Raw genomic sequence first — 115,343 nt, forward strand, 5'->3', positions numbered from 1 at the left:
CGGTCGCCGCGGCTGTCCCGGGACACCGGCATCGGGCTGCTGTTCGTCGGCATGCTCGCCGCCGGCGTGATCCTGGTGTCGCACTCGCAGAGCTACGCGGTGGACCTGACCGCCTTCCTGTTCGGCGACGTCCTCGCGGTGCGGCCGCGCGACCTGGCCGTCCTGGCGGCGGCGCTGGGCGCCGCGGCCGGCATCGCCGCCGCGGGCCACCGCGCGTTCGTCGCGCTGGCCTTCGATCCGCGCAAGGCGCGGACCCTGGGCCTGCGGCCCCGGCTCGCCAACGCCCTGCTGCTGGCGCTGCTGACGCTCGCGATCACCGCGTCCTTCCACGTGGTGGGCACCCTGCTGGTGTTCGGGCTGCTGATCGCGCCGCCCGCGGCGGTGGTGCTGTGGGCGCGCAGCGTCCCGCTGGTGATGGCCGGGGCGGCGCTGCTCGGCGCGCTCTCGACCTTCACCGGCCTGCTCGTCTCCTGGCACCTGGGCACCGCGGCGGGCGCGACGATCGCCGCGACCGCGGTGGCCCTGTTCTTCCTCTCCGCGCTGGGCGCCGGGCTGCGCGACCGCCGCCCGCGCGGCGCCCCGGCACGGCCCGGAGGCCCCCGATGAAAGGAACCCGAGTACCCGTCATGAACTGTGGCAGCACGAGACGCGCCCGGTGGCGCGCGCCGGCGACCGTCCTCGCGGCGGGGGTCCTCCTCGCGGCGTGCGGCGGCTCCGGCGGCGAGCGGGAGCGCGCGGACGCCGCGCCGGTCCCGCACGGCCACGTGGAGGGCGCCGAGGAGACGGCCGAGGCGCAGTGGCGGCTCGTCCTGACCGAGGCGGGCGGCGGCCGCGTCCGCACGCTGGACCCCGCCACCGGCGAGACCGCGCCCGCCGGAGAAGGCGCCGGAGAACCCGTCGGGGTCACGGCGGTGGGCACCGACGGCCGCTTCGCCTACCTGTCGACCCCGGACGGCCTGCGCGTCTTCGACGGCGGAACCTGGACCGTCGACCACGGCGACCACGTGCACCACTACCGCGCGGACGCGCGGACGGTGGGCCGCGTGGACGTCCCGGAGGCGCCCGGCGTCAGCGGCGACCCCGCCGTGACCGCCCTCGCGGCCGGCGGCGAGGTGCGCGTCCTCGACCGGAAGGCCCTCGACGCCGGGAAGGTCGCCGAGCTCGCCCGCATCCCCGGCCGGGTGGCCGTCGCCCATGCCGGGCACCTGGTCGTCGCCTCCGCGGACGGCGAGGTGGCGGTCCACGGACGGGACGGCCGCCGCGTGTCGCGGCTCCCCGCGGCGTGCCCCGAGCCGCGCGGGCAGGCGGCGACCCGGCGCGGCGCCGTCCTCGGCTGCGCGGACGGCGCCCTGCTGGTGACCGGCGAGGGCGGAGCGTTCCGCGCGGCGAAGATCGCCTACCCGGGCGCGGTGCCGCGCGCCGAGCGCGCGGCGGAGTTCCGCCACCGCCCCGGATCGGACGTGCTGGCGGCCCGGGCCGGGGACGCGGGCGCCTGGGTCCTCGACGTCCGCGCCCGCGCGTGGCGGCGCATCGGCGACGGTCCCGCGGTCGCGGTGAACGCGGTCGGCGCGGACGCGCCCGTCCTCCTGCTCGGCCGGGACGGCGCGCTGCGCTCCTACGACCCGGCGACGGGCGAGGAGCTGGCGCGCACCGACCTGCTGGACGACCCGGACGGCGCGGACGGCGCGGCGCCGGTGATCGAGGTCGACACGGCGCGCGCGTACGTCAGCGACCCGGCCGCCCGGGCCGTCCACGAGATCGACTACAACGACGACCTGCGGACGGCGCGCACGTTCGACCTGCCCTTCTCCCCCGCGCACATGGTGGAGACGGGATGGTGACCGCACCGGCGGCCCGCCCCGCGGACGGCCGCCGCCGGGACCTCGCCGCGCTCCGCGCCACGCTCCTCGCCGTGCTCTGCCTGGCGGTCGCGGGCTGCTCCGTGCCGGGCTCCGGACGGACCGGGATCGTCGTCACGACGAACATCCTCGGCGACGTCGCGCGCGCCGTCGCCGGCGACCGGGCCGAGGTGACGGTGCTGATGAAGCCCGGCGCCGACCCGCACTCGTTCGGCGTCTCCGCGCGGGACGCGGCCCGCATCGAGGAGGCCGCGCTGCTGATCCACAACGGGCTCGGCCTCGAGGAGGGCGTGGCCCGCAACGTCCGGGCGGCCGAGGAGCAGGGTGTCCCGGCCCTCGCCGTCGGCGCGGAGGTCGACCCGATCCCCTACGCCGGGGGCGACACCGCCCGCGCACCGGACCCGCACTTCTGGACCGACCCCGTCCGGATGCTCGAGGCCGTCGACGTCATCGCCGACCGGATCGTCGAGCACGTCGACGGGATCGACGAGGCGGGGGTCCGCGCGGCCGCGGCCGCGTACCGCGCGGAGGTCGCGGAACTCCACGCGCACATGCGCGGCGCGTTCGCGCGGATCCCGCCGGACCGCCGCAAGCTCGTCACCAACCACCACGTGTTCGGGTACCTCGCCCGGCGCTACGGCTTCGAGGTCGTCGGGGCCGTCATCCCGAGCGGCACCACGCTCGCCTCGCCCAGCGGCTCGGACCTGAAGTCGCTGGCCGACGCGGTCCGCGGCGCGGGCGTCCGCACCGTGTTCGCCGACTCCTCCCAGCCGGACCGGCTCGCCCGCGTCATGGCGCGGGAGACCGGGCTCGACATCGCCGTCGTCCCGCTCCACTCCGAGTCGCTCACCGGCGCCGGCGGCGGCGCCCCCACCTACCTGCGGATGATGCGCGCCAACACCGCGGCCATCACCGAGGGCCTCGCGGCGCGCTGACCCCCGCCGCACCCCGTCCGATCCCCATCCGATCCCCACCCGATCCCCAGCGGAAGTGAGACGAGAGATGAGACACCCCGAACGGTTCCGGCCCGGCGCGCGGGCCGCGCTGCCCGCGGCGCTGGTCGCGCTCGGCCTCGCGCTGAGCGCGTGCGGCCAGGGCGACGGCGGCTCCGCCGCGCGGAGCGAGGCGTCCGCGCCCGCCGCCGCGGTGCGGGACCCGCTCGTCGCGACCTACGACGGCGGCCTGTACGTCCTCGACCCCGCGACGCTCGAGGTCGTCGAGGACATCCCCCTGGACGGCTTCAACCGCGTCAACCCCGCCGGCGACGGGCGCCACGTGCTGGTCTCGACCGCCACCGGGTTCCGCGTCCTCGACGCGGCCGGCGCCCGGCTCACCGACCGGGAGTTCGCCGCCCCCAAGCCCGGGCACGTGGTGCACCACGCGGGCAAGACCGTCCTGTTCTCCGACGGCACCGGGAGGGTGACCCTCTTCGACCCGGCCGGGCTCGGCGGCGGCGGGCTGCCCGAGACGCAGACCCACGACAGCGAGCACCCGCACCACGGCGTCGCCGTCGCGCTCTCCGACGGCGCGCTGCTGACCACGCTCGGCACCGAGGAGGAGCGCACCGGCGTGCACGTCCTCGACGCGGACCGCGAGGAGATCGCCCGCAGCGAGGAGTGCCCCGGCGTGCACGGCGAGGCGACCGCTCAGGGCGGGGCCGTCGTCATCGGCTGCGAGGACGGCGCCCTGATCTACCGGGACGGCGAGATCACCAAGGTGAAGGCGCCCGACGGGTACGGGCGCATCGGCAACCAGGCCGGCCACGAGGAGTCCCCGATCGTCCTCGGCGACTACAAGACCGACCCCGACGCCGAACTCGAACGCCCCGAGCGGGTCTCCCTCATCGACACCCGGACCGGCGACCTCGAACTGGTCGACCTCGGGACGAGCTACACGTTCCGGTCCCTGGCGCGCGGGCCCCACGGGGAGGCGCTCGTCCTCGGCACCGACGGGGCCCTGCACGTCATCGACCCCGAGCGCGCCGAGGTGACGCGGAAGATCGAGATCATGGGCGCGTGGCGGGAGCCGCTGGAGTGGCAGCGGCCCCGTCCCGCGGTCTTCGTCCGCGACCACACGGCGTACGTCACCGACCCGGGCGGCGGCATGGTGTACGCCGTCGACGTCGAGTCGGGCGAGGTGAAGGCGAAGGCGCGGACGCCGCGCCCCGCCAACGAGCTGACGGGCGCCTGAGGACGGCCGCGGACCGGCCGCGGGCGCCCGCTCCACGGGCGTCCCGCGGCCTCCGCCCCGGGTCGGGCGGGCGGAGCGCGGCGGACCGGGCCCCGGGCGGGGCCGGCGGCGTCAGAGCTTGAAGAGCTTCGTGAACGGCGCGAGGATCCGGACCTTCTCCGTCCCGAAGTCGACGAGGACGGCGCGTCCGGGCTCGACCTCCAGGACGCGGCCGAGCCCGTACTTGTCGTGGCTGACGCGGTCCTCGGGCTCGAACTCCTTGACCGGCGGCGCCGCGGGCGGCGGCGCGAACGGACTGGTCGGCAGGTGTCGCCGCTGGGCGGGCTTCGACGTTTTCATCACCCCTAAGTATGCGCTCACCGGGCCACCGCCGGGAGTCGCCCCGATGTCTGACATGAAATTTACCCGTGCGTCACAGCAGCTCGCGCAGGATTTCCCTGCATCCGCGGATTCGTGTGGTAGCGTACTAATCGGTTGCGGTTCCCATAGACATGTTTCTGGTGCGCTTGCGGCGTTCGGCCTCAAGCGCATTTTTGTTGTTCTGGATCTTCCGGATGGGTCATCGCGGCAGCTCGGCGCGCAGGTGGCGCGCCGGGGACCGACCTGAAGGAGATCGACATGTCCACCGGTACCGTCAAGTGGTTCAACTCGGAAAAGGGCTTCGGATTCATCGAGCAGGACGGCGGCGGCCCCGACGTCTTCGCCCACTACTCCAACATCGCGTCCCAGGGGTTCCGTGAACTCCTCGAGGGCCAGAAGGTGTCGTTCGACATCACCCAGGGCCAGAAGGGCCTGCAGGCGGAGAACATCGTCCCCGCTTGATCGTCCGTCGGCGGAGGGCGGCCCGCGCGGCCGCCCTCCGCCGACGCGCGCCACGGCATCGCCCGCACGAGCGTGCGACGCGACGCACCGCTCCTGTGGAAGGCTCCCAGCATGGCCCGTCCCGCACGCACCCGCTCGTCCAGACCGCGCCCGGCCAAGGGCGGCCGCCGCCCCGACGAGGGCGGGCGCCCCGCCGCCGAGTTCGCGACCCCACAGGGGACCACGCCGCCGCTGCCCCCGGTCGAGTCGTTCGCCGACCTCCCGCTGCCGCCGGCGGTCCTCGCGACGCTCGCCGACCAGGGCGTGACCGAGCCGTTCCCGATCCAGGCCGCGACCCTGCCGAACGCGCTCGCCGGACGGGACGTCCTCGGCCGCGGCCGCACCGGCTCCGGCAAGACCCTCGCCTTCGGCCTGCCGCTGCTCGCCCGCACCGCCGGCCGCCGCGCCGAGCCCCGCGCTCCGCTGGCGCTCGTCCTGGTGCCCACGCGGGAACTCGCGCAGCAGGTCACCGAGGCGCTCGAGCCGTACGCGCGGGCGCTGGACCTGCGGCTGACCGCCGTGGTCGGCGGCCTGTCGATCAACCGCCAGGCGAACGCCCTGGAACGCGGCGCGGAACTCGTGGTCGCCACCCCCGGACGGCTCGCCGACCTCATCGAGCGCGGCGACTGCCGGCTCGGCCGGGTCCGGACGACCGTCCTCGACGAGGCCGACCAGATGACCGACATGGGCTTCCTGCCCCAGGTGACCTCGCTCCTCGAGCAGACCCCGCCCGACGGGCAGCGGATGCTCTTCTCCGCGACGCTCGACCGCAACGTCGACCGGCTCGTCCGCGCGTTCCTCAGCGACCCCGTCACCCACTCGGTCGACCCGCCGAAGGGCGCGGTCACCACCATGGAGCACCACCTGCTGCACGTGGCCGACACCGACAAGCACGAGACGCTCGTGCACGTCGCGGCCCGCCGCGACCGGGTGATCATGTTCGTGGCGAAGAAGCACGCCGCCGACCGCCTCGTCCGCAAGCTGACGACCCGCGGCGTGCGCGCCGCCGCGCTGCACGGCGGCAAGAGCCAGTCCCAGCGCAACCGCGCCCTGGACGGCTTCCGCACCGACGCCGTCACCGTGCTGGTCGCCACCGACGTCGCGGCCCGCGGCATCCACATCGACGACCTCGACCTCGTCGTCAACATCGACCCGCCCGCCGACCCGAAGGACTACCTGCACCGCAGCGGCCGCACCGCGCGCGCCGGACGGCGCGGCACCGTGGTCACCCTCGTGGTTCCCGACCAGCGGCGCGAGGTGGACGCGATGATGGCCGCGGCGGGCATCACCCCGCGCACCACCAGCGTGAGCCCCGGCGACCCCGAACTCGCCCGCATCACCGGCGCCCGGCCCCCGGCCCACCCTCCGGCGTCCGCGGCCCCGCGGCAGGCGGCCCGCGACGGCCGCCGCGGGGGCGGCGCGCAGACCGCCGCATCGGGGCCCGGGAACACGCGGACCGCCGAACCGCGCCGCGGGACCGCCCAGGCGGGCGAGCCGCGCCGGGGGAACGCGCGGGCCGCCGAGCCGCGCCGCGGCAAGCCGCAGCAGGGCGGCGAGCCCCGCCGCGGGAACGCGCAGGGCGCCGAACCGCGGCGCCGGCCGCGGCGCAGGCCGTCCGCGCAGAACACGTGAGGGCACGGTGAGCGGACCGCCGGCGGCCGGGGAATGACCGGTCGCCCACGGGGCACATCCTGGACACCATGGCCCTGACCGTGCACAGCCGGTTCCATCCGCTCCACACCGACCTGGCCGTCGTGACGCTCGGGGGCGACGTGGACATCTCCACCGCCGCCCGGCTGCGCGACGACCTCGCCGCGCTGCTCGGCGACGGCGCCCGCCACCTGGTCCTGGACTTCGGCGACGTCGAGTTCATGGACTCCAGCGGGCTCAGCGTCCTGGCCGGGATCTTCCCGCTGCTGCCGGACGCCGGCGCGCTCGCCCTGGTCGCGGTGAGCCCCCGCATCCGGGACGTCCTGCGCACCACCGGGCTCACCCGGCTCTTCCCGATCTACTCGTCGGTGGACACGGCCGTCCTCGTGCTGCGGTCCGAACCGGAGCCGTAGCCCGGCCCGACCGGCGCCGTCCCGCTCGTGTGCCGCGCTCCCGCCGGACGCGCGGGAGCCCTCGTTCGAGGCGCGGCCACACCCCCCGAGCGGCAGGCGATGGCGGCCGACTCCGCCGCGCTCGCGCCGCTCGCGGTGCCGGGTCGCCGAACCCGGCCGAACGGCTCGCGTTCGTCCTGCGCGGCACTTCCGGCATGCCTGTCGAGGAAATCCGCCCCCATCGTCGAGCGCATCCCGGCGGGAGCCGGGTCCCGCGGTCGGGGCAGGTGGGGGCGGGGTCCGCGGGCGGCGGCCGTCCGGCACGGGGGATCACGGTTGTGATGCGGAGCACAGAGGGGTCTTGACATGCTTGTGTGACCGGTAACAGTGTGGCTCGCGAACCATCCGCCACCACCCCCGAGGTGAGATGTGAAGCCACGGAAGCTCGTCACCATGGCCCTGGGCATCGGGCTCGCGCTCGGCATGACCGCGTGCGGGTCCAGCGAGAAGACGATCGACAAGGAGCGGGCGGACCGGCCCGTGAAGGGCGCGCTCGTCGGCGTGACGATGCCGACGCGGTCGTCCGAGCGGTGGATCCACGACGGCGACAACGTCAAGAAGCATCTCGAGGGACTCGGCTACAAGGTCGACCTCCAGTACGCCGAGGACGACATCCCGACGCAGGCCAACCAGATCGACAACCAGATCACCAAGGGCGCCCGGCTGCTGATCGTCGCGCCGATCGACGGCACCGCCCTCACCACGCAGCTGCAGAAGGCCGCCGACCAGGAGATCCCCGTCATCTCCTACGACCGGCTGATCCTCAACTCGCCGAACGTCGACTACTACGCGACGTTCGACAACTACCAGGTGGGCGTGCAGCAGGCGACGTCGCTGCTGGTCGGGCTGGGCGTGAAGAAGGCGGACGGCTCGGAGGGCGGCGAGAAGGGGCCGTTCAACATCGAGTTGTTCGCCGGCTCCCCCGACGACAACAACGCCAAGTACTTCTACGACGGCGCGATGGACACCCTGAAGCCCTACATCGACAAGGGCACGCTGGTCGTGAAGAGCAAGCAGACCGACTTCGACACCATGGCGACGCTGCGCTGGGAGGGGGCCCGCGCGCAGGCCCGCATGGAGGACCTCATCACGCGGCACTACCGCGACGGCGCGAAGGTGGACGGCGTCCTGTCCCCGTTCGACGGCATGTCGATCGGGATCCTGTCGGCGCTGAAGTCGAACGGCTACGGCGGCGACGCGCAGCCGTACCCGGTGGTCACCGGGCAGGACGCCGAGGTGGCGTCGGTCAAGTCGATCATCGCGGGCGAGCAGTACTCGACGATCTTCAAGGACACCCGGAAGCTCGCCGAGGTCACGGTGCAGATGGCGGACGCCGTCCTGAAGGGGCAGGACCCGCCGGTCAACAACACGAAGGACTACGACAACGGCGAGAAGACCGTGCCGTCCAACCTGCTGCAGCCGGTGATCGTCACCGAGGAGAACTACCGGAAGGTGCTCGTCGACAGCGGCTACTACACCGCGGGCGACCTGCAGTAGCGGCGTCCCCCGGAAGGAGGAGCATGACGGACGCGATACTGCGGATGCGCGGGATCACCAAGAGCTTCCCCGCGGTCAAGGCCCTGCAGGACGTGAACCTGGACGTCGCGCGCGGCGAGATCCACGCGATCTGCGGCGAGAACGGGGCCGGGAAGTCGACCCTGATGAAGGTGCTGTCGGGCGTCTACCCGCACGGCGACTACAGCGGGGAGATCGAGTTCGACGGGGAGCCGTGCCGGTTCTCGGGCATCCGCGACAGCGAGCGGCGCGGCATCGTGATCATCCACCAGGAGCTGGCGCTGAGCCCGTACCTGTCGATCGCCGAGAACATCTACCTCGGCAACGAGCGGCGCGGCCGGTTCGGGCTGATCGACTGGGACCGGACGAACGCGGACGCGGCGGCGCTGCTGGAGCGGGTGGGCCTGCGGGAGAACCCGGTGACGCCCGCGATGGAGCTCGGCGTCGGCAAGCAGCAGCTCGTCGAGATCGCGAAAGCGCTTTCGAAGGAGGTGCGGCTGCTGATCCTGGACGAGCCGACCGCGGCGCTGAACGACGCCGACTCGCGGCACCTGCTCGACCTGCTGCGCGGGCTGCGGGCGGACGGCATCACCTGCGTGATCATCTCGCACAAGCTGAACGAGATCCGGTCGATCGCCGACTCGACGACGATCCTGCGGGACGGGCGGACCATCGAGACGCTCGACATGCACGGCGACGCCGTCTCGGAGGACCGCATCATCTCCGGGATGGTGGGCCGCGACCTGGGCCACCGCTACCCCGAGCGCGTCCCCGACGTGGGCGCGGAGGTGTTCCGGATCGAGGACTGGACGGTGCACAGCCCCACCCAGCGGGACCGGGTGGTGGTCGACGGCGCCGCGCTGACGCTGCGCCGCGGCGAGGTCGTCGGGCTCGCGGGGCTGATGGGCGCGGGCCGGACGGAGCTGGCGATGAGCGTGTTCGGGCGCAGCTGGGGCGCCCGGATCAGCGGCCGGCTGTTCAAGGACGGCGCGGAGGTGCGGATCCGGACGGTCGGGGACGCGATCGCGCACGGTCTCGCGTACGCGACCGAGGACCGCAAGACCTACGGCCTGAACCTCATCGAGAGCATCACGCGGAACGTGTCCGCGGCGGGGCTCGGCAAGCTCGCGAAGGCGGGCTGGGTGGACGACGGGCGCGAGTACGAGGTCGCCGAGCGGTTCCGCCGGGAGATGAACATCAAGGCGCCGAGCGTCCTGGCGCCCGCCGGGGAGCTGAGCGGCGGCAACCAGCAGAAGGTCGTGCTGTCGAAGTGGATGTTCACCGACGCCGACGTCCTGATCCTGGACGAGCCGACCCGCGGCATCGACGTCGGCGCGAAGTACGAGATCTACTCGATCATCAACACGATGGCCGAGCAGGGCCGCGCGGTGCTGGTGATCTCGTCCGAACTGCCGGAGCTGATCGGGATCTGCGACCGCGTGTACGCGATGGCGGAGGGCCGGATCACCGGTGAGGTGTCGCGGGCGGAGGCGACGCCCGAGCGCCTGATGCAGTACATGACCCAGACCGAGGAGGCCAGTCCATGAGCAGCGTCGCCAAGGCGGGGGAGGCCGTCTCCCCGCCGGCGGCCGGGCCGCCGAAGGGCCGCCGCGGCCTGCCGGTCAACCTGCGGCAGAGCGGGATCTACATCGCGTTCGCGATCATCGTCGCGCTGTTCGCCGTGCTGACCGACGGGCAGCTGCTGTCGCCCGGGAACATCTCGAACATCATCGTCCAGAACTCCTACATCCTGATCCTGGCGATCGGGATGATCCTGGTGATCATCGGCGGGCACATCGACCTGTCGGTGGGGTCGGTGGTCGCGCTGACCGGCGCGATCGCGGCGGTGCTGATGGTGAACCACGACGTGCCGTGGCCGCTGGCGCTGCTGCTGACGCTGCTCGCCGGGGCGGCGATCGGCGCGTGGCAGGGGTACTGGATCGCCTACTTCGGGATCCCCGCGTTCATCGTCACGCTCGGCGGGATGCTGATGTTCCGCGCGCTGACGCTGACCGTGCTCGACAACCAGCGCATCGGCCCGTTCCCGGACGACGTCCGGACGATCGCGAACGGGTTCCTGTCGGGCTACCTCGGCAACATCGGCCTCGGCTTCCTCGGCGGCGCGGACCTGTTCACGCTGCTGGTGGCGCTCGCCCTGGTCGGCGGGTTCGTGGCGCTCGGGTGGCGGCGGCGGCAGGCCCGGATCGGGTACGGGCAGCAGGTCGACCCGATCGCGGTGTTCGCGGCGAAGAACGCGCTGGCCGTCGTCGTGGTGATGTTCATCGCCGTGCAGCTCGCCCGGTTCAAGAACCTCCCGTGGGTGCTCGTCCTGCTCGGCGCGCTGGCGCTGGCCTACACGACGCTGACGAACCGGTCGGTGTTCGGGCGCCGCATCTACGCGATGGGCGGCAACCCCCTCGCGGCGCGGCTGTCCGGCGTGAACGTCAAGTCGGTGTCGTTCTGGCTGTTCGTGAACATGGGGGTGCTGTCGGCGGTCGCCGGGATCGTGTTCGCCGGGCGGCTCAACCAGGCGGGCCCGACCGCGGGCAACATGTTCGAGCTGGACGCCATCGCGGCGGCGTTCATCGGCGGCGCGGCCGTGCAGGGCGGTGTCGGGCGGGTCATCGGCGCCATCACCGGCGGCCTGATCATGGGTGTGATCAACAACGGGATGTCGCTGCTCGGCGCGCCCAGCGAGCGGGTGATGCTGATCAAGGGGCTGGTGCTGCTGGCCGCGGTCGCGTTCGACGTCTGGACCAAGCGGCGCAGCGGCGCGGCCCGGTGAACGGCGGCGTCGCCCCCGCCCGCCCGGTATGTTCGGGGTGACATGACCGCCACGCCACCCACCCGGCCGGGCCTGCGCGACGTCGCACGGCTGGCCGGAGTCTCGCACCAGACGGTGTCCCGGGTCTTCAAGAACCATCCGATGGTGAGCCCGAAGACCCGGGACCGGGTCCTGGCCGCCGCCGCGCAGCTCGACTTCCGCCCGAACGCGGCGGCCCGGGCCCTCGCGACCGGACGGTCCAGCACCCTCGGCGTCGTGAGCTTCGACACCGCCCTGCACGGGCCGGCGTCGATCATCGCGGCGATCGAGCGGCACGCCCGCGACGCCGGGTTCTTCACCAGCGTGGCGGGGCTGGGGTCGGCGGGCCGCGACACGGTCGCCGGGGCCGTCGAGCGGTTCCGCGACCAGGGCGTCGACGGGCTCATCATGATCCCGGGGCACGTGCCGCCGGACGAGGCGGTGCGGCACCTGCCGGGCGACCTGCCGACGGTGCTGCTGGGGCCGCCCGCGGCGGTCCCGACGGTGGAGGCCGACCACTACCGCGCCCCCGGCGAGGCCACCCGGTACCTGCTGGGCCTCGGGCACCGGACCGTCCACCACCTGCCGGGGCCGGCCGACTGGTCGGAGGCCACCGAGCGCACCCGCGGCTGGCGGGACGCGCTCGTCGCGGCGGGCGCCGAGGTGCCCGACTGCGCGCCGGGCGACTGGAGCGCCCGCTCCGGCTACGAGCGCGGCCGGCGGCTGGCGGCCGACCCGGACGTGACGGCGGTGTTCGCGGCCAACGACCAGATCGCGCTCGGGCTGCTGTGGGCGATCCACGAGAGCGGGCGCCGGGTGCCCGAGGACGTCAGCGTGATCGGCTTCGACGACATCCCGGAGGCCGCGTTCCTCACCCCGCCGCTCACCACCGTCCGGCAGGACTTCGCCGCCCTCGGCCGGCACTGCGTCGAGCTGCTGGTCTCCTGGCTCGCAGACCCGGGCGGCGCGCCGCCCGGCCGGGCCGGCACGGTGCCGAGCGAGCTGGTGGTCCGCCGCAGCACCGGCCCCGCGTGACCCTTCCGACGTGACGGACCCGCGTCGCCTCGGCGGCGGCGCGGGTCCGGTCCGGTCCTCGCGGGCGGCCGTCAGTCCTTCTTGCGGCGGATCTTCGCCCAGGCCGTCCGGAGGTAGCCGTAGCAGCGCTCGCTGACCCGCTTGGCAGCGGGGAACTCGGTGCCGAGCAGCCCGATGCCGGCGAGGATGACGACCACGCCCGGGCCGGGGATCACCAGCATCACGATGCCCGCGGCGATCACCACCGTCCCGGCCACGGCCACGGCGATCTTGCGCACCGGCCGGAGCCGGCCCCGCGGGGCCGCGGTCGCGGCGTCGGGCGCGGCGGTCTCGGCCGGCGTGTCCGCCGCGGTCTCGGGGGCGGGACGGTGCGGCGCGGTCGTGGTCACAGGGCCTCCTGCGGAGCATCGGGAACGGTCCTTGCTCCGTATGACGCACGGAATCGGCCGGTTGCGCCCGAACGCGACCCGACTGTGACGAGGACCACTCAGTGCCGGTGGTACCGGCCGCGCGCCTTCAGCCGCGCGTTCGGCAGCGCGGGGGCAGGCAGGGCGGGGCCGTCGTAACCGGTCACGGGGGCGAAGCGGGGGGCGTCCCGGCCGCCCGGGCGGTCGCGCTCCCAGTCCGCCCGGGCCTCGACGATGTCGTCGTGGGTGCGGCCGACGAAGTTCCACCACATCACGAGGTCCTCGGCGAAGGGTTCGCCGCCGAGGAGCAGGGCGTGGGCGGGCCGCCCGGCCGACAGCGCGAGTCCGGTGCGTCCCCGGCCGAGGTACAGCATGTCGCCCGCCGGCACCTCCCGGCCCTCGACGGTCAGCTCGGCGGACAGGACGAGCACCGCGTGCTCGAACCCGGGATCCAGCGGCAGCCGGACGTCCGCGGACACACGGAGCGCGGCGCCGACGAGGGGCGAGTGGACGCCCGCCGGGGACTCGACGCCGCCGAGCCCGCCGACGAACACCGTGACGTCCGCGCCCGGGACGTCGAGCCGGGGCAGGCCGGTGTGGAACTCGTAGGCGGGCGCGGTCGCGCGTGCGGCCTCGGGGAGCGCCACCCACAGCTGGGCGCCGTGGAGCACCGGGGAGTGGTCGGGCGGGGACTGCTCGGAGTGCGCGATGCCGGGGCCCGCCGTCATCAGCGACAGGTCGCCGGGACGGACGAGGGCGCGGCTGCCGAGGCCGTCCCGGTGCAGCACCTCGCCCTCCAGCAGCCACGTCACCGTCTGCAACCCGATGTGGGGGTGCGGCGGGACCTGCATGCCGGCGCGGCCGGTGATGTCGTCGGGTCCGTAGGAGTCGGCGAAGCACCAGGCGCCGACCATGCGGCGGTCGCGGTTGGGCAGGACGCGCCGCACCCGCATCGCGCGGGGCCCGCCGAGCGGGACGTCGCGCGGGTGCAGCGCTTCGAGCTCCGGTTCGTCGGCGACGGCCGCGTCGGCAGAACAGACGTCCTGCTCGACGGGGCGATCCTCAACATTGCTCACGAGCCGCTCCCCTCGCCTCGAAGGCTACCGCGCGGGCGCCGTCAGAGGCCGCGGACGGCGGCGACGGTGAACGGGGTCTCGGGGACGCCCTCGCCGAGCGGGCCGCCGTCGTCGAACTGGGACCGGACGACGTAGAGCCCGCCGCGCACGCGGACGAGCGTGGTCGGGGCGTCCAGGGCGGCATCGACGACGCGGCGCTCCAGCCGCGCGCGGCGCCCGTCGCGGGAGACGCGCCAGCGGGTGAGCGCGTCGCTGATGTTGTGGGCGGCCCACAGCCGGCCGTGCCGCAGGTCGAGCCCGTCCGCGAGCGCCATGTCGCCGCCGTCCAGCGCGACCCGCTCGACCGCGCCGGACGCCGGGTCGAGCCGGTGGAGGTCGCCGCCGGCGGAGTCGGCGACGAGGAGGTACCGGCCGTCCGGGGCGGCGACGACGCCGTTCAGCGTGTAGGCGCCCGGCGCGAACGGGTCGGGGGCGGGCGCCAGGTCGGCGAACGGCTCCAGGACGCCGGTGCCGCCGCGGGCCGCGGCGAGGTCGCGCGGGGCGACGCGGTAGACGACGGCGCGGAGGCTGTCGGTGAGGTAGGCGGTGCCGTCGGGCGTGATCGCGAGGTCGTTGACGAAGCGCGGGCCGTCCCCGGGCACGTCGAGCCGGGCGAGCGGGCGCCGGGTGCGGACGTCGTAGACGGTGACGCCCGCGGACGAGTCGGTGACCCAGAGGCGGCCGTGCCGGTCGACCGCGAGCCCGTTCGCGGTGTCGCGGCCGTCGGCCCCGGCGGGCAGGAAGACCTCGGCGACGCGGCCGCGGCCGGACATGCGGTAGACCGTGCCGTCGGCGAAGGAGCCCGCGTACAGGGTGCCGGTGCGGGGATCGGCGGCGATGCCCTCCGGGTAGACGCGGTCGCCCGGCAGCTCGTAGGCGGTGGTGACGCGGACGCGGTGCGCGGCCGGTTCGGCGGCGGTCGCCGGTGCGGCGGCCGGCAGCAGCGCCGCCGCGAGGACGGCGGCGGAAACGGAGCGCGGGAAGCGGGACATCATTCTCCATACGTAGACATACATTCGAACGCGTCGACTCGATAGTTAGAGCTCTAATGCTTGTCAACGGGCTTCGATTCGAGGGCGGATACCATGCGCGGATGACCTCGATGCCCGCCCAGGAGCGGATCGGCCACCACGTCAAGCGCGCCGAGCAGGCGCTCAGCGCGGCCAAGCACGCGGCGCTGAAGCCGAGCGGCCTGACGGTGCCGCAGTACGCGGCGCTCCTCCAGCTGTCCGCCAGTCCCGGCATCTCGGCCGCCGCGCTGGCGCGGGCCTGCGCGGTCACCCCGCCGACGATGAACACCGTGCTCAAGAACCTGCGGGAGCGCGGCCTCATCGAGCGCACCCCGCACGAGTGGCACCGCAACATCCTCGAGACCCGGCTGACGGCGGAGGGCGAGGCGGTGCTGAAGAGCGCGGACGAACGGGCCGTCCGGGTCGAGCGCGGGCTGGCCGCCGAGTTCACCGGCGCCGAACGGGAGACGCTCATCGCGCTGCTGGACCGCTGCACCGCGTTCCTCGACGCCGACCGCGCGGACCGTCCCGCCGCGGACCGTCCCGCCGCGGACTGACACGTCGCAGACTGACAAGGCCGATCGGCACTTTCCGTTGCGCAGGCCGTGCGCACCGTGATCACGATGAACTAGACTCGGGGTTCGCGTTCCTCGACCCACCCCGCTCACTCGTCGAGGTGATCCCCCCATGCTCGATCGGCCCGGCGCCGCCAGCTCCCGCGTCTACGACTTCTCGCTCGGCGGCAAGGACAACTACGGCCCCGACCGCGACGCCGCCATGGCCGCGCTCGCCCTGCACCGGGTGGCGCACCTGCTCCCCCGCGAGAACCGCAAGTTCATGCGCCGCGCCGTCCGGTACCTGCTGGACGCGGGCGTCCGGCAGTTCATCGACGTCGGCTGCGGCCTGCCCGGCAAGGGCAACGTGCACGAACTCGCCCGGCGCGCCGATCCCGCGGCCCGCACCGTCTACGTCGACCACGACCCGGTCGCCGTCGTCCACTACCAGGCGCTGCTGCACGCCGTCCCGACCGCGACGGCCGTGCGCGGCGACGCCCGCCGCCCCGCCGACGTCCTCGGCGACCCCGACCTGACCGCGCTCGTCGACCTCGACCGCCCGGTCGCGGTGCTGATGATCGCGATGCTGGACCAGATCCCGGAGGCCGACGACCCGGACGGCGTCGTGCGGGCGTTCCGCGACGCGATGGCGCCCGGCAGCCACCTGGTGGTCTGCGACCTGGCGTCCGACCGGCTCACCCCCGCCGACCTCGACAGGCACGAGAAGATCGTCGAACTGCTCGGCTTCCCCGTCGAGTTCCGCCCGGCGTCCCGGCTGGCCGGGTTCTTCGCGGGCCTCGACCTCGTCGACCCCGGCCTCGTCCCCGCGCCGGAGTGGCGGCCCGACCGCCCCTACGACCCGCCGTCCGGCTGGCTCATGGCGGGCGTCGGCCGCAAGCCCTGACCGGACCCGGCCGCAGCGGCGGTCACGGGCGCCGCGCCGCCGCGATCCGGCGGGGGCCGATGAGCCGCACGACGTCGGCGAGCGCCTCGGACGCGAGCGCCGCGTCCGGCGCGTCGATCGTCAGCTCGCGGACCCGCCACCGGTCGCAGTTTTCCTCCTCCGCGGCGAACTCCCACTCCAGCTCCAGCCCGACCGCGAGCCCGCCCGGATGCCGGCGGGAGAACCGCTCGTCCATGCCCGCCCGGCCCTTCGCCCGCTCCCAGCCCCGGTGCTCCATCGCCCGGAACCGGCGGTGGTGCACCGCCAGGCCGTCGAACCGCCGGATCCTCCCCGCCGCGCGCTCGTCCTCGGTCACGAGGTGAACGGGGCGGTGGAGCTGGTGGAACGGCTGGTCGAGCTCGTAGTCGTCGAACGTCGCCCGCCAGCGCGCGAGGTCGTCGCCCAGGTCGAGCGGGTGCGCCACCCGGACGGCCGCGCCCGCGGGCGGGACGAACGCGTCGTCGTGGACGTCGGCGAGCGTGCCGTCCTCGGCGAGCCGGAAGGCCGCGCCGCCGGCCGTCCACACCAGGCGCCGCGCGATGTGCCGGACGATCGGGTGCTCGGCGAACAGGGCGCGGAACTCGTCCGGAGTCCACGCGTACCGCCGGGCCATCGCCTTCTCCAGCCGCTCGGCGAGGTACGCCGACGCCGTCCGCACCTCCGCCTTCATCGCGGTGAAGCGGCGCCGCGCCGCCGCCGCGAGCTCGGGGTCGTCGCGCGTCCCGGGCTCGGGCGGGGCCGCGAGCCGCCGCCCCGACCCGTCGGCGACGTACGGTTCGAGCCGCTCGTCGAAGCCCGCGCGGAACCGGCGCGGCCCGTAGTCGAGCGTCGTCCAGCCCTCCGCGTCGAGGCCGTAGCCGGGCACGAGGCGTTCGGCGAGCCGTTCCGGCGGCACGCCCGCCCGCGCCGCCCACTGGTGGAACAGCTCCCGCGCCCGCGCCTTGGCCCCCGGGTACCCGCGGCCCCGGGTCAGCCCGTGCAGGTGCAGGAGCGCGACGGGCGTGCCGAGGGCGGCGAGGACGTCCAGTCCCGCGGCGGCCCTGTGGTGCAGGCCCTCGCCCGGCCAGTCGCGGATCAGCGGGACCAGCCGCCGCACGGTCTCGTCGTCGCCGAGCAGGCCGAGCGACGCCATCGCCCACGCGTGCCGGGGCGGCGCGCCGTGGTCGAGCCACCGCTCGAACAGCGCCCACGCGAACTCCGCCAGGGAGACGGGGTCGCAGGCCGCGGCGGCGGGCCGCACGCCGTCGAAGACCGGGTCCGCGTCCGCGATCATGAGCATGGTGACCAGCGAGGTCACCGCACCGGCGGGCAGCGCGGCGGCGCGGCCGCGCAGCGGCACCTGCGGCAGTGCGGCCGGATCGGCCCACGCCGGCGGCCTGGGGGCGCGGCCCGGCACGCCGACGAACGGCGTGTCGGCCAGGAACGCGCGGACCGCGCCCACCGCGGCGTCCCCGTACCCGCGCGCGGCCTCGACGACGGACGCGTCACCGGTCCGGGCCGCGACGAACCGCAGCGCCCGCTCGGCCCGCCCGCGCTCGGCGCCCGGCGCGGCCAGGGCGGCCGGGACGAGCAGCCGCGCGGCCTCGGCGCCGTGCCGGTCGAACCACGCCCGGACGTGCGTGCGCGCGGCCGGGCGGCGGTCGAGCCACTCCGCCATGAGCGCGGCGACCTCGGCGTCCCGGAACGGCACGAGCAGGCCCCCGGCGCCGGCCGGATTCGCGCGCGCCGCCCGCACGGCGTGGTCGCGGACGCCCGCTCCGTGCCGGGCGACGAGCGGGCGGGTCCACTCGGGGACCCGGCCGAGGCCCGCCGGGGGCGTCCACGCGGGCAGCAGCGGCCCGACCATGTCGTCGGGGGCGTGCAGGAACATGACCACTTCCTGCTTGGGGTAGGCGTTTCTCCTCCGGTACTGCTTGACGGCCCGCGCCAGTTCCTCGTCGTACCGCCCGTACCCGAGCCTCTCGGGCCGGTACCCGGGGGCGTCGGCCCAGCGCTCGCGCTCGCCCGGAGCCCACACGACCGTCCGCTCGGCGGGGGCGGCGAGGCCGGGGACGACGATCGGGTCGGGCGCCGGGGTCCGCCACGTCCACGGCGGATGGACGAGCGTCGGCGGCAGGTCGCGGTCCGGCGCGTCGGGAAACCGCCGGGGCGCGGGGGCGGGTCGGGGCGGCAGGAGGCGGCGGGCCCGCTCCGGGAAGCGCCGCGCGGCGGCGTCGAGGGCGCGCCGGACGTGCATGCTCCCGTCCCGTCCGGCGCGTTCGGCCAGGACGGCGAACGTCGCGTCGGCGGGCACGGCCGTCAGCAGGTCGAGGACCGCGTCGCGCTCGGCGCCCCGGAGCGCCCCGTCCAGGACCTCGCCGAGGACGGGCGCGAGCGCCGCCGGGCCGACCCGTTCGAGCACCGTGGCGAGGACGTCCGGCACCAGCTCGTACGGGCCGAGGCCCAGCACGTCGCGGGCGCGCTCGAACTGCGCGGCCGACGAGATCGAGCACCACGGCATCCAGCGTGCGGTCCGTTCGCGGCGGGTGGGGGGCGCGTCGGCCTCGGCGAGGCACGCGTCCAGCCAGTCCGTCCGGGCGGGGGCCAGGTAGGAAGCGACGATCCGGCGCACGGGCGTGGTGCGCAGCCGCGCGAGCCGGTCGAGCACCGCGCCGTCGGCGGCGGCCGCCAGCTCGCGCATCCGGCGGGCGCCGCCGTGCCGGGCCGCCCACCACAGGTCCATCGTGTAGCCGTCGAGCGCGTAGCGGGCGCCCTTCGTGCACTCGCTCCGGGCGATCTTGCACTCGGGTTCGATCGCGCTCAGCTCGACGAACGCCGCGACGGCGAACGCGAGGCCGTGCTCGGCGGTCCAGGCGTCGGCGAAGCCGTCGTAACGGGTCGCGGCGCGCGGTCCCCCGGGGCCGTGGAACCCCGTCGCGATCTTCCCCGTGTGGGAGAGCGCGACGAGCGTCGCGGCGGCTCCCACCGGGTCGGCCTCACCGTTCAGGTACGCGTGCGCCCGTTCGGTCAGGCCGTCCTCGAAGTGCCACTCCTTGCCCAGCCACTTCCCCATGGGCACGCGCATCGCGTCGATCCTGCGGAGCGTGTCCTCCGCGAGGGACGCGTTCACCTCGGCGTCCGGGGGGACCGGGCCGTCGGCGCGGGGGTGCAGGCGGTCGTGCCACGCGGCGGGGAACACGGGAGCGTCGTCGGACATGGCACACCACGGTAGAGATGATCAACGACATTCCGCCCGTCAGCCGACCAGCCAGAGGAGGTCGGCGACGGCCTCGGACACGAACGCGGGATCCGGCGTGCCGACCGTGGCCGTGCCGATGCGGTGCTCGAGCCCGGTGGGGACGTGCCATCGCAGCACCGTGACCTCGACCGCGCGAGCGTCCGGCTCCTCGCGGGCGAGGAGCACGGCCGCGAGGTCGCCGCCCGGGTGGCCGTCCCGTCCGATGAGGGAGACCGACCAGCGGCGGCGCTCCATGGCGTGGACCCGGTCCCCGTCGACGACCCGTCCCTCGAACCGCGTCATCCGGCCCGCCGCGCGCTCGTCCTCGGTCAGCAGGTGGAACGGGCGGCCGAGCTGCCGGAACGGCTGGTCGAGCCCGTAGTCGGCGAAGGTCTCCGCCCACGCGTCCAGGTCGCCGCCCAGTTCGGCGGGGTGCGCGAGGCGCACGACGGCCGTACCGGGCAGGACGAACGCGTCGTCGTGGACGTCGGCGAACGTGCGGTCCTCGGCGATGCGGAAGGCGGCGCCGTCGGCCGTCCACACGAGGCGGCGGGCGATGTGGCGGACGAGGGGGTGCTCGGCGAACAGGGCGCGGAACTCCTCCGCCCTCCACGAGCGGCGCCGGATCATGGCCTTCTCCAGCCGCTCCACGAGGTAGGTCGACGCGGTCCGCACCTCGGCCTTCATCGCGGTGAAGCGGCGGCGGGCGGCCTCGGCGCGTTCGAGGTCGTCGCCCGCGCCCGGCTCGGGCAGGGCCTTCAGCGGACGCCCGGCGTGATCGGCGACGTAGGGTTCGAGGGAGCCGCCGAAGCCGACGCGGAAGCGGCGCGGACCGTAGTCGAGGGTCGTGCCGCCGTCGGCGTCCAGACCGTAGTCGGGGACGATCCGTTCGGACAGCCCCTCGACGGTCAGGTGCGCGCGTGCCGCGACCTGCCCGAACAGCGTCCGGGCCGCCTCCCTGACCCCGGAGGCCCCGCCCTTGCGCCGCATCTCGTGCAGGTGCAGCAGCGCGACCGGCGTGCCGATCGCGACGAGGACCCCCAGTCCCTTCACCGTCCGGTCGTGCAGCTTCTTCGTCCCGGCCCACTCGCGGACGAGCGGCGCCAGGCGCCGCGCGCTGTCGTCGTCGCCGACCAGGCCGAGCGACCGCAGCGCCCAGCCGTCCCCGGGCGGGGCGCCCTCGGCCAGCCACCGCTCGAACAGCGCCCACGCGAACCCGGCCAGCGACGCCGGGTCGCACGCCTCCCGCACCTCGTCCAGCCCCGGCGCCGCGAGCGCGAGGGCCGTCACGAGGTGGCCGGCCGCCTCGTCCGGCAGCACGGCGTCCCGGTCGCGCAGCCGCACCCGCGGCAGGACGCCCGGCGCCGCCCACGCGGGGATCTTCGGCGGCTCCGGCGGGGGCGCGGGCTCCGCCAGGAGCCGCCGCACGGCCTCCCCGTGCTCCCCCGCCGCCGCGGCGACGCGTCCGGGGTCCGTCAGCTCGGCGACGAACCGCAGTGCGTGCTCCGCCCGCCGCCGCCGCGCGCCCGGACGTCCGAGGGCGGCGGGCACGAGCAGCGGGACGGCCGCGGCGCCGTGCCGTCCGAACCAGTCGCGGACGGGGCCGAGCGGCTCGACCTCCCGGGCGAGCCACCCGGCCATCCGCTCGGCGACCTCGGCGTCCCGGAACGGCAGGAGCGCTTCGCGCGCCGCCTGGGCGCGGTCCCTGCGCGGGCGGAGCGCGAACCGCAGCGCGACCTCGCGGGCGCCCAGCCCGAAGCGCGCGATGAACGGGCGGATCCAGCCGTCGGTGAAGTCGTGGCTGTACGGCTCCCAGCCCGGGACGAGCGTGTCCACGATGTCGTCGGGGGCGTGCAGGAACACGGTCATCGTTTCCCTGATGCCGCCGCCCGCCCCGGCGCGGACCGCGTCGATCGCCTTCGCCAGCGCCGCTTCGGGGTCCTTCCCGCCCAGCACCTCGGGGCGCCACTTCGCGGCCTCGGCGGCCCACCGCTCCCGCTCGCCGGGCTCCCACACGACGGCCCGCTCGGGCGGCGTTCTCAGGCCGGGGACGCCGCGGGGCGCGGGACGGGCCCACGGCGGGCGGACGAGCAGCTCCGGCAGCGCGATCGACGCGTCCGGGGCCTCGCCGGACGCGTCCGGCACGGGACGCCCGGCCGCTCCGGGCTCGGACGGCATGAGCCGCCGGGCGCGGTCGGGGAAGCGCCGCGCGGCGGCGCCGAGGGCCCGGCGCACGGCCGCGTCGCCCGTGCGCTCGACGAGGACGGCGAACGCCTCGTCGTACGGCATCCTCGCCAGCAGGGTGAGGACCGCGTCGCGGTTCTGCGCGAGCGGGCGCCCGTCCAGCGCGGCGCCGAGCACGGGCACGAGCGCCGGGCCCGCCCCCGCGTAGACGGTGGCGAGGACGTCCGGCACCAGTTCGTACCGGCCGCCGTGCAGGACGCCGCGGGCCCGCTCGAACCGCGCCGCCGAGCCGAGGCAGCACCACAGCATCCAGGCGGCCTTCCCCTCCCACCCGATGGTGGGCGGGTCGACGAGGCACTCGTCCAGCCACGCGTCCCGCTGCGGGACGAGATACGACACGACGATGCCGCGCGGCACCGTGGTGCGCAGGGCACCGAGCCGGTCGAGCACCGCCTCGTCGGCGGCCGTCAGCAGCTCCCGCATCCGGCGGACGCCGCCGTGCCTGGCGTCCCACAGCAGTGCCAGCGAGTGCTCGATGGACGCGTGGACGCCGAGCGCGTAGTGGTCGTCGGTGCCGGGCCAGGCCATCCGGGGGCCGATCCCGCTCAGCTCGACGAACGCGCTCGCGGCGAACGCGAGCCCGTGCTCGGCCGTCCAGGCGTCGGCCAGCCCGTCGAAACGGGTCCGGGTCCGCGGCCCGGCCGCGCCGTAGAAACCCGACGCGACGGTCTTGTCGGAGAGCAGTACGAGCGTCGCGGCGGCGCCCACCGGGTCGGCCTCGCCGCTCAGGTAGGCGCGGGCCGGGTCGATCAGCTCCTCGTCGAAGAGGAAGCGCTCGCAGGTCTCGATGTACTCGACGAGGCGCTCGCGCATCCCGGAGACGCGCCGCAGCACGTCCCCGGCGAGGGCCTCGTCGACCGCGGGGTCCGGCGCCGTCGGGCCGTCCTTCCAGGGATGGACACGCGACCGCCATGAAGCCGGAATGACCGACAAGTCCTGCCACATGGGACGCGACTCTAGAGCGCGCCCCCGACGTTCCGCCGTCAGACGACGATCTTGGCGGTGGAGCCGCCGCGCTCCTTCGCGATGCGCAGCTGGGCGGGGATGCGGGCGCGCAGCTCGGGGACGTGGCTGACGATGCCGACGGCGCGGCCGCCGTCGCGCAGGCCGTCCAGGACGTCCATGACCTCGTCGAGGGTCTCGGCGTCGAGCGTGCCGAAGCCCTCGTCGACGAAGAGGGTGCCGATCTCGGCGCCGCCGGTCTCGGCGGTGACGACGTCGGCGAGGCCGAGCGCGAGGGACAGCGAGGTGATGAACGACTCGCCGCCCGACAGCGTCACCGGGTCGCGCTCCTGGCCCGTCCAGGCGTCGGCGACGCGCAGGCCGAGGCCGCCGGCGCTGCGGCTGCGGTCGCCCGCCGCCTTCTCGATGGTGTGGACGAGCTCGTAGCGGCCCCCCGACATCCGGGCCAGGCGTTCGTTCGCCGCCGCGACGACCTGCTCGAGGCGGGCGGCCAGGACGTACGCGGGCAGCGACATGGCGCGCCGGTTGGCCGGGTCCTTGCCGGACGCCAGGCCGGCGAGCCGCCGGGCGACCTCGTGCCGGTCGGCGGCGGGCCGCCAGGCGCGGACGGCCGTGTCGAGCCGGGCGCGCAGATCGGCGAGCCGGTCGCAGCGGAGGGCGGCGGCGTGCGCGTCGGACGCGGCCGCGGTGTGCGCGGACTCGGCGGCGGCGAAGCGGGCGTGCAGACCGGGCAGGTCGGGGGCGGGCGCGGCCGCGGCGGCGACCAGGTCGGGGTCGGCGAGCAGGGCGCGGACGGCGCCCTCCTCGGCCTCGAAGCGGCGGAGGATGTCGCGCAGTTCGCCCTGGTCCTCGTCGGGCAGCGCGGCGGCGAGCACCTCGTCGAACGTACGGAACCCCTGGGCCTCCGCGTCCGTCTCCGCGCGGGCGCGCGCCGCGGTCAGCTCCTCGGCGGCGCGGGCCGCGTCGCGCTGCGCCGCCATGGCGGCGGCGAGCGCGTCGGCCTCCTCGCCGAGCCGGGCGATGCGGTCCTCCAGCGTCGCGTCGCCGCCGCGCGCCTCGTCCAGCGAGGCGCGCAGCCGGGCCTGCTCGGTGGCGAGGTCCCGGTCGCGGGTGCGGTTCGCGGTGAGCGCCAGCTCGTTGTCGCGGGCGGCCGTCTGGACGCGCCGCAGTTCCTGCTCGTCCCGGTGCAGGGCCGCTTCGAGGCGGTCGGCCGCGGTGGCGCGCGCCTCGGCGTCCTCGAGCGCGCGGCGGGCGTCGTCCAGGTCGGCGGCGAGGTCGGCGGCGGGCGCGTCCCCCACGGTGTCGAGGAGCCCGTCGCGTTCGGTCCGCAGCGCCCCGGCCTCGCCGGACGCGCGTTCGCGGTCGCCCTGCGCGCGCTCGTAGGCGGCTTGCGCCTCCTCGATCTCCTCCTCGGTCGGGACCGCTCCGGAGGACGTGACGGGCGCGGGATGCCCGGTCGATCCGCAGACGCGGCACGGTTCGCCGTCCCGCAGGTCCGCGGCGAGCACGGCCGCCATCCCGTCGAGGCGCGCCTGCCGCAGCTCCTGCGCCCGGTCGCGGGCGTCCTGGGCGGCGTCGACGGCATCGCGGTGCGCGGCCTCGGCCTCGGCGAGCAGGTGCGCGACCTGGTCGCGGCGCTGCGCGGCGCCGAGCCGGCGCCGCGCGTCCTCCAGGGCGGCCGCGGCCCCCGCGCGGCCGGCCGCCGCGAGCTTCGCCCGCTCCAGCTCGGCGCGGCGGGCCGCGCCCGCCGCGGGGACGGCGGGGAGGGAGGAGGCAAGCAGCTCCCGCTCGGGTTCGAGCCGCCCGGACTCGGCCGCGAGCGACGCCCGTTCGGCGTCGACGGCGCGGAGCCGGTCCGCGTCGGCGCGCGCGCTCTCCAGCGTCGCGATCTCGTGGCGGCGCGTCCGCTCGGCCTTGACGAGCACGTCCTCGGACGGGTTCGGCGGCAGCAGTCCGGCGACGCGCGCCCGCGCGTCCTCCAGCCGGCGGCGGGCCTGCACCGCGTGCCCGTGCCGTTCCTCCACCGCGCGGACGAGCGCGACGACCCGGTCGGCCCGGGCCGCCGCGTCCAGCCGCGACCCGACGCGGGACCGCTCCTCCGCCTCGTCGCGCAGCCGGGCCTGCCGGGCGACCGCCTCGGCATGGCGACGGCGCCGTTCGGTGAGGACCCGGCCGTCTTCCAGCGCGGCGCGGGCGGCCTCCAGGTCGGCGGCGGCCGCGGCGCGCCGCTCGTCCGCGGCCGCGCGCATGCCGGCGTGCTCGTCCGCCAGCCGCTCCGCCCACCCGGGCAGCTCCGCGACGTCGTCCAGCGGTCCGGCGGACGGCTCCCCGGTGCGCGGGCGCGGGACGGCCCCGGGGTCCGGCGCGTGCGGCGGCGGAGCGCCCGTCACCTCGGCGATGCGGTCGGCGACCGAGACCACGTCGGCGCGGAGCCGTTCGGCTTCGCGGTGCGCGGCGGCGCGGCGCTCGCCCAGCCACTTCTCGACGTCCGTGAACACCTCGGTGGCGAACAGCTGCTCCAGGACCTTGCGGCGCTCGTCCGCCTTGGCGCGCAGGAAACCCGCGAACTCGCCCTGCGGCAGCATCGCGACCTGGCAGAACTGGCCGGCGTTCATGCCGAGCAGGTCGCCGATCAGGTCGGCCGTCTCGTCGATGCGGTTGGACACGCCCGTCCACGCGCCGCGGACGAACTCCTCCAGCAGGACCTTGTGCTGCTCTTTCCTGGTGCCGGTGCCGCGGAGTTTGGGACGTTCCCACTCCGGGGACCGGGTGAGGCGCAGCCGGCGGCCCCGGATCGTCGTCTCCAGCACCACCTGCGGCACGGCACCGGCGGCGGCGTGGTCGCTGCGCAGTCCCTTCGCCCGGTTGCGGGCGCCGGGCACCTGCCCGTACAGGGCGAAGCACACGGCGTCGAGCACGCTGGTCTTGCCCGCGCCGGTCCGCCCCTGGACGAGGAACAGCCCGGCGTCCGACAGCGCGTCGAAGTCGATCTCCTCGGTGCCGGAGAACGGGCCGAACGCCGTGACCTCCAGCCGGTGCAGCCTCACGCCATCGCCTCTTTCCGGCGGCAGTGCTCGAACGCCTCGTGCAGCAGCGTGCGCTCGTCCTCGCTCGCAGGCGCCCCGGTCACCTCGGCGACGAAGTCGCCCGCGATCTGCAGCTCCGACCTGTCCCGCACCCGCTCCGTCCAGGTGCGCGCCGGGGCACCGGCCGCGCCCTCGGGCGCGTAGCCGAGGACGAGCGCGTGCGGGAAGCGGCGGCGCAGCCTCTCCATCGCGCCGGACGGCCGCTCCGGGTCGGTCAGCGTGATCTGCAGCCAGTGGTCCTCGTACTCCGCGTACCGGGCGCTCTCCAGCAGGTCGTCGATGCGGCCCTCGACGCGGGCCAGGCGGCGCGGGACGGGCGCCTCCGCGAACTCGGCGTGGACGCCGTCCGCGCGCAGGTCGACCAGCCAGGAACCCTTGACGTGGCTCGCCTCGGAGAACGAGTAGGCCAGCGGCGAACCGGAGTACCGGACGCGGTCGTTGACCTTCCACCTGCCGTGCAGGTGGCCGAGGGCGGCGTAGTCGACGCCGTCGAACACCGACACCGGGACGTGCGAGGAGCCGCCGACGGAGATGTCGCGCTCGCTGTCGCTGGCCTCGCCGCCGGTGACGAACGCGTGCGCGAGGACGACCGAGCGGACGTCCGGGCCGCGGGACGCGGCGTCGGCGCGGACGCGGCGCATCGCCTCGGCGAGCACGGCGGCGTGGCTGCGCTCGTCCAGCTCCCACTCGTGCCGGGCGAACTCGGGTTCGAGGTAGGGGACGCCGTAGATCGCGGCGTCGCCGACGAGGACGGGCTCCCCCACGCGGGCGAACTCGGTGCGGACGTGCACGCCCGCGTCGTCCAGGAGCCGCGACCCCCAGCCGAGCCGGCTCGCCGAGTCGTGGTTGCCGGCGATCAGCACCACCCGGGTCAGCTCCTTGAGCCGCGCCAGCGCGTCGCTGCACAGCCGGACGGCGTCCACGCTCGGCAGCGCCCGGTCGTAGACGTCGCCGGAGACGAGCAGGCAGTCCACCCGCTCCGCGCGGACCGTGTCGACGAGGTGGTCGACGAACGCTTCCTGCGCGTCCTTCAGGGATTCGCGGTGGAAGGATCTGCCGAGATGCCAGTCGGAGGTGTGGAGGATTCGCATGTCGGGGGCAACCCTAGGACTCCCCTCCGACACATCCGGCGCAGAAACGCCGAGTCACCACAAAGGATCTTCGAATCCCCGCTTCCGGACCGGGGCGCGTCCGGGACGTTCTAGTGTCGACGGGTGAGCGAACGTCCCTACGTCCTGTTGAGCTGCGCGATGTCCGTCGACGGGTACATCGACGACGCGGGTCCGGAGCGGCTGCGGCTGTCGAGTCCCGCGGACTTCGACCGGGTCGACGCCGTGCGGGCCGGCTGCGACGCGATCCTCGTCGGCGCCGGGACGATCCGCGCCGACGACCCGAGGCTGCTGGTCCGCTCGCCCGCGCGGCGGGAGCGCAGGGTCGCGCGGGGGCTGCCGCCCGACCTGACGAAGGTCACGCTGACCTGGAGCGGCGACGTCGATCCGGACGCCCGGTTCTTCACCACCGGGGAGTCGCCGAAGCTCGTCTACACCGCGTCGGCGGCGGTCGCGCCGCTGGCGGAGCGGCTCGCCGGCCGCGCCGAGGTGGTCGGCGCCGGCGACCCGCCGGAGCTGCCGCGCGTGCTCGCCGACCTCGCGGGCCGGGGCGTCCGGCGGCTGATGGTGGAGGGCGGCGGCGGGATCCACACCGCGTTCCTCACCGCCGGGCTCGCCGACGAGCTGCAGCTCGTCGTGGCGCCGTTCTTCGTCGGCGACCCGTCCGCGCCGCGGTTCGCGCACTCGGGCGTGTTCCCGCAGCGCCCGGACCGTCCGATGCGGCTGGAGGAGGTGACCCGCATCGGCGACCTGGTGCTGCTGCGGTACCTGACGGCGGGCCGGCGCGGCTGACGGGCAGGATGGGTCCCATGGACGACACGGAGTGGCTGCGGCTGGCGTGCGGGCTGGCGGCGCTGTGCCCGCCGTCGCGGACCGCGTTCTCCGTCGGCGCGGTGATCGTCGGCGCGGACGGGCGGGAGGTCGCGCGCGGGCACTCGCGGGAGGGCGACCCGCGCGACCACGCGGAGGAGGCCGCGCTCGCGAAGGCGTCCGGCGACCTGGCGGGCGCGACCGTCTACAGCTCGCTCGAACCGTGCGGGCGGCGCGCGTCGCGGCCGCGGACGTGCGCGGAGCTGATCGTCGCGTCGGGCGCGCGGCGCGTGGTGTTCGCGTGGCGGGAGCCGTCGCTGTTCGTGGAGGGCACGGGCGCGGAGGTGCTGGAGGCCGCGGGCGTCGAGCTGGTGGAACTGCCCGCGCTGGCGGACCTGGCCCGCGCGCCCAACGCGCACCTGCTCCGCCCGGACGGTCCCTGACCGGCGGGCCCGGCCGGACGGGACGGGACGGACGGGACGGGACGGACGGGCGCGCGGCCCGTCAGGCGAAGTCGGGCGCGGCGTGCGGGCGTCCCTTGAGCTCGTGGAAGCCCGCGGTGCCCGCGACGAGGAGCGTCCCGTCCCAGAGCCGCCCGGCGTCCTCGCCGCGCGGAATGCGGGACAGCACCGGGCCGAAGAACGCGGTGCCGCCGACCGCGACGATCGGGGTCCCGACGTGGGCGCCGCCGATGTCGCCGCCGATCCTGCGCAGCCCCGCCGCGGTGGACGCGCGGACCGCGTCGTCGCGCTCGTCCGACCCGGCCGCCGCGGCGAGCGCCGCCGGCAGCCCGGCGTCGGCGAGCGCGGCGGGGATGGTCCGCTCGTCCATCTCGCCGCGCTCGTGGACGCGGGCGCCGAGCGCGAGGTGGAAGCGTCCGAGCCCGTCGTGGCCGGCGTGCTCCTCGGCGGCGGCGCAGACCCGGGCGGGCAGCCACAGGTACCCTTCCGGGTCGCCCTCGGGGTCGTCGTCGCGGCCCTCGTTGAGCGCGGCGAGGCTCAGCTGCCGCCAGCGGAGCTCCAGCGGACGGACGCGCGCGGCCTCCAGCAGCCAGCGGGTCGCGGCCCAGGTGTACGGGCAGACGGGATCGACCCAGACGTCCACGATGTCGGTCATGCCGCCCTTCCTACCGGATGAGACTGGAGTCTCATCCGCTCTTCCAAGATCCCGGGGGCGCGTGCGATGCTGTGGCCAAGCAAGCACTCGGTTTGACCACGTGGTCACGTCCGCCCCCGAGGGCAGGAGGCACCCCAGCATGCGCGAGCACGATCGGTTCTTCATCGGCGGCGGATGGACCGCCCCGGCCGGAACCGGCACGATCGAGGTCATCTCCCCCCACACCGAAGAGGTCATCGGCCGCGTCCCCGAGGGCACCGAGGCAGACATGGACGCCGCCGTCGCGGCGGCGCGGCGGGCGTTCGACGAGGGCCCGTGGCCGCGGATGACCCCGGCCGAGCGCGCCGAGATCCTGGGGCGGCTGTCGGCGATCTACGCCGAGCGGCAGCAGGGGATGGCGGAGCTCGTCACCGCCGAGATGGGCTCGCCGATCGGGTTCTCGATCTTCGGGCAGGCCGCGATCCCGCAGATGGTGCTCCAGTACTACACCGACCTCGCCGCCACCTACACCTGGGAGGACGAGCGCCCCGGGATGCTCGGGCCGGTCACCGTGACCCGCGAGCCCGTCGGCGTCGTCGCGGCGATCGTCCCCTGGAACGTCCCGCAGTTCACGCTCATGCTCAAGCTCGCGCCCGCCCTCATCGCCGGGTGCACCGTGGTCGCCAAGCCGTCCCCGGAGACGCCCCTGGACACCTACCTGCTCGCCGAGTGGATCCAGGAGGCGGGCCTCCCGGAGGGCGTGGTGAACATCGTCCCCGCCGGGCGCGAGGTCGGCGCGTACCTGGTGGCGCACCCGGACGTCGACAAGGTGTCCTTCACCGGCTCCACCGAAGCCGGCCGCAAGATCGGCGCCGTCTGCGGCGAGCAGCTGAAGCGGGTGACGCTCGAACTCGGCGGCAAGTCCGCCGCGATCGTCCTGGAGGACGCCGACCTCGCCGCGACCGTCGAGGGGTTCAAGCTGGCGTCGCTGATGAACAACGGCGAGGCGTGCGCCGCGCAGACCCGCATCCTCGCCCCGCGCAGCCGCTACGACGAGGTCGCCGACGCGCTCGCCGCGATGGTCGGCGGGCTCACCGTCGGCGACCCGGCCGACTACACCAGCGAGATCGGCCCCCTGGTCGCGCGGCGCCAGCAGGAGCGCGTCGAGGGCTACATCCGCCTCGGCCAGGACGAGGGCGCCAAGCTCATCACCGGCGGGCTGGACCGCCCGCACGACCGCGGCTGGTACGTCGCGCCGACCGTCTTCGGGGACGTCCGCAACGACATGCGCATCGCCCGCGAGGAGATCTTCGGGCCGGTCCTGGTCCTCATCCCCTACGAGGACGAGGACGACGCCGTCCGCATCGCCAACGACAGCGAGTACGGCCTCGGCGGCTCGGTGTGGACCGCCGACCCCGACCACGGCGTCGAGGTCGCGCGCCGCATCCGCACCGGGAGCTGCGGCGTCAACATGTACGTCATCGACCCCAACACCCCCTTCGGCGGCTACAAGAACAGCGGCATGGGCCGCGAGCTCGGCCCCGAGGGGCTGGCCGCCTACCTGGAGCACAAGGCCATCCCGCGCCAGGGCTGAGCCGGGCCGTCCACCGTTCGGTCGATGCGGGACCGCGCGGGATCAGCCCCGCGCCGACCGGACGGTCGATGCCCGCGCGGGCGTCCCGCCGCGAGCCTGGAGCCGCAAGGCTCGGGTCGGCGGCGGAAGGACGCGCGTTGGGCATCATCGAAGTAGAGGGCCTCGTCAAGCGGTACGGCGGCCGCGCCGCGCTGGACGGGGTGTCGTTCGAGGTCGGGGACGGCGAGATCTTCGGGATCCTCGGCCCGAACGGCGCGGGGAAGACGACGGCGGTGGAGTGCCTGGAGGGCCTCCGCCGCCCCGACGCGGGCCGCGTCCGCGTCCTCGGGCTCGACCCGCGCGCCGACGGCGACCGGCTGCGCGAGCGGATCGGCGTGCAGCTCCAGCAGACCGGCCTGCCCGCGTCGATCCGGGTGCGCGAGGCGCTGGAGCTGTACGCGTCCTTCTACCGCTCCCCCCGCGACCCGGGCGAGCTGCTCGCCGAATGGGACCTTGAGGACAAGCGGCGGGCGCGCGTCCGCAGGCTGTCCGGCGGGCAGGCGCAGCGGCTGCACATCGCGCTCGCCCTCGTCGGCCGCCCCGACCTGGTCTTCCTGGACGAGCCGACCACCGGCCTCGACCCGCAGGCGCGCCGCGCCGCCTGGAACCTGATCCGCCGGGTCCGGGACGGCGGCGTCACGGTCGTGCTCATCAGCCACTTCATGGACGAGGCCGAGGAGCTGTGCGACCGGCTCGCGGTGTTCGACCGCGGCCGCGTCGCGGCGTCCGGCACGCCGGAGGCGCTGATCGAGCAGGCGACCGGCGGCGGCGGCCGGATGCGGTTCCGCCCGTCCGCCGAGCCCGACCTCGCCGAGCTGGCCGGGCTGCCCGGCGTCACCGGCGTGGCACGGTCCGGACGGCACGTCGTCGTCGACGGCACGGGCGACTTCGCCGCCGCCGTCGCGTCGGCGCTGGCGCGCCGGCACGTCCTGGTCGCCGACCTGCGCGTCGAGCAGACGAGCCTCGACGACGCGTACGTCGCGCTGACCGGCGGCCCGCCCGCGGCGGAGCCGGACGGCCCGGCCGATCCGCCCGCCCGCCCGTCCGACCGCGCCTGAGGAGCCGCCGTGTACGCCAAGATCATCGCCACCGAGTTCCGGCTGCGGCTGCGGGAGGGGCACACGCTCGTCTTCGCGTTCGTCCTGCCGCTCGCCCTGCTGACCGGGTTCGCCGTCGTACCGGGTTCCGGCGACCCCGCCGAGGACCTCGGCGGGCAGACCCTCGCCGAGTACATCGCGTCGCTCGGCATCGGCATCGCCTTCGCGATCCTCGCCCTGATGATGATGCCCGCGATCCTCGCCGAGTACCGGGAGCGGGGCGTGCTGCGCCGGATGCGCGCCACGCCCGCGCGGCCGTCCGCGCTGCTCGTCGCGCAACTGCTGTTCAACGCCGTGATGGCGGCGGTCAGCGCGCTCGTCCTGATCGGGTTCGGCGCGGCGGTGTTCGGCATCGCGGCGCCGCGCAGCCCCGGCTGGTTCGTGCTGTCCGCCGCGGCGTGCATGCTGGCGCTGCTGGCGGTCGGCGCGGTGGTGACGGCCGTCGCGCCCACCGCCCGCGCGGGCAACGCCGCCGGGTCGCTGCTGTTCTTCCCGAGCCTGTTCCTCGCCGGCGTGTACGTCCCCTACGACCAGATGCCCGCGGCGCTGCAGCGGGTCTGCGACGCCACGCCGCTGGGCGCCGGGCTGAAGGCGGTCCGCGGCGCGTGGCTGGGCGAGGCGCCCGAATGGTCCGGTCTTGCGATAATGGCCGCGTACGGGGTGGTCGCCACCGCTGTGGCGGCACGGATCTTCCGCTGGGAGTGACGGCCGCCGGGACGAGCCGGGAGGGCGATGTGACGAGCGTCGGCGGGACGGTCCGCGCACCCGACTACGACCCCTGGGAGCTGCGGGAACAGGTCGCCCTGGGCGCCGTCCCGTACGTCCTGCTCGGGATCTCCACCCTGCTGGGCCTGCTCGTCTACCCCAACACCCCCGCCGGGATCGCGGCGATGCTGGGCCTCACCGCGCTGGCCGCCGGGTGGATCGCGTGGATGGTGACGCTGCACCCCCGCTGGCGGGAGCGGACCGTCCTCGCGGCCGTCTACTACACCGGCCTGCTGGCGGTCCTCGGCGCCCTGATCGCGGTCAACCCGCTGTACGGGTTCGCGGTCATGGTCGGGTACGTCCACGCGTTCATGCTGCCGTCCCCCTGGCGCTTCGCCGGGATCGGCGTCACCGCGGCCTTCTCCGCCGCGTCCCAGCTCGGCGGGTTCGCCGTCATCGTCGAGGCGACGCCCGTCTACCTGCTGGCGCTGCTCATCAACGCGGCGGTCGCGACCACGTTCTGCATGTTCGGATGGCGGGTGGAGGAGCAGTCCGCGCAGCGCAAGCGGGTGATCGACGAGCTGGCCGAGGCGAACGCGCGGCTCGAGGCCGCGCTGGAGGAGAACGCCGGGCTCCAGACGCAGCTGCTCACGCAGGCCCGCGAGGCGGGCGTGCAGGACGAGCGGCAGCGGATGGCCGGCGAGATCCACGACACGGTCGCGCAGGGCCTCGCCGGGGTCGTCGCGCAGCTCCAGGCCGCCCGGCAGGCCCACGAGCGCGGCGCCGACTGGCTCCGGCACGTGGACGTCGCGCACGAGATGGCGCGCGAGAGCCTCACCGAGGCCCGCCGGTCGGTGCACGCGCTGCGCCCCAGCGAACTGGAGGACGCCGCGCTGCCCGACGCGCTCGGCGAGATCGCGGAGCGCTGGACGGCGGCCCACGGGGTCCCCGCGCGGTTCACCACGACCGGTACCGTGCAGGCCGTGCACCCGGAGGTCGAGGGGACGCTGCTGCGCACCGCGCAGGAAGCGCTCGTCAACGTCGCCAAGCACGCGGCCGCGTCCCGCGTCGCGCTCACCCTCTCCTACATGGGGGACGTCGTGATGCTGGACGTCCGCGACGACGGCGCCGGGTTCGCCCCCGACCTGGTGCGCCCCACCGCCGGCGGCGGGCACGGGCTCGCCGCGATGCGGCGGCGCGTCGCGCGGGTCGCGGGCCGGCTGGAGATCGAGTCGGCGCCCGGCGCGGGCACCGCGCTGTCGGCGTGCGTCCCGGCGGTCCCCGCCGAGGCGCTGCCGTGACCGCGCCGCACGGGCCGGTCGTCCGGCTGCTGATCGTCGACGACCACCCGGTGGTGCGGGACGGGCTGCGCGGCATGTTCACCGGCGAACCCGGCCTGGAGGTGGTCGGCGAGGCCGCGGACGGCGCCGAGGCGCTGCGCCTCGCCGCGGAACTGCGGCCCGACGTCGTCCTGATGGACCTGCGGATGCCCGGCATGGACGGCGTCACCGCGATCACCCGGCTGGCCGAGTCCGGGTCGCCGTGCCGGGTGCTGGTGCTGACCACGTACGACACCGACCGGGACGTCCTGCCCGCGATCGAGGCGGGCGCGACCGGCTACCTGCTGAAGGACGCCCGCAAGGACGAGCTGTTCCGCGCGGTGCGGGCGGCGGCGCGCGGCGAGGCCGTCCTGTCGCCGCCGGTCGCGACGCTGCTGATGAGCCGGATGCGGGCGGGCGCCGCGCCCGCGCCGCCGGCGGCCCCGGACGTCCCGCCGGACGGCGGGGAGCCGCTCAGCCCGCGCGAGCTGGAGGTCCTCGGGCTGGTGGCGCGCGGCAGCACCAACCGGGAGGCCGCCGCGAAGCTGTTCGTCAGCGAGGCCACGATCAAGACGCACCTCCTGCACATCTACGCCAAGCTGGGCGTGAACGACCGCGCGGCGGCGGTCGGGGCGGCGTTCGAGCGCGGCCTGCTGCGGCCCGGCTCGGCGCGCTGACGGCGTCCGATTCCGCGATCGTCGGTCCGGAGCCGTACGGTAGTGCGCCGTGTCCCCTACCACCGACGATGAAGCCGCCAGCCTGGACGACGTCCTGGTCGGCGAGGCCGTCCTCGGCGTCTACCGGCAGATGTTCGCGGCCCTCGCGCGCGACAGCGGCGCGGTCGTCGACGACCCCGAGCTGGTCGACGTCGCCGAGACGCTCCTCGCCGCGTTCGCCGACGCGGGCGAGGAGGGGCTGAGCCGCGAGCAGATGCGGTACGTGTGCCGCGGCTACCCGTCCGAGGTGTTCGAGAACCGGCTGCGGGTGCTGAAGGGGCTCGGCGCCGTCCGCGAGGTGTTCCCGAAACCGAACCAGCTCCGGTACCGGGCGTCGTTCACGAGCGTGGTCGGGCTGATGTTCGTCCGGCGGATGATGCTGGACGGCGGGCAGAGCGAGATGCACCGGCTGCTCGCCCTCGAGCAGCTCAACGTCGCCGACCCGCGGATGACGGCCGAGCAGGCGCGCGACGGCGCGGACGGGCTCGCGCGCGCGTTCCGGCTGTGGAGCGTGGAGCTGCTGACGCTGACGAACGGCACGATCGAGGAGCTGCGCGAGCAGGCGCCGAAGCTGTGGGGCACCGAGGAGATCCTGGTGCGCGCCGAGCGGCTGCACGGCGCGATCCTGCGCCGCTGGCCGCAGCTCGACCGCGTCTGCACCGACCTGCGCGCCGCGATCTACGCCTACGGGGACGCGTCGCGGCGGGCCGCGGCCCGCCTGTCGGACTCGGCGGGCACCACCCGGAACCTGACGCTGCTGCCGCCGGAGACGTGGCGGACGTTCTCCCGCACCGCGTCCCGCGAGGAGCTGGCGGCCGTCCTCGACGGGTTCGTGTTCGACGCGCCCGCGCCGTGGCACGAGCCGGCGGCGGTGGTGACCGCCGTCGAGGACGGCCCCCGCGCGACGCCGCCGCGGCCCGCGCCGCCGCGCCCGTCCGTCCCGGACGCGGGCCTGTCCCGCGACACCGGCGCGGAGGACGCCGCCGCCGCGCGGCTGCGGGCGGTCGCCGAGGAGGCGCTGCGCGGCCGCGACCGCGTCGCCGTCGCCGACGTCCTCGGCGCCGACTGGGCGTCCGCGCGGCGGATGCTCGCCGACCTGTCGGCCGCGCATTTGCACCCCGAGCTGCCGTACCGGCTCGTGTGGGAGGACGGCTTGGACGCGCGGCCCGGCGGGGTCCCCGCGTGGCTGTCCCCGGGCTGGTTCGAGCGGGCATGAGCGAGCGGCACGACGTGGATCCGCAGGTGCTGGCCCGCGCACGCGCCCGCGTGCTGGGCGTCCCGTCGCTCGACGCGGCGGAGCCCGTCCCGTCCGGGGTCCGCACGGCGTCGGACGGGACGCGCGTGTGGCTGCTGCCGGAGTGGCCGGACGGCGCGACGCCCGCGCTGCTGGAGGAGTACGACACGGCGCCGATGCCGCTGGACCGCGCGGGGCAGGCGCGCCGCGTGCTGGCCGCCGCGCTGCGCTGCTGCTGGCTGCGGCTGGACGACGCCCCGTGGCCCGGGACGCCCGCGCCGGTCGGGCACGTGCTGGAGGTGTACGGGGGGATGACGCGGGGCGACGCCGACCTCGCGCGCCGCTGGGCGACCGGGGAGCTGCGGCGGCTCGCCGACACGGGGTGGCTGCTGCTGGACGAGGGCGCGGGCACGGTCCGCCCGGGCCCGCGCACCGCGCTGTGGCCGGAGGGCTCCCTCGCCTCCCTCCGCGACCTCCTCCGCCGCCTCCCCCACCCCCCACAGGCGGCGGAGCCGCCGCAGCCGCCGGAGGGCGCGTCGGCGCCGGCGGCCACGGAGGACCCGCAGGCGCCGGAGGCGGCAGAGCCGCCGCCGGAGGGCGAACCGCCGACGGCGGGGGCGCCGCCCTCGCAGACGGCGGCGGCGCCGGGGGCGCCGGAGACGGCGGGGGCGCCGGGGGCGCCGGAGACGGCGGGGGCGCCGGAGACGGCGGGGGCGCCGGAGACGGCGGAATCTCCGACGGTGGAGCCGCCGGAGCCGCCGGAGGGCGAACAGCGGGCGGCGGGGCTGGCGCAACCGGACGAGCCGTCGGAGGCGTCGGTGGCGGCGGAGCCCTCGGACGCGGCGGCGGAGCCCTCGGAGGCGGAGGGGGCGGGCGGTGAGTGAGGTGTTCGAGGCGCTGCTGCGGCCCTACGACGAGCGGCGGCGGGCGGAGCTGGTCGCGGCGTACACGGCGGTGGAGCACGCGGCGGAGCCGGTGCCGGAGGTGCGGTTCCCGGCGCTGCGCGAGCCGGCGCTGCGCCGCACGGTCGAGGGGATGCTCGCGCTGAGCGGCCGGACGCTCGTGCGGTCCGACCGGACGAAGTGGATCTCGGGCTACCGCGACGACGTCGCCGCCGAGCTGGCGCGCGACCCCGCGTGCGTCCCGTCCGTCCGGGACCGGGCGGTGCTGGCCCTCGTGCTGATCCACTCGGTGGCGATCCCGCGCGCCGCCGGGCGGCTCGGCGACGACTCGTGGCTGTCGCCGTTCCCGACGCCCGTCGACGAGCTGCGCCGCCGCACCCAGCTGCCGGTGGGCGAGCTGGACGCGGCGCTGCGGCGGCTGCGCCTCGCCGGGCTGGTGTCGCAGGTCAAGGCGGCCGCGGACGGCAAGGGCGAGCAGGGGTCGGGCGGGTTCGTGCCGGGCCCGCAGTTCCACCGGCTGACGCCCGCCGCGCGGCGGCGGCTGCAGGAGGAGCTGATCCTGGCGGCCGGGCCGGACTCGCCGCTCGCGGCGGCGATCCGGGCCCGCCGCCGCAACCGGGAACACGATCAGGGGGAGAGCGAGAGATGACGGCCGTCCTGGAACCGCTCGTCCCGGGCCCGGCCCGGGACGCCGAGAACATCGTCGGCGAACGCACGCTCGTCGCCGTCCAGGCGGTGAACATCTCGCGGCTGTCGACGCACCCGGTGCCGACCGTGCCCGGCACGCTGATCGTGGTGGCCGGGCAGGGGCCGAAGGACTCCAACGGCGCGGGCAAGTCGTCGTTCATCGCGGCGATCACCGCGCTGCTCGGGGACGAGCAGTGGCGGTTCGCGTCCGGGGCCCGCGCGGTCGCGGAGCTGCTGTTCAACGCGGAGCTGGCGGCGCAGGGCGACAGCCGGTGGGCCAGCGCCGACCACGGCTACATCGTCGGCGTCTTCGACCACGCCGACCCACCGGCCGACCCGCCGGCCGACCCGCCGGAGGACACCGGGGACGGCGAGGCGGAGGAGACGGCGCTGACCGTCTGGCTGCGCGTGAACGTGGACGCCCCGCACCTGGAGATCCGGTGGCGGCGGGGCGTCCACCTGGCGGCGGCGCCGTCGGAGGCCGACCGGGTCGCGCTGGCCGACCGGCTGTGGGCGGGGCTGCCGCGCAGCGCGGGCCGCCGCGACCTCGTCGCGAAGGACCTGGGCCGCGTCCTGTACGGCGGGCAGGTCCGGTGCGTGTCGTTCCTGTCGACGTCGGTGCGCAGCAAGGTCGCGACGAACCTGCTGTCGCAGCCGCTCAACGAGATCAGCCCGGAGCGCATCTTCAGCGCGATCGCGGCGCTGACCGGACTGGACCGGGAGCTGGAGGCCGAGCGGCGGTCCCGCGCGGAGGAGCACCGGGAGCGGGCGAAGGCCGCGGAGGCGACCGAGCGGCTCGCCGAGTGGGAGCGGGAGGCGGCGGCGCTGCTGAAGACGTTCGACCGCCGCGACCGGGCCCGCGCGGACGTCGACGCGGCGCTGCGGCACTGGCGGACCCGGCAGGCGCGGCTGCTCGCCGACGCCGCCGCGGCCGACGCGGCGCTCGCCGCCGAGCAGGAGGCGCTGCGCGCCGAGGCCGAGAGCCTGGCCGCCGCGGCGAGGGCGGCCGAGCAGGAGATGGAGCAGCTCACCGGCGGGGCGCTGGACGAGCAGGTCGCGTCCGCGGAGTCGGCGCTCGCCGAGTTGAAGGGGCGGGTGGACCGGCTCGGCGCGGACAAGGCCGTCGCGCAGGACCGCCTGGAGGAGCTGCGCCGCCGCGTCGCCGAGCTGGAGGAGCGGCGCCGCGACGCCGACGGCCGCGACGAGGCCGCCGCCCGGGAGGGCCTCGCCGCCGCGGAGACCCGCCGGGACGAGGCGCAGCAGGAGTTCGGGATGGCGCGCGGCGCCGTCGCCCGCGCCGAGCGGGCCGTCGCCGAGGCGGAGGCGGGGGCGAGCAGCGCGCCCGCGCAGATCCGCGCGCTCGCCGCCGCCGGGATCGCGGCGGTCGGTCTGCTGGACGCGGTCGAGCTGGCCGCCGGCGTCCGGGACCGGTGGGAGGCCGCGCTGTGGCCGTTCCGGGAGGCCGTGGCCGTCGGGACGGACGACCTGGACGCCGCGGCCGGCGCGCTCAAGGACCTGCCCGGCTCGATGATCGTCCCGGCGGACGGCGACGTCGCGGCCGGCGGGGAGCCCCTGGACGGGCACCCGGACGGCGTCCGGTGCGCGCTGCCGCTCGCGGGCTTCTTCGCGGCGCTGGAGGGCGGCGCCCCCGGCGGCGTCGTCATCGTCGGCGGGTTCCCCGAGCCGGTGACCGGCCGGGTCGCGCGGATGCAGGCGGCCCGCGCGGAACTGGAGGCGGCGCAGGAGGCGCTCGAGACCGCGCGGCGGGCGACGTCCGACGCGGCCGCCGAGGTCGCGCTGGCCGGACGTCGACTCGCGGGCGCGCGCGCAGCGGCCGAACTTGACGACGTCCGGTCCCGCATGGCGGAGCTGCGGGCGGAACTGGAGGAGCTCGCGGCGGGCGAGGCGCGCCTCGGGCCCCGCCTGGGCGCGGCCGAGCAGACGCTCCGGCGCCTGCAGGCCAAGGCCGACACGCGCGCCCTCGAGGCGGACCGACTCCGGAGCCGCCGCGACGGGCACGACCGGGACCGCGACCGGGTGCGGGCGCGCTCGGCCGAGCTGGCCGACCGGCGCGCCGCCCTCGGCGTCGAGGCGCTCGAGAAGGAGTGGGGCGGGTCCCGCGACGGCGCCGCCGAATGGCTGTCGGGCCTCACCGACGACGAGGCGACGTGGACGCCCGCCGAGTGGTGGCACACGGCCGAGAAGCACCTGTCGGAGGCGCTGCGCCGCGTGTTCCCGGACGGGACGTCCGACGAGGACATGCCGGAGGAGGTGCGGTTCCTGCTCCGCGAGCGCACCGACGGCGAGGGCCGCCGCACCGAGCGGGAGCAGGCCACGTTCCCCCGCCTCGTGAAGGCCGTCCAGGCGTACCTGCGGCAGCAGGAGGACTACGAGCGGCACCAGCGGCGGCAGATCGAGGTGCAGCTCGGGGCGCGGCGCGCCGACCTGGAGAAGGCGCAGAAGGGCGCGGCGGACGCGGCCGGCGCCGCCGAGGCGCACCGCACCGCGCTGACCGCCGCGATCCGCGCCCGCCTGCAGCGCGTGTCGGAGGAGTTCGGGAAGCTCGACGTGGACTACGGCGGCTACGGCGCCACCCTCGAGTTCCCCACCCCGGAGCCGCCCGGCGACCCCGAGCAGGAGTGGCGCTGGCGGGTCGTGCCGAAGTGGCGGCGCTCCGACGGGCAGCGGTACGTCCCGTACAACCGGCGCGCCAACACCGCCCTCATGGACGAGAAGGCCGTCAAGCTCGTGTGCGCGGCGGCGCTCGCCAGCTCCGGCGGCGGGCGGCTGTGCCTCGTCCTCGACGAGCTCGGCCGCAACCTCGGCAAGGAGCACCGCAAGGAGGCCGTCGCGCTGTTCCGCGAGATCGGCGAGACGCACGGCATCACGGTCATCGGCGCGCTGCAGGACGACATGGAGCCGTACGCGATCGACGCGTGCGGCCAGTACGTGAAGCTGCGCCGCTCGTCCGACACGATGCCGTACAACGAGCCGCCGGTCGTCGTCGCGTACGACGAGCACGAGGAGCGGGTCCGCCGCCTCGCCGCGCAGATCTCCGCCGGGCGCGGAACCGGGGTGAACCCGGCGGGCTGACCCCGGCATGATGCGGGGCATGCGCACGGACATGCGTCCCGCCGACGCCCTGCTCGCCGAGGTCGAGCCGCTCGCCCACGCCGAGCGCCGCCGCCGCGTCGCGGACCTGCGCCGGCTCGCGGGCGGGCGGGACCTCGTCCCGCTGCTCGTCGACCTCGGGCAGCGCGGCCCGTACGAGCGGGGGCTGGCGCTCGCGCTCGCGGCGGCCGCGCGGGACGAGGCGTCCCGCGAGCACATCGCCGTCACCGCGAGGGTCGGGCCGCTCGGGCTCGCGGGCCCGGCCGTCCGGCTCGCGGTGCGGTTCGGGGCGGGCGCCGGCGAGCTGCTCGACCTCCTCGCGGACGCCTCCGCGCCCGTCCGGAAGGCCGCCTGGAGCGCCGTCCGCAAGCACCGCCGCGACGGCCTCGCCGACGCGCTCGTCGACCGGGTCGCCGAGCGGTGGGGCGCCGCGGAGGCCGCGTCGCTCCTCCCCACGTGCCGCCCGGCGGCGGTCGCGTCCCGCCTGGAGGCGCTCGCGCCCGCCGTCCCGTCCTGGAAGCTCCTCGGCCGCGCGCACCCGGACCTCGTCCTGGACCACGCGGAGCGCGCCCCCTCGCGGCTGCGGACGCTCGCCCCCGGCCTCGCCGAGGCCGCGCACCGCTCCCCCGCCCGGGTCGTCGCCCTGCTGGAGCACCTGGACGACCTGCCGGCGCCGCTCGCCGGGAAGGCGGGCGTGCTCATGGACGCCGAGCCCGAGCGGATGCTGCGCGTCCTGCTCGGGCCGCTGCGTCCCCGACTGTGGCTCCTGATCGTGAACCGGCGCTGCGTCCGGACCCGCCTGCGCCGGTACGGCGACGACGACCTGGCGGCGGTCGCCCGCGCCGTCCACGAGCACGCGGGCGGCGCCCGGGGGCCCGCCGTGCGGAGCCTGCTGCGGGCCGTCCCGCCCGGCCGCCGCGAGCGCCTCTTCGCCGCCGTCCGCGCCGCGGCCGAGGCCGACGGCGGACGCGCGCACCTGGACGCGCTGCTCGACCTCCTCCCCCGCCCGCTGCGGGCCCGCGAGGCCCGCCGCAACGCGCCCCGGGGCATCGAGCGCGACCTGCCGCTGTTCGCGCACCTCCCCTACGCCGAGGCCCGCCCGCTGCTGGAGGGCATGACGCACCGGGAGGACGCCGACGCCCGCGCCCGGGGCGCCGCGCTGCTCATCCGGTGCGCCGAACGCGACGGCCGTCCGGAAACCCTCTCCGACGCCCTGCGGTTCCTGCACCGCGTGGACCCGGCGGGCCCGTCCCTCGACACCGTCGCGCTCGCCCTCTACGCGCTCCCGGACGCCGCCCTGCGCGCCGAGCACGCGGCCGCCGTCGAGCGCTTCGCCCGCCGCCTCCTCGACGCGCGCGAGGACCCCCGGAACGCCATGCCCGCCGTCGACCGGCTCGCCGCCGGACTCGTCCGCACGGGCCTCGCCCGGGAGGACCCCGCCGTCCTGGAGCGCGGCCTCGGCCTGCTCCACCGCCGGCCGGGTTTCGTGGCGCAGCGGCTCGACCACCTCCTGCCGCGCGGCCGCGAGACCTTCCTGAGCGACGCGCTCGCCCCGTACCTCGGCGACCACCGGTTCACGCTCCTGTTCGCGAACCTCCTGGGGCGCCGCACCGAGGAGGTCCCGTCCCTGCGGCGCGCGCTGGCCCGGACCGTCGACGAGGCCGAAGGGCGAACCCGCGACACGGCCATCACCCTCTGGCTCGCCCCGCCGCGCACGCGCGCCGACCGCGTCGCCCGCGTCGTCTCGCGGCACCCGTCCGCCGTCGCCGTCCCGTCCGTCCTGCACGCCATCGCGACCGAACGCACCGACCTGCTGGACCTCGTCCTCACCCCCGACCTCGACCCCCGCCGCATCCACCCCGCGTGGACCCGCCGCTGGACGTCCCGCCAGCGCGACTCCCTCGCCCTCCTGGCCCGCAAGACGGCCCGGGGCGGGGTGCAAAGCGGGTGAAAGTGGGCGGGGGATCCGGAAGGATGCCCGCATGCGTGCCGACGAACTGCTCGATGAGATCGAACCGCTGTCGTATCCCGACCGGGTCCGCCGCCTCGTGCGGCTGCGGGAGTCGGCGGGAGACCCGGCGCTCGCCGGGCTGCTGGACGAGCTGGGAGGGCGGGGCTGGTACGAGCGGGCGACGGCGCTGTTCGTCGCGTCGGCGGTGCGGGACGAGGCGTCGATCGCGCACGTGCTGGCCGCGACGCGCGACCCCGACGCGTGGATCTCGCAGCAGGCGGTGCGGCTGTCGGTGCGGTACGCGCCGGGGCCGGAGGCGCTGCTGGAGAGCCTGCTGGACGCGCCCGCGGCGATCCGCGCGGCGACGTACCGGGCCGTCCGCAAGCACCGGCGGCGCGACCTCGCGGACGCGCTCCTCGGGCCGGTCGCGGACCGGTGGGGCGAGGACGAGGCGGCGTCGCTGCTGCCCGCGTGCGGCCCGGAGGTCGCGGCGGGACGCCTCAGGGCGCTCGCGCACGCCGTCCCGAACCGGCACTCGCTGGGACGGGCGCACCCCGCGGCCGTCCTCGACCACGCCGAGGAGAGCCTGCGGGCGCTGGCGGAGGGCGCGCGGGCGTCCTGGTGGCAGTGGCACGGGACGGGCGTCGCGGCGGCGGTGGAGCACGACCCGGCACGCGTGGTGGGGCTGCTCGAGGAGTACTGGCACACCGGCGACCTGCCATGGGCGCTGCTGCCCGGGGTCGGGCGGCTGCTGGACGCGGAGCCGGAGCGGACGCTGCGGCTGCTGCTGGCGGACGGGCGGCGGGCGGGGGCGCTGGTGCGCCGCCGCGCGGTGCGGGAGCGGATCGTCCGGATCGGCGGGGACGCGCTCGCGGAGGTCGCCCGGGCGGTCCGGGGCGACGAGCACACGCTGCGGCTGCTGCTGAAGGCGGTGCCGCCGAGCGAGCGGGGCGCGCTGTTCGACACGGCGATGCGCGGCGTCGACCTGACCGCCGCCGTCCTCGGGGACGCGCTGCTGGACGTCCTGCCGCGGGACGTGCGGGTCCGGGAGGCGCGCCGGATGCTGGGGCTGCGCGCGGTCGCCGACGATCCGGCGCAGGTGCGGCGGGTGACCGCGTTCCTGCCGTTCGAGGAGGCGCGCCCGGTGCTGGCCGAGCTGATCCGGCGGCCGGACGCCGAGGAGCGCGCGGCGGGGTACGCGCTGCTCGTCCGCTGCGCGGGCCGCGAGCGGGACCCGGAGGCGCTGGGCGCGCTCCTGGAGTCGTTCGACCGGCTCCGCAACGAGCAGGACCCGGTCCGGCTCAGGGCGCTGGACGCGCTGGCGTCGGTCCCGGAGGGGCTGCTGCGCGCCGGGCACGCCGAGTCCGTCCGCCGGTTCGCCGAGGACGCGCTGGACGCCCGGGACTGCTCGTACACGACCCGGCAGAAGCTCGCCCAGATCGCGGTGGCGTTCGCCCGGCAGGGCGCGCTGCGGGACGAGGGCGACCTGGCGGTGTTCGGCGTCGGGCTGCTGGAGCGGGTGGTGGGGCACGCGGGGTTCGCGCACCTGCCCAGGCTCGACCGGGGGCTGCCGCGCGGGCAGGAGCACCGGCTCGTCGAGCATCTGGCGCCGCTGCTGGAGCGGGACGCCCGCCGCGACGACCACGCGCTCGCGCTGGCGCTCGTCCGGGCGCTCGGCCGCCGCGCCCACGTGGTGCCGGTGCTGCAGGACGCGCTGGAGAAGGCGCTCGACGCCACCGACGACCGGACCATCACCGCCGCGATCGCGCTGTGGCTGGAGCCGCCGGGGACGCGCGGCGAGCGGGTCGAGCGGGTGGTGGGCAAGGACCCGTCGGCCGTCGCGGTCCCGGCGGTGCTCGCCGCGATCGCGTCCGAGCGCACCGACCTGCTGCACCTGGTGCTGTCCGGGAGCGCGGCCGGGCGGTTCCAGCGCGACGACGTCGCGTACGTCCCGCGGGCGGAGGGCGCGTGGACGCGGCGCTGGACGGCGCGGCAGCACGCCGCGTACCTGCGGCTGCTGGAGCGGGCGGCGGGCGACGAGGGCGCCGCGGAGTCCGCGCGGGCCGGGGCGGTCGCGGCGATCGCGGCGGTGCCGGGGACGGGCGCGGAGCGGCTGCGCCCGTACCTGGAGTCGGACGACGCGCACCTGCGGCGGGCGGCGCTGAGCGCGGCGCCGTGGACGTCGTCGCCGCAGGACGTCCTGCCCGATCTGCTGGCGCGGGCGTCGTCCGACGACGCGCACGTCGCCGTGTACGCGGCGGGACGGGCGGCGCGGTTCGTCCGGCCGAGCGCGCTGGGGCCGCTGCTGCGGCCGGTGCTGGCGGACGGCAAGATCACCGCGCGGAAGGAGGCGCTGCGGATCCTGCTGCGGACCCGGGTGCCGGACGCGCTGTCCGTCGCCGCGGAGGCGTGGGACGACCCGCGCCAGCACCGGGACGTGCGCGCGGCGATCGCGTCGGCGCTCCGCCCGTACATCGCCGACCCGGTCGCGCGGCGCGTCCTGGCGGAGGCGGCGCAGGGGCCGCGGGACCTCGCGCGGCAGGTGCTCGGCGGGTGGCCGCACGAGATCGAGGAGCGGTACCGGGCGGAGTACGCGGCGCTGATCGTCCGGGTGGCCGGGTCGGACGACCCGGAGGCCGCCGACGGGGCGCTGGAGGTGCTGGGCCGGTGGGCGCCGTGGGCGCCGGAGGTCCCGGGGCTGCTCGCGGGCGTCCTCACCGATCTCGGGGAGACGCGCCGCTGGCGGGCCGCGATGCTCGCGCTGCTGGGCTGCGTGCGCGAGGGCCTGGGCGCGGACGAGCTGGGCGCCGCCGTCGCGACGCTCGCCGGGACGGGCGACGGCGCGAACGCCGAGGCCGAGCGCGACCTCCCGGCCGCGCAGCGGCTGGCCGCGCTGGTGTCGGCGATCCGCGGCGGCGCCGCGCGGGACCGCGCGGCGAGCGAGCCGGCGCTCGCCGCGGTCGCGGGGCGGCTCCCGGTGCCGCTCGCGCTCGAGCTGTCGGCCGCGACGCTCGACTGGGACGCCGGCGAGGACGAGGTGGACGACGCCCTGGACGCGCTCGCCGACGGCTGCGCGGGACTCGGCGCCCTCGCCGCCGCGGCGGTCGCCGAGGCGCTCGCGGGCGGTGAGGACGACGACCTGCACTACGGCTACGTCGTGCCGGACGTGCCGGACGCCGAGGACGTCCACCCGCACGCCGCCCGGCTCGCGGCGCGGGGCGACCTCGCCGGCGGCCTGTTCGCGTGCGCGCTCGCCGAGCTGCACGGCGACGAGGCGGGCTGGCCGCGGGAGTGGCGGTCGCTGCTGCGGGAGCTGCGCGCCCACCCGGAACCGGACGTGGTGTTCACGGCACGGCGGATCCACACGGCCGAGGAGTGAGGCCGCTCGTACGGCTCGTCCGCCGGCATCCGCGCACGTCCGGCCGGGCGCCCGCGGAGGCCGGCGAACGCGCCCCACGGAACGATCTTGAGGGGGCGCCTAGCAAGCATTAGGTTGTCGACATGCGGGTTCTCGTCACAGGCGCCTCCGGGTTCGTCGGGTCGCACACCGTCCGGGCGCTCCTCGCGCGCGGCCACGCGCCGCGCGCGCTGGTGCGCGATCCGGGGAAGGCGGCACGGGTCCTCGGGGCGCTCGGCGTCGCCGACGGCGACGTCGAGTTCGTCCGGGGCGACATGCTGGACGCCGGGGCCGTCGCCGAGGCCCTCGAGGGCTGCGACGCCGCGATCCACGCGGCCGCCGCGATCGGCGTCACCGGCCACGGCCGCGACGTCGTCGACGCCAACGTCGCCGGGACGCGCAACGTCGTCGGCGGGGCCGTCGCCGCCGGGCTCGCCCCGGTGATCCACGTGTCCACGATCGGCGTGTTCGTCCCCCCGGCGGGCCCGCTGATCACCGCGGACGCGCCCCTCGCCGGCCCCCGCACCGGCTACGGGCGCTCGAAGGTCGCCGCCGAACGCTACGCGCGCGGCCTCCAGGACGACGGCGCGCCCGTCACGATCGTCTACCCGGGCGGCGTGTTCGGCCCCGACCAGCCCGTCCTCGACGCCCTGCCGGAGGGGCTCGTGGGGGCCCTGTCGAAGGTCTGGCCGCTGCCGGGCGGCGGCGTCTCCGTGCTGGACGTCCGCGACCTCGCCGAGGCCCTCGCCCGCGCCGTCGAGTCCCGGCAGGGCGCGAGCCGCTGGGTGCTGGGCGGCCGCTACCTCACGTGGCCGCGGCTCGCGGCGCTGTGCGGCGCGCTCACCGGCGTCCGGCCGCGCACCTTCCGCGTGCCGTCCCCGGTGATGCTCGGCCTCGGGTCCGCGCTCGACGCGGCCAAGCGCGTCCGGTCCTTCGACTACCCGCTGACGCGGGACGCGGCCGAGTTCATGGTGACGCTCGTCCCGACCGACGACCGCCCCGTCCTCGACGCGCTCGGCATCACGCTGCGCCCCGTGGAGGAGACGGTCGCCGACGGGCTGCGCTGGCTCGCCGCGTCCGGGCACCTGGACGCGCGCCGCGCGGGACGGCTCGCGCCCCCGGCGGCGCACGTCCCCGCCGCCGAGCGCACCGCCGTCCAGCGGGTGCTGGGCCCCGTCTTCCACCGGGTCTCCGGGTCCGCCTGGTTCGCGAAGGCCGGGCCCCGGATCGTCCCGCCCGTCGACCGCACCCTCAACCGGCTGACCGGCGGCCGCCTCATGCTCGGGCAGCTCCTCGTGCCCAGCCTGATCCTCACCACCACGGGCGCGGTGAGCGGCCTGCCCCGCACGACCCCGCTGGCGTGCCTGCCCGAGCGGGACGGGTCGTGGCTCGTCGTCGGCTCCAACTTCGGCCGCGAGAAGCACCCCGCCTGGACCGGCAACCTCCTCAGGACGCCGGAGGCCGAGGTCCTGTTCCGCGGCCGCGCCGTCCCCGTCAAGGCGCACCTCCTCGACGACGACGAGCGCGCCGAAGCCTGGCCCCGGCTCGTCCGGGTCTGGCCGGTCTACGACCGCTACGTGGAGCGCACCACCCGGCGGCTCCGCGTCTTCCGCCTCACCCCCCGCTGACCCGTCACGAACCGCGCAGGGACCGGGACAGCCGGCGGCCGAGGAGCAGGTACGCGAGGACGACCCCGGCGACGTTCAGGATCACGTCGTCGATGTCGAAGGCGCGGCCGACCACGAACGCGCCCTGCACCAGCTCGACCGCGAACGAGAGCAGCGCCGTCAGCACGGCGAGCCGGACCGGGCCGCGCAGCCGCTTGGCGACCAGCGGCACCAGCACCCCGATGGGGGCGAGCAGGGCGAGGTTGCCGCCGAGCTGGAGCACCGCCTCCTTGGTCGGGCGGTCCAGGTAGAAGCGCAGGGAGTCGCCGGGCCGGAAGTTCGCCCCGGCCTGCCCCTCGTCGCGCACGGGCGTCAGCGTGAGCCGGAACGCGACGTAGCAGAAGCCGCCGAGCAACACGAGCGCCGTGACGGCGACGGCGGCGCGCAGCGCGAGGAGGTGCCGGGGGACGCGTTCACCGGGCGGAGCGGGCTGCCACATTTCGACCAACACGGCGCCCCTCCTCCCCCGCCCGCGCCCCCGCATGCCCGCCGGCGCGATTCGGACGTCCGATATGCCCCTCCCGGACCGGACCGCGGGCAGGCGGACGCCCGCGGCCCGGCCGGGCCGCGGGCGTCCCGTCCCGTCAGGCGGCGACGGCCGTCGTGGCGGGCTCCAGCGCCAGGTCGAGGACCTCCCGGACGTCGCTGACGGTGAACACCGTCAAGCCGTCCAGCACCTCCTGCGGCACCTCCTCCAGGTCGGGCTCGTTGCGCTTCGGGACGATCGCGGTGGTGATGCCGAGGCGGCTCGCCGCCAGCAGCTTCTGCTTCAGCCCGCCGATCGGCAGCACCCGCCCGGTCAGCGACACCTCGCCGGTCATCGCGACGTCCGGCCGCACCGCACGCCCCGACAGCAGCGACGCCAGCGCCGTCGTCATCGTGATGCCCGCGCTCGGCCCGTCCTTCGGGATCGCGCCCGCCGGCACGTGGACGTGCACGCCGCGGTCCTTCAGGTCGCCGACCGGCAGCTCCAGCTCCGCGCCCCGCGACCGCAGGTAGCTCAGCGCGATCCGCGCCGACTCCTTCATCACGTCGCCGAGCTGCCCGGTCAGCGTCACCCCGGTGTCGCCGGTCTCCCGGTCGGCCAGCGACGCCTCGATGTACAGGACGTCCCCGCCCGCGCCGGTCACCGCGAGGCCGGTCGCGACGCCCGGCACCCCGGTGCGCCGCTCGCCCCGGCTCAGCTCCACCTCCGGCGTGAACCGCGGCCGGCCCAGGTAGTCCTTGAGGTCGTCGGGGCCGACCGAGACCGGCAGCGACGCCTTCTCCAGCGCGACGTTCGCGGCGATCTTCCGCAGCACCCGCGCGATCGACCGGTCCAGCGACCGGACGCCCGCCTCGCGGGTGTACTCGGACGCGAGCAGCCGCAGCGCCGCGTCGTCCAGCGCCACCTCCGACGGCTCCAGCCCCGCCTTGCCGAGCTGGCGCGGCAGCAGGTGGTCGCGGGCGATCGTCACCTTCTCGTGCTCGGTGTAGCCGTCGAGCTGCACCAGCTCCATCCGGTCCAGCAGCGGCCCCGGGATCGCCTCCACCACGTTCGCCGTCGCCAGGAACAGGACGTCGCTCAGGTCGAGCTCGACCTCCAGGTAGTGGTCGCGGAACGTGTGGTTCTGCTCCGGGTCCAGCACCTCCAGCAGCGCCGCCGTCGGGTCGCCCCGGTAGTCGGCGCCGACCTTGTCGACCTCGTCCAGCAGGACGACCGGGTTCATCGACCCCGCCTCCCGGATCGCCCGCACGATCCGGCCGGGCAGCGCCCCCACGTACGTCCGCCGGTGGCCGCGGATCTCGGCCTCGTCCCGGACGCCGCCCAGCGCGACCCGGACGAACGTGCGGCCCATCGCCCGCGCGACCGACTCGCCCAGCGACGTCTTGCCGACCCCGGGAGGCCCGGCCAGCGCGAGCACCGCGCCGCTGCGCCGCCCGCCGACCACGCCGAGCCCCCGCTCCTCGCGGCGCTTGCGCACCGCCAGGTACTCGATGATGCGCTCCTTCACGTCGTCGAGGCCCGCGTGGTCGGCGTCCAGGATCTCCCGGGCGCCCGCGATGTCGTAGGCGTCCTCGGTCCGCTCGTTCCACGGGATGTCGAGGACGGTGTCGAGCCAGGTGCGGATCCAGCCGCCCTCCGGCGACGCGTCCGACGACCGCTCGAGCTTGTCGACCTCCTTCAGCGCGGCCTCCCGCACCTTCTCCGGCAGGTCCGCCGCCTCGATCCGGGCGCGGTAGTCGTCCTCCTCGTCGGCGGGGTCGCCGTTCAGCTCGGCCAGCTCCTTGCGGATGGCCTCCTGCTGCTGCCGCAGCAGGAACTCCCGCTGCGTCTTCTCCATGCCCTCCTGCACGTCCTTGCGGATCGTCTCCGCGACGTCCAGCTCGGCGAGGTGGTCGCGCGCCCAGCCGATCACGAGGGTGAGCCGCTCGACGACGTCCGTCGTCTCCAGCACCTCCACCTTCTGCTCGTCCGACAGGTAGGGCGCGTACCCCGCGTTGTCCGCGAGCGTCGACGGGTCGTCGATCTGCTGCACCACGTCGACGACCTGCCACGCGCCGCGCTTCTGCAGGATCGCGCTGACGAGGCCCTTGTACTCCTTCGCCAGCTCCTGCGCCCGTCCGGACGGCGCCTGCTTCTCGATCAGGGTCCCCTCGACCCACAGCGCCGCGCCCGGCCCGGTCGTCCCCGTGCCGATCCGCACCCGGGCGACGCCGCGCACGACGGCCCCCGGCTCCCCGCCGGGCAGCCGCCCCTCCTGCTCGACCACGCCCAGGGTCCCGACCGCCGCGTACTGCCCGTCCAGCCGCGGCACCAGCAGCACCCGCGGCTTGCCGGGCGTCCGTATCCCCGGCCCCTTCGTCTGCGCCACCGCCCGCGCCGCCTCGATGGCCGCCCGCACCTCCGCGTCGCCGGACAGGTCGAGGGGCACCACCATGCCCGGCAGAACGGCCCCGTCGTCCAGGGGCAGCACCGGCAGCGTCAGGGTCTCGCTCATGCTCACTCCAAGTCCGTGTCCCACCGGCCCCTCGGGAGGACCGGCGACCCAACTCCAGAAGGTTGAGTCATCCACACTCAAGAAAACGGAGCAGCATTTTGTTTCCTCCCCCCGTTCGCTCTCAGCGATCAACGCCGGAGCCCCCCGTTCACGACACTGGGCGCATGGCCTTCGAGCACGCCCCGTGCCGTCTCGTGCAGCCAACGGCGGCGCTGCGGGAGTCATTCCTCGCGGGCGAACTGGCCGACTGCCGCGCCGAGGGGACGTCCGCCGCATGGCTCGCGCCCGCCTTCGCCGACTTCCGCGCGTTCGTCGCGGGACGGCGCGGCGTCCACGTCCGCTGGGGCGTCCCGACCACGACGTTCTGGTACGTCGCGGGCGGGCACTACCTCGGCACGCTGATCCTCCGCCACCGGTTGACGGCGGTCCTCGCCGACGCGGGCGGGCACGTCGGCTACCACGTCGTGGCGCCGTGGCGCCGGCGCGGCCACGCGACCCGGATGCTCGCCGCCGGTCTGGACGAGTGCGCCCGGCGCGGCCTCGCGCGCGTGCTGGTGACCTGCGCGCCGGGCAACGAGGCGTCCCGCCGGGTCGTCCTCGCCAACGGCGGCGTCCCCGCCGGGCGGAAGCGCGGCGAGGACCGGTTCTGGATCGCCCTCGACGACGGCCCCGCGAGCCGGAAATCGCGTTGCGGGTGAGGTGGGAGCGTGGCAGGTTGCCGATGACGGCGGCCGGTGCACGTAGCGGGCCGGGCGCGCCGGTCGAGCGTGCCGTCGCAAGCTGAGGGAGAACCGTGACGAACTGTCCCGAATGCGGCGGCCCCGGGCCCTGCGACGACCTGTTCCAGGAGCTGCTGGCGCTCGACCACTCGCGGCGCGAGCCGTGGGGGCCGCTGCACGGCGTGTCCGTCGCGTGCTTCGTGTACCAGCATCCGAGCCGGCTGGTGTCCGCGCCGCCGTTCGGCTGGACGATCCTGGACGCCTTCCTGCGGGACGGACGGGCGGGCGCCGAACGGGTGGTGTCCGGATTCCGGCGCGCGAACTCGCACCGCCGCCGCGAGGGCCCGGCCACGGGCGCGCGGGCGCCCTCCGGGACGCCGCCCGCGCGGTTCGCCGTCACCATCGCCGAGGTCGCGGGCGACGGCACGTTCCCCGCGGACGGTTTCCCCGACCGGGTCCGGGAATGGGCGGCCGCGACCGTCGAGGCGTGGACGGCGCGTCCGGAATGACGCGGGGAAAACCGTTTCTCAAGGGGAGATCCCGCGCGAATAATGGGCTCGGTGACCCTCACTAACTGGCCTTTGTACGGGCTCGTCCTGCGGACGCCCCGGCTGGAGTTTCGCCTGCCCGACCTGCGGGAACTCGACTCCGCGGGCGACCTGGCCGCCGAGGGGGTCCACGATCCGGCGGCGATGCCCTTCGCGACGCCCTGGACGGACGCGCCCCCGGCGGAGCGCGCGCGGGCGCACATCCAGTTCCACTGGCGGCAGCTCGCGGAATGGACGCCCGAGAACTGGACGCTGCAGCTCGCCGTGTTCCTCGACGGCCGGACGGTCGGCGTCCAGAGCGTCGGCGCCCGCGACTTCGCCGTGGTGCGGGAGGTCGGGACCGGCTCGTGGCTCGGGCGCCGCTTCCAGGGGCGGGGCGTCGGCACGGAGATGCGCGCGGCGGTGCTCGCGCTCGCGTTCGAGGGGCTGGGCGCCGAGACGGCGGTGAGCGCGGCGTTCGCCGACAACGCGGCGTCCGTCGCGGTGTCGCGGAAGCTCGGGTACGAGCCGAACGGGACCGAGCGGTTGCGGGTGCGGGACGAGCGGCGCATCGACCGGCGGTTCGTCCTCGATCGGGCCGGGTGGGAGCGGCACCGCGCGGTGGACGTCGAGATCCGCGGGCTCGCGTCCTGCCTGCCGTTCTTCGGCGTCTGAGTTTATTGTCGGCGGCATGGCGGACGTCGAGGTGTTCCAGGGGCAGCGGCCCCGGCTGATGGGGCTCGCGTACCGGATGCTGGGGTCGGCGGCCGAGGCCGAGGACGTCGTGCAGGACGCCTACCTGCGGTGGAACCGGGCCGACCGGGTCGAGGTGCCGGCGGCGTGGCTGACGACGGTGGTGACGAACCTGTGCCTCAACCGGCTGTCGCTGGCGCGGGTGCGGCGGGAGAGCTACACGGGCCCGTGGCTGCCGGAGCCGGTGCTGACCGCGGACGGGGCGCTGGGGCCGCTGGAGACGGTGGAGCAGCGGGAGTCGGTGTCGCTGGGCGTGCTGGTGCTGCTGGAGCGGCTGTCCCCGGCGGAGCGCGCGGTGTTCATCCTGCGGGAGGCGTTCGGGCATCCGCACCGGGAGATCGCGGAGATCCTCGGCATCGGGGAGGACCATTCCCGCCAGCTCCACCGGCGGGCGCGCGCGCACGTCGGGGAGGACGGCCGAAGGCGGGACGTCGACACCGGGCGGCACCGGCGGATCGTCGAGACGTTCTTCGGGGCGACGCTGGACGGGGACGTCGCGGCGCTCGAGCGGCTGCTGGCCGAGGACGTCGTCGCGGTGGCGGACGGCGGCGGCGAGGCGTCGGCCGCGCGGCGCCCGATCGCGGGGCGCGCGACCGTCCTGCGGTACCTGCGCGGGCTGGGGCGGCGCCCGGAGGCGGCGCGGGTGACGAGCCGGGTCGCGGAGGTCAACGGGGAGCCGACCGTCCTGTTCTGGGTCGGGGACGCGCTGTCCGGCGTGCTGTCGGTGCAGGTCGAGGACGGGCGGGTCGCCCGCGTGCGGATCGTCCTGGCGCCGCGCAAGCTGGCGTTCGTCGCCGCGCAGCTCGTGTGAGCGGCGTCACGCGCGCGGGCCGTCACGGATCGGGGCCCTGACCGGTTCAGCTTCCGGAACTCGAGCGAGGAGGAAGCATGACTCACCGCATCGTGGTGCTCGGCGCCGGATACGCGGGGCTGGCCGCGGCCAAGCGCGCGGCCCGGACCGCCGGACCGGACGCCCGGGTGACCCTCGTCAACGCGTCCGACCGCTTCGTCGAGCGGGTCCGGCTCCACCAGTTCGCGGCCGGGCAGGACCCCGCGGACCTGCCGCTCGCGGGCCTGCTCGACGGGACGGGCGTCGAGCTCGTCGTCGCCCGCGCGACGGGCCTCGACGCGGGCGCCCGGACCGTCCGCCTGGACGGCGCCGCGGACCTCGGCTACGACACGCTCGTCTACGCGCTCGGCAGCACCGCCGACCTGGACGCCGTGCCGGGGGCGCGCGAGCACGCGCTGGGGATCGCGCGGAAGGCGGACGCGGGGCTCCTGCGGGAGCGCCTGCCGGAGCTGGGGTCGGTGGCGGTGGTCGGCGGCGGCCTGACCGGGATCGAGACGGCGGCCGAGCTCGCCGAGGCGCGGCCGGAGCTGCGCGTCGAGCTCGTCACCGCCGGGCCGCTCGGCGAGGGCCTCGGCCCCCGCGCGCGCCGCCACGTGCACCGGGCGCTGGCGCGGATGGGCGTCGCGGTGCACGAGGACGAGCGGGTCGCGACCGTCGCCGCGGACGGCCTGCTGCTGGCGGACGGCCGCGACCTGCCGGCGGACGCGGTCGTGTGGACGGCGGGCTTCCGCGTCGCGCCGCTGGCCGCCGACGCGGGACTGGAGGTGGACGAGCGCGGGCGCGTCCGCGTGGACGGAGCGCTCCGGGCGCGGAGCCACCCGGAGGTGGTCGCCGTCGGGGACGTCGCCGTGCTGCCGGTGCGGGGCCGCGCGGCGCGGATGTCCTGCCAGATCGGCGTGCCGATGGGCCTGTACGGCGGGGCGGCCGCGGGGGCGCTCGCCCGGGGCCGCGAGCCGCGGCCGGCGAAGCTGCGCTACATGTCGCAGTGCGTCAGCCTGGGGCGCCGCGACGGCGTCGTCCAGTTCACCCGGGCGGACGACACGCCCATCGAGCGGGCCGTCCTGACGGGGCGCTCGGCGGCGCGGGTGAAGGAGGCCGTCGTGCGCGGCACGGTGTTCGCGATGCGCCGCCCTAACGTGGCGGCGGCGGGATACTGACGAGCAGGGCGGTGACGTTGTCCGCGCCGCCCGCGTCCAGCGCGCGCCCGACCAGGGCGCGCGCGTCGTCCAGGGGGCTCCCGCCCGGCATGGCGGCGCGCAGCGGGGCGGGGTCGGGCAGGTACCGCCACAGCCCGTCGGTGCAGAGCAGGAGGCGGCCCGCGCCCGCGGGGCGCAGGCTGCGGCAGCTGGGCTCCGGCTCGCCCGCGTCGGCGCCGAGCCAGGCGGCGATCGCGTCGTGCTCCCCGACGTCGTCCTCGGTGAGCGCGGTGCCGGGCCCCTCGTCGGGGAGCCAGTAGGCGCGGCTGTCGCCGATCCAGCTCGCCCACAGGCCGTCCGGTCCGGCGACGCCCGCGACGTACGTGCACGCCGGGGCGGACCGGGCGGACGCCGCGAGCGCGGCGACGGCGCGGCCCGCGCGGGCGGCGGCCTCGTCCAGCGCGGTCTCGGGCAGGACGCCGGCGGGGAGCCGGGCGGCGAGGACGGCCGCGGCCGTGTCGGCGGCGACCCGGGCCGCCCGGTCGGCGCGGGGCGCCATGGAGACGCCGTCGCAGACGACGCCGATCGTCCACGGCCCGGCCGCGACCAGGGCCATCGCGTCGGCGTTGACGTCCCGGCGGCCGCGGTCGGCGACCCCGGCGGCGCCGGGGACGGCCGTCTCCAGGTGGGCGCGGTAGGCGGGCTGCGCGGCCCCGCAGTCCCAGCAGCGGCCGTCGGGCGCGACGGTACCGCCGCACTCGGCACAGGGCATGACGGGAAAATAGCTTGCCGGGCGGACGAACCGCATGAGAACGTGCGTCCGCTCCCACGAGAGGACGATCGATGCGCCACCCGGTTCTCCGCACGACCGCGACCGACGCCTCGGCGGCGGAGCGCGCCGCGCCCTGACCGGGCGCGCGGCACGCGCTCCCGGCGCCGAGGCGAGCCCCTGACGGCCTGTCTCTCGCGGAGCCCGGCGGCTCCGCCGTGTCGAATCGTGGAGTCCCGTGTCCTCGCACGCCCCTTCCGCGGCGCCCGCGCGCTGCGGCGAGCCGGCCCCGCTCGGCCGCCGGCTCGTCCTCCTTCTCGCGCTGACCTGCGGTGTCGCGGTCGGCAACCTCTACTTCCCGCAGGCGGTCGGCCCGCTCGTCGCGGACGGCCTCGGCGTCTCCCCCGGCACGGCGGCGCTGGTGGCGACAGCCGCGCAGTTCGGCTACGCGGCCGGGAACTTCCTGCTGGTGCCGCTCGGCGACCGGATCCCGCACCGGACGCTGATCGTCGTGCTGCTCGTGCTGACCGGGATCGGGCTGCTCGCGGCGGCCGGGTCCCCGGCGCTGCCGCCGCTGCTCGGCGCGAGCGCGTTCGTCGGGATCACGACGGTGGTCGCGCAGGTGATCGCGCCGATGGCGGCCGGGCTGGTCGCCGACGAGCGGCGCGGCGCCGTGCTAGGGACGCTGCTGAGCGGGTCGATCGGCGGGATGCTGCTGGCCCGCGCCTTCGGCGGCGTCGTCGGCGACCGGCTGGGCTGGCGCGGCCCGTACGTGGTGTCGGCGGCGGCCGCGCTGGTGCTGGCGGCCGTGCTGGCGGCCGCGCTGCCGGTGGCGCGGCCGCCCGCCCGGGTGCCGTACCGGACGCTGCTCGCGGCGGCGCCGCGGCTGCTGCGGCGCGAGCCGGCGCTGCGGCGTTCGTGCCTGTACCAGGCGGCCGTCTTCGGCGGGTTCCAGGCGGTGTGGACGGGCGCCGCGCTGTACCTGACGGGTCCCGAGTACCGGCTGGGGGCGTCCGCCGTCGGCGTCCTGGCCCTGGTCGGCGGGGTGACGATGGCGTGCACGCCGGCGGCCGGACGCCTCGTCGACCGGCGGGGCGCGGACGCGGTGAGCCTCGCCGCGATCGCGGGGACGATCGCGGCCGCGGGCGTCCTCGCGCTGGGCGTCCTCGGCGGCACGGCGGGGCTCGTGGCGCTGGGGGCGGGCACGCTGCTGCTCGACGTGGCGATGCAGGCCGGGATGGTCGCGAACCAGGCGCGGATCTTCGCGCTCCGGCCGGACGCGCGCAGCCGGATCAACACCGCGTACATGACGTGCGCGTTCCTCGGCGGCAGCGCCGGCTCGTGGCTGGGCGCCCGCGCCCACGCGGCGTTCGGCTGGCCGGGCGTCTGCGGGCTGGTGGCCGCGCTGGCGGCGGCCGCGCTGGCCCGCCACCTCCACCACCTGTGGAGTTCTCATTATCGATAATGATAAAGTGCGTCCGTGAGCACATCGAAGGAGCGGTGGGAGGAGCTGGCGCTCCATCCGGTACGGCTGCGGATCCTCCGCTCGGTCGCCGGCGGGCGCCGCACGACGCGGGAGATCGCCGCGCTGCTGCCGGACGTCCCGCAGGCGACCCTGTACCGGCACCTGGCCGCGCTCGCCAAGGGCGGCCTGCTGGAGGTGACCGAGGAGCGGCGGATCGGGCAGGAGCGCGTCTACACGATGCCGCCCGGCGGCGCGGTGCTCGGACCCGAGGAGCTGGCCGCGGCGACCGCCGAGGACCACGGGCGGTACTTCACCGCGTTCGTCTCCAGCCTCCTCGCCGACTTCTCCCGCTACCTGGCGCGCGACGAGATCGACCTCGTCGCCGACGGCGTCGGCTACCAGCAGGCCGTCCTGCACCTGGACGACGCGGAGTTCGCCGAGTTCGCGCGCGGCTTCGCCGAACTCGTCGGCCCGCTCACCGCGAACGAGCCGGGCGGGGGACGGACGCCGCGCCTGCTCGCGACCGTCCTCATGCCCGTCGCCCCGCCCGACGACCCTGCCGAGGAAGCGCCCGCCGGCGACCCCGGCGAGGCCCCCGACGACACCTGACGGCCCGGACCCCGGGCCGCGACGAGAAAGGCGATGACATGGCCGAAGTGAAGGTCGCCCGCGACCGCATCGACATCGAGTTCGGCAGGTGGGAACGCACCTGGACGGGCCGCGGCCGGGTCACCGTCCCGCTCGCCGCCGTCGACGGCGCCGCGTGCGTCGACCGGCCGCTGCGCGTCCCGCGCGGTACCCGGCGCGGCTGCCACGTCTCCGGCGTGGCGAAGATCGGCGTCTGGGGGCTCGTGCGCGGCCCGCGCCGGCTCGTGGCGGTGCGGCGCGGACGCCCCGGCCTGCACCTGACGCTGAACCGGGAGCTCGCCGGGGACGACTTCGACGAGATCGTCGTCTCCCACCGGGACGCGGCGGGGCTCACCCGGCGCATCCACCGCGCCGCCGCGGACCGCCGGGGCCGGACGTGACGGGCCCGGACGCGACGAGCTCGGACGCGACCGGGCCGCGGATCGAGGTGTCCGGGCTGACCAAGCGGTTCGGCGACGTCGTGGCCGTGGACGGCGCCGGCTTCACCGTCGAGCCCGGCCGGGTCACCGGCTTCCTCGGTCCGAACGGCGCCGGGAAGACCACGACGATGCGGATGATCGTCGGGCTGGTGGCGCCGACGTCCGGGACGGCGACGGTCGGGGGGCGGCGCTACCGCGACATCCCGAACCCGTCGGCGACGGTCGGCGCGGTCTTCGACGCCTCGACGTTCCACCCGGCGCACACGGCGCGCGACCACCTGCGCGTGTACGCGGCGATGGGCGGGCACCCGGACGGGCGCGTCGACGAGCTGCTCGGCGTCCTCGGGCTCGCCGCGGCGGCGGACCGCCGGACCGGCGGCTTCTCCACCGGCATGCGGCAGCGGCTGAACCTCGCGACCGCGCTGCTGGGCGACCCGCCGGTGCTGCTGCTCGACGAGCCCGGCAACGGCCTGGACCCGGAGGGCATGGCCTGGCTCCGGACGTTCCTGCGCCGCCTCGCGGGCGAGGGCCGCACGATCCTGTTCTCCAGCCACGCGCTCGGCGAGGTGCGGCAGATCGCCGACGACGTCGTGGTGATCCGCGGCGGCCGGGTCGTGGCGGCCGGGGCGCTGGACGGCCTCGCGGGCGCGGCGCCCGCCGTCCTGGTCCGCTCGCCGGACGCGGCCGAGCTCGCGCGGACGCTCGTCCGGGAGGCGCCGCCCGGACGTCCCGTGCGCGCCGAACCGGCCGGGCCGGACGCGCCCGAGGAGCTGCGGGTGCACGGGCTGGACGCCGCGGGCGTCGCGGCCCTCGCCGCCGCGCACGGGCTGCGCGTCCACGGCCTGTCCACCGAGGAACTCGACCTGGAGCGGCTGTTCCTGGAACTCACCGGAGGGGCGCGATGAGCCGGCTGGTCAAGGCGGAGTTCCGCAAGCTGCTCGCCACCCGGGTCTGGCTCGGGATCCTGCTGCTCGGCGGGCTCGCCGGGGGCGGGCTCGTCGGCGTGCTGACCGCCGTCGGCCCGGAGAACTTCGACCCGCCGATGCCGGGCCTGCACACCGAGGAGGGCGTCCGGTCGGTCCTGGGGATGCTCGGGTTCACCGCGCTCGTCCCGGCCGCGGTCGGCACGCTGGCGATGGCGTCGGAGTACCGGCACCGGACGGCCGACGCCACGTTCCTGTTCGCGCCGCGCCGCGGGCGGGTCCTCGCGGCGAAACTGCTGGTGCACGGCGCCGCCGGGGCCGGGTACGGGGCGGTGCTCGCGGGCACGGCCGCCGCCGCGTTCTTCGGCGTCGCCGCGGCGAAGGGCGTCGACCTGGGGCTGCCCGCCGGGACGATCCTCGCCCTGCTCGCCCGCATCGGCGTGGCGATGACGGTGTACACGCTGCTCGGCATCGGGATGGGCGCGCTGATCCCGAACCGGACGGCGGCGCTCGGCGTCGTCATCGGCTACCTGTACGCGGGCGAGACGCTGCTGATGATGGTGCCGGGCGTCCGGTGGCTCTACCCATGGCTGCCGGGCGGGGCGACCGCGGCGCTGACCGACTTCACCGCGGTCGCGGACGCCCTCTCGCAGCAGATGGCGACCGATCCCGTCCGACTGCTGCCGCCGGTGGCGGGCACGCTCGTCCTCCTCGGGTACGCGGCCCTCGCCGCGGCCGCCGCCGTCGCGGCGCCCCTGCGCCGCGACCTCACCTGACCCGGCCCCGGCCCCGGCACGGGGGCCGGGGCCGGGCTGCCGGGCGGTCAGGCGATCAGGCCCGGGATGGTGCTCGGGGACGCCTCGCCGCCGGCGGCGCGCCGCGACTCGTCTGCGGCCCACTTGAACACGCCGGTCGCCATCAGCGACGGCTCGGCGGCGGCGCGGGCGGCGTACACCTCGGCGCGGGCCCCGTGCAGCGCGGCGTCCTGCGGGTCGGCCAGCACCGCCGTCTCGGCGAGGTGCGCGGCCAGCCGCAGGTCGCCGTCCGCGGCGGCGCGGCGGGCGGCGTCGGCGACCTTCGCGGCGCCGCCCGCCAGGTCCGCGACGGCCCGCGCCACGGCGGCGTCCGGGGCGGGCTTGAGGTGCGCGGGGTTGCCGTCGTACCAGCCGCCGTACATGCGCCACAGGTTCCGGACGATGAACTCCGGCTCGTCGTACTTCGCCTGCAGGTAGACGCGGTCGGCGAGGTGCGCGGGCGGCGTCACCGCGTGGACGATCTCGTCGAGGCGGCGGCCTTCGTTGAGCAGGCCGAGCGTCTGGTCGACGATGCTCTCCAGCCACTCGGCGGTCTCCAGCAGCGCCTGCTCGATCCGGTCGGCGCCGAAGACGGGGGCGCCGTGCGACGGCATCATGATCTCGGCGCCGAGCGCGGCCATGCGGCGCAGCGCGTGCGCCCACTCGCGGGGGTAGCGCTGCACCTTCTGCGGGTTGCCGCAGTTGGGGGCGAGCCAGATGAACAGGTCGCCGGGCAGGAGCAGCCGGTGCTCGGGGACGTACGCGACGGCGGCGTCGTCCGTCTCGCCCTTCGCGTGGAACAGCTCGAACGTGAGGTCGCCCCGGGTGACGGTCAGGGCGTCGCGGAACGTCACGTCCGGGTGCCGGTACTCGGTGGGCCAGCGCAGGCCCGGGATCTGGAACTGCCGCTGGTTGATCACCGCGTTGTACCCGGCGGTGAGGGCGTACCGGTCGAAGCGGTCCCGGACGTTCTCGTGCGCGACGACCTGGGCGCGCGGGCCGTCCTCGGCGTCGAACGGGGCCATGCCCATGACGTGGTCGACGTGGCCGTGCGAGTAGAACGCGAGGCTCAGCGGGTCGGACGTCCACTCGCGGATCCGGGCGTGCATCTTCCCGGCGTACGCCTCGTTGCCCGTGTCGAACAGGATCAGCTCGCCGCGCGTGCGGAACGCGATGACGTTGCCGAACCCGGGCTTCCAGCCGAGCCCGTCGGCGATGTCGATGACGCCCTTTCCGCCCATCCCGGTGTTGGCGATGCTGTCGTCGCTCTCGCCGGACCACACCTTGTCGGCGTATTCCCTGATGTTCATATCTGTCCTTTCGTCAGTGCGCGGGAACCGCCGCCCGCGGGGCGCGCCGCGTCGAGCGCGGCGCGGTCGCGGGCGGGGCGCACGAAGGCGGCGGCCAGCAGACCGCCGACGATCATGAGTGCGGCGCCGAGGTCGAACGCGTGGCGGAAGCCGGCCTCGGCCGTCCCCGCGGCGTCCACGATCGCGCCGGTGAGCACCGGGCCGAGCGCCCCGGCGAGGGACGCCAGCGCGGTCACCGTGCCGAGGACCGCGCCGCGCTGCCGGACGGGCGCCAGCTCGGCCGCCGCGGCCTGCATCAGCCCGAAGAACGCGTTGCCGAACGTGTAGGCGACCATCAGCACCGCGACGAACGCCGCTCCCCCGCCCGACCGGGTGACCAGCAGCATCGCGGCGCCCGACAGGACGACCGCGGCGCCGCCGAGGTACCCGAGCGCCGCGCGGCTGGACCGTCCGGCACGCGTCATCCGGGTCGAGGCGTAGCCGATGGACAGCATCACGACGATGCCGACGACCTGCGTCGCCGCCGTGACGAGGCTCGCCCGCTCCAGCTCCATGCCGTGCACCCGCTGCAGGTACTGCGGCAGCCAGGTGACCGCGACCGCCATCGACCAGTACGCCGCGAAGCCCGCCGCGAGGCCGCCCAGGACGGTGCCGCAGGTGATCATCCGCAGGAACGGGAAGCGCGGGCCGTCCGCCGCCGCGCCGCGCGCGGAGTACCCGCCCTCGCCGCCCTTCGCCAGCCACAGCGCGACCCACAGCACCCCGAGCAGGCCGGTCACCAGGAACGCCGACCGCCAGCCGGCGCTCGTGATCAGCGCCGCCAGCGCCGGCGCGCCGAGCGCGACGCCGAACGCGCCGCCGGTCGCCAGCAGCGTGCTGGGCAGCGCCCGCTCCCGGTCGGGGAACCAGCTGAACGCGGTGTGGTTCGCCATCGCGAGCGCGGGGCCCTCGGCCATCCCGAGCGTCACCCGGGTGACCATCAGGGTGAGCAGGCCCGCCGCCGGCAGGGCGACCGCGAGCTGCGAGGCGCTCCACACCGCGACCAGGCCGACGAGCAGCCATCTGACGGGCAGCCGGTCGGCCAGGAACCCGACCGCGACGCCCGAGACGCTGAACAGCAGGAAGAACACGCTGCCGATCGAGCCGAACTCGGTGTCGGTCAGCCGGAGTTCCGCGCGGATGTGGTCGCCGGCGAGGCCCAGCACCGCCTTGTCCATGAAGTTGATCATCATGAACAGGACGAGCAGGACGACGACCGTCCACGCCCGGCGGGAACGCGACGCGTCGGGTTGCGGGGGTTTCGCGGTGGATGCCATGCGTGCTCCGTCCGTTCTGGTACGGATCACCCTTCCTCGCGGACGCGGGCCTCCACAATCGGCGACCGTCCCTTGTTCACCCCGGGATCGCTGTGACATGTCACAATCACGCTGAAGGGGGGCCGGTCATCGACGAGCGGGAGGCGCGGCGCATCGCGGCGGCGGTCGCGGCGCGCTGCGAGCCGAAGGTCAACCGGCTCGCGCGCGAACTGGCCGAGCGGCGGTTCGCCGCCATCCCCGACTACGCCGACCTGCCCGCGGACATGCGCGACCTCGAGATCGCCGCCACCGCCCGGTTCGCGATCCGCCAGTTCCTGGACCTGCTCGGCGGGACCCCCGCCGACCGCGACGACCGGCGCCTCTTCCTCGAGCGGGCCGCGCAGCGCGCCGAGGAGGGCGTCGGCCTGTCCACCCTCCTGTCGACGTACTACATCGGCGCCGAGCTGATCTGGGACGCGCTCGTCGCCGAGGTGCGGCCCGCCGAGCGGGACGCGCTCCCGCTGCTGGCCCGCCTGCAGATCCGCGAGACCAACCGGGTCGTCGCCGCCGTCGCCGACGCCTACCAGGCGGCGCAGGCCGCCGTGCAGGACGAGCGCCGCGACGCCCTCCGCGAGATCGCGCGGGCCCTCGTCGCGGGCGAACCGGCGCGCGCCACCGCCGAACGCTACGGCGTCCCGCTGCCCGACTCCTTCCTCGTGCTGAACCTGCCCCTGCCCGACCGCCCCGCCGGCGTCGCCGAGCGCCGCCTGCAGCGCCGCGTCCGCGCCGCCGTGGAGGGGTTCGCGGGCGGCGCGACCCTCACCCATCTCGACGGCCGCGGCGTCCACGTCCTGCTGCCCCTCCGCGCGGCCGACCGGATGGACGAGCTCCGCCGCGCCCTCGGCCGCGCCGAGCCCGCCGCCGTCGGCGCGGCCCGCGCCCGCGCCGCCGACGTCCCCGGCGCGTCCGCGCGGGCCGCCCGCATCGCCCGGATCGCCCGCGCCACCGGGCGTCCGCCCGGCGTCTACGAGCTCGGCGACGTCCTGCTCGACTACCACCTGAGCGGCGCGCCGGACGGCGGTCCCGCGCTCGCCGCGGTCCTCGACCCGCTCGACGGCCACCCGGAGCTCCTCGAGACCCTCCGCGCCTTCCTCGACCACGACCTCGACCGGCGCCGCACCGCCGCCGCGCTCGCCGTCCACCCGAACACCGTCGACAACCGCCTCGCCCGGACGTCCCGGCTGATCGGCGTCGCCCCCCGCACGACCCGCGGCACCCTGCTGTGCGCGACGGCGCTCACCCTGCGCCGCCTCGGCTGACCCCGCCCGCGGCGGGCGTTCCCGGCCGCTCCGCGTGCCCGCAGGGCAATGCGAAGGCAAAGTCTGGTGACGATCATGATTCCGCGCGCACACCCCGGTTTACGCGGGCATGACCCCAGGGTACTTAACGCAACGAGTTCGTGACAGTGAGTGAACGAGCGGACCGCGGGGCGGCAAAGCCCCAGGTCCCGGACGAGAGGAGGCCGAGATGCGACGCACCGCGGGTGGCGGCCTCACCGGCGCGGCCGAGGGCGTCCCCGGCACGTCCCGGCCCGGCGCGCGGCGTCCCCCGACGCCGGCCGCGGACGCCGTGCACGGCGGCACACCTCGGGCCCTCGGCCGCACCGGACCGTCCCGTTCCCCGTCCTGCGGGCACCCCGCCCAACACCGGACGCCGGCGCCGCACGCCCCCGCGGCACCGGTGCTCCCCCGCGGCCGGGTCGGCGGCGCCGTGCCGGACGCCGCCGGCCCGGACCGCCCACCACCGGGCGCCCCCGCGGGGCCGCGCCCGTCCCGGCACGGTCCCGCGCCGGTCCGATCGCCGCCCCGGCGCCGCCGCCCGGCGCGGGCGGGCCCGCGGTCCGGCGGGAGCCCGGCTCCCACGGTCGTCCCGACCCCCGGCCCGCGAGCCCGCGGCCGAGCGGCGGCCCGCGCTCTCCCGACCACCGGGACCGCGCGCTCCGCCACCCGCGGCCCGCCCTCCCAGGGCCCGGCGGACGTGCGGCTCTCCCGGAACGAGAGCGCACGGCGGACCGATCCCGCGGTCCACCGTCGACGTCCCCTCGGCGGCCGCCTTTCCCTCCGGCCGCCGGGGGCTCTCCCGAACATCACGCGGGTGTCGGCGCGGCACCCGCTCCCGTCCCGCCGCCCGGGTCCGCGCGACCCGGCGGTCCGCTCCCGAAAGGAGGTGGGCGCCCGGCTCCCAACCCGTCCGGCCATGCGCCGGTGACCCGAAGGCGGCCGGCACTCCGTCCGACCCCCGTCTCGGCCGCCGCACGCAGTCAGGGATCGCTGCGGAGTCCGGGCCCGCGAGGTGCGCGCACCTCGCGGGCCCGGACTCATGCGCGCACGGGACCGGCCGGGCGGCAGAGCTTGCGGCGCCAGACCTGCCCGTGGACGGTGTCGCCGAAGCGGGAGACCGGCGGCTCCTCCTCGGTGAGGACGAAGCCCGCGCGGGCGTACACGCGGTGCGCCGGGCGCTGGAGGGCCGTCGTCCACAGCATGATCTCCGCGTAGCCGGCCTCCTCCGCGAAGCGGACGCACGCGTCGACGAGCGCCGCCCCGACGCCCGCGCCGCGCGCGCCGGGCTCGACGTGCAGGAGCCGCAACTGGGCGACGTCGTCGGTGCGGCGGACGCAGAAGACCCCGCCGACGCGCTCGCCGTCCAGCTCGGCGATCCAGGCGTTCTCGCGCTCCGCGTCGTGGTTCTCGACGTAGTCGGCGACGACCTTCGCGACGAGCGCCTCGTACGTGCGGTCCCAGCCGCACTCGACGTCGTAGAGGGCGCCGTTGCGCTCGACGATCCAGCCGAGGTCCCCGGGGCGCGGCGGGCGGAGCGCCGGCCGGGCCGCCGCCGGGCGGCGCTCGCCGAGGACCTCCTCGACGGTCCGCATGGCGGCGAGCAGCCGCGCCCGGTCCGCGCCCGGCACCCCGGCGAGCAGGGCCCGGACCTCGTCGGCGGACCGCTCGTCCAGCAGCGCGAACACCTCGCGGCCGCGCGGGGTGAGCCGGACGACCTGGCGGCGGCCGTCCTCCGCCGAGCGCTCCCGCGTCGCCAGGCCGTCGCTCTCGAACCGGGCGAGCATCCTGCTGAGGTAGCCGGCGTCCAGGCCCATCGCGCGGCGCAGCGGCAGCACCTCGGTCCGGTCCCGCTGCGCCAGCTCGAAGATGACGCGCGCCTCGGTGAGGGAGTAGGGGGTGTCGACCAGCCCCTCGCCCAGCACCCCGATCACGCCCGTGTAGAAGCGGTTGAACGCCCGGACCGTCGCGACGTCCTCCCTGGCCGGTTCCATCGGCGCCTCCCCGGAGATGTTTGACTCAGTCAAACGATACGCCGGGAGGCGGCCCGGGTCCACGGGACGGGGAGGTCAGACTCCGGCTTCGGCCGGCTGCTTCCCGGACGCCTGCAGCGCGCGGGCGTCGCGGACGATCCGGCGCTCGACGAAGAACGTCATCAGCGGGACGATCCCGCCCAGCACGATGTGCACCATGCGGTTGAGCGGCCAGCCGGTCCGCCGCCACAGGTCGTAGGCGGCCGCCAGGTAGACCATGTAGAAGAAGCCGTGGATCGGGGACACGATGCCCGCCATCTCGGGCATGTCGGTCGGACCGTACTTCAGCACCATGCCGATCACCAGCAGCACCAGCAGCGTGCCGACGAGCATGGCGAGGATCCGGTACCGGGTCACCGCGCCTTCCACAGTTCACACCTTTCTGCGGCCCGGCGGCCGTTCGCGCGGACCGGGCTCGTGCGGGGTCAGTCGCGCCGGTCGCTCTGGGAGTTGAGCCGGGCGAGGTAGCGGTTGTAGGCCGCCAGGGCGGGGTCCTCTTCCTCCTGCTGACGGATGATCTCCCGCTTCACCGCGGCCTCGGCGGGCTCCTCGATCACCTTGGGCGCCGGGGAGTCCACGCCGTCGCGCTCGTCCCGGATCATCTTGACCCACATCACGACCACGAAGATCGCGAAGATCGGCCACTCGAAGGTGTAGGCCCAGCTGCGGTCGTTGCCGGCCTGGGCGCGGTCGTACTGCCACCAGCCGAAACCGAGGAACGCGGCGCACAGCACGATCGCCAGCGCATGCAGGCCGAGCCAGCCGGGAGTGAGGAACCGTCGCACGTCATCGAGACTACCCCGCCCTTCCGGGAGTCGGCGCACACCCCCGCCGCAGACGGGACCGGCGCCGCTCGGCTATTTGTCGGAAGGATCCTTTACCTTCCCTCCCATGGCGACTACGGAACAGTCCTATTCGTACACGCGTCCGTCCGGGGTGGACGGCGGCCTGCTGGGGCTGTCGACGTCGGGCGGGACGACGGGGAGCGGGCCCCGGGCGCATCCGCACTTCTTCAGCGGCGTCCTCACGCAGGCCGCCCCGGCCGCGGCGGCGCTGATCGGACTGGCCGACGTCGCGCAGACCCGCTACCACCAGCCGCGGCCCACCGGGTTCCGCGACCCGGTGGTCACCTGCAACGGCGACCGGCTGCGGCTGGAGTCGTTCTCCGCGTGCGGCGGCGTGTACGCGCGGCTGGACGTCCTGGAGGCCGCGATGGACGGCGAGGTGCACGAGCGCGGCACGACGAACGTGGACGTGAACGGCCCGCTGCGCGAGGCCCTCGCCCGCGTCGGCGGCTCCGACCCGCTGCACCTCGCGGTCGGCGAGGAGGAACTGGCCGTCACGACGCTGGACGGCGCCGTGGTGGAGAAGAAGGTCCCCCTCCCCGACCGGTGGCTGCGCGGGTTCGCCGAGGTCCAGGTGATCACGGCCGGGTTCGACCCGCGCGCCGAGCTGACCGGGCCGGACGCCGTCCGGTTCTTGCGATCCCTGCGCGGCCGGAACCCCATGTGGGCCGTACCCGCCGGGCGGACGCTGCGGCTCGCGCCGCGTCCGGCGCCGGGCGCGGTGTGCCTGGCGGGGGCGGACAGGCTCCGCACGATGCTCCCGCTGCTGCGCTTCGCCCGCGCGCTCCGCGCCTACGGACCGCCGGTCGCGGCCGGGAGCGGCCCCGCCGCGAGCGTGTGGGAGCTGGAGCTGCCCGGGATGCGCTACGTGCTGGCGCTGTCCCCGGAGCGGTCCCGCGGGTTCTCTGGCGAGGGCGCGGTGCTCGACGCCCTCGCGACGGACGAGGCGGCGGGCGACGCCGACCTCGTCGGCGCGCTCCTGGCGTTCGAGCCGCGCGTCGAGCCGGACCTGCTGGCCGAGCGCTCGGGGCTGCCCCTCGACCGGACGAAGGCGGCGCTCGTCCAGCTCGGGACGTCCGGCCGCGTCGGGTTCGACACCGCCGAGGCCGCGTTCTTCCACCGCGAACTCCCGTACGACCCGTCCCGGGTGGCGGCGCTGAACCCGCGGCTGCGGGCGGCGCGGGCGCTGGTCGAGGACGGTTCCGTGCGCTTCACCGGCGACGGCGTCGCCGTGGTGGCGACCGGCGGCGGGGAGCGGCTCGTCCGGTTCGACGGCGCCGGCGACGCCGCGTCGTGCACGTGCCCGTGGTGGCACGACCACCGGGGCGGGCGGGGTCCGTGCAAGCACGTCCTCGCGGCCCGGATCGTCCGCCGCGAAGCGTCCGCCGAGGCCGTCCGATGACCGCGTGGGACGACGTCCGCGGGGCGATCGAGGCGAAGGACCAGGGCCGCGTCATCGCGCTGGCGGCGAAGCTCGACGGCGCGGACCGCCGCGAGGTCGCCGACGCGCTGCCGGGGCTGCTGCGGGAGCTGCGGGCGAAGGCCGAGTGGAACGTCCTCGAACGCGGGTACGTCGAGCCGCTGCTGCTCGCGGGCGCGGGCACGATCGGCGGGGCGGCCGCCGCGGCGGCCTGGCTGTGCCGCCGGGAGCTGGAGGTGTGGCCCATGCGGTTCGCGCGCAGCGGCCTGCAGCACGACCTGGTGAAGGTCACCGCCGCGCGCCCCGCCGAGTGGCGCGCCGACGTCGGCCGCCGCGTCGCCGACCGCCTCCGCGCGGGCGACGACCGCATGGGCTCCCTGTGGCCGATCGCGGCGGAGTTCACCCTGTCCGCCGGGGCCGCCGCGCCCGCGTCGGACGGCTTCGTCGCCGGCTGGGCCGTCCTCGCCGACCCGGCCGCGCTGGCCGACGACCCGTTCCTCGACGCGCTGGTCCCCCGGCTGTTCGACGCGGACGGCGTGGGCGGCGCGCTCGCCGACGACGAGATCCGCGTCCGGTGGGACCGGGAGCGCACCACCAACTGGGCCGAGGCGCTCGCCGGGCTCGCCGCCGCCGGGCGGCTCGACCGCGCCGCGCTCATCGACGGCTGCGTCGGCCGGTTCCTGCGCGGCGGCACCTCCCACGAGCTGCGCTTCTTCGTCCGGCTGCACGACCTGCTCGACCCGTCGGACGAGGAGGCCGCGGCGCGCGTCCGCGACCACGTCCGGCTGCTGCCCGCCGCCCCGTCCACCGTCGCCGGCCTCGCGCTCCGGCAGGTCCGGCGGGCGGACGACCTCGGCCGCCTCGACGCCGGACTGTTCGCGGAGGCCGCCGACGCGCTCGCCTTCCGCCCCGAGAAGAAGCTCGTGCGGGCCGCCCTCGGCTGGCTCGACCGGACCGCCCGCAAGCGCGACCGCGTCGACGCGACGGTCCGCGCGGTCACGGCCGTGTTCGCCACGGAAGCCCTCGACCTGCGGGAACGCGCCGTGAAGATCGCGGTGAAGCACGCCGGACGGGTGGACGCCGCGACCCGCGAGACCGTGCGGGACGCGGCCGCCGGGCTCCCCGCGGACCTCCGCGCCGCGCTCGCCGACGGGTACGGCGCGGTGGACGCGGGCGCCGAACCGGCGCCCGTCCCGTCCGGTCCGCCCCCGTACGTCCCGCGCGCGCTGCCCGCCCCGATCGCCTCGCTCGCCGAACTGGCCGAAGAGTTCCGCGCACAGCAGCACGCGACGTTCGCCTGGGCCGCGACGGAACGTTTCCTCGCCGCGCTCGTCGAGTCCGCGTTCACCGACCCGTCGGGCACGCGCGAAGCCCTGCGCCCGCACGTCCAGGTCGACCTCTCCGAGCACCACCGCCTGCATTCGTCGACGCGCGCCGCCCACTACTGGGCCGCGCTCGCCGGCCAGATGCTGGTCCGCCCGTTCCCGGTCGAGCCCCCCGCAGCCCGCTGGTTCGACACGCGCCGGACGGGGGTGGACGGCCCGCCGCTGCGCCGGCTCCTCCTCTGGCGCAAGCGCGAGATCATCGCCTCGGTGGGCCGTACCCCCGTGCTGCTGGCCGCACCGACCGAGGGCAGCGGACATATCGCCCCCATGACGCTCGTCGAACGCCTCGAACGCCTTGAGGCGGCCGGCGTCGAACCCGGCCGCGCCGACCTCGCCCAAGCGCTGCTGCGCATCCCCCGCGACGTCGATCCGGACGCCGCGATCCGCGCGGAATCCCTGGTCTCCGAGGCCGGACGGACGGTCGCGCCGCTGCTCGCGTCCGGCGGGCTGCCCGACCCGGTCGTCCAGTGCAGGCGGCTGGACGAGCCGCTCCGGACCGAGCGCGGCCGGGTGCCGGAACCGCCGCCGCACGGCGTCGTGAGCGTGGCATCCCCCGGGGACGGCCTCCCGGAACCCCTCTCGGAACTGTGGTCCTACGACGCGAAGTTCACCGCGGGGCACGACTGCGGCGGCACCGAGTCGTGGCCCGCGCTCCTGCCGTCGCACCGCGAGTTGGCCGCCGCGCACGCCCTCCCCCACCAGTTCGACCCGTACGAGTACGCGTCCGGCCAGGGCGCGACCGCGCTCGCGCTGGCCGCGGCGGACGGCCCGGCGGGCGCGGCCACGGCGGCGGTCCTCGCCTACGCCCTCGCGCACCGGGACGCCCGCGAGCGCGCGGACGCGGTCGAGGCGTTCCTCGTGTTCGCGGCGCGCGGGCACCTCCCGGCCGCCGAAACCGGCACCGCGCTCGGCACGCTGGCGCGGAGCGGCGCGATCACGCCCAACCGCGCCGTCCGGTCCCTGGCCGAGGCCGCCAACGCGGGCGCGCACGCCGGCGCCTGGCCGGTGATCGCCGCCGCGCTGCCCGCGCTGCTCCCCGAGCCCGGCACCCGCGCCCCGTCCGGCCTCCCCGACCTCCTGGCGCTCGGCGCCCGCACCGCCGAGGCCGTCCGCGCCCGGGACGAAGTGCCGGGGCTGGCCGAGGTCGCCGCCCGCGGCGGCTCCAGCCGCCTCGTCACCGAGGCGGCCCGCCTCCACCGGGTCCTGACCGGGGCCTGAGCGCCCAGGGGCGGCCCGTCCTCCTTCCCCGGGACGGGGCGCCCCCGGCGCCGAAGCGTGCCGCCCACGGCATTCGGTGCAACGAAGGCGGGTCCGGCGGGGTTGAATACCGGGAGGAAGGAGCGCACCGATGGAGGAAACCCTCGCGTTCGGCACGGTCGAGACCGTGCTCGGGCGCCTGCTCGTGGCCGTGACCGAGACCGGCGTCGTCTCGCTGAACTTCCACGACACCCCCGGCGCGCGCGCCCGCACCGTCAAGGCGGCCGGGCTGCCCGTCGTGGACGATCCGGGCCGGACGGCCCCCGCGCTGGAGGCCCTGCGGGCCTACTTCGCGGGCGGCCGCGAGACGTTCGGGCTGCCGATCGACTGGCGGCTGACGTCCGACGCGCACCGGGCGGTGCTCTCGACCCTGTACGAGGCGGTCCCGTACGGGGCGGTCGTGACGTACGGGGAGCTGGGCGAGCGCAGCGGGACGGGCCTGCACGCGCAGGTCGTCGGGCAGGTGATGGGCGCGAACCCGATCCCGCTGATCGTCCCGTGCCACCGGGTGGTCGCGTCGAACGGCCTCGGCGGGTACAGCGGGGCGTGCGGCGTCGAAGGCAAGCGGTGGCTGCTCACGCTGGAGGGCGCGGTGCCCGCGACGCTCGACTGGGACATCGCCGTCGCGCCGTGATCAGCTCTCGTAGGAGACGCCGGTGAGCGACTCGGAGACCTGCCAGAGGCGGGCCGGGACGCCGGGCCGGGTGGCCTGCGGGGGCGTGACGACCTCGGTGGGGGCGCCGCGGTACTGCAGGACGCGGGGGCCGTAGCAGGCGCCGCCGCGCACGTCGGGGGACGTCGCGGCGTAGAGCAGGGGCAGGGCGCCGTCGCGGGCGGGCTGGGCGATGAGGGCGTTGCCGAGGCCGGTGACCCGTTCGAGGAGGCGGCTGCCCTGCATGCGGGGGCCGGTCTGCTGGAGGTTGGTGGCGGCGTAGCCGGGGTGCGCCGAGACGGCGGTCACCTCGGGGACGCGCCGGTCGAGTTCGGCGGTGAAGGCGAGGTTGGCCAGCTTGGACTGCCCGTAGGCGGCCCACTTGCGGTAGCGGCGCTCCCCCTGGAGGTCCTTCCAGTCGAACCGGCCGCTCCAGGCCAGCCCGGACGTGACGTTCACGACGCGCGGGGCCTTCGCGGCGCGGAGCGCGGGCAGGAGCAGCCCGGTGAGCGCGAAGTGGCCGAGGTGGTTGGTGCCGAACTGCATCTCGAAGCCGTCGGCGGTGGTGCGGTGCGGGAGCGCCATGACGCCCGCGTTGTTGACGAGGAGGTCGAGGGGTTCGGTGCGGGCCTCGGCGAAGGCGCGGACGGACGACAGGTCGGCGAGGTCGAGGGAGCCGAGCGCGACGTCGGCGTCGGGGGCGGCGGCGCGGATCCGGTCGTGGGCGGCCTGCCCGCGCTCGGCGCTGCGGCAGGCCAGCACGACGGACGCGCCGTGCCGCGCCAGCTGGAGGGCGGTGTGGTAGCCGAGGCCGCTGTTGGCCCCGGTCACGATCGCGCGGCGCCCGCCGAGGTCGCCGATGTCGTCCGCGGTCCAGCCTCGCATGGGATCCTCCAGGTCGCTTCGCGGGGAGCCCTCAAGCTAGACCGGCCTTCGAATGGCCGACAACCGGACGGCGGTGTGGTGCGGTTCACATCGCCGCCCGGGTGCGCGGGTTCAGGCCGGAAGGGTGTTCTCGATGGCGGTGACGACCTCGTCCGATTCGGGCTCGACCTGCGGCGCGAAACGGGCGGAGACCGTGCCGTCGGGGGCGATGAGGAACTTCTCGAAATTCCACCGGATGTCGCCGGTGTGGCCCTCGGCGTCGGGGGCGCCGACGAGGCCCCGGTAGAGGGGGTGGCGGTCGTCGCCGTTCACGTCGACCTTCTCGGTCAGCGGGAACGTGACGCCGTAGGTCGTCGAGCAGAACTCGGCGATCTCCTCGGGCGTGCCGGGCTCCTGGCCCATGAACTGGTTGCAGGGGACGCCGAGGACGGTGAAGCCGCGCTCGGCGAACCGCTCCTGGAGCCGTTCGAGGCCGGAGTACTGGGGGGTGAGGCCGCACTTGGAGGCGACGTTGACGACGAGCACGGCCTTGCCCCGGTACTGCGCGAGGTCCGCGGAGCCGCCCCGCAGTCCCTCGATCTCTACGTCGAAGACAGACATGGGCCGATCTTAGGAGATCGGACCTCCCCGGCCGCCGGCCGGCCGGGGAGGGCGTCACGGTGCCGCCGTCAGGGGGACAGGTCCAGGCCGTCCACGAACGACGAGAGGGAGCCGCCGGCCCGGCCGAGCTGCGTGAAGATGTTGTTGACGAAGCCGGCCGCCTCGTTCGGTGAACTCAGGAGGTAGAAGATGACGAAAGCGATCGCCACATATTTCATGTTCTTCTTCATGAGCAACGCCGTCCCTGTCCTAGCGCCGTGACACAATGACCCGCTTTGATTGTGCCCAGGCGTGTCCGCCCGCAAAGCGCGATTTTACTGTGACGCGGCCGCCAGCGCTTGGTGGCCATGCGAAAGAGCCCCGCACCGTCCGAGGTACGGGGCCGAAGAAGAACCGGGGCGGCTTCCGGGGCCGCCGTATCAGCGGGCCGCCGAGTCGATGACCTCCGCTTCGACGGCCGCCGCGCGCAAGACTCACCACCCAAGACTCACCACGCAGGACCCGACACGCGGGGCGCGGCGCGAACGACCCGGCGCGCGGAACACGGCACCGGAGACCCGCCCCCGGAGCCCGCGTCCGGGGGACGGCCGCCGGGGACGACCGCCCGGGGCTACGCGGGGATCGCGCTCATGAAGGTCGACAGCGACTCCGCGGCGCTGCCGAGGCCGCTCAGGGCGTTGTTGACCATGCTCGCCGCCCCCTCCGGCCTGCTCACGACGTACCACGCCAAGAACGCGATGGACGCGATCTTCAGGTGCTTCTTGTTCACTTTAACCACCCTCTGAGGTCGGATGCCTACGCACAGTAGTTCCCTAGGGTGGCCGAACGGAGATCAAGAGGGGACAAAGAGGCGGTCAAGCCCGCTTGGCGTGCTCGGTGAGGTACTCGATGTAGAAGGGGCGGAGGGCGTCGCCGAGCTCGCCCTCCCCCGCGTGCGTGAACTCCTCCAGCAGCGACAGCCCGTGCAGGAGGTCGAACCTGGCGCGGCCGGTCTCGCCCAGCGCGGCGGCCGCCGGGGGGATCGCGCGCAGCAGGTTCCACAGGAAGCCGACGTCGTGCTCGTCCTTCGCGACCCGCACCGCGCGGTCGTACAGCTCCTTGGACGTCAGCTGCTCCAGGTTCTCCTCGGGTGTCGCGTCCGGCATGCTCCGACTCTAACCCGCGGCCTTCTCCGCGACGCTCGCCGGGATCGGCCGGTCCTGCTTCAGCGCGTCGAACAGCGTGCCCGCCTTCTGCCGGTCCCAGGTGATGTAGGACCCGGCGGCGGCCGAGCTGCCCGACCCGCCGATCGGGACGGTCGTCATCACGCCGTCGCCGCCGCTGACGCCCTTCATCGCCCACATCATCCGGGCGAGGTCGTGGATGTGGTCGTTCTCGTCGACGAGGAAGTTGCTCGCGCCGTTCGTCGCGAGCGGGATGCTGCGGAACGGGTTGACGAGCGTGCCGGGGCTCGCCGCCTTCTTCATCAGCGCCCCGAAGAACTGCCGCTGCTTCTCGACGCGCTCCAGGTCGGCGCGCGCGTAGTTCCGGCTCCGGACGTAGCCGAGTGCCTGCGCGCCGTCGAGCGTCTGGCAGCCGGACTGGAGGTCCAGGCCGGCCTTGGGGTCCTTCATCGGCTCCTTGACGCAGATCTCGACGCCGCCGACGGCGTCCACGACGCCGACGAACCCGGCGAACCCGATCTCGGCGTAGTGGTCGATGCGGACGCCGGTGGCCTCCTCGACCGTCCGGACGAGCAGCTTGGGGCCGCCGAGGGCGAACGCGGCGTTCAGCTTGTTGCGCCCGTGCCCCTCGATCGGGACGTACGAGTCGCGCGGGAGGCTGACGAGCGACGTGCCGCCCTCGCCGTAGTGCAGCAGCATCATCGAGTCGGTGCGGCGCCCGCTCGCCTTGCCGGTGGCCATCTTGTCGCGGTCTTCCTTCGACAGCCCCTCGCGGCTGTCGGAGCCGACGATCAGCCAGTTCGTCCCGGGGGTGTCGGCGACGCGGCCGGCGTAGTCGGTCAGGACCTCCTCGCGCTCCAGCTTGCCGTCGAGGTAGAAGTAGCCGCCGACGAGCAGCAGCAGGACGACGACCAGGAAGACGCTCAGCCCGCGCCCCCACCGGCGCCGGCGGGGCGGCGGGCGGCGCCGGGCCGGCGGCGGGCCGCCGGGGCCGCCCGGACCGCCGGGCTCGCCCGGATACGGCCGGGCGCCGGCGAGCTGGTCGCCGGCGTAGGGGTCGTCGTAGGGATCGGCGTACGCGTCGCCGTAGGGATCCCGTCCGCGGCCCGCGTGGGGGTGTCCCGCTCCGGCGCCTTCATACCCGCTGCGCGCCACGCGGCGGCCCTCCTCGCGTCGTCCCCGGCCTTCCGGCCAGCCGTTCGTCATGCCGTAGACCATAGACAAAACGGGGCGTCCCTCGCTTCCATCCCCCGCATGATTGTCCACTGCTCCAAATCACCATGCCGAGGGACGGGGCATCGTGCTCGGGTCCGCGTCCCGCCCCCGCAGCCTGCCCCGCCCCGGGCGCCCCATGCCCGCCGAGTGGCGCCGCGTCACAGGTACGGGCCGTACCCCCCGCCGCCGCCGTCCCGCTCGGCGGGCCGCGCCTCCGGCAGGTCCTCGGGGCGGAGCGTGCCCGCCTCGGCGGGCGGGAGCTCGCCCTCGACCGAGGTGATGCGGCGCGCCTGCCGGGAGATCGCGGCCTCCAGCAGGTTCCGGACGAACCGGGCGTTGCCGAACGCGTCGCCGCGCGGGTGCCCGGTGACGAGCCGGCGCAGCGCGTCCGTCGTCCCCGGTGCCAGGACGAACCCGTCCTCGGCCGCCATGAACTCGAAGATCGCGACGAGCTCGTCGTCGGAGTAGTCGGGGAAGTGCAGGACCTTCGGGAAGCGGGACTCCAGGCCCGGGTTGGCCCCGACGAACCGCTCCATCTCCGTCCGGTAGCCCGCGACGATGACGACGAGGTCGCCGCGGTGCTCCTCCATCAGCCGCAGCAGCTCGGCGATCGCCTCGTGCCCGAAGTCGCGCCGGTCGCCGCCCGCGTACGGGTCGGCGGGGGCCAGCGCGTACGCCTCGTCGACGAACAGCACGCCGCCGAGCGCCCGCTCCACCGCGGCGCGCACCCGCGGCGCCGTCTGCCCGATGTACTCGGCGACGAGGTCGGCGCGGGTGACCTCGACCAGGTGGCCGGACGACAGCAGCCCGAGCTGCGCGTAGACGGCGGCGACCAGCCGGGCGATGGTGGTCTTGGCGGTGCCGGGGTTGCCGGTGAACACCATGTGCCGCGCCGGGGAGCCCGGCGCGACCTTGGCGTCCATGCGGAGCCGCCCGGCGCGGGCCTCGGCGACGAGGTCGGGAAGGCCGCCGTTGCTCTCGACGCGGCGGAGGAAGGACTCGATCCGGGCGAGCGGGTCGCCGGGGACGCCCTCGCGGCCGCGGGCGAGCGCGTCCGGGACGTCCTCCGGGAGGATCTCGTCGAGCGACTCGGTCTCGTCGACGACGCCGTCGGCGAGGACGCGGCGGCCCTGCAGCGCGACGGCGCGGTCGAGCAGGTTCACCATCGTGCGGGCGTTCGCGGACCCGGGGCCCTGCGGCGCGGCCCGCAGCAGCGCGCGGACCCGCTCCAGGACGCCGTCGGCGAGCGCGAACCCCGCGTCGGCGGCCTTCGCGGCGAACACCCGCACGAGCTCGTCCTCGGTGAAGCCCGGGAACCGGACCGTGCGGGGGAAGAACGCGGCGAGGTCGGAGTGCGCCTTCAGCAGCCCGTTCAGCTCGGCCTCCGGCCCGGTCAGCACCACGACGAGGTCGTCGGTGTGGGACTGCACGGTGGCGACCAGGACGTCCAGGACCTCCCGGCCGCGCGCCGGGTCCCCGGACGAGACGAGCGCGTGCGCGTCGCGGACCAGCAGCACCCCGCCGAGCGCCTGCTCCACCGCCCGGCGGACGCGCAGGACGCTCTCGGTGGCGTACTCGCCGAGCAGGTCGGCCCGCTCGACCTCGGTGAGGTGCCCCGACGACAGGACGCCGCGGTCGGCGTAGATCCGGCCGAGGATCCGCGCCACCGTCGTCTTGCCGGTGCCGGGCCCGCCGGCGAACACCAGGTGCCGGGGCCGGGCGGCGGCCGCCATCCCGGCCTCGCGGCGCAGCCGGGCCGCCTCGGCCTCGGCGACGAGGGCCTCGACCTCCCGCTTCGCGGGCTCGATCCCCACGCACGCCGCCAGCTCGGCGAACGGGTCGCTCTGCGCGGGGCGGCCGGGGATGAGCCGCTCGGGGAGGTCGTCCGCGGTGATCCGCGGCGCGCTCCCGGCGGCCTCGGTCCCGGCCCCGGCCCCGGCCGCCGCCCCGGCCCCGGCCTCGCCGAGGCGGGCGCGGGCCGCCGCGGCGGACCGTTCGGCGAGCTGCTCGGCGAGCCGGGCGCCGCGCAGGTTCAGCAGCGCCGGGGTGCGGGCGAGCCGCGCGCCCGCGGCCGCCGCGACGTCCGCCGGCACGGCGAACCCGCGCCGCGCGGCGGCGCGGGCGAACAGCTCGGCGAAGCCGTCCTCGGCGAAGTCGCGGGTGCGGGCGGTGTCGAACGCGCCGACGAGCGCCGGGTTGGCGTCGAACAGCCGCCGGTCGCCGCCGGGGCGGCACAGCGCGACGACGTCCAGCGCGGGCGAGCGGGCCATGAGCCGCCGCAGCTCCTCGACGGCGGCGGCGCCGCACCGCTCGTGCGCGGCGAGCCGCTCCAGGTCGTCGACCACCAGCAGCATCCGGGCCTCGACGCAGTCGCGGACGCGGGCCTGCAGCCACAGCACGGCGTCGCTGACGCCCAGCGACGCGAACACCTGGTCGGAGATCCACAGCGCCTCGCGGACGGCGCCGCCGACGGCCAGCCGCCGCTCCACCAGTTCGGCGGCGGTGCCCTTGCCGGTCCCGGCCGGTCCGGTGATCAGCAGCCGGACGGGCCGCTCCCCCGCGAGCCGCGCCGCGACGGCGTCCGTGACGGCCCGCGCGAGTTCCGGCTGCCCGACGAGGTCGTCGTCCGGCGGCTCCGGCGGGCGCTCGTCCGCCTCCGCCCCGGCCCCCGGCCCGCCGCCGGACGCGTCGGCGGGCGCGTCGGGGGACGCGTCGGCGGGCGCGTCCGCGTCCGCCGCGCGGGCGGCGCCGGGGAACAGCGCGTCGCCCAGCGGGTTGACGACGCGGCGCGCGGTGAACAGCCGCCGCACGTCCGCCTGGAACGCGCGGACGGGCACGCGGTCGCGCGGCGCGACCGGCGCGCCCGGCAGGCCCTGCACGGCGCCGGTGATCCGGACGGCCATGTCGAGCCAGGCGCGGGCGGCGTCGGCCTCGCCCGCGACGAGCGCGAGCGCGAGCCGGTCCCGCACGTCGTGCCGCCACGGGTCGACGGCGAAGTCGGGGCGCAGCGCGCGCATCCGGTCCTGCAGGCCGGCGTGCCGGTCGGTGCCGAGCGTCACGGCCAGCTCGGCGGGGGCGGACGCGGCGTCGGCGGCGAGCAGCAGCCGGGCGAGCGCGTCGTCCGCGGGCTCCCCGGCCCCGAGGGCGGCGAGCAGCCGCCCGTGCGCGGCGCCGAACCCGTCGCAGGCCCAGCCGAGGTAGGCGACGGGCCCGGCCAGCTCCGGCAGGACGGCCAGCTCGCCGTCCGTCAGCCCGGCGGCCCAGGCGTCCTCCAGCAGCGGCTTCGGGACGGTCAGGTCGCACTCGCGCAGGGCGGGGTCCGCGGCGCGCCGCTCGAAGACGTCGATGAGCGCGCGGCGGCGCCGCTCGACGGGCTCGAGCCCCTCGAACACGTCCAGGCCCGCCCGCGCCAGGTCCAGCATGAGCGCGCGGAGGGCCGGGTCGTCCCCGGCGGGCTCGGCCAGCCACAGGCCCGGCGGCCGCCACCGCCCGGCCTGGGAGAACCAGGCGAGGGGGTCGCGGACGCTGGGCTCGGGCGCCGCCATGAAGTCCGCCAGCACCTCGTAGTCGACGTCGCCGCGGGAGCCGCCGCGCAGCGCCGACGCGCCGAGCAGGAAGGTCAGCAGCGACCACAGTTCGGCCCCGGCGGCCGTGGTGCCGTCGTTGTAGAAGTCGCCGTGGCGGCGGGGCAGTTCCACGACGCGCGGGTCGTCGTTGAACGCGACGGCCCGCTCCCGCAGCTCGTCGTACAGCCCGTCCGGGACGCGCCAGGGCCCGTGCGCGTACACGTCGAGCACGGGCTCCTCGGTGAGCAGCACTTCGAGATGGTCCGGCAGCCGGGGGGAACTCACCTGTGGGTCCTTCTCCTGCGTGAGGGGGCGGGGCGGCACGTCTGGTGAGCACCCTATGACTCCGGTGACGCCCGACACACCCGCGCGCTACATGCCCCGTCCGGGGGAAGTGGTGCGAGAATTTGTCATGTGTAAAGCAATTGTCGGCAGCGAACCTCAGGAGGCGCCGCGTGCGACCGCTCGAAGTCACCGCCCGCAGCGAGAACGGCCGCGCCGTCGTCCGGTTGCGCGGCGAGCTGGACATCGCCACCGCCGACACGCTGCGCCGCGGGCTGCGCGACGCGCGGCGCGACCACGGCGACGATCTCGTCCTCGACCTCAGCGACCTCGAGTTCATGGACTCGGGCGGCCTGTCGGTCATCGTGGCCTGCTACAAGGCGGCGGCCGCCGCGGGCGGCGGGGTGGCGCTGGCCGCGCCGCGGCCGGTCATCCGCCGGGCGCTGGAGATCACCGGCCTGCACCGCCGGATGCCCGTCCACGGCACGCTGCGCGAGGCCCTCGCCGCGACGCCGGACGGCGACGGGGAGCCCGCCGGATCCGGTGCGGCGGCGCGCGGCGCCGCCGGCTCGCCGGACGGCGGCGGGGCCCCGAACACGCGGGGCGCCGCCCACCCCGATCCGGCCTGACCCCGCCCGCCGCCGCCCGGCCCGCCGCGCCCGTCAGAGCGGCAGCGGCGTGGGGCGCTTGGGGGCGCGGCCGTCGCCGGACGAGCGTCCGGTGACCCGCCGCCCGATCCAGGGCAGCAGGTAGGCGCGCGCCCAGTGCAGGTCCTCGCGGCGGGACGTGAGCCAGTCGGCGCCCTCGAACGGCGGCCACGGCTCGCGCCAGTCGCCCTCCACCGGCAGCCCGATCACCTCCGCGACGCGCAGCGCCATGCGGCGGTGCCCCTCCGGCGACAGGTGCAGCCGGTCCTCGAACCAGGCCCGGGGGTCGTCGAACACCCGCAGCGCCCACAGGTCGACGACCGTGCACCCGCGGCGGTCGGCGATGGCCCGCAGATGCATGTTGTAGGTGGCGCCCTTCCCCCGGATGCGCCGCCCGTTGCGCAGCCCGCGCGGGTCGAACCCCGTGAAGACCACCACGCGCGAGCCGGTGGCGCGCAGCCGCCGCACGGCGTCGTCGAACAGCACCGCGAGCGCGTCCGGGTCGGCGCCGGGCCGCAGGATGTCGTTGCCGCCCGCGCACAGCGTCACGAGGTCGGGGCTCATCGCGACGGCCGGCGGGACCTGGTCGTCGACGATCTGGCGCACCAGCTTGCCGCGCACCGCGAGGTTGGCGTACCGCAGCCCCGGGTTCCGCGCGGCGATGTGCTCGGCGAGCCGGTCCGCCCAGCCGCGGAACCGGTCGTCCTCGCCCGGGTAGGGGTCGTTCAGTCCTTCGGTGAAACTGTCCCCGAGGGCGACGTACGTGCGGATCCCGTCCGCCGCCCCCGGTGCCGCATCATGTTCGATCACGTCGAACAATGATGCATCGTACACACGACCTACGCGACCGTAGGGAGCCCCGGTGTGAAGGAACAGACACAACCGTCCGCAGCCGCCGCGTCACGCTTCGCACGACCCGAGACCCTGCGGCTCCGGAGGCCGCGCGAAGCGCCGGGGGTTCCAGGGGTCGCCCCCCGGACGACTACGTCCAGCTCGGCGAGGACGTCCCGAGGGGGCCGGCCGGCGGCGCGGGCGGAGCGGGCGGGGCCGCGGGCTGCGCGTGGGCGCCGGCCGTGGCGTGCACCGTCATCGCGTGCTGCACCAGCGTGATCAGCACCTGCTTGGTGGACTCGCGGCTGCGCGCGTCGCACTGCACGATCGGGACGTGCGCGCTGATCGACAGGGCGTCGCGGATGTCCTCGATCGCGTACTGGAACTCCCCGTGGAACCCGTTGACGCCGACGACGAACGGCAGCCCGAGCTCCTCGAAGTAGTCCACGGCGGCGAAGCAGTCCTCGAGCCGGCGGGTGTCGACGAGCACCACGGCGCCGATGGCGCCGCGCACCAGGTCGTCCCACATGAACCAGAACCGGTGCTGCCCGGGCGTGCCGAACAGGTACAGGATCAGCTCGCTGTCCAGCGACACGCGGCCGAAGTCCATCGCGACGGTCGTGGTGGTCTTGTCCGGGACGGCCGACAGGTCGTCGACGTCGGCGGACGCGGCCGTCATCACCGCCTCCGTGGTGAGCGGCATGATCTCCGAGACCGAGCCCACGAAGGTCGTCTTGCCGACGCCGAACCCGCCGCCGACGACGATCTTGACCGAGGTCAGCTCGGTTTCGCCGTCGGGCGGCCCGGAGACCTGGTCAGAGCTTCCGAAGGCCACTGAGCACCCTTTCTAGCAGGCGGATGTCCGGCTGACCGCCGGCTGTGGTGGAGGGCTGCGACTGGTGCAGGCGCAGCAGGCCCTCGACGGCCATGTCGGCGACCAGGACGCGCGCCACCCCGAGCGGGATGCGCAGCAGCGCCGACACCTCGGCCACCGAACGCGCCTGCCGGCACAGGTCCATGATCGCCCGGTACTCCGGGGTCAGCACGGCCACGTCCCGCGGCGGGTAGGGGGCGGCGGTGACCAGGGCCTCGATGGCCAGGTCGTACCGCGGCTTCGTCCGCCCGCCGGTGACGGCGTACGGGCGCACCAGCGAGCTCGACTCGCCGTCGTCGTCCTGTGCGGCCGCCCGCCCCGGCATCGGACGCGGCGGCCGGGGCTCGCCCGGCCAGCCGCCGGGGCCGCCGGGGCCGCCTCCGTAGGGACTGCCTCGATCCATGTCGCTGACCTCCGTCAGAGTCAGTCAGGGTCAATAGCGGGCGGGCCCGGCGCCCATCTCGGTCACGGACGGCCCGTGCGGCTCGGCCTGCCCGCGCAGCGCCGGGCTCAGCACGCGGCCGACCCGCTCCACCAAAAGCGTCATCTCGTACGCGACCAGGCCGAGGTCGCAGTCGGGGGCCGCGAGCACGGCGAACACCGAGCCGTTGGTGATCGACATGACGAACAGCAGCCCGCGGTCCATCTCCACGACCGTCTGGTTCACGCCGCCCGCGTCGAAGATCTTCGCGGCGCCCTGCGTGAGGCTCATCAGTCCGGACGCGATCGCCGAGAGCTGGTCCGCGCGCTCCGGCGGGAAGCCCGCCGAGTAGGCCATCGGCAGGCCGTCCGAGGAGACAACGACGGCGTGCGCGACCTTCGGGACACGGTCCGCGAAGTTCGTCACCAACCAGTTGAGATCCTGCCCGCTCACCGAGCGCCTCCTGTCTCGCCGTCGTCCTGTGACGGCGCCTCACCTGACGTGCCTCCGCCGCGAGTCTCGGTGCGGCCCCGATTGACGCCGCGCTGCAGGCTCGCGAAGCGGTTGCGTACGACGTCGGCCGACTGGCCGAGCCCCTGCTGCTCCTCCGGCCGGCCCTGCGCCGGAGCGTCCTGGACGGGCGCGCCCTGGGCGGCGCCCGGCTGCTGCGGCGGACGGCCCGCGGTCGGGTCCGCCGTCGGCACGGTGGGCGGCTGGAACGTCCCGCCCGTCTTGCCGACCGCGCCCGGCACCCGGTTCTTGCCGGGCACCCGCTTGGGCAGTCCGACCGCCGTGCGCTTCTCCGCCACGGGCTCCCGGGCGGCCTCGGCGGCGCGGAACCCCGCGTCCGCCGGGGACTCCCAGCCCTTCACCGGATCCTCGTTCACCATCTCCCCCGACCTGCGCTGGAACCATTCCGACTGCATCGCGTCGAAGATCGGTGAGCGCTCGGGGACCCGCGGCGGCCCGGCGGGGGGCTGCGGCGGCGCGGGCGGGGACGGTCGCGGTCCCGGCGCGCTCTGCGGCGGCGCGGCGGGGGCCTGCGCCGGACGGTCGAACATCGACGGCTCGGGTGCGGGCCGCTCGGGGACGGCGTCCTCGGCGGCGTGCGGGCCGGTGCGGCCCCGCGGCGCCGGGGCGTCCGGCCGCGCGGGCTCCGCCGGGGCCCGGTCGGCGGGCTCGCCCCAGCCGTTCTCGGCCCGGGCGGGTTCGCCGCCGTGAGCCGCGCCGTTGAGGGAGCCGTCGGCGATCGTGGCGTCCGCCGGTCCGCCGAACGGCTCGCCGAGCTGGTCGAGCGGGCCCGTCTCCCACGGGATGCGCCGCGCCGGCCGCGGTTCGGGCACCATCGGCTGCGCCTCGGGGACGACCGGCTCGGGGCCGCCGGGACGGCCGGCGGCGTCGTCGCGTCCCGGCTCGTCGGGGCGCTGGTCGCGGGGCGGCTCGGCGGGCTGCTCGGCCGTCCGCTCGTTGCGCGGCTCGAACAGGCCGTTGGAGCCGCCGTCGCCGGCGGGACGTCCGGGGAGCTGGGCTCCCGGCCGCCGGACCGGCAGCTCGCCGGGGCGCCGCGGCGGCTCCTGCTCGTCCGGGCGCCACTCCTCGGTGGGCCGCTCGGACGGGTGCCGGGACGCCGGCTCGTCCGCGGGGACGCGCGGGAGCGGGCCGGTGCCGGGCCGGGCGGCGTGCGCGCCGGTCCCGCCCACGGGACCGAGCGGCCCGGAGTCGTTCATCGCCGGCTGGGGGCCGGTGGCGCCGCGCAGCGGGCGCAGCGGGCCGGTGCCGCCGACCATCGGGTGCGAGCCGCCGGCGGGGCCGCCGGCGCCGAGCGCGGGGGTGCCGCCCGTGCCGGGGCCCTCCTGCTGGAAGGCGCCGGTGGCGCCGACGGCGGGCGCCTCGGCGGGCGCGGTGAGGGTGGCCAGCGGGCCCTGCTCGGCGGATTCCCGGCCGGGCAGGCCGCGGGCGCCGATGCCGCCGGACTCGCCGGCGCTGACGACGGCGTCCGGCAGGACGACGAACGCGGTGAGGCCGCCGCCCTGCGCGGCGCGCAGCTCGACGCGGATGCCGTGCCGGACGGCGAGGCGGCCGACCACGAACAGGCCCATGCGGCGCGCGGCGCCGAAGTCGATGACGGGCGGGTTCGCCAGCCGCCAGTTGGCCTGCTCCAGCTCCTCGGACGACATGCCGACGCCGTTGTCGGTGATCTGCAGCATCGAGCCGCCGCCGCTGAGCAGCTGCCCCGACACCGTCACCTTGGTGTGCTCGGACGAGAAGGTCGTCGCGTTCTCGATGAGCTCGGCCAGCAGGTGGACGAGGTCGTTGACGGCGGGTCCGGCGACGGTCATGTCGCCCTGGACGCGCAGCGAGACCCGCTCGTACTGCTCGACCTCCGACAGCGACGCGCGGACGACGTCGATGAGCGGGACGGGCTTGCGCCACCGGCGCACCTGCTCCTGGCCGCCGAGGACCAGCAGGTTCTCGTTGTTGCGGCGCATGCGGGTGGCGAGGTGGTCGAGCCGGAACAGGTTGCCGAGCTGCTCCTCGTCCCGCTCGCTCTGCTCCAGTTCCTCGATGAGGCGGAGCTGGCGCTCGATCAGCGACTGGCTGCGGCGCGAGAGGTTGACGAACATCGCGTTGATGTTGCCTCGCAGGACGGCCTCGTCGGCCGCCAGCCGGACCGCCTCGCGGTGGACCTCGTCGAACGCGCGCGCGACCTGGCCGATCTCGTCGCGGGAGTCGACGTCGATCGGTTCGACCTCGATCCCGCCGGCGGCGGCCTCCGGGTCGCGGAGCCGCTCGACCAGGCCGGGCAGCCGGGTGCCGGCGACCTCCAGCGCGCCCGTCTGCAGGCGGCGCAGCGGCAGCACCAGCGAGCGGGCGACGATGAGGACGAGCGCGACGACGATCGCGAGGACGAGGAACAGCAGCACCGCGTCGCGGACGGCGTCCATCTGCGCGGAGGACCGGGCGGCGTCGGCGTCCTCCGCGAGGTCGGCGGCGATGTTCTGCTCGACCGTCCGGAGCCGGTCCACCCGCGCGGAGGAGTCGCTCACCCAGTCCTTGGCGGTGTTCGCGCTGAACCGCACCGACAGGTTCGTGGTGGCGTCGGCGCGCGCCAGCACCAGGATCCGGGTGTATTCGGCCTGGTCGAGCTCGGGACCGGTGACGGTGTCGTCGTAGAGCCGGAGCTGCCCCGCCGTGGCGGTGCTGCGGAAGGAGTCGACGCTGGCGTTCAGCTCGGCGCGGGCGTCCTCGACGCGGGCGCGCTCGAGCGGCTCGAACCGCTGCTGCCACATGGCGCTGGCGATGAGCGACCGCTCGCGGGACGCGGCGTCCTTGGCGTGCGCGAGGTCGGACAGCGCCAGGGCGCTCTGCGCGATCTCGGGGGTGGGGGCCGTCTGCGAGACGACCTGGTGGAAGTCGCTGAACGCGGAGACGAAGTCGCTGTACCGGTCGATGACGACGCCGGGGGCGAGGCTGCCCGACACCTTGCGCAGCGCGCTCAGGTCGTTGACGCGGTTGAGGACGTTGGTGACGGCGAGGTCGAGCGCCTCCGAGCCGGTCTCGACGTCCTGCGCGACGTCCCGCACCTTGCGCGCGGCGGCGTCCACGGCGTCCTGCTGGGCCTTGAGCTCCTCGGGGTTGACGGCGTTGGCTCCGCCGGCGGCCGCGCGGGCCGTCATGTCCCGCTCGCCCTCGACTTCGTGGGTGAGCGCAGTCAACTCCTTACCGAGCGTGGCCAACCGGCCGGTGCGCTCGTAGGAGTCGGCGTTCTCGATCGACTCCGAGACGCGGAGTCCGGCGACGAGCGCGACCGCGACCGTGGGCACCACGATGAGGGCCAGCAGACGGGTCCGCACGCGCCAGTTGCGCAGCCGGAACCGCCCGCCCAGGAAGCCTCTCTTCGGAACGTCTTCGCTGGCAGACGGGCGTTGCTCGGGGGACTGCGGGGCCCCTTCGGCCCCTTCGGCTTTCCGCACTGCCCTCCGCTACCTCTCACTGGGTTGACCGCTCGCGGCGCACGGTGACCTGAATGAGATTCGGGTCGTGTCGCCCACCCGCTCCGCTGCGGACGAGCGCGGAACATTGCAACACAGAGCGACCATCATGGCCAACCCGAATGATCACACAAGTCTGGACTTGTGATGCAGGAGATATCAATGTCACAGCTTGTTTACGCATCTTCACATAAGTCCACGTAAACCTGACATCTCACCCCCAGCGTGTCTACGGTGCGCTACGCTCCCCGCTCGTTGAAAGATCAGCTTTCAGCCCAGCTCATCAAGCTTCCCCCGCATACGGAGCGTTGCGCATGCCAGTCACACACCGTCGCGCGGTCCTCGCCGGCGCGCTCGCCATCGCCGTCGGCCTCACCGGCGCCGCCTGTGGCGGCGAGGACGAGACCGCCTCCGCCAACGGCCTGGAGACCTCCAGGCTCACGCTCGGCACGATGACCGTCGCCGACACGGCGCCGGTCCAGATCGCCATGGAGAAGGGGCTGTTCGAGGCCGAGGGCCTGGAGGTCAAGCTCCAGACGATCCAGGGCGGCGCGGAGGCCATTCCCAAGCTGAAGAGCGGCGCCCTCGACATCAGCTTCGGCAACTTCGTGTCGCTGGTCACCGCGTCCGTCAAGGACCCGGGCTTCAAGCCCCGGATCGTCGCGGAGGGCTTCCAGAGCGGCCCGAAGACCCACACGCTGATGGTGCGCAAGGACTCCCCGTACCACTCGATCGAGGACCTCAAGGGCAAGAAGATCGGCGTCAACACCAAGAAGAACATCAGCACGCTGATGGTCCAGGCGGCCGGCCAGCCGAAGGGTGTGACCTTCAGCGAGGACGACTTCGTCGAGGTGCCGCCGCCCAACATGGAGCAGGCCCTCAAGTCGAAGAGCGTCGACGCCGTCCAGGCCATCGAGCCGTTCGGCACCCAGATGCAGCAGTCGATCGGCGCGCGCATGGTCGCGGACCTGTCGAGCGGCCCCACCGCCGACTTCCCGATCGCCGGTTACGCCTCCACGGAGAAGTTCGTGAAGGAGCACCCGAAGACCGTCGCCGCGTTCCAGCGGGCCCTGCAGAAGGCCGCGACGCAGTGCGCCGACCGCAAGGTCGTCCAGGACATCCTGCCGAAGTACGCCAAGATCGACGCCGAGGTCGCCTCGACGATGAGCTACGGCACCTACACCAGCACCCTGAGCACCGAGCGCCTCCAGCGCGTCCCGGACGTCATGCAGCAGTTCGGCTACATCGACAAGAAGCTCGACATCAAGACCCTCATCGCACAGGTTTCATGACTTCTCGTTTCATGAGCATTCGCCGTATCGCGCTGGGCGCGGCCGGCGGTGTCGGGGTGCTCGCGGTCCTGGAGGGCGTCAGCCGTGCCGGCCTCCTGGACCGCGACGCCCTGCCCCCGATGACGACCGTCCTGTCGGAGGCCGGCAAGCTCGCCGTCGACGAGGACTTCCTCGTCGACGTCGGCTCCTCCCTGCAGGCGTGGCTCGGCGGGCTCGCGCTCGCGGTGCTGGTGGCGGTCCCGCTGGGCGTGCTGCTCGGCTCGGTCCCGCTGCTCGACACCGCGTCGCGGGCCCTCGTCGAGCTGCTCCGCCCGATCCCCTCGGTCGCGCTCATCCCGCTCGCCATCATCCTGTTCGCCGAGCCGCTGCAGATGAAGATGTCGCTCGTCTTCTACGCGTGCCTCTGGCCGATCCTCATCAACACGCTCTACGCGCTCCGCGACGTCGACCCCGTGGCGAAGGAGAGCCTCCGCAGCTTCGGGTTCGGCACCCTGTCGGTGCTGTGGCGGGTGTCGCTGCCGAGCGCCGCGCCGTTCATCGTCACCGGCGTCCGGATCGCCGCGTCCGTCGCCCTCATCGTCGTGATCAGCACCGAGCTGTTCGCCGGCGGGTGGGACGGCATCGGCATCTACCTCTCCGACACCCAGTCGGGCGGCGGCCGCACCGACCTGCTGCTCGCCGGCGCGTTCTGGGCGGGCCTGCTCGGCCTGCTGGCCAACGGCCTGCTGCTGCTCTTCGAGCGGCTCGCGTTCCGCTGGAACACCGCACGGGTGGAGGGGGTCTCGTGAAGGCGCTGAAAATGGGAGGCGGTCTCCTCGCGCGCGTGTGGCTCGTCGCCGCCGCGGTCGTGCTCTGGGAGGTCGTCACCCGCCAGGTGAACGAGACGTACTTCCCCCCGCCCACGGAGATCGCCCGCACGCTCAAGGAGATCTGGTTCTCCGGGCCCGCGTCGCACCTGTTCCTCTCCGACGACGCGCTGGAGGACTTTTCCAGCAGCCTGAAGAACCTGTTCGTCGGCTGGGCCGCCGCCGGCCTCATCGGCGTGGTGATCGGCGCCGCCATCGGACGGTCCCGGGTCCTGTTCGACATGTTCGACCCGGTGCTGCAGTTCCTGCGGGCGGTCCCGCCGCCCACGCTGCTGCCGTTCTTCATCCTCGTGTTCGCGATCAGCGACACCATGCGGATCGTGACGATCGCGTTCGGCGTGATCTGGCCGGTGCTGCTGAACACCTCCGACGGCGTCCGCTCCGTGGACGCCCTGCAGCTGGAGACCGCGCGGGTCTTCAACGTCTCCCGGTTCCGCCGGATGACGACGATCATCCTCCCGGCGGCCGCACCGAAGATCTTCGCGGGCCTGCGGGTCGCGCTGTCGTTCGCGCTGATCCTGATGGTGCTGTCCGAGCTGATGGGGAGCACCGTCGGCATCGGGACCGAGCTGCTGGACGCGCAGCGGCAGTTCGAGCTGCCGCGGATGTGGGCCGGCATCGTCATGCTCGGCATCCTCGGGTTCCTGTTCAACGCCGTCTTCATGCTGCTGGAGCGGCGGCTGCTGTCCTGGCACGCCGGCGCCAAGAGGCTCGCGACCTGACGATGTTCCACGTAACGCACACACAGAAAAGGCGGCCGCGATGCTAGAGATCAACGGCCTCACGCACTCCTACGGGGACGGGTTCACCGCCCTCGACTCCCTCGACCTCACGGTCGCGGACGGCGAGCTGCTCAGCATCGTCGGCCCGTCCGGCTGCGGCAAGTCGACCCTGCTGCGCTGCATCGCGGGGCTGATCCGCCCGACCGGCGGGAAGCTCGAGCTGAACGGCAAGCGGATCGACGGCGTGCCGGACGACCTGGCGGTCGTCTTCCAGGACTACAGCCGCTCGCTGTTCCCCTGGCTGACCGTCCGCGACAACGTGGCGCTGCCGCTGCGGCGCCGCGGCAAGTCCCGCGCCGAGCGGCGCGCCGCCGCGCAGGAGGCCCTCGAGTCGGTCGGCCTCCCCGACGCGGGCAAGAAGTACCCGTGGCAGCTGTCGGGCGGCATGCAGCAGCGCGTGTCGATCGCCCGGGCGCTCGCCTACCGCCCGTCCCTGCTGCTGATGGACGAGCCGTTCGGCTCGGTCGACGCGCAGACGCGGGAGGACCTGGAGGACCTCGTCCTGAAGGTCCACCGGGACGAGAAGATGACGATCCTGCTCGTCACGCACGACATCGACGAGAGCGTCTACGTCGGCGACCGCGTCGTCGTCCTCAACCGGTCCCCCGCCCGCGTGCACGCCGACCTGCGGGTCGACCTGCCGACCGAGCGCGACCAGATCGAGACCCGCGGGCTGCCCGAGTTCATCCGCCTCAGGGCCGAGGTCGGCCGGCTGGTGCGCGGCGGGGCCAAGGTCCCCGGCGCCGCGCCCGCCGCGGGCAAGGGCGCCGACGCCGCGGCCGACGGCCCCGTCCGGAAGGGCAAGGCCGCCGAGGCCGAGAAGGCCGAGAAGGCGGAGGTCACGAAGGCGGACGCCAAGAAGGCCGACACCAAGAAGGCGGACACGAAGAAGGCGGACGCCGCCAAGGCCGACGCCGCGAAGACCGACGCCAAGAAGACCGACGCCAAGAAGACCGAGGCGAAGAAGACCGACGCCGCGCCCGCGGGTGCGGCGGAGGAGCGGGACGACGCGAAGGCCGAGAGCGGCACGTCCGTCGCCAAGGCCGCCGCGAAGCGGACCGGCAAGGACGCCGGATAACCCGCGCGCGGCACCGCCGCGGCGTCCGCCGAGGACTCCGCCGGGACGGACGCGCCCGCCGGCGACGGGGCCGGCGGGAGAGCGCCCGGCGGACCGAGGCGGAACGAGCCGGAATCGGACGGCGGCGCCGCATTCGGTCGCGGAATCGGACATCATGGCGAAGGCGGGCCGGACGCGACGTCCGGTTCGCGGGCCGGGTCCCACGGCGATCCGGCCGGCCAAGGGCCGCCGCCGACAGGCGGCGCTGACACGACCCGGGGGCGGGGCCGCCCACCGACGGTCCCGCCGCTCCCGGGGACCAACGAAGGGCGATTCATGCGCGTACTCATCGTGGGGGCCGGGATCGGCGGGCTCACCACCGCGTTGAGCCTGCACGAGGCGGGGGCGGAACCCGTCATCGTCGACGCCGCGCGGGAGCTGCGCCCGCTCGGCGTCGGCATCAACCTGCTGCCGCACGCCGTCCGGGAGCTCACCGAGCTCGGTCTGGGCGACGACCTCGCGGAGATCGGCATCCCCACCGCCGAGATGGTGCACTTCGACCGGTACGGCGGCCGCATCTGGGGCGAGCCGCGCGGGCGCGACCTCGGCTACAACTGGCCGCAGTACTCGATCCACCGCGGCGAGCTGCAGATGGCCCTGTTCGACGCGGTCCGCAAGCGGCTCGGTGACGGCGCCGTCCGCACCGGGACCGTCTTCCAGGACTTCGAGCAGGACGGCTCCGCGGTGCGCGCGCGGCTGCTCGACCGGGCGTCCGGGGAGGTCCGCACCGAGGAGGCCGACGTGCTCGTCGGCGCCGACGGGCTGCACTCGGCCGTCCGCGCCCGGCTGTACCCGGACGAGCGCGCGCCGCTGTGGAACGGGATCCGGATGTGGCGCGGCGTCGCCGAGGGCGAGCCGTTCCTCACCGGCCGGACCCTCGCCGTCGCGGGCAGCAACGCCACCGCCAAGCTCGTCGTCTACCCGATCTCCCGGCGCGCCGAGCGCCGCGGGAAGGCGCTGCTGAACTGGGTGGCGGAGGTGAAGCTGGCCGACGACCGGCTGGACCGGACCGCCGACTGGAACCGGACGGGCCGCCTCGAGGACGTCCTCCCGCACTTCGCCGACTGGACGTTCGACTGGCTGGACGTCCCCGCGATGCTGCGCGCCACGGACGAGATCCTGGAGTACCCGATGGTCGACCGCGAGCCCCTCGGGCGCTGGACGTTCGGCCGCGTCACCCTGCTCGGCGACGCCGCCCACCCGATGTACCCGATCGGGTCGAACGGCGGCTCGCAGGCCGTCCTGGACGCGCGGGTCCTCGCGCACGAGCTGGTCGCGGCGGGCCCCGTCGACGGCCTGCTCGGCTACGAGCGGGAGCGCCGCGAGACCGTCAACGCGATCGTGCTGGCCTGCCGGGACATGCCCGCCGACCGGGTGCTGCACACGGTCAGCCAGCGCGCCCCGGAGGGGTTCACGGCGATCGAGGACGTGCTCGCGCCGGAGGAGCTCAAGACGATCACCAGCGCGTACCGGCAGACGTCGTTCTCCGACGTGGACGCGCTGAACTCGCGCCCGTCCTACACGGCGGCGCGCTGACCCCGGCCGCGGGTCATTTCGCCTCGGAGTAGCGGTCCACCACCGCGATCTCCATCGGGAACACGACGGGCGTGCCGCCGAACAGCAGGCGGCGCGCCTCGTCGGCGGCCGCCCGCACCGCGTCCGCGGCCTCCTCCGCGAGCTCCGCGGGCGCGTGCACGATCACCTCGTCGTGCTGGAAGAACACCAGCCGCGGCGGGCCGAGCCCGGTCAGCCGGCGGCGCAGCGCGCCGAGCAGCGCCAGCGCCCAGTCGGCGGCGGTCGCCTGCACGACGAAGTTGCGGGTGAACCTGCCGCGGCTGCGCAGCTCCCGCGCGCCGCCGTCGTCGGAGGTCAGCGCCCGCCAGCCCGGGGACGGCGGCGGGCACGTCCGGCCGAGCAGGGACCGGACGAGCGCGCCCCGCTCGCCCGCGCGGGCGGCCGCCTCGACGTACCCGAACGCGTCGGGGAAGCGCTTCTTCAGCACCGCGAGGAGCTGCACGGCCTCGCCCGTCCCGCCGCCGTACATCGCCGACAGCAGCGCCAGCTTCGCCTTGTCGCGGGCGCTCAGCTCGGGCCCGGCGGTGAACGACTCGGCGAGCGCGGCGTACAGGTCGCCGTGGGCGGCGGCGTCGGCGAACGCCCGGTCCCCGGCGAGGGCCGCGAGGACGCGCGGCTCCAGCTGGGCGGCGTCCGCGACGACCAGCCGCCACCCGGGGTCGGCGACGACCGCCCGCCGCAGCACCCGCGGGATCTGCAGCGCGCCGCCGCCGCTGGTGGCCCACCGCCCGGACACCACCCCGCCGACCACGTACTCCGCACGGAACCGGCCGTCCCGCACCCACGTGTCGAGCCACGCCCACCCGTGCGCCGTGTGCAGCCGCGCCAGCTCCTTGTACTCCAGCAGCAGCGGCACGGCCGGATGGTCGACGCCCTTCAGGACGTGCGCCCGCGTCGACGGCACCGGCAGGCCCGCCGCCGCGAACGCCTTGAGGATCTGCGCGGGCGAGTCGGGGTTGACGCGGCGGCCGAACGCGGCGCCGATGCGGTCGGCGAGGTCCTGCAGCCGGCGCGGCCGCAGCCCGCCCGACGGCCGCGGGCCGAGCAGTTCGGTGAGCAGCGCGTCGTGCTCCTCCGCCGACCAGGGCAGCCCGTCGTGCCCCAGTTCGGCGGCGACGAGCGACCCGGCGGACTCCGCCGCCGCGAGCAGCGGGAAGCCGTCCAGCTCCGCCATGGCGCGCCGCTGCGCCGCGTGCACCTCGACGATCGCCGCGAGGTCGTCCGGGACGTCGGTGTCGGAGTCGAACAGGGACGCCTGCGCGGCCTCCCGCACGGGCGCCGGGTCGGGCGGGACGGGCGCGCCGTGCAGCCGCGCCCGCGCCGCGGCGACCGACCGCGGCTCGCCGTACCGTCCGGCGTGCCCGAGCAGCAGGCTCTCCACGAGTTCGAGGTCGTGGCAGCGCGCCACCCGCACGCCGGCGTCCAGCAGCCGCGGGTACAGCCGCGCGGTGGACGCCCACACCCACCGGGGCTTCGCGTCCCGCTCGGCCTCCGCGATCGCGGCGACCAGGTCGGGTACGGGGCGCGCGGGCCCCGCGGGCGCGCCGTCCTCGGCGAGGGGGCGCAGCTCTCCCCCGCCCCCCGGCCCCGCGGCCGCCGCCATCCGCACCCGCCCATTCTGGCGCCGGCCACCGACAGAAACGCGAGACCCCTCCGCGACGGGTGGGCGCGGAGGGGTCGGGAGGGCCAGGGCCGTGGCCCCCGGGGCGTCAGGCGACGAGCGAGACCTGCTGCTCGGGCGGCGTCCCGCCGTAGCGGTCGACGACCTTGTTGAGCTGGATCTGGTAGTACAGCACCCCGAACCCGATGAGGCCGAGCAGGAACCCGATGCCGCCGCTGCAGCTCGGCGCCAGCCCCGCGGCGCGCTGCGCCTGCGCGATGCGGCCGCCGAGCTTGACCCACATCACCAGCGGCCAGATGCCGAAGGTGAGGAAGCCGAAGAGCATCGACAGCAGCGCGTTCATCGCGGAGTCGCCGACCCGCCGGTCGTAGCGGTACAGCTCCGAGTGGACCTTGAAGAACCACACCAGGCCGTAAATGCCGAAGGTGATGATGGGCAGGCCGAGCCAGGCGCCGAGCGGGTTGCGCCGCTTCATGTTGGCGCCGGAGCCGGCGGCGGCGGGCGCCTGCTGCGGCGCCGCCGCGGGCGCGTAGCCGCCCTGGTAAGCCTGCTGCGGTTGGCCCTGCCCCTGCTGGGGGTAACTCATGCACTCTCCTGTGGAAGCCGTTCACCCGTGCGTGATCAAGAACTGTACGCCCGGCGCGCGGCTCGTGCGGCGAGATCGCCGAAGTCGCCCTACCGCAGCGGAATCCGCACTTCGTCCTCGACCGGCGGGAACGTCTCGTGGTCGCCGCACCCCGTCGCGGCGTGGCAACGGATCCGCAGCTCGTCCGCGGTGACGTCCAGCCGCAGGAAGCTCTTGAAGAACGGCGGCTCGTCCCAGTCGGCCAGTTCCGAGCGGAACCGCTGCGGCAGCTTGCGGACCGGCAGCCGCAGCGGCCCCCGCCGCCGCCGGTCGCCGCGCGGCACCCCCAGCGCGGACGCGACGAACCGGGCCCGCAGCGGCACGTCGCGGGCCTCGTAGCCCCGGCCGGGCTCGATCCCGAGCCGGCGCCGCACCGCCGCCGTGGCCTCCTCCGGCGTGAGGTCGAACAGCTTCGGCAGGCGCAGCCACCGCCCGTACAGCCTGCTGTACCGCGACAGGGAGTCGCCCCGCAGCGGGTAGCAGCGGAACTCGCTCTCCTTCACGGACCGGGTCCGCGGGATGGTGTGCGTCGCGTGCATGAACGCGCCCCCGCCGCCCGCCACGACGTACTGCAGCGGGCGCCCGTCCGCCCGCGCCATCGGGTACCGCTGGTAGTTGTGGATGTCGCCGCCGATCGCCGCCACGTAGTTGTGCGCCGGATCGCGGACGATCTCGTCGACCGTCCCCCCGCCCTCGATCGGGCACGGGTGGTGCTCGTCGTCCACGTACAGGGGCTTCCCGGTGACCAGCAGCTTCGGCTTCGGCCCCCCGGACACCCCCCGCAGCCACTCCCCCTGGTCGCGGTCGATCCCGCCCTCGATCCCGGTGTCGACGCCCACGATCCGCAGCGACGGGGTGTCGATCACCCAGTACGGCCCGGGCTGCCCCGCCCGCTGCCCCGCCGCGCCCCGGTACGTCCGGCGCGCCTCCGCGACCGCCGCCGCGTCGACGTCCCCGGCCTTGCGCCACAGCGCCCCCGCGAGCCACCCGAACGGCCCGCCCCACTTCGGCGGCGAGCAGTCCATGTCCAGCCCGCAGAACACGTGCAGGAAGCCCCGCAGCCCGTCGTACCAGTCGTGGTTCCCCGGCACGGCGAACACCGGGCCCGGATAGTCCTTGTAGGGGCGGAAGAACCGGTCCGGGTAGTCGCCGGCCTCGCCCGCCGGGTAGATGACGTCACTCGCGATGATCATGAAGTCGGTGTCCGCGGCCGCGTTCAGCAGCGGCGGCACCACCGCGTACTGCGAGCGGTCGCCCTCTCCCGTGTCGCCCAGCAGGACGAACGAGAACTCGGGCTCCGGCCGGTGCACGGTGAACGCCGCGGGCGTCCCCCGCTCCCGCAGCGCCGCGACGCAGCGCCGCCGGATCGCGCCGGACGGGTCCCCGAACCACTTCGCGATGACGTCGTTGCGGGACCGCCACAGCACCCGGGGCCGCCGCCACGAGAAGTCCGGCACCCGCTCCGGCAGCAGCTCGCGGAACGTGCCGGGCTTCCGGCACTCCCACCCGGCCCCCGCCTCGGACGTCCGCGAGTTCCCGTCGCCCTCCGCCATGCCGTTCGGACCGGCCGATTCCTCAGCACGCACAGAAGACCTCCGGGGGGAAGGGGGCGACCCGAGAAGTCTAATTGCGCGCCCCCCGGATCCGAAGGATCACTCACCCCCACCCCAAAGCCCCAGCCCGCCCACCACCAACATCGCCGCTAAGCCCCGAGCCCGCTCCCAATCCGCCCCCCAGTGGCGAGGCCATCCACCCCCGCCACCAGCACCCCAGCCAGAGCGGACCGGAACCACTGCGATTGCGTCCGAAGGCAGGTTCGAGCGAAGCGAGAACCTGATAGCGCAGCGAGCCCCTGGGCGAGCCGGAGCGATGCAGCAATCGCACGCAAGGCCCGTTGAAGGAAGGCCCCCTGGGGCCTGACGCCGAGGGCCTTGCAAACAAACACGCACGCACGACAGCGCCGGCGCCACCCCCAGAGACGCCGACGCTGTCACGTGCAGGGCGTCTGCGGGAATCATGAGTCCCCCCAGAACGGCGAGCAGTCGCCTTCTCATGATGCGTCCGCAGACGGCCCCAAGGTCCCTTAGCGGGACGTATACGACGCTATCCGGATGGCCGTAATGGCCGTGTAAATCGGCCCAAACGCGGGGCCCAAATCTGGCGGGCTCCCGCGTATCCGCTGGTCAGGGCGCCTGTTCGGGGGCGATGACCTGGAGGGCGCGCGGGAGGACGCGGGCGGTGACGGGCAGGACGCCGGGGAGTTCGCCGTCCGCGCCGTAGGGCAGGGCGCGGCCGGGCGGGCCGGCGAGCTCGATGCGGACCTCCCGGGCGCGCAGGACGTCCACCTGGGGGCGCCGGACGTGCGTTCCGGCCTCGAGTTCGCGCATGACGGCGAAGAAGAGGGGTTTCGGGGCGGCGCGGACGAGGACGACGTCGAGGAGGCCGTCGTCGACGCGGGCGTCGGGGGCGATGTGCTTGTTGAAGCCGTAGTAGCCGGAGTTGGCGGCGACGACGGTGTAGCCGCGGAACCGGTGCTCCGCGCCGTCCGCGGTGACCAGGTAGTCGGCGGGGCGCCAGGCGAGGATGGCGCGCAGGGCGCCGACGTAGTAGGCGGCGGATCCGCGCAGGAGGCGGGACGCGTTGGCGTTGGCGTTCGCGACGGCGTCGACGCCCGCGTAGACGCTGCCGAGGACGGCGGTGCCGTTCGCCTCGACGGCGTCGACGGCGCGCGGCTCGCCGTCGAGGAGGAGGCGGGCGAGGGCGGCGGGTTCGGCCGGGACGCCGAGCTGGCGGGCGAAGTCGTTGCCGCGCCCGGCGGGGACGACGCCGAAGACCGCGCCGGTGCCGGCGAGGGCGCCGCCGACGCGGCCGACCATGCCGTCGCCGCCGACGCCGAGGACGACGCGTCCGGCGGCCGCGGCGGTGCGGGCGAGGTCGGCGGCGTGGTCGAGGCCGCGGCTGTACTCGACGGCGAGGTCGGCGCCGGCGTCGCGGAGGGCGCGGGCGAGCGGGACGAGCGAGGCGGCGGACGCCGCGCCGCCGGCGGCGGGGTTGACGACGGCGGTGAAGGCGCGCGGCACGGTCACTCCCCGGCCGGGGGGATCAGGACGCCGGGGTTGAGGATCCCGGCGGGGTCGAGGCGGTCCTTGACGGCGCGCAGGACGGCGGCGCCGAGGGGGCCGATCTCGCGTTCGTACCAGTCGCGGTGGTCGGTGCCGACGCCGTGGTGGTGGCTGATCGTGCCGCCCGCGTCGATGATCGCGTCGTTGGCGGCGCGCTTCGCCTTGTCCCAGTGCGGGAGGGGGTCGTCGCCCTGGGCGGAGACGACCGTGAAGTAGAGGGACGCGCCCGCGGGGTAGACGTGCGAGATGTGGCACATGACGAGGGGCGGGGTGCCGGAGCCGGCCAGCGTGCCGATGAGCGCGTTCCGGACGGCCTCGTAGAGGTCGGGGATCCGCGACCAGAAGCCGGCGGTCTCCAGCGTCTCGACGAACGCGCCGACGTCCAGGAGTGCGTCGCGCAGGTAGGGGGCGTCGAAGCGGCCGCGCTCCCATTTCTCGCCGGGCGCGGCGCCGAGGGGTTCGCCGCCCGCGGCGCGGAGCGCGTCGGCGGCGCGGGCGCGCCGGTCGGCGACCTGCGCGGCGGTCCCCTCGAAGCCGAGGACGGCGAGGCAGCCGGCGGTGGCGCCGGAGCCGATCGCGGCCGGGTCGGCGAGCCCGATCATGGTCTCGGTCTCGTCCGAGAGGCGCAGGACGGCGGGGACGGGGCCGTCCTGGGCGAGGCGGCGGAGCCCGGCGGCCCCTTCGGCGAACGTCGGGAACCGCCATCCCTCGTAGGCGCGCTCCTCGGGGGCGGGGTGGATCCGGACGGTCACCGCGGTGATCACGCCGAAGGCGCCCTCGGAGCCGAGGACGAGCTGGCGCAGGTCGGGCCCGGCGGCGGACTTGGGGGCGCGGCCGAGGTCGAGGGTGCCTTCGGGGGTGGCGACGGTGAGCCCGAGGACCATGTCGTCGAACCGGCCGTACCCGGCGGACGCCTGCCCGCTGGACCGCGCCGCGGCGAATCCGCCGATCGTCGCCCACTCGTACGACTGGGGGAAGTGGCCGAGCGTGTACCCGTGCTCGGCGAGCAGGGCCTCGACGTCGGGCGCCCGCAGGCCGGGCAGCAGGACGGCGGTGCGGGACTCGCGGTCGATCGAGCGGAGGCCGGCCATCCGGCGCAGGTCGAGGGCGACGAACCGGTCGGCGCGCTGCGGCGCGAGCCCGCCGACGACGGAGGTGCCGCCGCCGAAGGGGACGACGGCGATCCGGTGGGCGGCGCAGGCGCGCAGGACCGCGAGGACCTCGTCGTGCCCGCCGGGCAGGACGACCGCGTCGGGCGCGGCGGACGTCTCGCCGGCGCGGACGCGCATCAGGTCGGGCGTCGACTTGCCGCGGGTGTGCCGGACGCGGGTCTCGGCGTCGGTGCGGACGTGCCGGGCGCCGCCGGCGGCCGCGGCGAGCGCGGCGAGTTCGGCGGCGTCCAGCCGGGGCTCTGCGGGGACGATCCCGGCGAGGTCCACGGGGCGCGCGTCGCGGGTCCGCACGCCGAGCATGTCCCGCAGCAGCCCGACGACGGGTTCGGGCAGCGGCGCCGCCCGGTCGGGGTCCCCCCAGCCGCTCCACCGCATGTCGCGCGCGTCCACCCTGCCTCCCGGCTCGTCGTTCCGTGTGTCTTACACTGTGACACATGACGTCGAACCGTCACAATGGGAGCGGCGCCCGGACCGCCGACGACACCGTCCTGGACGCCGCCCGCGACTGCGTCCTCGCGGTCGGCGTGCGCCGGACGACGCTGACCGACATCGCCCGCCGCGCCGGCGTCTCGCGGATGACGCTGTACCGCCGCTGGCCGGACGTCCGCACGATCGTCGCCGACCTGATGACCCGCGAGTGGGTGCGGATCGGCGCCGCCGTGCAGCCGCCCGACGACGGCCGCCCGGTGCGCGGGCGGCTGGTGGACGGCCTGGTCGAGGGCGTCCGCGCGTTCCGCGCGCACCCGCTGCTCCGCAAGATCGTCGACGTGGACCCCGAGCTGCTGCTCCCCTACGTCCTCGACCGCCTCGGCGCCAGCCAGCGGGCGTTCCTGGAGCTGTTCGAGGAGGCGATCACCGCGGGGCACGCCGACGGGACGATCCGTCCCGGCCACCCCGCGCGGCAGGCGCGCGCGCTGCTGCTGGTCGTCCAGTCCTACGGGCTGTCCGGCCGCACCGTGATCGACGAGGACGACCCCGAGCTGGGGGCGGCCGCGTTCGACGCCGAGCTGCGCGACGCCCTCGACCGGCTGCTCGCCCCGTGACCGCCGTCCCGTCCGCACCGCGCACCGCGCGAGGCCGGCGCCTCGACCGCAGCACCGCACGTTGGAGAGGGCTCCCCACATGACCAATGCACCCGGACGATCGTCGCTGAACCGGCAGCGGCGCGCGCGCGAGCTCGCGGCGCTGCCCGGCGAGGTCGTGGACGTCCTGGTCGTCGGGCTCGGCGCCACGGGGGCCGGGGCCGCGCTGGACGCGGCGTCGCGGGGGCTGTCGGTCGCCGCGATCGACGCGCACGACCTGGCGTTCGGGACGTCGCGGTGGAGCTCGAAGCTGATCCACGGCGGGCTGCGCTACCTGGCGTCCGGGCAGGTGGACGTGGCGTACGAGAGCGCGGTCGAGCGGGGGACGCTGCTGACCCGGACGGCCCCGCACCTGGTGGCCGCGCAGCCGTTCGTCCTGCCGCTGACGCCGCTGGTGCCGCGCACGCACGCGCTGGTGTCCCGGGCCGGGCTGCACGCCGGGGACGCGCTGCGAAGGGCCGCGGGCACGCCGCGGTCGGCGCTGCCGCGCTCCCGCCGGCTGTCGGCGGTGGAGACGCTGCGGGCCGCGCCCGCGCTGCGCCGGCTGGGGCTGCGCGGCGGGCTGCTGTCCTGGGACGGGCGGCTCGCCGACGACGCGCGCCTGGTCACGGCCATCGCGCGGACGGCGGCCGCGCACGGCGCCCGGATCCTCACCCGGTGCCGCGCGGTCGCGCTGGCCGGTGACGGCGCGCTCGTCCGCGACGAGGAGACCGGGCGGGAGTTCACCGTCCGGGCGCGCGCCGTGGTCAACGCCGCCGGCGTGTGGGCGGGCGGCCTCGTGGACGGGGTGCGGCTGCGGCCGTCGCGCGGGACGCACCTGGTGGTGCGGCCGGAGGCGCTGCCGGGGCGGGCGGGGATGCAGATCCCGGTGCCGGGCGAGTTCGGCCGGTTCCTGCTCGTGCTGCCGCAGGAGGACGGCCGGGTCTACGTGGGGCTGACGGACGAGCCCGCCGACGGGCCGATCCCCGACGTGCCCGAGCCGTCGCCAGGCGAAATCGGGTTCCTGCTGGACGTGCTGGGCGCGGCGCTCGAGGTACCGGTGCGGCCGGCGGACGTGGTCGGCGCGTTCGCCGGGCTGCGCCCCCTGCTGGACACGGGCGCGGGCGGGGGGACGGCCGACCTGTCGCGGCGGCACGCGGTGCTGACCTCGCGGGACGGGGTGGTGACGGTCGTCGGCGGCAAGCTGACCACCTACCGGCGGATGGCGCAGGACGCCGTGGACGCCGCCGCGGCGGCCCGCGGGCTCGCGGCCGGGCCGTGCCGCACCGCGCGGATCCCGCTGGTCGGGGCGGCGCCGCCGGACCGGCTCGCGCGGCTGGACGCGCCGCAGCGGCTCGTCCGCCGGTACGGGGCGGAGGCCCCGCTGCTCGCGGCGCTCGGCGCGGACGATCCGGCGATGCTGGAGCCCGTGGTCCCGGGGCTGCCGGTGCTGGGCGCCGAGCTGGCGTGGGCCGTCCGGCACGAGGGGGCGCTGGACGCGGGCGACGTCCTGGACCGCCGGACCCGCATCGGGCTCGTGGCCGCCGACCGGGCGGCCGCGCTCCCGGCGGCCGAGGCGCTGACCAGGGCCTCCACCGGGTGAGGGGGCGGCCCCGGCGGGTATGGGGTTCCCCACCATCGCTGGCCCCCCGGAGCTCTGTTAGGTTAACCTAACCTAATCGGCTGAGATCGGCGGGGGGTTCTCTTTGACGCGCGGCAAGGGCTGCGGGCACTGCCCGGGCAGTCACACCGGCGAGCGGCCGTGCCTGGCGAGCGCCACGGCGAAGGCCCGCTCCTGGCTGCTCATCGAGCACCCGGGCCCGTGGCCGGAGCGCGTCGAGGACATCGCCGGGCCGGCGCCGGTCGCGCGGGCCGTGCGCGCCGCGCTGCGCGCGGGCGTCCGGCCGCAGCTCATCCGCCGGACCGGCCGCCGCCGCGCGATCCCCCCGATGCAGGTGTACGCGGCGTTCTCCGAGGGCGGCCGGATCTGGGCGGAGGGGCGCAAGCTCGCCGACCCGGAGGAGCTGGACGCCCTCGATCTGGACGCCCTCGCCGCGGGGCGCTCGCCGGGGCTGGGGGCGCCCGTCGCCGACCCCGTCCTGCTGGTGTGCACGCACGGCAAGCGCAACGCGTGCTGCGCGCGCACGGGCGCGCCGCTCGCGCGCTCGCTGGCGTCACGTTTCGGGCCGCTCGTCTGGGAAACCACCCATGTCGGCGGTGACCGATTCGCGGCGAACCTGGTATGTCTCCCCCACGGCTTCTACTACGGCGACCTCGGCGAGACCGAGGCGGTCGCCGCGGTGGACGCGTACCTGCGGGGCGAGATCGTCCTGGAGCGGCTGCGCGGACGCGCCGGGACCCCCGAGCCCGCGCAGGCCGCGGAGCACTTCGTCCGGGCCCACACCGGACGGCTGGAAGCGGACGCCGTGCACGTGGAATCCCTCACAGGGACGACCCGGTACGAAGCGGTGGTCACCGTTCAGGGGAGCCGTTACCGGGTCGCCTTCGAGGCCGTTCAGCAGTCGGCCCCGTGCGGCCCCGACTGCGGGGAGAACCTGGAAACCTACATTGTTAGGGACCTCACCCTTCTCAACGCGGCGGCCCTCGTGTAATCTCTCGGAGGTCCCTTTAGAGGGCATCCGTGTCGCACGTCCCCAGGATTCCGGAGTAACCGGACGGGGAACAGAGCGGCAACTCCAGACGTTGGACCATTCGGCGCTTCGCTTCTGACTCTCGTCATGTGAAGCACGTCGAGCGTCCATGTCCTTTGCTCAGTACGAAACCAATCAAGGTGGGTGTTCCATGGCTCAGGTACGTCGGCAGGCAAACCTCCCTCGTCCCAGCTGGGGCTGGCAGGACGCCGCGGCGTGCCGGGGGGAAGACCTCGTCCTCTTCTTCGGTCCCGACGGCGAGCGCCAGCCCGAGCGCGAGATTCGCGAGCGCAAGGCCAAGCAGATCTGCATGGGCTGCCCGGTCCGCACGGAGTGCCTGGACTACGCGGTGTCCCGGCCCGAGAAGTACGGCACGTGGGGCGGCCTCAACGAGGACGAGCGCGCGTCCGAGCGCCGGCGCCGCATGCGTCGCGCCAACGCCGCCTAGCCGACCGCGCACAGGGCGGCGAACCCCTGCAGGACCAGCCGCCCCAACGCTCCCAGAACCACCCCGGCACGCCACCGAGATAAACGACACGGCCCCGCACCGGCGGGGCCGTTTGCGTTGCCCGTACCCGGTCCCGATGGACCGGGTACGGGCGTTTGCGTCACCCTTGCACCGTTCCGCCGTTCCCGAATTGCCGGGCGGTCGCCTTTTACCGCATCGAACGGCACCGCGTTAGCAATTTCCCGGAATTCACCGCGCTCCATTGTGGGGCGTGGTAGAGCGCCCGGCGCGTTCCAGCCAGCCGGTCACGTCGCGGTCGGTGAGCTGACCGAAGTCCCGGTACCACTGCCCGACGGCGCGGAAGTCCCAGGGCGCCGCCGGCACCACGAGGAGGTCCACCTCCGCCTCCAGCCGCCGCACGGTCTCCGCGGCCCCCACCGGCACCGCCAGCGCCAGCCGCGACGGGCCCCGCTCCCGCAGCGCCCACACGGCCGCGCGGGCCGTCCCGCCGGTCGCCAGGCCGTCGTCGACCACCACGACCGGGCGTCCGGACGTCTCCGGCAGCGGCCGCCCGCCCCGGTACGCCGCCACCCGGCGGTCCAGTTCCGCCCGCTCGGCGGCCACCGTGTCCGCCAGGTCCTCCTCGGTGAGCCCGAGCCGGGCCAGCAGCCCGGCGTCGAACACCGGCGAGCCGCCCTCCGCGATCGCGCCCACGCCCAGCTCCGGCTGCGGCGGGTAGCCGATCTTGCGGGTCACCAGGACGTCCAGCGGCGCGTCCAGCCGCCGCGCGATCTCGTAGCCCACCGGGACGCCGCCGCGCGGCAGCGCCAGCACCGCGGCGCCCTCCAGCCCCAGCGGCGCCAGCCGCTCGGCGAGCACCCGGCCCGCCTCGGTCCGGTCCGCGTACGGGAGCCGGACCGTCTCCTCCCGCTGGATCTCCTCGCGCGTCCTGTTCCTCGTCCTGTCCCAGGGCATCGCGCACACCCCCTCCGGGGTCGCTTGCACCTTCACCCCGGAGCCCTACCCGCTCAGCGCGGTTCTGTCAGGCGGACAGCCACCTGAGCGGGTTGTCGCGCAGGATCCCGTCGAGGGTCGCGTCGTCGGCGCCGGCGGCGCGCAGCGCGGGCAGGAACGTCTCGAACAGGTAGCCGTAGCCGGCGCCGCCGTAGCGGGCGACCTGCGTCATGCGGGACACGCCGGTGCTCAGCAGCACCCGGTCGGCGTGCCCGGCGTCGAGCATGTCCATGACGGCGCGGACGCGGGCGCCGAGGGCGGCGTGGTCGTCCCCCGCCAGGCCCAGCGTCCCGAACGAGACGTACGCGCCCGCCTCGGCGATCTTGCGGTGCTGGCCGGGGTCGTCCACCCGGTCCTGCTGGCCGACGGCGACCCGGTCGGGCGCCAGCCCGGCGGTGGTGAGGATCTCGAGCTGGGCGAGGCCCGCCCGGCCGTAGGTGGCGACCGGCAGCCCGGAGTAGCGGGCGGCGCGGGCCGCGGCCCGCAGGCACAGCTCCTCGGCCTCGGTGGGCGCCTCGCCCCAGGTGCCGATCTCGCCGATGACGCCGGGGAGCGCGTTCGTCCCGTCCATGCCGAAACCGATCTCGGCGAGCAGCCGCTCGGCCAGCCGGTCCACCGCGGAGGGGCCGCCGCCGGACTCCCCGGCGGCCAGCGCCTCGCGGACGAACGCGGGGTGGAACGGCTCGGTGAAGACGCCGGTCGCGGCGACCACCGCGACCCGGGAGGCGGCCGCGACGCGGGCCAGCGACGCGGCGTCGCGGCCCATGCCCGAGCAGGTCAGGTCGACGACGAGGCCGAGGCCCCGGTCCGCGCGCAGCGCGGCCAGCTCGTGCTTGACGGCCTTCTCCTCGTCGAGCCAGCGGCGCGGGTCCGAGCCGACCAGCGCGGGACGCGCCGGCCACCGCAGGTCGAGCCGCAGATGCTCGTGGGAGAGCACGGGGCCGGTGATGTCGGACGTCGCGATCGTGCCGGTCACGGTCCGGATCCGGCGGGTCTCCTCACCAAGGGTCATGTACGCCGAGGTTACGACATGTTTAGCCTTTTCATGGGTTTAACCGGAGGAGTTTTTACCCTCCGCCCCGTCACTCTCACCTGCGCCGTCACCCGCGTCGCCGTCCCCGCGGGCGTCCCGCACGGCCCGCGCCCGGGCCGTCCCCGCGCTGGGCCACAGCCGGTCGATCTCCGCGTTCAGCGCCGCGCCGATCAGCACCGCGAACGCCGCCACGTAGAGCCAGGCGAGCACGGCGATCGCCGCCGCGAGCGACCCGTACACCGACACCCCGCGCAGCGACCCCGCCAGGTACAGCCGCAGCGAGAAGCTGCCCGCGATCCAGATCAGCAGCGCCAGCACCGCGCCCGGCACCTCCCGGTACCAGGCCGTCCGCACGGGGACGCTCATGTGGTAGAGCAGCGCGAGGAACACGATCGACAGCGTCACGACGACCGGCCAGTACAGGATCCGGACGAACTCGGCGCTCTCCGGCAGCGCGTGCAGCACCAGCGTCGGCCCCAGCACCAGCAGCGGGATGACGACGATCATCACCAGCAGCCCGACGAGGTACAGGAAGAACGCGCGCAGCCGCGTCCGGATCATCCCGCGGATGCCCGACAGCCCGTACGCGATCGTGATCGTGTCGACGTACACGTTCGTCGCCCGCGACCCCGCCCACAGCGAGATCAGGTACCCGATCGACACGATGTTGGCGTTGCCGCCCCGGATCACGTCGTCGAGCAGCGGGACGACCACCGAGTCCACCGACGGCCCGGTCAGCACCGTGCGGGCCTGCTCGATCGCCCAGGAGCGGATCTCGGTGACGGTGCCGGGCCCGAGCGCGCCGCGCAGGTGCCCCATCGTGCCGATCAGCCCGATGACCAGCGGCGGCAGCGACAGCAGCGCGAAGAACGCCGCCTCGGCCGCGAGCCCGGTGACCCGGTGCCGGAACGCGGCGGCGGTCGTCCCCTTGACCAGCAGCCACGCCACCCGGGGGGCGGCCGCCGCCCCGCGCCGCACGCGCCGGAGCAGCCCGGCCCGCCGCCCCGGCCCGGGGCCTTCGCTCGGTTCCGCGCCCCCGCTCGGCGGGGCGTCCTCGGCATCGGAGACGGTCGTCACACCGCCTCACCGTAGGGCGCCCGCCGTCCGTGACGTCCGGGACCGCCCGTTCCGCGGCTGCGCTGCGCGCGTCGCACGACACCCCCCGTTCGGCCGCTCGTCCCGTCCCGTTCCCCGGCCCCCCACTCTGACGCACCCGGGCGCCGCCCCGCCCAAGATCATCGCAGCGCCGCCGGCCGCCGTCCCGGACCGCCGCCCGGCCGGGCGAGCCGCCCGGCCCGTCCGGCCGTCCGGCGGGTCCGGCGGGAGGGTGGCGCGAGGCACACCGGGAACGGGGGGTGAGCATCGGCCGTCATCGGGAACAATGGGAAGCGTGATATGCGAGTCGTGCCGTGAGCGCCGCCACGAGGAATGCCGTGGCGGCACGTGGTGCGACTGCCAGCACCGGGACGGCCCCGCGACGCGTGCGACGACGACGTCCGGCACGCGCGACGACGCGCGGGGCGGACCGAGCCCGGAAGCCGGCGAGGACGCCGGGAAGAGCGAGCCGGCCGTGAACTGGCGGCGGCAGGGGTGAAACGATGACTCTTCTCACGCGTCCGCATCCCGGACGTAACTGGACAGGCCGTGAGACGGCATGTCAGAGTTCGGGTATGACTGCTGCGGACCCGTTGCTGGCCAAGCGCCGGCACGTCGACTTCCTCCGCGTCCGCAGCGCGATCTGTCGGTGACGCCCCGACCACGCCCCCGTTCCGCTCCAGCCGGGCGCGTGGTGCATCGGCATCACCTTTGACCTCTCCTGCTCAGCGTCGAGCCGGCCGAACGAGACTGCCGGTGCGCTACGCGTCCCTCACGACCACAGATGAGGACGCGCGCCGTGCCACCCGCGATCAAGCGCAAGAAGGGCGAGGGCCAGTGGGCCCTCGGCTACCGGGAACCGCTCAACAAGAACGAAGAGAACAAGAAGAACGACGACGGGCTCAACGTCCGTCAGCGGATCATCGACATCTACTCGAAGACCGGCTTCGACTCGATCGACCCCGCCGACCTGCGGGGGCGGTTCCGCTGGATGGGCCTCTACACCCAGCGCAAGCCGGGCATCGACGGCGGTAGGACCGGGGCCCTCGAGGACGAGGAGCTCGAGGACAAGTACTTCATGATGCGCGTCCGGATCGACGGCGGCCAGCTCAGCGGCCCGCAGCTCCGGACGATCGCCGACATCTCCACGACGTACGCGCGGGGCACCGCCGACATCACCGACCGGCAGAACGTCCAGCTGCACTGGGTGCGGATCGAGGACGTCCCGGCGATCTGGGAGCGGCTCGAGGCGGTCGGCCTGCACACGATCGAGGCGTGCGGCGACACCCCGCGCACGATCATGGGCTGCCCGCTGGCGGGGATCGCCGAGGACGAGGTCATCGACGCGACGCCGCAGCTCCGCGACATCCACGACCGCTACATCGGCTCCCCCGAGTTCTCCAACCTGCCGCGCAAGTACAAGACGACGCTGTCCGGCTGCACGTCGCACTGCACGGTCCACGAGATCAACGACATCGCGTTCGTCGGGGTGCGCAACGACGAGGGCGAGACCGGCTACCAGGTGTTCGTCGGCGGCGGGCTGTCGACGAACCCGATGTTCTCGCAGAGCCTCGGCGTCTTCGTGAAGCCGGAGCAGGCGCACGAGGTGTGGCACGGCGTCACCTCGATCTTCCGCGACTACGGCTACCGGCGGCTGCGCAACCGCGCCCGGCTGAAGTTCCTCGTCAAGGACTGGGGCGCGGCGAAGTTCCGCGAGGTGCTGGAGAAGGAGTACCTCGGGTACGCGCTGCCGGACGGCCCCGAGCCCGCCGCGCCGCTGCCCAACCGCGACCACGTCGGCATCCGCCGGCAGCAGGACGGCAACTTCTACGTCGGGTTCGCGCCGCGCGCCGGGCGGGTGAACGGCGAGCTGCTCGGCGTCATCGGCGACCTCGCGGAGAAGTACGGGTCGGGCCGGGTCCGCACCACCATCGAGCAGAAGATGGTCATCCTGGACGTCCCGGAGGAGCGGACCGAGGCGCTCGCGGACGAGCTCGCGAAGCACGACCTGCAGGTGCGCCCGTCCACATTCCGGCGGCAGACGATGGCCTGCACCGGCATCGAGTACTGCAAGCTCGCGATCGTCGACACCAAGCAGCGCGCGATGGACCTGATCGACGACCTGGAGAAGCGGCTGCCCGACTTCGACCAGCCCCTGTCGATCAACGTGAACGGCTGCCCGAACGCCTGCGCCCGCATCCAGGTCGCCGACATCGGCCTCAAGGGCCAGCTCGTCGTGGACGAGAACGGCGACCAGGTCGAGGGCTTCCAGATCCACTTGGGCGGGCAGCTCGGCGCGACGTTCGGCAAGAAGGTCCGCGGGCTGAAGACCACCTCGGCCGCGCTCGGCGACTACATCGAGCGGGTCGTCCGCAACTTCGACGAGCAGCGCACCGACGGCGAGACGTTCGCGGCGTGGGTGCAGCGCGCCGACGACGCGGACCTCAAGTAGGGGCGCCCCCATGAGCGAGCGGATGGCGCCCTTCTACTGCCCCTACTGCGGTGAGGAGAACCTCGAGCCCCGCGCGGACGCGGGCTCGTGGTTCTGCCCCGACTGCGTCCGTTCCTTCACGTTGAAGTTCCTCGGCGTTGGAGTTCCTGGCGCCACCGGAGCCCCCCGCACTACCAAGGAGAACTCCCGGTGACACTCCTGGAGACCGACAGACCGGCACTAGATCTCGAAGACGTCGTCGAATCCGCCGCCGCGGCGCTGGAGGGCGCGCCCACCCTGGAGGTCATCCGGTGGGCCGCCGCCACGTTCGGCGACCGCATCTGCCTCACCTCGTCCATGTCGGACGCGGCCCTGATCCACCTGGTGTCGAAGGTCAAGCCGGGCATCGACGTCCTGTTCGTCGACACCGGCTACCACTTCGCCGAGACGATCGGGACGCGCGACGCGGTCGAGGCCGTCTACCCGGTGAACGTGATCAACGTGACGCCGTCCCGGACGGTCGAGGAGCAGGAGGCGGCGCTCGGCCCGCGGCTGTTCGGCCGCAACCCCGACCTGTGCTGCCACCTGCGGAAGGTGGAGCCGCTCGGCCGCGCCCTGGAGGGGTACATGGCGTGGTTCAGCGGCATCCGGCGGGACGAGACCGCCAGCCGCCGCGACCGCAAGGTCGTGGAGTGGGACCGCAAGCGCGGCATGGTGAAGGTCAACCCGATCCTGGACTGGACCCAGGAGGACATGGACAACTACATCGAGGACAACGGGGTGCTGGTCAACCCCCTGCACTACGACGGCTACCCCTCGATCGGCTGCGCGCCGTGCACCCGTCCGGTCGCGCCCGGCGAGGACCCCCGCAGCGGCCGCTGGGCCGGGCTGGGCAAGACCGAGTGCGGCATCCACCTGTGACGTATCCGACGACTCCGCCGATGGTCGCGGTCGCGCACGGGAGCCGGGACCCCCGTGCCGCCGCGACCGTCGCCGAGCTGCTCCGCGCCGTCCGGATCCGCCGTCCGGACGTGCCGGTGCTGCCGTCGTTCCTGGACCACGGCCCGCCCGCGCCCGACCGGGTGCTGGAGGGGCTCGTCCGGGACGGCGCGGGCGCGGCGGACGGCGACGGGACGGAGGCGGTGGTGCTGCCGCTGCTCCTCACCGCCGCCTACCACAGCAAGACCGACATCCCGGGCGTGCTGGCGCGGGTGCGGTCCCGGCATCCGCGGCTGCGGCTGCACACGGCCGGGACGCTGGGCCCGCACCCTCTGCTGACGGCCGCGCTGGAGCGGCGGCTCGCCGAGGCGGGCGTGCGGCCCGGCTCCCCCGACACGGCCGTCGTCGTGGTGTCGGCCGGTTCCAGCGACGCGTCCGCGAACGCGACCGTCGCCGCGCTCGCCGACCGCTGGCGGGCCCGCGGCTGGTGGGACGCCGCCGCGGCGTACGCGTCGGCCGCGGGCCCGAAGCCCGGCGAGGCGGTGGCGGCGCTGCACGAGGCGGGCGCCCCGCGCGTCGTCGTCGCGTCCTACTTCCTGGCGCCGGGGTACTTCACCGACAAGGTCGAGGACGCGGCCCTGTCCGCGGGCGCCGACGCGGTCTCCCCGCCGCTGGGCGCGGCGCCCGAGGTCGCCGAGCTGGTCGTGCGGCGGTACGACGAGGCGCTGCTGGCGGCGCGCGAGGCCACCGCCGTCTAGCCGGCGGCTCCGCCGCCCCCGTTATCCGGCTCCGCTATCCGGCCCGGCCGAGGGTCTGCAGGTGGGCGAGGGAGCCGTACCGGGCGACGAGCGCCGCGTACTCGTCCTCGTCGTGGAAGGTCACCGCGCCCGCGCCGAACGCCTTCGCCGTCTCCACCGCGAACCGCGCCGCCGCGGCGATGTCGGTCTCGTGGCTGGCGCCGGTCGCGCAGCCGGGCACGGCGGACGCGGCGGTGACGGCGAGGCCCACGACGGGCGCGTCCGTCGTGGTCGCGGGCTGCAGGATCGAGTTCAGGTGGTAGACCCCGTTGCCGTACGGGGTGATGTCCTGGGTGGTGACCGGGTACGTCACGACCGGCTCGCCGGTGACGACCGCCAGCAGGTTCGCCAGGCCGTCGCTGACCCGCAGGATGTAGCCCTGCTTGACGGTGGGCGACAGCGCCAGCCCCCGGTGGTTGATGATCGTGTTGCCCTTGGTGGTGTCGATCGACAGGACGGCGTCCATGTCGGACGTGACCTCGTGCTCGTTCATGACGGCGATGTCGACCGGCGAGTCCATGAACGGGACCGGGTCGTGCGGCTGCGTGGGGGCGTCCGGGCAGACGTGCGTGGCGATGACGACGTCGCCGTCCAGGACGTCGCCCCGGGAGCGCATCTCCAGCAGCTTCGCCGCCGCCGCGAGCGCCGCGGCCGCGCCGTCCCCGTCGGAGGTGAACCCGAGGACCTCGGGGCGGGCCCCGACGCCGCCGAGCCGTCCGACGATGCCGAGCGTGGGGGCGTCCCCGCCCGCGGCGCGGCCCCGCCGGCCCGGGACGCGGACGCGCACGAAGTCGGTGGTGCCCTTGTCGCCGGTGACGGTGACGACCTCCGCGCCGGAGCCCGCGGGCCCCGCGGCGCCGTCGAGCAGCCGGGCGAGGGAGCGGCCGGACGCGGCCGGGTCGTCGAGGCGGTCGATCACGGCGAGGACGTGCTTGAGCATGGGCCTTCCTTGCTGGCGAGGGCGTGTTTCCCCAGGTTGCAGCCCTGTTATCGTATAAAGCAACTTTGTCCCGCTATTCGCAACGGGGAGCAGGCATGGGCACGGGCTTCGCCGCCGACCGCGACACCCCGCGCGGCCTCCTGCAGACGGCCGACCGCGCGCTGCTCGTCCTCCTCGGCTTCGACCGGCACCGCACCGACTGGGGCGTCACAGAGGTCGCCGAGGAGTTCGGGTGGGACAAGTCCGTCGCCCAGCGGGTGCTCGCGACGCTCGCGCACCGCGGCTTCCTCGTCGCCGACCCCGACACCCGCCGCTACCGCATCGGCCCCGCCGCCCTGCACCTCGGCCGGACGTGGGAGCGTTCGGGCTCGCTGCGCATGCTGGTCACGCCGGTCCTCGCGGACCTGTCGGCGCTGACCGGCGACACCGCGCTGCTGTCGCTCCCGGACGGCTTCCACATCCGGTGCGTCGCGGCGGTCGACGGGGAGGAGGGGCCGCTCCGCTACTACCCGCTGGTCGGCGAGCTGTACCCGGCGCACGCGGGCGCGACCGCCCAGGCGTACTTCGCGTTCGTCCCCGAGGACCGGCGGCGCCGCCTGTTCCGCGACCGTCCGATGGCCCGCTTCACCGACCGCACCCTCACCGACCCGGACGCGCTCGAACGCCGCTTCCACCGCGTCCGCGAACTCGGGTACGCGTTCACGATCGGCGAGTACGACGCCCACGTCGCGACCCTCGCCGTGCCCGTCCGCCTGCACGGGGAGCCGTACGGGAGCCTCAGCCTCGGCGGCCACGAGGACCGCTTCGCGGCCCCGGTGGACCGCCTCCCCCGCCTCCGCCGCGCCGCCGAGCAGGTGGAGCGGCTGCTGACCGGCGCCCGCCGCCACTGAAAGGAGCACTGTGGAACTGCTGCTGCTGTCGAACTCGACGAACCACGGACGCGCCTACCTCGAGCACGCGCTCGACACGGTGACCGCGTTCGTCGGGGCGGGCGCCACGCTCGCGTTCGTCCCGTACGCCCTCGCCGACCACGACGCCTACACCGGCGTCGTCCGGGCGGCCCTCGAACCCCGCGGGATCACCGTCCGGGGCGCGCACGACTCCGGTCTCGACGGCGCGGACGCGGTGTTCGTCGGCGGCGGCAACTCCTTCCGCCTGCTCCGCGACCTCTACCGGACCGGCCTGCGGGACGAGCTGCGCGACGCCGTCCGCGGCGGCCTCCGGTACATGGGCGCGAGCGCCGGGACGAACATGGCGTGCCCCACCCTGCGGACCACGAACGACATGCCGATCGTGCAGCCCCCGAGCTTCGAGACCCTCGGGTTCGTCCCGTTCCAGATCAACCCGCACTACATCGACCCGCGCCCCGGCGACACGCACATGGGCGAGACGCGCGAGCAGCGGCTCGCGGAGTTCCTCGAGTGCAACGACGTGCCGGTCCTCGGCCTGCGCGAGGGCACCTGGCTGCGCGTGTCGGACGGCGCGGCGACGCTCGGCGGCCCCCTCGACGCCCGCCTGTTCCGCCGCGCCGAGGCCCCGCGCGAGCTGCCCGCGGGCGCGGACGTCTCGTTCCTCCTGACCGCTCCCGCCGCCTTCGACTCCTGACCGGCGCCCGTCCCGTCCGGGCGCGTTCGACGGGCGGGACGTCGGGTATGCGCGCATTATGGACGAACGCGAATTCTCCGAAGAATCGGGACACGAGCCCAACGAGACGCACGACCGCGCGTTCGCGCCCGTGAACCAGGGGTCGGACGCGCGGGGCCGGACGCGCCCGGGCACGCCCGTCCCGCACTCCGTCCCGGACGGCGAGGAAGCCGAGACGAACGGCGGCGGCACCGAGATCAGCGGCACCGGCACGCCCGGCGTGACCCGCGAGCACCCCGACACCCTCCCGCCGGACGAGCGCGGCGTCACCGAGGCCGAACGCCACGACGACAGCCGCTGACCCCGCCCGGCGGCCGCCCGGACGGGCGCACCCGCGAACGGTGTCACCGGAGAGGCGCGGCCACCCTGGCGCTCCGACCCGGTGCGCCGACCGCCGGCACTCCCCCGGTGCACCGTCTCCCGCGCGCCATCCCGGTTCCGGACGGCGCCGGACGGGTCAGCGCTGCGCGGACGGGCGGACGACGATCTCGTTGACGTCGACGTCGGCGGGCTGCGCGAGGGCGTAGGAGACGGCGGCGGCGATCGCGTCCGGGGCGATCGCGTTCGCCCGGTAGGCGCGCATCGCCGCGGCGGCGCCCGGGTCGGTGATGGAGTCGGCGAGTTCGGAGGTGACGACGCCCGGGGACACGGTGGTCACGCGGATCGAGGGGGCGGACTCCAGGCGGAGGCCCTCGGTGACGGCCCGGGCGGCGTGCTTGGTGCCGCAGTAGACGGCGGCGGTGGGGGTCACCTCGTGGGCGCCGACGCTCGCGATCGTGACGAAGTGGCCGGAGTCCTGCGCGGTGAAGCGGGGCAGGACGGCGGCGATCGAGTGCAGCAGCCCGCGGACGTTCACGTCGATCATCCGGTCCCACTCGTCGACGAGCAGCGCGTCCAGGCGCGACAGCGGCATGACCCCGGCGTTCGCGACCATGGCGTCGACGCGGCCGAAGCGGTCGCAGGCCGTCCGGACGAACGCCTCGACGTCGGCGCGGTCGGTCACGTCCAGGCGCACCGGGTGCAGGCTCCCGGGTTCCGCCGCGGCGCGCCCGGCGAGGTCGTCCAGCCGGTCGGTGCGCCGGGCGCCCGCGACGACGCGGTGCCCGTCACGGGCGAGGCGGGCGGCGACGGCCGCGCCGATCCCGCTGCTGGCCCCGGTCACGAGAATGGTCTTGGTGTCGTTCTGCATGGCCCCGACCCTGCCCGCGCCGGGCGTCCGGCGGCAGTGCGGGCTCTTCCTGGGTGCGGCGCCCCCAGGAAGCCCGGCGGGACGCCGCCTAGGCTGGGCGGCATGTCACGCACCGAACTCGGCGCCTACCTCACGGCCCGGCGCGCGCGGATCGCACCGGGCGACGTCGGCCTGCCGAGCACCGGGCACCGGCGGGTGCCGGGGCTGCGCCGCGAAGAGGTCGCGATGCTGGCCGGGGTCAGCGCCGACTACTACGTCCGGCTGGAGCAGGGCCGCGAGCGGACCCCGTCCCCGCAGGTCGCCGACGCCCTCGCGGACGCGCTGCGGCTGGACGGGGACGGCCGGCTGCACCTGTTCCGGCTGGCCGGGCTCGGCCCGCGCGACCGGGGCGCCGCCGTCCCGGCCCGCGTCGACCCGGGCCTGCTGCAGCTGATGAGCGCGTGGCCGAGCAATCCCGCGATCGTCTACAACCGGGCCTACGACGTGCTGGCCTCCAACGCGATCGCGGACGCGCTGTTCCACGACTGGGCGCACTCGCGCAACCTCATGCACGTCGTGTTCACCGACCCGGCGGCGCGGGAGTTCTACCGGGACTGGCGCGACGTGGCGCGGAACTCGGTGGCCGGTTTCCGGCTCGGGCACGGCCGGGCCCCGGACGATCCGCGGGTGCGGCGCGTGCTGGCCGGTCTGCTCGACGCGAGCCCGGAGTTCGCGGAGCTGTGGGCGCGGCACGACGCGCGGGGGAAGGCGCTGGAGGCCAAGCGCTTCGTGCACCGCGACGTCGGCCCGGTGACGCTGACGATGCAGACGTTCGACGTCCGGTCGGCCCCGGGGCAGGAGCTGGTGGTGTACCACGCGGAGCCGGGGTCGGCGAGCGCCGAGGCCCTCGCCCTTCTCGGTTCGCTCGCCGCGACGTCCCGCCGGGGCGGCTGAGCCGTCAGGAGTTGCGGTCGCGCCACCAGGCGGCGATGGCGCGGCGGACGGGGGCGTGGTGCTCGTCGTCGACGATCTTGACGTCGCCCATGACGGCGCGGGCGGTGACGCGGACGACCGGGACGCGGGCGCCGCCGCCGGACTCGCGGACGGCGACCCGGCGGTCGCCGAGGAACGCGTAGCCGTCCAGCTCGACGGCGACCCCGTCCGGCACGATGATCTTCACGTCGCCCATGACGGCGGTCGCCTGCACGCGGACCTCCCCGGTGGGCACCTGGGCGCCGCGCAGGTCGAGCTCGACGTCGCCCATCACCGACACGGCCTCCAGCGGCTCGTCGATGCGGCCGACGATGCGCTCCCGGCAGTCCCCCATGATCGCGCTGAACCGGCGCTTCACCTGGGGCGGGGCGGGCTCGGCGCCGGGGGCGCCCATGCCCGGCAGGTCGGCGGTGATCCGCTCCAGGTCGTCGCGGGACACCGCCGCGTACGCGGCCTCGGTCCGCTCGGTGAGCTCCTCGAACGTGAGCCGGCCCTCGACGGACGCGACCCGCAACCGCTCGACCACCGCCTCCCGCTCGGCGTCGGACGCGCGGACGCCGGGGGCCGCGGGACGGTCGGGGCGCGGGGCGGGCACCGGATCCTCCGGGCCGCCGGGGGGCGGCGATCCCGGCTGCGGGGTGGACTGACTCATGGTTCCGAAGGTATGCCCCAGCGGCCTCCGTACAATCCGCCGCGCGGACGAGATGCCCCACCACTTGAGGAGGATGCCCCGCGCGGGGCCCTCCTGACATGATCATCAACCGCCGAACACCGTTCGGTAGGGTGGCCTCGCAGGGAGGGAGCAGTGCCGTGACCCACGAGGTGTTCAACCAGGTCCCGCCGCTCGCGGGGCACGACGTCGCCGACGAGGCGGCGCTGCTGGACGGCTTGGCGCGCGAGGGCGCCGGCTGGGCGGTCGACGAGGTGCGCGAGCTGGGCCGGCTGGCGGGCACCGAGCACGCGCAGGAGCAGGGCCGGCTCGCGAACGAGCACCCGCCCGTCCTGCGCACCCACGACCGGTACGGGCACCGCATCGACGAGGTCGAGTTCCACCCGGCCTGGCACGAGCTGATGACCGTGGCCGTCACGCACGGCCTGCACGGCGCCGCCTGGACGGACGGGCGCGCGGGCGCCCACGTCGCGCGGGCCGCGAAGTTCTACGTGTGGCGGGTCGACGCGGGCCACGGCTGCCCGATCTCGATGACGTACGCGTCCGTCCCGGCGCTGCGCCGGGAACCGGAGCTGGCCGCGCGGTACGAGCCGCTGCTCGCCGCGACGGAGTACGACTACGGGCTGCGCGCCCCGCAGACCAAGCGCGCGCTGCTCGCGGGCATGTCGATGACCGAGAAGCAGGGCGGTTCGGACGTCCGCGCCAACACCACCCGCGCGACGCCGCGGCCCGACGGCACGTACCGCCTCGTCGGGCACAAGTGGTTCACGAGCGCGCCGATGTGCGACGTGTTCCTCACGCTGGCGCAGGCCCCGGGCGGCCTCACGTGCTTCCTCGTGCCGCGCGTCCTGCCGGACGGCACGCGGAACCCGCTGCGGCTGATGCGGCTCAAGGACAAGCTCGGCAACCGGTCCAACGCCTCCTCGGAGATCGAGTACGACGACGCCGTCGCGTGG

The 115,343-nt window shown here is 75.6% G+C and carries 98 protein-coding genes and 1 pseudogene (2 of these 99 only partly in view); 59 read left to right on the forward strand and 40 right to left on the reverse strand.

What is annotated here, in order from left to right; genetic code table 11:
- From aztB to aztD, 4 genes are all read left to right on the forward strand, one after another.
- On the forward strand, positions 1–606 hold the 3' portion of the coding sequence (gene aztB / locus H505_RS39115; protein WP_034516086.1) for a zinc ABC transporter permease AztB. It extends 249 nt beyond the left edge of the window; 606 of the gene's 855 nt are visible here — the last part of the coding sequence; its start codon lies off the left edge, out of view; its stop codon occupies positions 604–606.
- 20 nt (positions 607–626) lie between these two features.
- Positions 627–1,841, forward strand: coding sequence for a hypothetical protein (locus tag H505_RS0100660; RefSeq protein ID WP_026400414.1), 1,215 nt, complete (start codon positions 627–629; stop codon positions 1,839–1,841).
- Positions 1,835–2,794 carry a zinc ABC transporter substrate-binding protein AztC gene (gene aztC / locus H505_RS0100665; protein ID WP_084549684.1) on the forward strand — a complete coding sequence of 320 codons (960 nt, stop codon included), beginning with the start codon at positions 1,835–1,837 and terminating at the stop codon, positions 2,792–2,794. Before H505_RS0100660 ends, aztC begins: the two co-directional genes overlap by 7 nt.
- 67 nt (positions 2,795–2,861) lie before the next feature.
- Complete coding sequence (aztD, locus tag H505_RS0100670; protein ID WP_026400416.1) at positions 2,862–4,049, forward strand: zinc metallochaperone AztD; 1,188 nt, start codon at positions 2,862–2,864, stop codon at positions 4,047–4,049.
- 111 nt (positions 4,050–4,160) lie between these two features.
- On the opposite strand, the gene H505_RS0100675 is transcribed toward aztD, so the two are convergent.
- Entirely contained in the window at positions 4,161–4,388 is a 228-nt protein-coding gene (locus tag H505_RS0100675; RefSeq protein ID WP_034516088.1) for a hypothetical protein, read from the reverse strand.
- Between the two features lie 279 nt (positions 4,389–4,667).
- Between H505_RS0100675 and H505_RS0100680 the strand changes: the two genes are divergently transcribed.
- The 7 genes from H505_RS0100680 (at position 4,668) to H505_RS0100710 (ending at position 12,365) form a co-directional block, all read left to right on the forward strand.
- Positions 4,668–4,871 (forward strand): cold-shock protein, encoded by a 204-nt coding sequence (locus H505_RS0100680; protein ID WP_026400418.1) that lies wholly within the window; start codon positions 4,668–4,670, stop codon positions 4,869–4,871.
- Positions 4,872–4,982: 111 nt separating this feature from the next.
- Positions 4,983–6,542 (forward strand): DEAD/DEAH box helicase, encoded by a 1,560-nt coding sequence (locus H505_RS39120; RefSeq protein ID WP_084549685.1) that lies wholly within the window; start codon positions 4,983–4,985, stop codon positions 6,540–6,542.
- Positions 6,543–6,610: 68 nt separating this feature from the next.
- Positions 6,611–6,973 carry an STAS domain-containing protein gene (locus tag H505_RS0100690; RefSeq protein ID WP_026400419.1) on the forward strand — a complete coding sequence of 121 codons (363 nt, stop codon included), beginning with the start codon at positions 6,611–6,613 and terminating at the stop codon, positions 6,971–6,973.
- A 408-nt stretch (positions 6,974–7,381) separates the two neighbouring features.
- A complete protein-coding gene (gene chvE, locus H505_RS0100695; protein ID WP_026400420.1) occupies positions 7,382–8,509 on the forward strand; it encodes a multiple monosaccharide ABC transporter substrate-binding protein in 1,128 nt (375 codons plus the stop codon).
- A gap of 23 nt (positions 8,510–8,532) precedes the next feature.
- Positions 8,533–10,074 (forward strand): multiple monosaccharide ABC transporter ATP-binding protein, encoded by a 1,542-nt coding sequence (mmsA, locus tag H505_RS0100700; protein WP_026400421.1) that lies wholly within the window; start codon positions 8,533–8,535, stop codon positions 10,072–10,074.
- On the forward strand, positions 10,071–11,312 hold the full coding sequence (mmsB, locus tag H505_RS0100705; RefSeq protein ID WP_026400422.1) for a multiple monosaccharide ABC transporter permease: 1,242 nt from the start codon (positions 10,071–10,073) through the stop codon (positions 11,310–11,312). The genes mmsA and mmsB overlap by 4 nt, the downstream gene beginning before the upstream one ends.
- Positions 11,313–11,354: 42 nt before the next feature.
- Positions 11,355–12,365 carry a LacI family DNA-binding transcriptional regulator gene (locus H505_RS0100710; protein WP_026400423.1) on the forward strand — a complete coding sequence of 337 codons (1,011 nt, stop codon included), beginning with the start codon at positions 11,355–11,357 and terminating at the stop codon, positions 12,363–12,365.
- 71 nt (positions 12,366–12,436) lie between these two features.
- Here H505_RS0100710 and H505_RS49615 read toward each other — a convergent pair whose 3' ends face one another.
- From H505_RS49615 to H505_RS0100725, 3 genes are all read right to left on the reverse strand, one after another.
- Complete coding sequence (locus tag H505_RS49615; protein WP_051299983.1) at positions 12,437–12,754, reverse strand: PGPGW domain-containing protein; 318 nt, start codon at positions 12,752–12,754, stop codon at positions 12,437–12,439.
- A gap of 98 nt (positions 12,755–12,852) precedes the next feature.
- Positions 12,853–13,848, reverse strand: a complete 996-nt coding sequence (locus tag H505_RS0100720; RefSeq protein WP_026400424.1) for a pirin family protein — start codon at positions 13,846–13,848, stop codon at positions 12,853–12,855.
- A 41-nt stretch (positions 13,849–13,889) separates the two neighbouring features.
- Entirely contained in the window at positions 13,890–14,882 is a 993-nt protein-coding gene (locus H505_RS0100725; RefSeq protein ID WP_157432851.1) for an SMP-30/gluconolactonase/LRE family protein, read from the reverse strand.
- Between the two features lie 98 nt (positions 14,883–14,980).
- Between H505_RS0100725 and H505_RS0100730 the strand changes: the two genes are divergently transcribed.
- Positions 14,981–15,454: a MarR family winged helix-turn-helix transcriptional regulator gene (locus H505_RS0100730; protein WP_211238370.1), complete on the forward strand. Its 474-nt coding sequence runs from the start codon at positions 14,981–14,983 to the stop codon at positions 15,452–15,454.
- A 130-nt stretch (positions 15,455–15,584) separates the two neighbouring features.
- Positions 15,585–16,355: an SAM-dependent methyltransferase gene (locus tag H505_RS0100735; RefSeq protein ID WP_026400427.1), complete on the forward strand. Its 771-nt coding sequence runs from the start codon at positions 15,585–15,587 to the stop codon at positions 16,353–16,355.
- A 22-nt stretch (positions 16,356–16,377) separates the two neighbouring features.
- On the opposite strand, the gene H505_RS52255 is transcribed toward H505_RS0100735, so the two are convergent.
- From H505_RS52255 to H505_RS0100755, 4 genes are read right to left on the reverse strand one after another with little or no spacing between them, the layout of a single operon-like run.
- Positions 16,378–19,590: a DUF4132 domain-containing protein gene (locus H505_RS52255; RefSeq protein WP_051299984.1), complete on the reverse strand. Its 3,213-nt coding sequence runs from the start codon at positions 19,588–19,590 to the stop codon at positions 16,378–16,380.
- Between the two features lie 39 nt (positions 19,591–19,629).
- Positions 19,630–22,800, reverse strand: a complete 3,171-nt coding sequence (locus H505_RS0100745) for a DUF4132 domain-containing protein (protein WP_026400428.1) — start codon at positions 22,798–22,800, stop codon at positions 19,630–19,632.
- Positions 22,801–22,838: 38 nt separating this feature from the next.
- A complete protein-coding gene (locus tag H505_RS0100750) occupies positions 22,839–25,865 on the reverse strand; it encodes an AAA family ATPase (protein ID WP_026400429.1) in 3,027 nt (1,008 codons plus the stop codon).
- Complete coding sequence (locus H505_RS0100755; protein WP_026400430.1) at positions 25,862–26,995, reverse strand: exonuclease SbcCD subunit D; 1,134 nt, start codon at positions 26,993–26,995, stop codon at positions 25,862–25,864. The genes H505_RS0100750 and H505_RS0100755 overlap by 4 nt, the downstream gene beginning before the upstream one ends.
- Before the next feature lie 123 nt (positions 26,996–27,118).
- On the opposite strand from H505_RS0100755, the gene H505_RS0100760 reads away from it, so the two are divergent.
- Entirely contained in the window at positions 27,119–27,805 is a 687-nt protein-coding gene (locus H505_RS0100760) for a RibD family protein (protein WP_026400431.1), read from the forward strand.
- Between the two features lie 8 nt (positions 27,806–27,813).
- Entirely contained in the window at positions 27,814–28,266 is a 453-nt protein-coding gene (locus H505_RS0100765; protein ID WP_026400432.1) for a cytidine/deoxycytidylate deaminase family protein, read from the forward strand.
- A 61-nt stretch (positions 28,267–28,327) separates the two neighbouring features.
- Here H505_RS0100765 and H505_RS0100770 read toward each other — a convergent pair whose 3' ends face one another.
- Entirely contained in the window at positions 28,328–28,939 is a 612-nt protein-coding gene (locus H505_RS0100770; RefSeq protein WP_026400433.1) for a mycothiol-dependent nitroreductase Rv2466c family protein, read from the reverse strand.
- A gap of 139 nt (positions 28,940–29,078) precedes the next feature.
- Between H505_RS0100770 and H505_RS0100775 the strand changes: the two genes are divergently transcribed.
- The 12 genes from H505_RS0100775 to H505_RS0100830 all read left to right on the forward strand — a co-directional run bounded on the left by H505_RS0100775 (position 29,079) and on the right by H505_RS0100830 (position 47,298).
- Positions 29,079–30,512, forward strand: coding sequence for an aldehyde dehydrogenase (locus H505_RS0100775; protein WP_026400434.1), 1,434 nt, complete (start codon positions 29,079–29,081; stop codon positions 30,510–30,512).
- 137 nt (positions 30,513–30,649) lie between these two features.
- Positions 30,650–31,609, forward strand: coding sequence for an ABC transporter ATP-binding protein (locus tag H505_RS39135; RefSeq protein WP_051299985.1), 960 nt, complete (start codon positions 30,650–30,652; stop codon positions 31,607–31,609).
- A gap of 9 nt (positions 31,610–31,618) precedes the next feature.
- A complete protein-coding gene (locus tag H505_RS0100785) occupies positions 31,619–32,353 on the forward strand; it encodes an ABC transporter permease (protein WP_026400435.1) in 735 nt (244 codons plus the stop codon).
- A gap of 29 nt (positions 32,354–32,382) precedes the next feature.
- Positions 32,383–33,654, forward strand: a complete 1,272-nt coding sequence (locus tag H505_RS0100790; RefSeq protein ID WP_026400436.1) for a sensor histidine kinase — start codon at positions 32,383–32,385, stop codon at positions 33,652–33,654.
- A gap of 74 nt (positions 33,655–33,728) precedes the next feature.
- On the forward strand, positions 33,729–34,349 hold the full coding sequence (locus H505_RS0100795; protein ID WP_211238380.1) for a response regulator: 621 nt from the start codon (positions 33,729–33,731) through the stop codon (positions 34,347–34,349).
- Positions 34,350–34,398: 49 nt separating this feature from the next.
- Positions 34,399–35,604, forward strand: a complete 1,206-nt coding sequence (locus tag H505_RS0100800) for a hypothetical protein (protein ID WP_026400438.1) — start codon at positions 34,399–34,401, stop codon at positions 35,602–35,604.
- On the forward strand, positions 35,601–36,506 hold the full coding sequence (locus tag H505_RS51375; protein WP_245592397.1) for a hypothetical protein: 906 nt from the start codon (positions 35,601–35,603) through the stop codon (positions 36,504–36,506). The genes H505_RS0100800 and H505_RS51375 overlap by 4 nt, the downstream gene beginning before the upstream one ends.
- Positions 36,499–37,173 (forward strand): DprA-like winged helix domain-containing protein, encoded by a 675-nt coding sequence (locus tag H505_RS0100810; protein ID WP_026400439.1) that lies wholly within the window; start codon positions 36,499–36,501, stop codon positions 37,171–37,173. Before H505_RS51375 ends, H505_RS0100810 begins: the two co-directional genes overlap by 8 nt.
- The gene (locus H505_RS0100815; protein WP_026400440.1) at positions 37,170–40,304 is read left to right on the forward strand and encodes a coiled-coil domain-containing protein; all 3,135 of its coding nucleotides are present in this window, start codon (positions 37,170–37,172) and stop codon (positions 40,302–40,304) included. The genes H505_RS0100810 and H505_RS0100815 overlap by 4 nt, the downstream gene beginning before the upstream one ends.
- 19 nt (positions 40,305–40,323) lie before the next feature.
- On the forward strand, positions 40,324–42,273 hold the full coding sequence (locus tag H505_RS0100820) for a hypothetical protein (protein ID WP_157432852.1): 1,950 nt from the start codon (positions 40,324–40,326) through the stop codon (positions 42,271–42,273).
- Positions 42,274–42,304: 31 nt separating this feature from the next.
- Positions 42,305–45,652, forward strand: coding sequence for a hypothetical protein (locus tag H505_RS0100825; protein WP_034516101.1), 3,348 nt, complete (start codon positions 42,305–42,307; stop codon positions 45,650–45,652).
- Between the two features lie 122 nt (positions 45,653–45,774).
- Positions 45,775–47,298, forward strand: a complete 1,524-nt coding sequence (locus tag H505_RS0100830; protein ID WP_026400443.1) for a nitroreductase family deazaflavin-dependent oxidoreductase — start codon at positions 45,775–45,777, stop codon at positions 47,296–47,298.
- A 4-nt stretch (positions 47,299–47,302) separates the two neighbouring features.
- Here H505_RS0100830 and H505_RS0100835 read toward each other — a convergent pair whose 3' ends face one another.
- Both H505_RS0100835 and lon read right to left on the reverse strand, forming a co-directional pair.
- A complete protein-coding gene (locus H505_RS0100835; RefSeq protein ID WP_026400444.1) occupies positions 47,303–47,788 on the reverse strand; it encodes a VanZ family protein in 486 nt (161 codons plus the stop codon).
- Positions 47,789–47,921: 133 nt separating this feature from the next.
- Positions 47,922–50,318 carry an endopeptidase La gene (gene lon / locus H505_RS0100840; protein WP_026400445.1) on the reverse strand — a complete coding sequence of 799 codons (2,397 nt, stop codon included), beginning with the start codon at positions 50,316–50,318 and terminating at the stop codon, positions 47,922–47,924.
- Positions 50,319–50,482: 164 nt separating this feature from the next.
- On the opposite strand from lon, the gene H505_RS39145 reads away from it, so the two are divergent.
- From H505_RS39145 to H505_RS0100865, 5 genes are all read left to right on the forward strand, one after another.
- Entirely contained in the window at positions 50,483–51,016 is a 534-nt protein-coding gene (locus tag H505_RS39145; protein WP_051299987.1) for a GNAT family N-acetyltransferase, read from the forward strand.
- 95 nt (positions 51,017–51,111) lie between these two features.
- A complete protein-coding gene (locus H505_RS0100850) occupies positions 51,112–51,546 on the forward strand; it encodes a DUF5946 family protein (RefSeq protein WP_026400446.1) in 435 nt (144 codons plus the stop codon).
- 51 nt (positions 51,547–51,597) lie between these two features.
- Complete coding sequence (locus H505_RS0100855; RefSeq protein ID WP_026400447.1) at positions 51,598–52,239, forward strand: GNAT family N-acetyltransferase; 642 nt, start codon at positions 51,598–51,600, stop codon at positions 52,237–52,239.
- 16 nt (positions 52,240–52,255) lie between these two features.
- Positions 52,256–53,128, forward strand: a complete 873-nt coding sequence (gene sigJ / locus H505_RS0100860) for an RNA polymerase sigma factor SigJ (protein WP_026400448.1) — start codon at positions 52,256–52,258, stop codon at positions 53,126–53,128.
- A gap of 77 nt (positions 53,129–53,205) precedes the next feature.
- A complete protein-coding gene (locus H505_RS0100865; protein WP_026400449.1) occupies positions 53,206–54,324 on the forward strand; it encodes an NAD(P)/FAD-dependent oxidoreductase in 1,119 nt (372 codons plus the stop codon).
- On the opposite strand, the gene H505_RS39150 is transcribed toward H505_RS0100865, so the two are convergent.
- Complete coding sequence (locus tag H505_RS39150; protein ID WP_064743431.1) at positions 54,299–55,075, reverse strand: PP2C family protein-serine/threonine phosphatase; 777 nt, start codon at positions 55,073–55,075, stop codon at positions 54,299–54,301. The genes H505_RS0100865 and H505_RS39150 overlap by 26 nt on opposite strands.
- 235 nt (positions 55,076–55,310) lie before the next feature.
- Between H505_RS39150 and H505_RS0100875 the strand changes: the two genes are divergently transcribed.
- From H505_RS0100875 to H505_RS0100895, 5 genes are read left to right on the forward strand one after another with little or no spacing between them, the layout of a single operon-like run.
- Positions 55,311–56,537: an MFS transporter gene (locus tag H505_RS0100875; RefSeq protein WP_084549690.1), complete on the forward strand. Its 1,227-nt coding sequence runs from the start codon at positions 55,311–55,313 to the stop codon at positions 56,535–56,537.
- A 15-nt stretch (positions 56,538–56,552) separates the two neighbouring features.
- Positions 56,553–57,146, forward strand: coding sequence for a helix-turn-helix domain-containing protein (locus tag H505_RS39155; RefSeq protein WP_064743433.1), 594 nt, complete (start codon positions 56,553–56,555; stop codon positions 57,144–57,146).
- Between the two features lie 38 nt (positions 57,147–57,184).
- Positions 57,185–57,565 carry a hypothetical protein gene (locus H505_RS0100885; protein ID WP_026400451.1) on the forward strand — a complete coding sequence of 127 codons (381 nt, stop codon included), beginning with the start codon at positions 57,185–57,187 and terminating at the stop codon, positions 57,563–57,565.
- A complete protein-coding gene (locus H505_RS0100890; protein ID WP_034516103.1) occupies positions 57,562–58,509 on the forward strand; it encodes an ATP-binding cassette domain-containing protein in 948 nt (315 codons plus the stop codon). The genes H505_RS0100885 and H505_RS0100890 overlap by 4 nt, the downstream gene beginning before the upstream one ends.
- Positions 58,506–59,303 (forward strand): ABC transporter permease, encoded by a 798-nt coding sequence (locus tag H505_RS0100895; RefSeq protein WP_026400453.1) that lies wholly within the window; start codon positions 58,506–58,508, stop codon positions 59,301–59,303. Before H505_RS0100890 ends, H505_RS0100895 begins: the two co-directional genes overlap by 4 nt.
- A 47-nt stretch (positions 59,304–59,350) precedes the next feature.
- Here H505_RS0100895 and H505_RS39160 read toward each other — a convergent pair whose 3' ends face one another.
- A complete protein-coding gene (locus H505_RS39160) occupies positions 59,351–60,631 on the reverse strand; it encodes an alkyl sulfatase dimerization domain-containing protein (RefSeq protein WP_051299989.1) in 1,281 nt (426 codons plus the stop codon).
- Positions 60,628–61,947: an MFS transporter gene (locus tag H505_RS39165; protein ID WP_051299990.1), complete on the reverse strand. Its 1,320-nt coding sequence runs from the start codon at positions 61,945–61,947 to the stop codon at positions 60,628–60,630. The genes H505_RS39160 and H505_RS39165 overlap by 4 nt, the downstream gene beginning before the upstream one ends.
- Before the next feature lie 92 nt (positions 61,948–62,039).
- On the opposite strand from H505_RS39165, the gene H505_RS39170 reads away from it, so the two are divergent.
- The gene (locus H505_RS39170; RefSeq protein ID WP_051299992.1) at positions 62,040–63,245 is read left to right on the forward strand and encodes a PucR family transcriptional regulator; all 1,206 of its coding nucleotides are present in this window, start codon (positions 62,040–62,042) and stop codon (positions 63,243–63,245) included.
- Between the two features lie 1,058 nt (positions 63,246–64,303).
- Here the strand turns inward: H505_RS39170 and H505_RS0100915 are convergent.
- From H505_RS0100915 to H505_RS0100925, 3 genes are all read right to left on the reverse strand, one after another.
- A complete protein-coding gene (locus H505_RS0100915; RefSeq protein WP_026400454.1) occupies positions 64,304–65,257 on the reverse strand; it encodes a bifunctional helix-turn-helix transcriptional regulator/GNAT family N-acetyltransferase in 954 nt (317 codons plus the stop codon).
- Positions 65,258–65,332: 75 nt separating this feature from the next.
- Complete coding sequence (locus H505_RS0100920) at positions 65,333–65,665, reverse strand: DUF3817 domain-containing protein (RefSeq protein WP_026400455.1); 333 nt, start codon at positions 65,663–65,665, stop codon at positions 65,333–65,335.
- 56 nt (positions 65,666–65,721) lie between these two features.
- Entirely contained in the window at positions 65,722–66,081 is a 360-nt protein-coding gene (locus H505_RS0100925) for a hypothetical protein (protein WP_026400456.1), read from the reverse strand.
- 106 nt (positions 66,082–66,187) lie between these two features.
- Between H505_RS0100925 and H505_RS39175 the strand changes: the two genes are divergently transcribed.
- From H505_RS39175 to H505_RS39180, 3 genes are all read left to right on the forward strand, one after another.
- Positions 66,188–67,543, forward strand: coding sequence for an SWIM zinc finger family protein (locus H505_RS39175; RefSeq protein ID WP_034516106.1), 1,356 nt, complete (start codon positions 66,188–66,190; stop codon positions 67,541–67,543).
- Complete coding sequence (locus tag H505_RS0100935) at positions 67,540–70,164, forward strand: DUF6493 family protein (RefSeq protein WP_026400457.1); 2,625 nt, start codon at positions 67,540–67,542, stop codon at positions 70,162–70,164. The genes H505_RS39175 and H505_RS0100935 overlap by 4 nt, the downstream gene beginning before the upstream one ends.
- Before the next feature lie 130 nt (positions 70,165–70,294).
- Entirely contained in the window at positions 70,295–70,837 is a 543-nt protein-coding gene (locus H505_RS39180) for a methylated-DNA--[protein]-cysteine S-methyltransferase (protein WP_034516108.1), read from the forward strand.
- Here H505_RS39180 and H505_RS0100945 read toward each other — a convergent pair whose 3' ends face one another.
- The 7 genes from H505_RS0100945 to H505_RS47190 form a co-directional block, all read right to left on the reverse strand.
- Positions 70,838–71,740: an oxidoreductase gene (locus H505_RS0100945; protein WP_026400458.1), complete on the reverse strand. Its 903-nt coding sequence runs from the start codon at positions 71,738–71,740 to the stop codon at positions 70,838–70,840.
- Between the two features lie 111 nt (positions 71,741–71,851).
- Complete coding sequence (locus H505_RS0100950; RefSeq protein ID WP_026400459.1) at positions 71,852–72,340, reverse strand: glutathione peroxidase; 489 nt, start codon at positions 72,338–72,340, stop codon at positions 71,852–71,854.
- A 68-nt stretch (positions 72,341–72,408) separates the two neighbouring features.
- On the reverse strand, positions 72,409–72,549 hold the full coding sequence (locus H505_RS50455; protein ID WP_169528779.1) for a hypothetical protein: 141 nt from the start codon (positions 72,547–72,549) through the stop codon (positions 72,409–72,411).
- 401 nt (positions 72,550–72,950) lie between these two features.
- Positions 72,951–73,109 carry a hypothetical protein gene (locus tag H505_RS50460; RefSeq protein ID WP_169528780.1) on the reverse strand — a complete coding sequence of 53 codons (159 nt, stop codon included), beginning with the start codon at positions 73,107–73,109 and terminating at the stop codon, positions 72,951–72,953.
- 85 nt (positions 73,110–73,194) lie between these two features.
- Positions 73,195–73,485, reverse strand: coding sequence for a hypothetical protein (locus H505_RS0100965; RefSeq protein ID WP_026400460.1), 291 nt, complete (start codon positions 73,483–73,485; stop codon positions 73,195–73,197).
- A gap of 9 nt (positions 73,486–73,494) precedes the next feature.
- Complete coding sequence (locus H505_RS39185) at positions 73,495–74,709, reverse strand: LCP family protein (RefSeq protein WP_084549765.1); 1,215 nt, start codon at positions 74,707–74,709, stop codon at positions 73,495–73,497.
- Between the two features lie 167 nt (positions 74,710–74,876).
- Positions 74,877–78,569 (reverse strand): AAA family ATPase, encoded by a 3,693-nt coding sequence (locus H505_RS47190; RefSeq protein ID WP_051299993.1) that lies wholly within the window; start codon positions 78,567–78,569, stop codon positions 74,877–74,879.
- A gap of 170 nt (positions 78,570–78,739) precedes the next feature.
- Here H505_RS47190 and H505_RS39195 point away from each other — a divergent pair, with 170 nt between their 5' ends.
- Positions 78,740–79,195 (forward strand): STAS domain-containing protein, encoded by a 456-nt coding sequence (locus H505_RS39195; RefSeq protein WP_051299994.1) that lies wholly within the window; start codon positions 78,740–78,742, stop codon positions 79,193–79,195.
- Positions 79,196–79,228: 33 nt separating this feature from the next.
- On the opposite strand, the gene H505_RS0100985 is transcribed toward H505_RS39195, so the two are convergent.
- The 5 genes from H505_RS0100985 to H505_RS0101005 form a co-directional block, all read right to left on the reverse strand.
- Positions 79,229–80,023 (reverse strand): SGNH/GDSL hydrolase family protein, encoded by a 795-nt coding sequence (locus H505_RS0100985; RefSeq protein WP_245592398.1) that lies wholly within the window; start codon positions 80,021–80,023, stop codon positions 79,229–79,231.
- Between the two features lie 172 nt (positions 80,024–80,195).
- Entirely contained in the window at positions 80,196–80,825 is a 630-nt protein-coding gene (locus H505_RS0100990; protein WP_026400462.1) for a GTP-binding protein, read from the reverse strand.
- Positions 80,826–80,859: 34 nt separating this feature from the next.
- Positions 80,860–81,321 (reverse strand): DUF742 domain-containing protein, encoded by a 462-nt coding sequence (locus H505_RS0100995; RefSeq protein WP_026400463.1) that lies wholly within the window; start codon positions 81,319–81,321, stop codon positions 80,860–80,862.
- A 30-nt stretch (positions 81,322–81,351) separates the two neighbouring features.
- Positions 81,352–81,792 carry a roadblock/LC7 domain-containing protein gene (locus H505_RS0101000; protein WP_026400464.1) on the reverse strand — a complete coding sequence of 147 codons (441 nt, stop codon included), beginning with the start codon at positions 81,790–81,792 and terminating at the stop codon, positions 81,352–81,354.
- Positions 81,789–85,193, reverse strand: coding sequence for a sensor histidine kinase (locus H505_RS0101005; RefSeq protein ID WP_051299995.1), 3,405 nt, complete (start codon positions 85,191–85,193; stop codon positions 81,789–81,791). The genes H505_RS0101000 and H505_RS0101005 overlap by 4 nt, the downstream gene beginning before the upstream one ends.
- A 452-nt stretch (positions 85,194–85,645) precedes the next feature.
- On the opposite strand from H505_RS0101005, the gene H505_RS0101010 reads away from it, so the two are divergent.
- The 5 genes and pseudogenes from H505_RS0101010 (at position 85,646) to H505_RS0101030 (ending at position 90,924) form a co-directional block, all read left to right on the forward strand.
- Positions 85,646–86,623: an ABC transporter substrate-binding protein gene (locus tag H505_RS0101010; RefSeq protein ID WP_026400466.1), complete on the forward strand. Its 978-nt coding sequence runs from the start codon at positions 85,646–85,648 to the stop codon at positions 86,621–86,623.
- An 11-nt stretch (positions 86,624–86,634) separates the two neighbouring features.
- Positions 86,635–87,411, forward strand: a complete 777-nt coding sequence (locus tag H505_RS0101015; RefSeq protein ID WP_034516111.1) for an ABC transporter permease — start codon at positions 86,635–86,637, stop codon at positions 87,409–87,411.
- An 11-nt stretch (positions 87,412–87,422) separates the two neighbouring features.
- Positions 87,423–88,211, forward strand: coding sequence for an ABC transporter permease (locus tag H505_RS0101020; protein WP_051300075.1), 789 nt, complete (start codon positions 87,423–87,425; stop codon positions 88,209–88,211).
- A 40-nt stretch (positions 88,212–88,251) separates the two neighbouring features.
- Positions 88,252–89,022, forward strand: a pseudogene (locus tag H505_RS39200) (ABC transporter ATP-binding protein); the annotation flags it as partial.
- 642 nt (positions 89,023–89,664) lie between these two features.
- The gene (locus H505_RS0101030; RefSeq protein WP_026400469.1) at positions 89,665–90,924 is read left to right on the forward strand and encodes a flavin-dependent oxidoreductase; all 1,260 of its coding nucleotides are present in this window, start codon (positions 89,665–89,667) and stop codon (positions 90,922–90,924) included.
- 13 nt (positions 90,925–90,937) lie between these two features.
- Here H505_RS0101030 and H505_RS0101035 read toward each other — a convergent pair whose 3' ends face one another.
- The 5 genes from H505_RS0101035 to H505_RS0101055 all read right to left on the reverse strand — a co-directional run bounded on the left by H505_RS0101035 (position 90,938) and on the right by H505_RS0101055 (position 97,878).
- On the reverse strand, positions 90,938–92,566 hold the full coding sequence (locus H505_RS0101035; RefSeq protein ID WP_034516307.1) for a bifunctional 3'-5' exonuclease/DNA polymerase: 1,629 nt from the start codon (positions 92,564–92,566) through the stop codon (positions 90,938–90,940).
- A 106-nt stretch (positions 92,567–92,672) separates the two neighbouring features.
- Positions 92,673–93,170: a DUF4234 domain-containing protein gene (locus tag H505_RS0101040; protein ID WP_026400471.1), complete on the reverse strand. Its 498-nt coding sequence runs from the start codon at positions 93,168–93,170 to the stop codon at positions 92,673–92,675.
- A gap of 89 nt (positions 93,171–93,259) precedes the next feature.
- Positions 93,260–94,795 (reverse strand): metallophosphoesterase family protein, encoded by a 1,536-nt coding sequence (locus H505_RS0101045; protein WP_245592399.1) that lies wholly within the window; start codon positions 94,793–94,795, stop codon positions 93,260–93,262.
- A gap of 597 nt (positions 94,796–95,392) precedes the next feature.
- Positions 95,393–96,289 (reverse strand): diacylglycerol/lipid kinase family protein, encoded by an 897-nt coding sequence (locus tag H505_RS0101050; protein ID WP_034516113.1) that lies wholly within the window; start codon positions 96,287–96,289, stop codon positions 95,393–95,395.
- 2 nt (positions 96,290–96,291) lie between these two features.
- Positions 96,292–97,878, reverse strand: a complete 1,587-nt coding sequence (locus tag H505_RS0101055) for an FAD-binding oxidoreductase (protein ID WP_026400474.1) — start codon at positions 97,876–97,878, stop codon at positions 96,292–96,294.
- Between the two features lie 59 nt (positions 97,879–97,937).
- Between H505_RS0101055 and H505_RS0101060 the strand changes: the two genes are divergently transcribed.
- From H505_RS0101060 to H505_RS48650, 4 genes are all read left to right on the forward strand, one after another.
- Positions 97,938–98,546 (forward strand): TetR/AcrR family transcriptional regulator, encoded by a 609-nt coding sequence (locus H505_RS0101060; RefSeq protein WP_026400475.1) that lies wholly within the window; start codon positions 97,938–97,940, stop codon positions 98,544–98,546.
- Between the two features lie 79 nt (positions 98,547–98,625).
- Entirely contained in the window at positions 98,626–100,167 is a 1,542-nt protein-coding gene (locus H505_RS0101065; protein WP_026400476.1) for a glycerol-3-phosphate dehydrogenase/oxidase, read from the forward strand.
- 103 nt (positions 100,168–100,270) lie between these two features.
- A complete protein-coding gene (locus tag H505_RS0101070; protein WP_026400477.1) occupies positions 100,271–101,176 on the forward strand; it encodes a sucrase ferredoxin in 906 nt (301 codons plus the stop codon).
- A gap of 190 nt (positions 101,177–101,366) precedes the next feature.
- Entirely contained in the window at positions 101,367–101,663 is a 297-nt protein-coding gene (locus tag H505_RS48650; RefSeq protein ID WP_021600082.1) for a WhiB family transcriptional regulator, read from the forward strand.
- Positions 101,664–101,912: 249 nt separating this feature from the next.
- On the opposite strand, the gene H505_RS39205 is transcribed toward H505_RS48650, so the two are convergent.
- The 3 genes from H505_RS39205 to H505_RS39210 all read right to left on the reverse strand — a co-directional run bounded on the left by H505_RS39205 (position 101,913) and on the right by H505_RS39210 (position 104,787).
- Positions 101,913–102,638, reverse strand: a complete 726-nt coding sequence (locus tag H505_RS39205; RefSeq protein WP_051299997.1) for a phosphoribosyltransferase — start codon at positions 102,636–102,638, stop codon at positions 101,913–101,915.
- Between the two features lie 67 nt (positions 102,639–102,705).
- Positions 102,706–103,689 carry a phosphotriesterase family protein gene (locus H505_RS0101085; protein ID WP_026400478.1) on the reverse strand — a complete coding sequence of 328 codons (984 nt, stop codon included), beginning with the start codon at positions 103,687–103,689 and terminating at the stop codon, positions 102,706–102,708.
- Positions 103,690–103,728: 39 nt separating this feature from the next.
- Positions 103,729–104,787, reverse strand: coding sequence for a YihY/virulence factor BrkB family protein (locus H505_RS39210; protein WP_051299998.1), 1,059 nt, complete (start codon positions 104,785–104,787; stop codon positions 103,729–103,731).
- Positions 104,788–105,589: 802 nt separating this feature from the next.
- On the opposite strand from H505_RS39210, the gene H505_RS0101095 reads away from it, so the two are divergent.
- From H505_RS0101095 to H505_RS0101110, 3 genes are all read left to right on the forward strand, one after another.
- Positions 105,590–107,257 (forward strand): nitrite/sulfite reductase, encoded by a 1,668-nt coding sequence (locus H505_RS0101095; protein WP_211238371.1) that lies wholly within the window; start codon positions 105,590–105,592, stop codon positions 107,255–107,257.
- Between the two features lie 189 nt (positions 107,258–107,446).
- A complete protein-coding gene (locus tag H505_RS0101105; protein WP_026400481.1) occupies positions 107,447–108,157 on the forward strand; it encodes a phosphoadenylyl-sulfate reductase in 711 nt (236 codons plus the stop codon).
- Between the two features lie 20 nt (positions 108,158–108,177).
- A complete protein-coding gene (locus H505_RS0101110) occupies positions 108,178–108,933 on the forward strand; it encodes a sirohydrochlorin chelatase (RefSeq protein WP_034516114.1) in 756 nt (251 codons plus the stop codon).
- A gap of 34 nt (positions 108,934–108,967) precedes the next feature.
- Here the strand turns inward: H505_RS0101110 and H505_RS0101115 are convergent, their stop codons facing one another.
- Entirely contained in the window at positions 108,968–109,912 is a 945-nt protein-coding gene (locus H505_RS0101115) for a DUF1177 domain-containing protein (RefSeq protein WP_026400483.1), read from the reverse strand.
- A gap of 95 nt (positions 109,913–110,007) precedes the next feature.
- Between H505_RS0101115 and H505_RS0101120 the strand changes: the two genes are divergently transcribed.
- From H505_RS0101120 to H505_RS0101130, 3 genes are read left to right on the forward strand one after another with little or no spacing between them, the layout of a single operon-like run.
- Positions 110,008–110,802 carry an IclR family transcriptional regulator gene (locus H505_RS0101120; protein ID WP_026400484.1) on the forward strand — a complete coding sequence of 265 codons (795 nt, stop codon included), beginning with the start codon at positions 110,008–110,010 and terminating at the stop codon, positions 110,800–110,802.
- 10 nt (positions 110,803–110,812) lie between these two features.
- Positions 110,813–111,517 carry a dipeptidase PepE gene (gene pepE, locus H505_RS0101125; RefSeq protein ID WP_026400485.1) on the forward strand — a complete coding sequence of 235 codons (705 nt, stop codon included), beginning with the start codon at positions 110,813–110,815 and terminating at the stop codon, positions 111,515–111,517.
- A 58-nt stretch (positions 111,518–111,575) separates the two neighbouring features.
- Positions 111,576–111,857 carry a hypothetical protein gene (locus tag H505_RS0101130; protein ID WP_026400486.1) on the forward strand — a complete coding sequence of 94 codons (282 nt, stop codon included), beginning with the start codon at positions 111,576–111,578 and terminating at the stop codon, positions 111,855–111,857.
- Between the two features lie 156 nt (positions 111,858–112,013).
- Here the strand turns inward: H505_RS0101130 and H505_RS0101135 are convergent, their stop codons facing one another.
- Positions 112,014–112,745: an SDR family oxidoreductase gene (locus H505_RS0101135; RefSeq protein ID WP_026400487.1), complete on the reverse strand. Its 732-nt coding sequence runs from the start codon at positions 112,743–112,745 to the stop codon at positions 112,014–112,016.
- Positions 112,746–112,847: 102 nt separating this feature from the next.
- On the opposite strand from H505_RS0101135, the gene H505_RS0101140 reads away from it, so the two are divergent.
- Positions 112,848–113,678 (forward strand): helix-turn-helix transcriptional regulator, encoded by an 831-nt coding sequence (locus tag H505_RS0101140; protein ID WP_199748096.1) that lies wholly within the window; start codon positions 112,848–112,850, stop codon positions 113,676–113,678.
- Between the two features lie 4 nt (positions 113,679–113,682).
- Here the strand turns inward: H505_RS0101140 and H505_RS0101145 are convergent, their stop codons facing one another.
- A complete protein-coding gene (locus tag H505_RS0101145) occupies positions 113,683–114,369 on the reverse strand; it encodes a DUF1707 SHOCT-like domain-containing protein (protein ID WP_084549697.1) in 687 nt (228 codons plus the stop codon).
- 158 nt (positions 114,370–114,527) lie between these two features.
- Here H505_RS0101145 and H505_RS0101150 point away from each other — a divergent pair, with 158 nt between their 5' ends.
- On the forward strand, positions 114,528–115,343 hold the 5' portion of the coding sequence (locus tag H505_RS0101150; RefSeq protein WP_034516116.1) for an acyl-CoA dehydrogenase family protein. It continues 810 nt past the right edge of the window; the window shows 816 of its 1,626 coding nt (coding positions 1–816); the start codon lies at positions 114,528–114,530; the stop codon falls past the right edge of the window.

It is taken from the genome of Actinomadura rifamycini DSM 43936 (assembly GCF_000425065.1).
GTDB classification, from domain to species: Bacteria; Actinomycetota; Actinomycetes; order Streptosporangiales; family Streptosporangiaceae; genus Spirillospora; species Spirillospora rifamycini.

Excerpts from the sequence above, each read along its gene's own strand:
- H505_RS0100660 (WP_026400414.1), top strand. The coding sequence starts at position 627 with ATGAACTGTGGCAGCACGAGACGCGCCCGGTGGCGCGCGCCGGCGACC.
- aztC (WP_084549684.1), top strand. The coding sequence starts at position 1,835 with ATGGTGACCGCACCGGCGGCCCGCCCCGCGGACGGCCGCCGCCGGGAC.
- aztD (WP_026400416.1), top strand. The coding sequence starts at position 2,862 with ATGAGACACCCCGAACGGTTCCGGCCCGGCGCGCGGGCCGCGCTGCCC.
- H505_RS0100675 (WP_034516088.1), bottom strand. The coding sequence starts at position 4,388 with ATGAAAACGTCGAAGCCCGCCCAGCGGCGACACCTGCCGACCAGTCCG.
- H505_RS0100680 (WP_026400418.1), top strand. The coding sequence starts at position 4,668 with ATGTCCACCGGTACCGTCAAGTGGTTCAACTCGGAAAAGGGCTTCGGA.
- H505_RS39120 (WP_084549685.1), top strand. The coding sequence starts at position 4,983 with ATGGCCCGTCCCGCACGCACCCGCTCGTCCAGACCGCGCCCGGCCAAG.
- H505_RS0100690 (WP_026400419.1), top strand. The coding sequence starts at position 6,611 with ATGGCCCTGACCGTGCACAGCCGGTTCCATCCGCTCCACACCGACCTG.
- mmsA (WP_026400421.1), top strand. The coding sequence starts at position 8,533 with ATGACGGACGCGATACTGCGGATGCGCGGGATCACCAAGAGCTTCCCC.
- mmsB (WP_026400422.1), top strand. The coding sequence starts at position 10,071 with ATGAGCAGCGTCGCCAAGGCGGGGGAGGCCGTCTCCCCGCCGGCGGCC.
- H505_RS0100710 (WP_026400423.1), top strand. The coding sequence starts at position 11,355 with ATGACCGCCACGCCACCCACCCGGCCGGGCCTGCGCGACGTCGCACGG.
- H505_RS0100725 (WP_157432851.1), bottom strand. The coding sequence starts at position 14,882 with ATGATGTCCCGCTTCCCGCGCTCCGTTTCCGCCGCCGTCCTCGCGGCG.
- H505_RS0100730 (WP_211238370.1), top strand. The coding sequence starts at position 14,981 with ATGACCTCGATGCCCGCCCAGGAGCGGATCGGCCACCACGTCAAGCGC.
- H505_RS0100735 (WP_026400427.1), top strand. The coding sequence starts at position 15,585 with ATGCTCGATCGGCCCGGCGCCGCCAGCTCCCGCGTCTACGACTTCTCG.
- H505_RS52255 (WP_051299984.1), bottom strand. The coding sequence starts at position 19,590 with ATGTCCGACGACGCTCCCGTGTTCCCCGCCGCGTGGCACGACCGCCTG.
- H505_RS0100745 (WP_026400428.1), bottom strand. The coding sequence starts at position 22,800 with ATGTGGCAGGACTTGTCGGTCATTCCGGCTTCATGGCGGTCGCGTGTC.
- H505_RS0100755 (WP_026400430.1), bottom strand. The coding sequence starts at position 26,995 with ATGCGAATCCTCCACACCTCCGACTGGCATCTCGGCAGATCCTTCCAC.
- H505_RS0100765 (WP_026400432.1), top strand. The coding sequence starts at position 27,814 with ATGGGTCCCATGGACGACACGGAGTGGCTGCGGCTGGCGTGCGGGCTG.
- H505_RS0100770 (WP_026400433.1), bottom strand. The coding sequence starts at position 28,939 with ATGACCGACATCGTGGACGTCTGGGTCGATCCCGTCTGCCCGTACACC.
- H505_RS0100775 (WP_026400434.1), top strand. The coding sequence starts at position 29,079 with ATGCGCGAGCACGATCGGTTCTTCATCGGCGGCGGATGGACCGCCCCG.
- H505_RS0100795 (WP_211238380.1), top strand. The coding sequence starts at position 33,729 with ATGTTCACCGGCGAACCCGGCCTGGAGGTGGTCGGCGAGGCCGCGGAC.
- H505_RS51375 (WP_245592397.1), top strand. The coding sequence starts at position 35,601 with ATGAGCGAGCGGCACGACGTGGATCCGCAGGTGCTGGCCCGCGCACGC.
- H505_RS0100815 (WP_026400440.1), top strand. The coding sequence starts at position 37,170 with ATGACGGCCGTCCTGGAACCGCTCGTCCCGGGCCCGGCCCGGGACGCC.
- H505_RS0100820 (WP_157432852.1), top strand. The coding sequence starts at position 40,324 with ATGCGCACGGACATGCGTCCCGCCGACGCCCTGCTCGCCGAGGTCGAG.
- H505_RS0100825 (WP_034516101.1), top strand. The coding sequence starts at position 42,305 with ATGCGTGCCGACGAACTGCTCGATGAGATCGAACCGCTGTCGTATCCC.
- H505_RS0100830 (WP_026400443.1), top strand. The coding sequence starts at position 45,775 with ATGCGGGTTCTCGTCACAGGCGCCTCCGGGTTCGTCGGGTCGCACACC.
- lon (WP_026400445.1), bottom strand. The coding sequence starts at position 50,318 with ATGAGCGAGACCCTGACGCTGCCGGTGCTGCCCCTGGACGACGGGGCC.
- H505_RS39145 (WP_051299987.1), top strand. The coding sequence starts at position 50,483 with ATGGCCTTCGAGCACGCCCCGTGCCGTCTCGTGCAGCCAACGGCGGCG.
- sigJ (WP_026400448.1), top strand. The coding sequence starts at position 52,256 with ATGGCGGACGTCGAGGTGTTCCAGGGGCAGCGGCCCCGGCTGATGGGG.
- H505_RS0100865 (WP_026400449.1), top strand. The coding sequence starts at position 53,206 with ATGACTCACCGCATCGTGGTGCTCGGCGCCGGATACGCGGGGCTGGCC.
- H505_RS39150 (WP_064743431.1), bottom strand. The coding sequence starts at position 55,075 with ATGCCCTGTGCCGAGTGCGGCGGTACCGTCGCGCCCGACGGCCGCTGC.
- H505_RS0100885 (WP_026400451.1), top strand. The coding sequence starts at position 57,185 with ATGGCCGAAGTGAAGGTCGCCCGCGACCGCATCGACATCGAGTTCGGC.
- H505_RS0100895 (WP_026400453.1), top strand. The coding sequence starts at position 58,506 with ATGAGCCGGCTGGTCAAGGCGGAGTTCCGCAAGCTGCTCGCCACCCGG.
- H505_RS39160 (WP_051299989.1), bottom strand. The coding sequence starts at position 60,631 with ATGAACATCAGGGAATACGCCGACAAGGTGTGGTCCGGCGAGAGCGAC.
- H505_RS39165 (WP_051299990.1), bottom strand. The coding sequence starts at position 61,947 with ATGGCATCCACCGCGAAACCCCCGCAACCCGACGCGTCGCGTTCCCGC.
- H505_RS0100915 (WP_026400454.1), bottom strand. The coding sequence starts at position 65,257 with ATGGAACCGGCCAGGGAGGACGTCGCGACGGTCCGGGCGTTCAACCGC.
- H505_RS39175 (WP_034516106.1), top strand. The coding sequence starts at position 66,188 with ATGGCGACTACGGAACAGTCCTATTCGTACACGCGTCCGTCCGGGGTG.
- H505_RS0100935 (WP_026400457.1), top strand. The coding sequence starts at position 67,540 with ATGACCGCGTGGGACGACGTCCGCGGGGCGATCGAGGCGAAGGACCAG.
- H505_RS39180 (WP_034516108.1), top strand. The coding sequence starts at position 70,295 with ATGGAGGAAACCCTCGCGTTCGGCACGGTCGAGACCGTGCTCGGGCGC.
- H505_RS0100945 (WP_026400458.1), bottom strand. The coding sequence starts at position 71,740 with ATGCGAGGCTGGACCGCGGACGACATCGGCGACCTCGGCGGGCGCCGC.
- H505_RS0100950 (WP_026400459.1), bottom strand. The coding sequence starts at position 72,340 with ATGTCTGTCTTCGACGTAGAGATCGAGGGACTGCGGGGCGGCTCCGCG.
- H505_RS0100965 (WP_026400460.1), bottom strand. The coding sequence starts at position 73,485 with ATGCCGGACGCGACACCCGAGGAGAACCTGGAGCAGCTGACGTCCAAG.
- H505_RS39185 (WP_084549765.1), bottom strand. The coding sequence starts at position 74,709 with ATGACGAACGGCTGGCCGGAAGGCCGGGGACGACGCGAGGAGGGCCGC.
- H505_RS0100995 (WP_026400463.1), bottom strand. The coding sequence starts at position 81,321 with ATGGATCGAGGCAGTCCCTACGGAGGCGGCCCCGGCGGCCCCGGCGGC.
- H505_RS0101010 (WP_026400466.1), top strand. The coding sequence starts at position 85,646 with ATGCCAGTCACACACCGTCGCGCGGTCCTCGCCGGCGCGCTCGCCATC.
- H505_RS0101015 (WP_034516111.1), top strand. The coding sequence starts at position 86,635 with ATGAGCATTCGCCGTATCGCGCTGGGCGCGGCCGGCGGTGTCGGGGTG.
- H505_RS0101020 (WP_051300075.1), top strand. The coding sequence starts at position 87,423 with ATGGGAGGCGGTCTCCTCGCGCGCGTGTGGCTCGTCGCCGCCGCGGTC.
- H505_RS0101030 (WP_026400469.1), top strand. The coding sequence starts at position 89,665 with ATGCGCGTACTCATCGTGGGGGCCGGGATCGGCGGGCTCACCACCGCG.
- H505_RS0101035 (WP_034516307.1), bottom strand. The coding sequence starts at position 92,566 with ATGGCGGCGGCCGCGGGGCCGGGGGGCGGGGGAGAGCTGCGCCCCCTC.
- H505_RS0101040 (WP_026400471.1), bottom strand. The coding sequence starts at position 93,170 with ATGAGTTACCCCCAGCAGGGGCAGGGCCAACCGCAGCAGGCTTACCAG.
- H505_RS0101055 (WP_026400474.1), bottom strand. The coding sequence starts at position 97,878 with ATGCGGTGGAGCGGCTGGGGGGACCCCGACCGGGCGGCGCCGCTGCCC.
- H505_RS0101060 (WP_026400475.1), top strand. The coding sequence starts at position 97,938 with ATGACGTCGAACCGTCACAATGGGAGCGGCGCCCGGACCGCCGACGAC.
- H505_RS0101065 (WP_026400476.1), top strand. The coding sequence starts at position 98,626 with ATGACCAATGCACCCGGACGATCGTCGCTGAACCGGCAGCGGCGCGCG.
- H505_RS48650 (WP_021600082.1), top strand. The coding sequence starts at position 101,367 with ATGGCTCAGGTACGTCGGCAGGCAAACCTCCCTCGTCCCAGCTGGGGC.
- H505_RS39205 (WP_051299997.1), bottom strand. The coding sequence starts at position 102,638 with ATGCCCTGGGACAGGACGAGGAACAGGACGCGCGAGGAGATCCAGCGG.
- H505_RS0101085 (WP_026400478.1), bottom strand. The coding sequence starts at position 103,689 with ATGACCCTTGGTGAGGAGACCCGCCGGATCCGGACCGTGACCGGCACG.
- H505_RS0101095 (WP_211238371.1), top strand. The coding sequence starts at position 105,590 with ATGAGGACGCGCGCCGTGCCACCCGCGATCAAGCGCAAGAAGGGCGAG.
- H505_RS0101110 (WP_034516114.1), top strand. The coding sequence starts at position 108,178 with ATGGTCGCGGTCGCGCACGGGAGCCGGGACCCCCGTGCCGCCGCGACC.
- H505_RS0101115 (WP_026400483.1), bottom strand. The coding sequence starts at position 109,912 with ATGCTCAAGCACGTCCTCGCCGTGATCGACCGCCTCGACGACCCGGCC.
- H505_RS0101120 (WP_026400484.1), top strand. The coding sequence starts at position 110,008 with ATGGGCACGGGCTTCGCCGCCGACCGCGACACCCCGCGCGGCCTCCTG.
- H505_RS0101130 (WP_026400486.1), top strand. The coding sequence starts at position 111,576 with ATGGACGAACGCGAATTCTCCGAAGAATCGGGACACGAGCCCAACGAG.
- H505_RS0101135 (WP_026400487.1), bottom strand. The coding sequence starts at position 112,745 with ATGCAGAACGACACCAAGACCATTCTCGTGACCGGGGCCAGCAGCGGG.
- H505_RS0101140 (WP_199748096.1), top strand. The coding sequence starts at position 112,848 with ATGTCACGCACCGAACTCGGCGCCTACCTCACGGCCCGGCGCGCGCGG.
- H505_RS0101145 (WP_084549697.1), bottom strand. The coding sequence starts at position 114,369 with ATGAGTCAGTCCACCCCGCAGCCGGGATCGCCGCCCCCCGGCGGCCCG.